Source organism: Saliterribacillus persicus, assembly GCF_003337485.1.
In the GTDB taxonomy this organism is placed as follows: Bacteria; Bacillota; Bacilli; order Bacillales; family Amphibacillaceae; genus Saliterribacillus; species Saliterribacillus persicus.
Genome location: NZ_QPJJ01000005.1, coordinates 86,856 through 202,198, shown reverse-complemented (window position 1 = coordinate 202,198; position 115,343 = coordinate 86,856). Strand labels below are relative to the sequence as shown.

Genomic DNA, 115,343 nt, shown 5'->3' with positions numbered 1-115,343 from the left:
TGTGATGCATGCTTTCACACACGATGATCCTGATGGTAATGGAAAAGATGACACAATTGGGCAAGTTGTATCTGAATATCCAGGACCGTGGAATATTATGCAAACTTGGTTCGGGGTGCCAAATAAATGGGGCATCGATGAAAATAACGAATTATATCCACATTTTCAAGCACCGGAATATAAGGAAGCATTAGATTATTTCAAAAGGATGTATGATGAAGGATTAGTAAACGAAGACTTTGCTGTCATGGATCCAGCTAAATGGCATGATTCTTTTGTAAAAGGTGAAGCAGGAACTGTCGTGGATGTGGCAGATGCAGCAACAAGAAATTTGAATAATATGGTTAAAGCTGACCCTGAATTAGAGGGAAGTGTGGACATATTTGGTTCTGTTGAAGGACCTAATGGATTATTTAACCTACCAACTACTGGTTATAGTATGATGTTTGCTATCTCAAAAGGAAGTGTAGAAACCGAAGAAGAACTACATCGTGTGCTTGATTTTATAGACAAATTAAGTAGTGAAAAAGGGCAACGTTTGGCATATAACGGGGTAGAAGGAACGCACTATGAGATTGAAGACGGTGAGTATGTTCCAACAGAAGATCAAAAATTGGTATATGAGTATGAAGATTTAAACCAACTACTAACCTTTGTTCCTGAAAATCGTTATTTAGAAAAACCAGTTACAGAGTTGAAAGAAAAAGAACGTCAAATTCAGACTGAAAATGAAGATATAGTTGTAGCAAATCCAGCTGAACCATTAGTCTCTGAAATATATGGACGTCAAGGTGAACAGTTAGACAATATTATTGAAGATGCAAGAATTCAGTATATTGTTGGTCAAATTGATGAAAGTGGTTTAGAAGAAGCAGAAGAATTATGGATGAATTCAGGTGGAAAAGAGTATATTGAAGAAATTAATCAATTGTATCAAGAAGCTAACTAATAGCTATCTAATGCCAAGGCAAGTGAAGTCTATTGGAGTACTTGCCTTGGCTTTATTGTAAAGTTAATAAATACATAGGGGGGAATCAAGTGACACAGCTAAGCATAAGAAAAAATAAAAAATCGAAAAACCAATCAGGAAGTAGGCTTACAAAAACGCAAATTTTTATTCGTGATAAATGGCTTTATGTCTTATTAATACCAGGTATTCTCTACTTTGCACTATTTAAATATCTTCCAATGTGGGGGGTGCTAATGGCGTTTCAGGATTACTCTCCGTTTCTGGGTTTTTGGGAAAGTGATTGGGTAGGCTTTGACCATTTTCAATATTTCTTCCAAAATCCTGATTTTTTCCGACTCCTAAGAAACACGTTAATATTAGCTTTTTATGATATTATCTTTTTCTTTCCAGCACCAATAATTGTTGCATTGCTATTAAATGAAGTCCGCATGCAATTATTTAAACGCACTATTCAAACATTGGTTTATGTACCACATTTCATGTCTTGGGTAATTATTGCGAGTATTAGTTATGTATTCCTTACTACTAGTGGGGGAGCAGTAAACGCAGTTGTTGAATACTTTACAGGAGAAAAGATTTCATTTTTATCTAGTCCTGATTGGTTTAGACCCATGATTATCGGGCAAGTCATATGGAAAGAAACTGGATGGGGTACTGTTATTTTTCTTGCTGCTTTAGCTAGTGTTAGCGCAGAGCAGTATGAAGCTGCCATTATTGATGGGGCAGGGCGTTTCCGTCGCATGTGGCACGTAACATTACCAGCTCTTAGAAGTACCATTGTAATTTTATTAATTTTAAGATTAGGGAATTTTTTGGATCAAGGCTTCCAACAAATATATCTAATGACTAATTCTTTAAATAGAAGTGTTGCAGATGTATTTGATACGTATGTTTACTTTGTAGGGATAACACAAGGAGCTTTTAGTTACAGTACCGCAGTTGGCTTGTTTAAAGCAGTAGTTGGAATAATCTTAATCTATGGAGCCGACTATGTAGCGAAGAAAATGGGGCAAACGGGGTTATTTTAACTTGTTGCTTACTTATTTATAAAAATAACCACTGGTATGATAACAAGGAGGTTCTAAGTCATGCATAAAATGCATAATACACCAGCAGGAAGAGTTTTTGATGTCTTTAATCATATTTTATTAATAGTGATGGGGTTAGTAACGTTAGTACCATTTTTATATGTTATTGCAGGCTCGTTCGCAACAGAAGCAGAAATAGCGTCACGTCCATTCTTTCTAATTCCAGAAACCATTACGTTAGATGCTTATCGTTATATATTTTCTACCACTACCTTTATTCGAAGTATTGGGATTTCTATTTTTGTCACTATACTTGGTACGATTGTTAGTCTGCTTTTGACCCTAACAATGGCTTACCCTTTATCACGTCATAACTTATTAGGAAGAGGAATTATTCTTAATTTAGTTGTGTTCACCATGGTTTTTAATGGTGGCATGATTCCAACTTATATGGTTGTCCGAAATTTAGGTTTAATCGATTCGTTATGGGCATTGATATTACCAGTTGCGATTAATCCATTTTATTTAATTATCGTGAAAAGTTTTTTTCAGAATTTACCTACAGAATTAGAGGAAGCAGCCAAAATAGATGGTTGTTCCGATATGGGAGTTTTTTGGAAAATTGTTATTCCACTCTCTAAGCCAGTTATTGCAACATTTACACTTTTCTACGCAGTTTTTTATTGGAATGATTTCTTTAATGCGCTTCTCTATATTAGCGATAGTGCAAAATGGCCTGTGCAATTGTTATTACAGCAGCTTATGATGGTTGCTAATGTAGATTTTGGTGAAATGGATACCATGCTATCTGAACCACCAGAAGAATCGTTGAAGTTAGCTGTAGTTGTTGTAGCAACTTTACCTATCCTAGTTTTTTATCCGTTTTTGCAAAAGCATTTTGCCAAAGGAATTCTATTAGGGTCAGTGAAAGGTTAATGTGCATTTTAACAGCATATTAGTAGTTGGGAAGAATAAAATTATAGCGTAAGCCCTTTTGAATTATGATAAAATAACAGAAAAAGAATGCGTTTACATTTATGGTATTATGTATTTTACTTGTAAATAAAAGGGTGAGTGAATAGATGAAGCGAAAAATAGGGGAATGGAAAGAATGGATTAGTAATAGTTGGACTAGTCAATATTTCAGAAGGAGCTTTTTACTAATTTTACTTATAGCATCTATTCCTGGAGTTATTTCTGGAGTAGGTATTTATTGGTTTGGATTATCATCAACGGAAGCGGAATTAAGAGATATTCACCGAAAAGAGATCGATGATAGAGCAAAAAATATAGATGACCAATTTAATTATTTAGAGGAGTCCCTATCTTATTGGGCTTTTGAACCGAGTTTTAATTCAAATATCATGGAAATGGACTTTGTGGTGAATTTTCAGGATACAAGAGAAATTAAACAAAAATTGATGATATTGCAAGGAAGCCATCCATTAATCGAAGATGTGGAACTTTTTGTAGATCGAAATAAACCAGTATTATTTAATCCATACCTTTCTTACTTAAATGATACTAACCTGCAAAGAGCTTATAAATCATTATTAGACAGAAATCAAAATGTTACATGGAAGCAACCCGATTTATTTGAAGCATATAGTAAGTATGAAAATGAAATAACACTTACCCACCATATTCCTGGTGTAAGTAACAAGCCTTTTGGATCAATTATTGTTTCTCTCGACAAATACAAGGTTGCACAATTATTGCAAACGCTAACTCCTTATAGTGAGGGAAGTACATATTTGTTAAATGATGAAAAAGAAATAATTCTAGCGGCCAATGAAAAGGATGCTTCCTTTGAACAAGCAATTAGTGAGAAATTATTGACAGCAGAATCTGAAGATCAAGTTTTTCAGTTAGAGTGGGAAAATGAAACGTATTCTATTTCTTATGGCACATTTGGAAGAATCGATTCAAATTGGACGTATATTTCAGTTGCGCCTATATCATCGATTACTTCACCAATTGTTACGATTTCAAAAGTTATTTTAATAGCTAGCTTCTCGTTAATATTAATTGCGTTTATCATGACGTGGTTTGCGTCGAATAAACTTTATCGACCAGTAAAAAAACTAATTTCAACATTTGCAAATGAAACAGACAGGTCCTCAGTATTTATTAAAAAGAAACAAGTGGATGAATTTGAAATGATTCGAAATCACTTTACAGCATTAACTGATGAGCGAGAACATTTACAAAGCCGCTTAGCAAAACAAATGCCACAATTAAGACAAAACTTTCTAACGCAGCTCACAAAAGGATATCTTTATGACCATAGTGAAGAAGATCTAAGAAAACGAATGGAGAATTATGGTTGGAAGGTAGAAGAACATCAGTTTCAATTAATTGATGTTCAATTAACGGGTATCTATGAAACTAATTTAAGTCTTGAAAAAGATGAATCACTTCTTACTTTTGCCATTGCTAATATCATGGATGACTTGGGAGAGGAATTTTTTGATCAGTACTCGGTTTTGAACTATTATGATTTGTCTGCAGGTATGTTTTTACTATTTCCGAAGGAGGACGAGAGTCTATCCTATAATTTATATACATTTTCAGAAAGACTGACACGGCTTATAAATGAAATTTTTCTATTGAAAGCGACAATTACAATAAGTCCTGCAGTCTCGGAGGTTAAGCAGGTTGCTTCATTGTTCGAAGAGGTTGGACGTGGCAAAAGATATCGTGAATTTGATAATCAAAATCAAATTATACATTTATCTGACATCGAAGCACAAGACAAGAACAGTAATTGGGTCTATCCTTTTGAGTTAGAGAAAGAAATTATTCAATCCTTAAGAAGAGGGAAAATAAATGAGTCAGAGGCACTGATACGTCGTTTTTTCAATGATTTAATAGATAAAGATAATAAAGAAATGAACATTCATATTAGTATAATTCAGTTATTTTCAAGTATTCAGCATGAAATATTGCATTCCGGAATAGATCCTCACACACTGTATAAGGAACGGGATATGTATCATGAATTATCTCAAATCAGAGAAAGAGAATGGATCATTCGATTTCTAATTGATGAAGTAATTAAGCCATATGTGGAATTAGTAGAAAATAGTATGAATATTGAAATGAAGAAACTAGTAGATAAGGTTACTTTATATCTTCATGAAAATTACATGGAGGATATCTCCTTAGATAATTGTGCAGATATTTCGAACACAACATCATATACATTAAGTAAGGCCTTCAAAAAAATATTAGGAATTAATTTTATTGATTATTTAACTGATATACGAATTAATAAAGCAAAAGAATTATTATTAAACTCTGATTTGAAAATTAATGAGATTGCAGAGAAAGTAGGTTATCGACATAGTTATTTCAACCGAATTTTCAAAAAAGAAGTTGGTGTACCACCAAGCCAATTTAGAAAAAGTAAATCCTCATAAATTGGCAGAATTTAATTTCAGGGGGAAATAGGATGTACTCACAAATGGAAGAAGCATTTTTAAATCCTGACAAAGAATTTACTCCAATGCCATTTTGGTTTTGGAATGATCAATTAAATGAAGAAGAATTAAAACAACAAATTCATGACTTTGATGATAAAGGAGTTAATGGATTTGTCTTACATCCTCGAATGGGAATTCCTAAGAATACTCCCTATTTATCAAAGTCTTTTATGCACTATGTAAAATTTGCTATCAAAGAAGCCGCTAGACTAAAGATGAAAGTAATTTTATATGATGAAGGGATGTATCCGTCAGGGTCTGCAAATGGGGAGGTTGTAAAAGAAAATCCTGCTTTTGCAAGTAGGGGCCTCTATATGACCAAGATCTCTGCCACAGTTTTTCATTCGAATAATTTGACTCTTCCTTTGGACGAAGGAGAGAAGTTAGTAGCTTTATATTTTGCTAATCAAGGGAAAGAAACCGAAGTTAATTTAGACTCTGTTACCTGTTTATATCCATTAAGTGTCCCAATTGTAACAGAATTAAAAATTGAGAGTAGAAGTCATATTAAAATAGATGAAACAAGTTGGGAAGCGTTTTTTAAACAAAATATAGATTCGGAGTCATGGGATGTTATCGCTTGTGTGGAAACATATTCGAGGGGGACAATTCGAGGTATTCATTCTGGGCAAGACGATGGGGAAAAAGATGCCCCGCAATCAGCAGATTTACTCAATCCACAAGCTGTTCAATCATTTATACGGCATACTCATGAAAAATATAAAGCAGAAGTTGGAGAATATTTTGGTTCAACTATTACGGCTATGTTTACTGATGAACCTAATATACTTGGTCGAAATCCTCGTGCTGACGTCATTCCTTGGACAGAAGGGTTATTGGATGAATTTCTTGCAAATGATCATGAATTGAAGGATTTATTAGGATTATTTATTGATGAAAATGAAGAGGTTAATTCTGTGAAAGTACGGTATAACAGGATGATAAAGGAGCGTATGAAGCGGGTTTATTATCAGACATTAAGCGAATGGTGTGAAAAAAATAATTTGGCTTTAACAGGTCATCCTGCAGAGAGTGATGACATTGGATTATTGGATTCTTTTCATATTCCAGGTCAAGATGTGGTTTGGCGATGGGTTGCTCCAGAATATAATAAGGGGATAGAAGGTGAACACTCCACAGCAGCAAAATGTAGTTCCGATGCAGCTAGACATCGCAGGAGAAGGAGAAATCTCAATGAGGTATTGGGTGTGTGTGGAATTGATAATAATTGGAATTTGACAGCTGATGATATGAAGTGGTATATTGATTGGCTGGCTGTTCGAGGTGTGAATTTATATAGTCCACACGCCTTTTATTATTCGATAAATGGGAAAATAAGAAGCCATGAACGTCCTCCAGATGTTGGACCGAATAATACGTGGTGGCCATATTATACATACTTCAGCACATACATGAAAAGATTAAGTTGGCTGATGACAGATAGTGTGAATCAAGCTAGTGTTGCCATCTATGCAAAGAGAGATTATCTGACATGGAAAAGCGCAAAACTATTTTTTCAAAATCAAGTAGAATTTAATTATTTGGAAGCAGATTTAATTGAAGCTGATCAGGTCATGATAAATGATAGCTTTTTAGAAATTGCTAATCAACGTTATAGTGTCTTAGTTTTAGAGGATATAGCATTAAGTGATATTTCGAAAGGAGTAAAGAGCAAGCTTTTAATATGGACTAAAAATGGCGGGCATTTAATGTCAGATAATACTGAGATTGTTAACTACTTTGGAGGAATATTCTTCTCAGATAATAGTTTACTAGAGGAAGTGAATAAGTTACTGAAAGAAGATACTAGTCCTAGATTGCATTTTAATAAATATGCATCAAACATTAGAATCTCAACAGTTTTAAAAGAAAGTAGCTATTTTCACCTTATAGTAAATGAAGGAGAAGAGGGATTTACAGGTAACATTATAAATAATATACCGGGAAAGGTATCGAAATGGGATGCCTGGTCAGGAGAAATCCAATCTTTGCCTAATGCAAAGATAGCAGGTAGGAGTAAGGATGCTCAATTAATAGGAGAAATTCCAGTCCAATTAGAACGACGAAGTTCAATTATTTTAAACATAGATCCCAATAAGTCTATCAATACTCAAGCAGCTATCGATAATCCGAAGAGTCAAAAAACACTATGGCAAAACCTTAAAGAAATAAGCGGACCATGGAGAGTAAGTTGCCAAGACAAAGTCGTCTATGAAGATTTAACAATTCTTTCAGACTGGGTCAACTGGGATGGCTTTAAAGAATATTCTGGCTCCATGGAGTATAATGCAACCTTTAGTATAACCCATTCTCCTAATTCCAGAAGGCTAATAATTGACCTAGGAGAATGCGTTGAAATAGCAGAGGTATATTTAAATGAGGTATCTGTAGGGGTGAAGATGTGGGCACCTTATCAGCTTATTTTTAATAAAAATCTGCTTCAAAAAAGTGAAAATAAGCTTAGAATTATTGTGACAAATAATGCTGCTAATAAAATGGATAAACTCAAAAAAAAGTCTGGCTTAATAGGGCCCGTATTATTAAAAGAAGAAGTAATACAAGGTGGTGAAAAACGTGCAAGATGATTCCTTTGTAGGAAAGTTTTATCAGTTTGGTGAAGCTATTCTTTTTCTATTTTATGTGAATTTTTTATGGGTTTCTTTTACTCTTTTAGGTTTAGTTGTTTTTGGGTTAGGTCCAAGCACTGTAGCTATGTTTTCTATTTTCAGAAAGTGGGCGATGGGTGAGAAAGGACTGCCCGTTTTTAAAATGTATTGGCAAGCATATCGTGAGGAGTTTATGAAAACAAATGGTATAACTTTGCTATTAATTTTTATTGGGTACATGTTGTATATTAATATGCAGTATTTTGAAGTACCTATACCTTGGCTTAATATGACGATAAAGGCCCTTTTTATCATCGTGTTTTTCATGTATTTAATTATGATTGCTTATTTTTATCCCTTATATGTCCATTATGATAACAAGTTTTATAGTTATTTAAAAAATGCATTATTAATAACCATTTATCAGCCTATTCGTACTTTTTATTTATTAGCCGCTGTTTTTACACTTTATTATTTATGGGTCTCTTTTCCAATATTTTTATTCTTATTTGGAGCAAGTTTAACTAGTATGATTGTTATGTGGATTTCTTATCGCACTTTCTTACGAATTGAATATAAGCAATCTATTTTAGCAGAGCAACCTTCTTAAAAATGGAAAGTAGGCGTATATTAATGAAATTAAAGAAACACTTATACATTGCAAGCGACTCAACAGCGCAAACATATCCGGATAAGGAAGCTCCTCAAGCAGGTTGGGGTCAATTCCTTTCAAACTATTTACCTGAAAAATTAGAAGTGTGTAACCATGCAATTGGTGGAAGAAGTAGTAAAACTTTTATCGAAGAAGGCAGACTAACTGAAATAATGAAAAAGATTAAAACAAATGATTTTCTTTTAATTCAGATGGGGCATAACGATTCCACGAAGGAACGACCTTTGCGTTATACAGAAGCTTATGGAGATTTCAAAGAATACTTAACAGAATATATTGTCGAAGGCAGAAAAAAAGGGGCTATTCCAATATTAATTACCCCAGTTGCAAGGTTACATTATGTAAAAAATGAATTTCTAGCAGATTTTGGTGATTATTGTAATGCCATAAAGGAAGTAGCATATAAGGAGAAAGTAGATTGTATCGATCTTATGAAACACAGTCTATATCACTTAGAGAATATTGGATATCAAGAAGCTGCAACTTACTTTATGGTATCTCATAATGGAGAGGATTGTACGCACTATACCAGAAAAGGTGCTGATAGGATTGCAAGAATTCTAGCATTATATTTGATGCCACTATTAGCAGACAAATAATTAGGAATGTAAAAAATGGTTGGCCCAGTATCATTGGGCCAACCATTTTTAATTATACTTTAAATTTATTTAAGGTATCTTGTAAATCGGTGGAAAGCTCTTTTAATTGATCAGACGTGTTAACTAGAGATTCACTTACTTTTAACTGCTCTTCAGTAGTCGCTGAAACTTCTTCACTAATAGCTGAAGATTCTTCTGCTGTTGCACTAACCTGATGAATGGTGGAAGAGAGTGTCTCTTGGGAAGCTCTAAGTTGTTTAATCGAACTTGTCACTTCCGTAATTTTGTCCGTAAATGCGCTCATTCTTCCGCCCACATCATTCAGTATCTCTTGGGTTTCTTCAGCCTGACCTACCTGCTCTTTAAACCTTGGTCCAGCCTCTTCTAAAACATGTAATGTTTCATTTACCTCGAAAACAATACCATTTGTGATTTCTTCGACTCTATCAATCGAATCTTTGGATTGATTCGAAAGTTTTCTAATTTCTTCGGCAACTACTGCAAATCCACTACCAGCATCACCAGCACGTGCAGCTTCTATTGCAGCATTAAGTGCTAGAAGGTTCGTTTGCTGCGCAATATTCGTTAACATGATCATTACGTCATTAATTTGTTCTGTACTTTCTTTTAAGGTATCAACCTTACTCATTAGAGCATCTGTCATGGATGCGCCGTCTTTTGTTTTTTGTACAAGTTCATTCATTTTATCTAAACCAGTATTACTTCTTTTTAATACCTGTCCAGCATAATTTTCCATTTCACTATTATTTTGAAAAACATTCTCTACTTCATCGTGGATAGAAGAAGCTAATAAGTTACCTCTTTCTGCTTCATCAGTTAAACCGGTAGCACCACTAGCAATTTCTTCTGATGCTGCTGCTACTTCCTTAGCAGATTGCGATTGCATTTGAGAGATTTCAGTGAGTTCAATCGCTGCATCCAGAACTTTTGTAGAAGACGTTCTAGTAGTTTGCATTAAATCTGAAATATTTTCTAACATTAAGTTAAAGCTTCCTGCTAGCTCACCGATTTCATCTTTACGATCAGTATCGTATGAACGCACACGAAGATCTCCCTCTTTCGCTTTAGACATAAGCATCGACATTTCTTCTAATGGTTTACCAATCATATTTATAATTCTTCTGCCTATGAATAATGAGATAAGCAAGGATAGAACTATTATCGCTGCAATGACGATAAAAATAACATTAGTGTCTTTTGTTAGTTCTTTAGCTGAGACCGAACCGACTAAATACCAATCAGTTATCTCTGACTTATCTTGAAAAACTAATCTGTCCCCGTCTTCTGTCATATTCGTTTCTGGGTCGGTTGAGATATCATACTGATAAGTTTCTTCCATTTCAGTAGGGTCGAAAGAAAAAATAGTTCTTCTCTCTGCATCTACCATACTTACTTGGTTATTTTCACCAAAACGAACATCTGCTAAGGCTTCTTCAAAAACAACTGTATTTAACTCTACAATTAATAAATATTGACTGCCACCTATTCTAAGCCGCTGTGAAAAACTTATCGTTGGATCAGAATTTGCCCCACTAAGTCCTTGTTGGAAGCCGCCAATCCATGTTGTAGCATCGTCATTCTCAAGTGCTTGGTTGTACCACTCAGTCTCTATGAAGGTATCCTCAGAAATTGTTTGAGTAGACGAAATAAGTCTACCACGATCTGAATTAATTAAATATAGATCGACATTTTGATCGATTAATGTGACTTGCATTAATGTTTCGTCAATATTATTCTTTTGAGAAAAGTAATCAAAGTTATTGGTGTCTTCATATGTATCTAACGATGTTAACGTATTACTAAAATCTTGATCCATTAATATTTCTGTTACCCGGTCCTTATACCGATTCATCATAAAATCTAATTTGTCACCAGCTTGTATGATGGTTTGTTCTGAGGCATCAGTAACTTTAGATTTAATAATGTTATTAGAAATATAATAAGAGGAAAGCCCCACAATGATTACACATACTAACACCGTAGTAATCAAGCTCGTTAGGATTTTTGTACTAACTGAATTCTTCCTTGCGACCATCTTTTGATTACTTTTATTAGTGTTATCTTTATTTGTCTTTTTCCATTTGGGTATACTTATTTTAGAAAAAGTTTCTTTCCAAGCTTTTCTCGGTTCCTTTGGTGTCGATGAATTTTTCCTTTTGAAAAATTTTCTTTTCATTTGTCTACCTCCATAAATTTAAAATTCTTTCCCTATGAAGTCTTTTTGTTATGTAAGGGCTTTCTGAATATAGTAAAATAAAAGACGAGTAAGACCATTTTCCGTAGTTATGTCGAAATTAGGTCATATTATATAGGTGATAGAATAGAATATGTAGTTCATTTAGATTATACCATGAGGAAATAAAAATAACGATAGTAATTTTACAATTTTTATAAATTTTTTTGTTTAGGACATAAATGCTAACAATCTGTTAATAAAGGCGGGAAATTATGAATAATATTTATTATGTAATGAGTTACTTTACTGAGTCACCTATGCAGCATGCTGATTCACATGCATTACATTTAGCGTACAGTAAAGATGCAAAAAATTAGGTCCCTTTGAATAATAATGATCCTGTACTAAAAGCGGATATTGGGGAAAAGGGTATGAGAGATCCTTTTATTTATAGAAAACAAGATGGAGATTTTGTTGTATTAGCAACCGATATGTGGAATAGCGAATATATTCAGTGTTATGATTCAAAAGATTTAGTTACTTTTACCAACAGTCGGTTACTGCATTTAAATAATAACGGAATGCATGCCTGGGCTCCTGAAGTAATTTATGATAATAAAAGTAAGTATTATCTTATCCTTTGGTCAGGTAATACAGATAGAAATCGAATATATGTAAGCTATACAAAGGACTTTATTGAAGTTAGTGAAGCCGAAATCTTTTTTGATCCGGGCTTTGATGTAATTGATGCCAATATAAAAAAGGAAGGGGATACATATTATCTATATTTTAAGGATGAAAGAGATCCCGATGAATCACCTTATGAAGGAAAAAGGATAAAAGCGGCTTATTCTAATGAATTAAAACCTAGAGCGTTTGATAATCAACTAATGGATGTCTTAATTGGAGAGCCAATGTTCGAAGCTCCGATGTTGCTCAATAATATGGAGGATGGTTGGTTATTATATGGAGATAGTTATTATCCTGAAAATGGTAAATTCTATGGTTGGAAAAGTAAATCTCTTACTTCAGGGGAATGGATTCCTTTAAAACGTGAGGATTATAATCCGCCTCTTAATGCAAAACACCCTGCTTATGTGGAAGTAAGTGAGAAAGAATTAGAGTTGCTAGTAAAAAAATGGGGCAAAAGACCAGAATGGAATCGAATTCGTTCTTATTCAAGTCCAGAGGCATATCTCACTACAGTAAATAATGGGTTTATTACTATAGAGGTATATCCATTTGATCCATATCAAGAAATGCTTTGGAAAATAGTGAAGGATAAGCCTAATGGTGACAACATTTATCTTGAAAGCATTACGTACCCAGGTAATTTTGTGTCTATCGAGAAATTTGTGTGTAAATTAAATTCTGATAAAAATAAAGCAAGTTCCTTCACATTAACAAGAGGATTTACAAATAATGATCGTTGGCATGCTATTGAATCGATCGAATTTAGAGGGAAATTCATGCAGATAGATGGAAAGCATATCCGTATTAAAACCATTGAAACAGAGGAAGATGAGAAGCGAGCAACTTTTCAAATAGGCTATTGAATTAAGCATGCAATAATTAGAAAAGAAGCAGTATTTTAAAAACGGTGCATTAAAGGATGCACCGTTTTTTCATTGAAAATTTTCGTATATTCGATCTAGCTTCTCTTCAAATTGATCCAGATGAACAATCCTTGCTTCACGCAGATATTCTTTTCCATGAATAAATAGGATTAACACTGGAGCAGCAAAAATATTAAATCTTCCTGCAATACTAGGAAACTCATCAACTAGAACATAACCAAGATTAATCTTAGGATATTTCATCATCAGTTCCTTAATCTGAGGAAATAACGAGTGGCAGACACTACAGTTATTTTTAGAAATGTAAAGGAAAGATAGTTTATGATTATTTAAAAAGTCATCTAATTCTATATTTGTATGAAGTGTCTCGAAATTATGCAATTTAAATGTCACTCCTTTTGTGGTTAAGACTCATCATCACAATTTTCTCCATCACAATATTCACCAACACAATAATTTTTCTTATGTGTGGGATCTTTCCACTCTTCATGGTCTTCTTCCCATACCTCTTCCATAGCGGCAAGGAATGTTTCCACAGTTTGCGCACCAGAAACAGCATATTTTTGGTTGAAAATAAAGAAGGGAACTCCTGTAATCTGATATTGTTTTGCTAATTCTTCATCCTCACGAACTTCTTTTGCGAATTTTTGTTTATTTTCTACAAGTTCATCACTGACAGAAGCGTCAAGGTCTATATCTAATGCTATTTTTCGCAATGTATCCGGCTCTGATATTATTTTACCTTCTGAAAAATACGCTTTAAAAATTGCATCTGTTGCTGCTAATTCCTTGTTCTGCGTTTGTGCATACTTCTGTAATCGATGAGCATCAAAGGAATTGGTTGGCTTTATAATATCTGTATTAATAGGTAAGTGAATTAATTTTGCTTTGTTTTCAACTTGCAAATTAGTTTTTTTGGCATGGTCGACACTCGAATTGAATTTACTTGCAAGAACTTGATGAATAGATTTGCCGTCGTATTCATTTGCATTAGGATCTAACTCAAAACTTTTAAACGTTACATTAACTGCATCTTTATATTTAAATTTATCTAAAGCTAATTCAAATTGTTTTTTACCTATATAACAAAATGGGCAGACAAAATCTGACCAAATTTCTATTTCCATACTTAATACACCTCTAATTAATTGATGTATATTATTTTCCCATAGGATAACCATTTCGAAAAGAAATTTGCCTATAACGAGGGAGGAAGTGCGACAATTTGCACTTCCTCACCAATTTAAAAAGTTATTTATCATCATTGTCTACTTTTTTATCTGGTGATTGATCAATTTCTTCTAGTATTTCTTCTTTCATCTCATCATAAATTTTCTCTCTGAAATCTTCATAAAAATCTTTTTTCATTTCATTGTAAATTTCATCTTTAAAGTCATCATATAGTTCATCTTTCATGCCTTTATAGATATCAGTCTTTACTTCCTCAGTGAATTCGTCTTTAAAATCCTCTTTAAATTCCTCTGTAAATTCTTCCTTAAACTCCTCTGAGAATTCATCTTTAAATTCATCCTTAAATTCCCCTTTAAACTCTTCACGGAACTCTCCTTTTACAGAATCTACGCGCTTACGTCTGCGTAATCGCCTATCCAATTGCCAATCTTTTCCTAGTGTCATCATAATGGAAGTAATCATTAAGATCATAACAATCGAAAAAGGTAATGCAGCTATAATAGAAGCGGTTTGCAAGGCGCTAAGACCACCGCCACCACTAATTAGTAAAACAGTAGCAGCACCAGCAATTAAAAAACCCCAAATTAATTTTACTGACATTTTAGGCTCTAGATCACCGTTTGAAGTCATAGAACCTAAAACGAAAGAAGCAGAGTCTGCTGATGTAATGAAAAAGATTAAAATAAGCAGGATAGCTAAGATATTTGTGATGACACTTAACGGTAATTCAGCTAGTGTAGCAAATAACGCTATTTCCACCTCGCTATTAACAAGCTCTGATAATCCTCCCACACCATTCATTTCAATAAATAATCCGGTTCCTCCAAAGGTTGTAAACCATACAATTGCTAATAAAGAAGGAATAATTAAAACACCAGCCATAAACTCACGAATTGTTCTTCCTCTTGAAATTCTGGCTATGAATATTCCCATAAAAGGTGCCCACGAAATGTGCCAGGCCCAAAAGAAGATTGTATTCGTTCCAAGCCATTCACTTTCTGAAAAAGGAGTTAAGGTAAGAGCCATTGGTACCACATTGGTGACGTATCCACCCAATGTTGTTACAAAACTTTCTGCTATAAATAAAGTTGGCCCAACTATGATAACAAAAACTAATAATAATCCAGCTACTACTAAATTGATGTTACTTAAAATTTTAATACCGCGATCAAGCCCACGAGCCGCTGATACCATAAATAAAACAGTTACAATTGCAATAATTATCATTTGTGTAATCGGTGAATTCGGAATAGGTGAGATATGAGATAATCCGCCTGTAATCTGCATTGCACTTAAACCGAAAGTAGTAGCTACACCTGTACAAGTTGCAATAACAGCTAATATATCAATGGTTTTACCTGGCCACCCCTTCACTTTTTCACCTAAAATCGGATAGAAAGCCGAGCTTATCAGTGCAGGACGATCCTTCCGATACTGTACATAAGCGAGAGTCATCCCTACTATAGAAAAAATTGCCCATGGATGCAATGCCCAGTGATAGGATCCATAACGTAAGCCGGCAAGTGCGGATTCGCGTGTACCTGGTTCATATCCTAACGGAGGATCCATATAATAGAGTACGGGTTCTGCAACCCCCCAGAACACAAATCCAACACCAATCCCAGCTGCAAAAAGCATTCCTATCCAAGAAAACCAGCTATATTCTGGTCGATCATCGCGTTTCCCCAAACGAATTTTACCGTATGGACTTAATGCTAATACAATTACAAAAAGCACGAATACGGCAGTAATAAGCATGTAAAACCAACCAAAGTTAGTGATCATCCATTCTAAGCCCTTTGTAGCATTTTCGTTTAAAGACGCAGGAGATATTGCACCCCATAGAACAAATAAGGTAACAATAATTACAGATACGATAAAAACAATTCCCGTTTGACCTGGTGTATTTATATTATTATTTTTAGACATAAGTTTTACGCATATTTCGCGTAAATCCTCCCTTCTACCATTTAGTATGTATCTTCCTAGATAATTTCTTTTACCCTAATAATCATCCATTCATGCTTCTATTTAAATAATATTGAGATTTTTTTAAGAATCTTAAAGGTATTGAAAAAAATGATTGTTAAATTTGTAATTTCAAAAACAAATAAATATGTTCTTAGCTTTAAATGATTATTTGTAATTTTGTTCTTGAACAATCTTTATTAAATTTAAGAAAACCTAAATTGAACTTTTAATTCTAACACAGGTATCTAACAATTAATTGTATGAAAATAAACACATTTTTTCTTTTTTTTATGATTATTAAGTAAGAGTGAATTTTAAAAAGTTTGGAGGTGAAATCATGATTGATTTATATCCTTTTTTAAATGAAGATTATCTTTTTATTGTCCCGGTATTATGGATATTTGGTATGGCTTTAAAACGCACACCATTTATTCAGGATTGGATGATAATTTGGATACTTCTAGGAATCAGCATTGGTTTATCGGGTCTTTATTTTGGGTTCACCATCAATGCCATAATAGATGGGGTAATTATTGCAGGTATTGCAGTTTTTAGTCATCAATTAATGAAACAAACTATTAACAGAAATTAATCTAATGGAGGAAACAAAATGTCATTTAAAGCGTATAAAATTACAAGTAAATATGGTGATAGAATTCATCCAATTAAAAAACAGAAGATATTTCATGCTGGGGTCGATCTTGTAAAAGTACATCGCTCTCCCATCGAGTCATTTACAGATGGGAGCGTGTTATTTGCAGGTAACGGAATTAAAGGAACTGGGCTAGGTGGTTATGGTTTGTGTGTAGTGGTAAAAGACGATAAAAATAAACTGATTTTATATGGACATCTTGATGAAATATGCCTTATTAAAGGAGCAAAGGTAAAGAAAGGGGAAAAGATTGGGTATCAAGGTGCTACCGGTAATGTCACAGGCTCCCATTTGCATTTAGAAGTTAGAAGAATTCCAGATGAAGCAGCCCCCTTTGGCTTTCGGCAGAACCGGAGAGACACTACTGTTGATCCATTAATATATTTTAAGACCTTTACAAATGCTATTTTAAAAAGAGGGTCTAAAGGGAATAACGTGAAGGAATGCCAAAAAGCATTACTCCTTTTACACTACGCTTTACCTGTTTACGGTGCAGATGGCCATTTTGGCAAAGAAACAGAAGAAGCGATAAAATTATTTCAAAGTAATGAAGGCTTAAAAATTGATGGAATAATTGGTAGAAATACACATCAAAAAATACAAGAACCTTCTATTAAATATAGCGGGCACTTCATTCAAAAGGGAAGTAAGGGGAAATTAGTTAAGTTTATACAAAGGAAATTAAACATTAAGAGAGATGGTATTTTTGGTTTAATAACAGAGCAAGCAGTTTATTCCTTTCAGAGAAATCAAGGGTTAAAATCAGATGGGATAGTTGGATTTGAAACTTGGAAGAGCCTTTTAAATTATCCATTAAATTAAATTTGGAAAACAGTATTAGATTTGAAAACAAAAAAATTGCACCTTTTCGTTTAGATGGTATATTATTATAAATGTTTAACCGCATCTTCCTCCGTTATTTGCCCCTTATTTCCTGCAATTAATTTCAATATAAATAAAAATGGATGGTGCAAAATGCTACATAAATTAAAGATCTTTGAAAACTTTTATTATGGGTGGGTAATATTAGTGATAGCTGGGTTTGGAGTTTTCTTCTCTGGTCCCGGACAAACTTATTCAAATTCTCAGTTTATTGACCAATACATTAATGATTTTGGATGGACGCGCTCACAAGTATCTGGAGTATATTCAGGGGCAACTTTAGCAGCTGGATTATTGATGATCTTTGTTGGGCGAATGATTGATCGTTTTGGTCAGAGAGCAATGATGGTTACTATAGGCACGCTTTTTAGTTTTGCTTTATTCTTTAATAGTATGGTTACAAATATTTGGATGCTTGCTATTGGTTTTTTTCTTGTAAGATTATTAGGTCAAGGAAGTATGTCTTTAATCCCTAATACCTTGGTTGCCCAGTGGTTTGTGAAAAAAAGAGGAAGAGCATTCAGTCTAAAAACGTTATTTGGTTTTGCAAGCGCAATGTTATTTCCTATTATCAACGCTTGGATTATTCAGAATTTTGATTGGCAAACCGCTTGGCGATTTTGGGGTGTCACGTTATTAGTTGTTTTTGTGCCACTTGCCTTTTTTGGAGTGAAAAATAGACCGGAATTAATCGGCTTAAAACCAGATGGATTAGAACCAAAAAGTGGGGATGCTAATTTTATTTCAAATTTAACACCTACTATTCCGGAAGCGGAAGAGGATTGGACATTAAAAGAAGCAATGAAAACAAGAGCATTCTGGGCTATCTTAATTTGTGTTGGAATCCCAGCAATGGTTAATACAGGCATAACATTTCATATTACGTCTATTTTCAACTCGAATGGACTTTCTCTAGGTGTTTCTGCTATGGTGCTTAGTTTAATGGCCATCGCTGGTATACCCATGTCTTTAATATCTGGTTATATTACAGATAAAGTTCAAGCGAATTACGTTTTATTAGCTATTTTTATACTGGAATTTGGACTCTTATTTTTATTATTAATTACCAAAACATTTGCATTAGCAATATTATTTGGCATTGTCTGGGGCATTGCCGGTGGCTTGGAACGAATTGGCCTCAATGTTATTTGGCCCAACTACTTTGGAAGGAAGTATATTGGTAGTATCAATGGGTTCGGTGTAACAATGGGAGTAATAGGCTCTTCCTTAGGACCACTACCTTTTGGTGTGGGTTTTGATATATTTCATAGTTATACACCAGTACTCTTAATGACAGCTATTTTTCCGGTTATCGGAATTATCGCAGCGATTATCGCTAAAAAACCTAATAAAAGTGATATAACAACTTAAAAGTGTTAGAGAAAAGTTAATAAAAATTAAAACATTCATCATATTCAAGATGGATGTTTTTTATTTTAATCAAGAGAATTATAAAAATTTCCTTGTGGATAAAGTAAGCTGCAGAAGCTAACAATACCCAGGAGCTAAAGCTAGAAATACTTTCTGAAAGCGTACTATGATAAAGCAACATTATTTCTTTAGTTAAACGTAAATCCATTATTTCATTGGCTTCTGTGGATGTTTTTTTATTTTCACCCTAGCGCTAGTGCTTTTAATTAGTTGATTATTACACTTCAAAGTATTCGCTTGAATCTTCTTTATAATATTATTTTTATCTTTCGGTATATTAAGTATTAAATAAAGGTATTTGCTTGCATTTTTGAGCATTTTAAGAATGACTGCGTTTTCATGAGGTTTTGTCAATTTTGTGAATTATGGTATGATGCTATCTGTTCATAACGGGAATTGCTTTTGATGCGGTCAAAAGCGAAAATAAAACTAAATGAGGTGCTTCATGAACATACAAAATATTAAGCAAGAATGGTTTGGAAATGTTAGGGGAGATGTTTTAGCGGGTATTGTAGTTGCGCTTGCTTTGATACCAGAAGCGATTGCTTTCTCAATAATTGCTGGACTTGATCCCATGGTCGGACTTTATGCATCATTTACAATGGCGGTAGTTATTGCATTTGCAGGAGGACGTCCCGGTATGATTTCTGCTGCAACAGGTGCAATGGCTTTATTGATGGTAACATTAGTAGCAGAACATGGTTTACAGTATTTATTGGCAGCTACAATATTAACTGGAATTTTACAAATTTTATTTGGGATTTTTAAATTGGCTAGGATCATGAAGTTTGTTCCTCGTTCAGTGATGGTTGGATTTGTAAATGCCTTAGCAATCTTAATTTTCACTTCTCAATTGCAACATTTTGTTGGAGAAGGATGGGTAATGTATGGTTTAGTAGCATTAACTTTAGCAATTATATACATTTTGCCTAAAATTACAAAAGTAGTACCATCAACTCTAGTGGCAATTATAGTTGTAACAGCCATTTCAGTTTATGCAGGCTTTGGAGTGAGAACAGTAGGAGATTTAGGGAGTTTGACACAACAATTACCAGTGTTCTTACTACCTGATATCCCATTAACATTTGAAACGTTACAAATAATTTTCCCTTATGCTTTAGCATTAGCTATTGTTGGTTTATTAGAGTCTTTATTAACTGCAAATATTGTGGATGATATGACAGACACAGAGAGTGACAAAAACAAAGAAAGTCGTGGACAAGGTATCGCAAATGTTGTGACTGGCTTCTTCGGTGGTATGGCTAGTTGTGCCATGATTGGACAATCTGTAATTAACGTTAAATCGGGAGGAAGTGGAAGATTATCCTCATTAGTTGCAGGTGTATTCTTAATGTTTTTAATCATTGTACTTGGGGGAGTAGTTGTTCAAATCCCTATGGCCGCTCTAGCTGGGGTAATGATCATGGTATCTATAAGTACATTTGACTGGTCTTCAGTAAGGAATCTTCATCGTCTTCCAAGAACTGACGCAGTTGTTATGGTTGTAACGGTTGCAACTGTTGTAATTACTCATGATTTATCACAAGGGGTTTTAGCAGGGGTTGTATTAAGTGCAATGTTCTTTGCTGCTAAAATTTCTAAGGTAGAGGTAACGCAAATATTAAGCGATGAAGGAAATAAAAAAATATACAAAGTTAATGGACAAATTTTCTTTGCAAGTGTAAATGACTTGGTGAATAAATTTGATTATAATGATACAATTAAAGAGGTTGAAATTGATTTAACTTATGCACATTTGTGGGACGATTCAGCCATTGGTGCTTTTGACAAAATAGAAATGAAATTTGAACAAAATAACATTGAAGTTAAGTATGTTGGATTAAATGAAGAAAGTAAGCACTTGAAAAAACGTATCGGTGGCCTTTCTAGAGCTTCCGGCCATTAAGAAAAAAGAGGTGTAATATGTATAAAAAAATATTATTAGCTACAGATGGATCAGAGCACTCAATAAGATCTGCAGAGCACGCAGTTAACTTTGCTAAAATGTCAGATGGCACCGTTGATGTTGTTTACGTAGTTGACAGTCGAACATCTAAAGCTGATGTTTTACACAAATTAGACAAGTATCAAGTGAAGAAAGAACGTGAAGCAAAAATAATACCAATTGTTGAACTGTTAGAGAAAGCAGAGGTTTCTTACCAAAGCCACTTTTTACATGGTGAACCTGGTCCAACAATCGTAGAATATGCAAATGATCAGCATTTTGATTGTATTATCGTTGGGAGTCGTGGATTAAATAAAGTCCAAACAATGATTTTGGGTAGTGTTAGTCATAAAATTGCTAAACGAGTAAAATGTCCGGTATTAATAGTTAAATAGAGTAAAAGTAGAAGAGTCTAGTACAGAAATTGTACTGGCTCTTTTTCGTTAGAATATATGTTATGATGTAGTTAAATTTGTAGTAAAGCGGTGTATACGAATGTTAGAAGATACTGGTGAGCGTATTATTCCAGAAAAAATGAAAATTACTAATGAATCATTAATTGAACACATAGCAAGATATCATTTTGCGGCTCCTTACATGAAGGGAAAAGTACTCGATTTTGCATGTGGGTCAGGATATGGAACGCATATTATTGCTAAAAAATGCAAGAAAGAAATCGATGAAATTATTGGAGTAGATATAGATAAAGATGCAATTACATATGCTAAAAGTAATTACTATCATCCCTTATCATCATTTTTACAAGAAAACGTATTAGACGAAAAGTTATCAAGTAAGCTAGGGAAGTTTGATGTTATTTTGAGTTTCGAAACAATAGAACACATTGAAGAAGAAGATCTATTTCTTCAAAATATTTTTAATCTTTTAAAGACGGGTGGTATTCTTATCCTTTCTACGCCTTTTGGAAAAGGGAGAGGGATTAAAAGTGGGCAACCCTTTCACGTTCATCAATTAAAGGTAGAGGAATTTACAAGCATGTTTCATGAATATAAGGATAGGACTTTTTATTATCAAAAAGGCGCTCTTATAGAACCGGCTGATCATGCTAAGGATGACCATTACCCATTAGGTATTGTTGTCGCAAGGAAGTAGTTGTAAATGAACAACATCACAAATAGGTAATTAGTATTATGTACTATTCGTTACTTAAAGTATGAAAACGTATTATATGTAAATAAAAGTTAGGAATTTCTACCCCAAGTATGATCTTTTATTTTAATCTAATGGATGACTATTTATTCCCCTTAATTATGGTAAAATAAGATATTGGTCATTTTTGCTTAGGACAAAAATGCTACTATCATTCTAATTAAAGGGAGTTTCATCTATGAAAAAAATAAAACAAATAAAATTTAAGTTACCATTAATAATGGTCATACTATTAATTGTGCCATTAGTAACAATTAGTTATCTGACGTATCAGAAAACTGAAATTCTAGAAAAGGCAATTATACCCAAACATGAATTAGAAGCTATTTCATCAGAATTTGAAGCTATCTTCCTCGAGTACGAATCCATCCTTACTTCCTTATCCCAAAATGAAGAATTACAATATCAAACGCTTTCAAATATAAATGTTGAAAATCATGAAGCTGCGAATATGCCGAATGCTAACGATCCAATACTTACTTTTTATTATCAGGAGTTTTTTGAAACAGAAAAAGAAGCACATGATTTTTTAATAAATCTTTATATGGGCACCTCAGAAGGGGCTTTATATTTAGATAATATCCCAGCTGAAGAAGTAGATTTATCTAATTATGACCCAACAGAAACAGAGTGGTATGAAAAAGCAATAAATGAAGATGGAGTTATCTGGACAAGCCCTTATATAGACACTGCAAGTGGAATGCCGATCATTACCCTCGCTAAGAGACTAGTAAATGAATCAAATGAGGTAATTGGTGTTGTTGGCATGGATTTTGAAATGGCTAAACTAGCAACGATGTTACGAAATGAAATTTTACAATCTACCTTAATAGCTGGTGCTATTTCCATCATTGTTGGATTAGTGATCGTTTACTTATTTGTTCGCGTCATGTTGTATAATTTACGTCAAATTCATTTTGAAATGAATCGAATTGCGGAAGGTGATTTAAGCGGGGAGAACATTACAACGAAAAGTGAAGATGAATTTAGAGAGGTTGCATATGCAGTTAATAATATGAAAGATCGATTGTACAAAATGATCAATCAAGTAATGACTGCGTCTGGTAAAGTCACACTTCAAAGTGATACATTATCAAATTCTGCTGACTCTGTTAAAGAAGGTAGTGAACAAATTGCAGCTACAATGGAGGAACTCTCCACTGGAACTGAATCACAAGCAAATAGCGCTTCTGACTTATCTGCTTTCATGGAAAATTTTAATAATAACGTATCTAGTGCTTCTACAAATGTGGGCGATGTTGCAGGAAATGCTATGTCAGTTCAAAATATGAGTGAAAATGGTCGAGAAAAAATGCACACTTCTATAAACCAAATGGAATTAATCAATAAAAATGTAAAAGAAGCTATGGTTAAAGTAAATGGTTTAGATGAAAAGTCACAAGAAATAAATGGGATTGTCTCGGTTATTAAAGATATTGCAGGTCAGACTAATTTATTGGCTTTAAATGCGGCTATTGAAGCAGCCAGAGCTGGAGAAGAAGGCAAAGGGTTTGCAGTGGTTGCCGATGAAGTAAGAAAATTAGCAGAGCAAGTTACATTATCTATTTCTGATATCACAGGAATCGTAGAAGGAATTCAAACTGAAACAAAAGTGGTTACTTCTACATTAGAGTCAGGATACAATGCAGTAGAAATTGGTTCTAAACAAATTGAGGAAACAGGAAATTCATTTGAATCCATTAATACCTCTATTGGAAGCATGGTTGTTCAAATGAAAAGTATCGTTTCAGAGCTTGATGGAATTACCAATAGTAGTGAAGAAATGTCTCGGTCTATCGATGAAATTGCTTCTGTATCTGAAGAATCTGCTGCAGCAGTAGAAGAAACTGCTGCATCTGCTGAAGAAGTTAACGGGTCAATGGAAGATGTGTCGTCCTCTGCAAAAGAATTAGCAGCACTCGCAGAAAACTTAAAAACAGAAATAACAAAATTTAAACTTGTCTAGCTAACGGAACACAGAAGCTCTTTCACATGAGAGCTTCTGTGTTTTTGTAACCTGAAAAATAGAAATGTTTGATAAAAGATGGGTACGTCTTTGATTTTGAATATATTTGAGCATGGAAAAGATTATTGAAGAAATGTCAATGTTTTTAAAATTAATGTCCCCCCTACACCTGTATAATCTGATATAGTATACCTATAAGCGAAAAAAATCGGCTTCATTCGACAAAAATATGACTTATAAGTGAAGGTAGGTATTGACATGACTTTTTCATCAGACCGTTCTTTTTTTCATGTCTTTATGAATGGCATTCAAGACCAAATTTTTGTAATGCATGTTCAAAAAGAGCAATTCATTTTTCATTTTATGAATCAAGCAGTAATTAATGAAAGAGGTTTCCCATTATCTGATATTGGCAAAACCTTAGAAGAAGTGTTGACAAAAGAAGAAGTAGATAGAATTAAACCTTACTACATAGAAACATTAGAAAAACAAGTACCTATAAGTTATGAAGATGAGTATTATTCTATAAAGGGTGAGAAAAAGTATGCAGAAGTTGTGCTGACACCTGTATATATTGAAGAATCAAATGGACAATATATTGTGGCTGCAATTAATGATGTCACCAAGGAAAAGCAAACGGAATGGCAGATGAAAGAAGTATGGCAGGAATTAAATAGAAGTAAGAAAAAATATCAGTCATTATTTAGACACAATTCTGATGCTATTATTTCATTTGACTTAGATGGCCATATATTAAATGGAAACCCAGCTACCGAGCATTTGACTGGATACAAGCCAGTCGAATTAATCGGATTAACCATTCATCAGTTAGTTGACGAATCAACTGTAGAGATTGTGCAAAATTTATTTATGCATGCTTTTTCAGGCACAACGGATGATACAAGCTTCACTATTATTCGAAAAGATAATAGTTTAAAAGATGTAAGTTTAAAAGTTACCCCGCTCATAGTAGACTCTGAAGTGCGTGGGATATATGGAATTTTTAGAGATATTACAAGTGTGGTGCAGTCCCAAAAAAAATTAGAAGAAAGTGAAGAACGCTTTCGTATTATTGCTGAAAATGCATTTGATCTTATTACATTATTAGATAATCAAGGAAAAATTATTTACGCTTCTCCTTCATATAAAAAGATTATTGGATTTGATTATAAAGAGTACGTTGGCAAATTATTTTTACACCATATACATCCAGAGGATCGAGGTCACATGAGTGAAATTGTTATCGAATCCATGCAAAATAGTGATAACTTTTCAATGCAATGTCGCCATTATACCAAGGAGAGAGACTATATTTGGTTGGAAGCAAATGGGACACCTGTTTTTGATGAAAATAAAAACTTAAAGCACATGGTAGTTTTAGCAAGAGATATAAGCATGCAAAAAGAATACGAAGAGAAATTAGAATTTTATGCGCTGCATGATTTTATGACAGGGTTACCAAATAGACGTTTATTTAAGCAAAAATTGAATGAATCTTTAAAGAATCATAATAAAAATAATTATTTGTTAGCGGTAATGATGTTGGACATTGATAACTTTAAGTCTATTAATGATACTTTTGGGCATGACATTGGTGATGAAGTGATTATTGGCTTCGGTCAAATTATCAAAGAAGTAATCGGTGAAAAAGATATGGTAGCACGACTAGGGGGAGATGAATTTACCCTTATGTTAACAAATTGCAGTACAAAACAAGATGTGGGAAAAATTGCACAAGCTATTAAGAAAAAAATGCAGGAAAATAACTTAGTGAATGATTCCAATTATTCCGTTACAACAAGTATTGGTATCACATTTCTTAAAGAAAGAGAAGCAACTAGAAGTGCTTTTAAATTGATGAAAGAAGCGGATTTAGCCCTATATGAAACAAAGAAGCATGGAAAAGATGGTTTTTGTTTTTATCATGTAAACCTATTAGAAGAAGAAGTCTCAAAATAAATATGTTTCATATAACGCATGATTGGGTAAATGAAACTAGATATACTTTTAAGTATTATGATAATAGGAACAAAGAATTACTAATTAAATATTTGGAATAACTTAAGGGGTGAATACTAGTGAATGATTCATCAATAAGTACGATAGACGTATTAAACACCCTAGCAGAAAGTGTTGTTGTCATTAAACCAGACGGTGAAATAATTCTAGTTAATTTATCTTGGGAAAATTTTGCTGTGGAAAATGGTATGCCCAGAAGCTACAAGTGGACTGGTACGAATTATTTAGATGCTTGTAAAATGGCGGTTGATATTGGAGATGAGGATGCGAAACAAGCTTATGATGGGATCCAGCGCCTAGTCAATAACGAAGTAGAACATTACGAATTTGAATACCCCTGTCATTCACTTAATGATAATAGATGGTTCATGCAGTATGCTAGAGCTATAAGAAATGAAGCATGCGAGTGCACAGCTATTGTCATTTCTCATATAAATATTACAGACCGAAAAAGACTTGAAAATAAATTAATGGAGTATGCGATTAAGGATCCCCTGACCAATATATTTAATAGAAGATATCTGGAATTAAAATTACAAGAGTATATCTCTCAAAATAGTGAAAAGGAATCGGAATTTTCATTAATAATGGTGGATGTTGACCAATTTAAGAAAATAAATGATCGCTATGGCCACCAAGTAGGAGATCAAGTTCTCATACAAATAGCAGAAAACATGAGAGACTCTGTGAATTTAGGAGATTTAGTCGCGCGGTATGGTGGTGATGAATTCATTATTTGTGTTAATGGGAATGGATTAAAGAATATTAGACAGATAGTAGATCGTTTAACAGAGAAACTTCGTAATTTTAATTTAATTATTGGAGACAGAACTCTTCAAATCAAGTCATCTATTGGTGTGTTGCCAAGTGAGGTAACCAGCTCCGTGAAAGATTATAACGAATTGCTACGACAGGTTGATAATGCCATGTATAGTTCAAAAAGGCAAGGTACGAGTCAAGTAACTATATTAACCGAATGAATTATGATAGGGAAACTCATTTTATTGTGCGTTATCTAAGGGGTGGAGCAATTGAAATCTGCATTTAGAATAAGCGGTATCTATTTAATGATGGGTTTTATTTGGATATATGGTTCAGATTATTTAGCGACTCAAGTTTCATGGATTAGAGAATTTGATGATCGAATACAAACTTTCAAAGGATTATTTTATGTATTAGCTACGGCAATTTTACTGTATTACATGGTGAAAAAGTTAGTAAATCGACATGAAAGAGAATTGTTGCATCGATTAGAATACGAAAAAGCATTAGAACAATCTACTCTAGAGAACGAGCGATTTCGCAACCTCTTCGAACAAGCTTCTTCAGGGATGGTAATTACAGATTCTAAACAACCAGACAATCCAATTATTTATGTTAACGAAGGATTTGAGCGGTTAACTGGTTTTACCAAGGATGAAGTTATTGGATTAAATGCGCGATTTTTACAAGGAAAGAAGTCTAGTGAAATAACAAAAGAAAAAATTAGAAAAGCAATTGCTGAAGATAAACCTATTCAAGTAGAAATAGAAAATTACCATAAAAATGGTGATCTTTTTTGGAATGAACTAAAAATTACTCCGATTTATGATGAAAGTAAGAATCTGCAATATTATATAGGCATTCAAAACGATATCACCGAAAAGAAGACACAGCAAATTTTATTAGAAAATCAGTTTAATATTGTTCAAACATTATTAGCTACAAATAAACCTACTCAAGCCTTTTCAGAAATTTGCAAAATAATCGAAGAGCATATGGATTATCAATGTATGATTACACGAGTAGATGAAGAAAAAGAATTTTTGAATCATTTTGCATCTGCTTCGTTACCAGCAGCGTTTATCGATACAATAGTCCAAATTCCAATTAAAGATCAAGAAGGAATAATCGGCACTGCTGCATACCGGAAAAAAACAGTCATCCTAGATAATTTTAGTAAAAGCGATTATTTTGAAAATCAGTTTATTGATAGATCTTTATATGACTTTCAGGCTTCATGGACGACCCCATTATTAACACTTAATGGTGATATTCTTGGAACCTTTACTATGTTTGCAAAATCCCCTCATTACCCAACTAAAACCGAACTTCAGGCTTTTCAGACTTACTCTTACATTATTGGAATGGCACTTCAAAATGTTGGTTATCAAGAGCAGCTTATGGAAAGTGAACGATTATATAGAGTGATAGCAGAAAATACAACTGACATCGTTTGCCTTTTGGATGAAAACTTAGAAGTAGATTATATTTCACCTTCCTATGGCGATCTTTTTAGTGGGAAACCTTCTATGAAAGAAATTGCATCATTAATGGACCCTGATTCTCTAAAATGCATTTATCATTTTGTTAAAAATTTACAGAAAGACAAAGAAGTTGAAATGATAGAAGTAAAAGCAATGGATGAGAACAAGAATTGGCACTGGTATGAAGTTCAAGGTAGTCAATTCCTAGATCAGGATAAATCCTATAGTTTATTAGCAGGAAGAGACATTACCGCTCGAAAGAATTATGAAGATGCCCTAGATAGAGTTTTGTATTATGATAGTCTAACACAGCTACCGAATCGTTATCGATTAAAGCAAGAATTAGAGGAGCTACTTAAAAACAAACAGCCTTTCTCATTTTTTATATTGGATTTTGATCAGATGAAAGAAATAAAGCGAATATATGGACAGGAAGCTAGTGATCGTATTTTGTTACAATTTGATAAAATAACACTAGATTATTTCGATGATGTCTTTATATCTCGCACCGGAGAAGATGAATTTTCTGTTATTGTTAAAAACAATATGTCTCGCGAAGAGATAAAACTAAATATTGAGCGTTTCTTGAATTACTTAAAACAGCCATGGGAATTTGAAACCTTTGAAATTGTAGCGACTGTTTCAATAGGAATTGTTTTGTCGGAAGCTCAAACCGCAGATATGGTATTAGTGCAAGCAGAAACTGCGATGCAAGCAGCAAGAGATAAAGGAAAGCACCGATATGCTTTCTATTTAGATAGCTTAACAGAAGGAGAAAAGTCATCAATAGCAATTCAAAGTCAGTTATATCAAGCTGTAGATAAAGATGAATTTACCGTCTATTATCAACCACAAGTTAATTTAAATACAAAAGAAGTTGAAGGATTAGAGGCTTTAATTCGCTGGAACAATCAAGAATTAGGCTTTATCTCACCAGGAGAATTTATTCCGATAGCAGAAGAATCAGGATGGATAAGCACCATTAGTAATTGGATGATGGAGGAAGTTTTTAAAGATATTGTTGGATGGGAAGCTGAAGGAATTAATTTACATGTTGCAATTAATATTTCTTATCGACAAATTGAGGAAAGTGATTTTGTCGAAAATGTAATGTATTTACTTAACAAAACAGGATGCTTAGCAGATAATATTACTTTTGAAATAACAGAAAGTATCTTAATGGAAGATTTAGATCTTGCTTTAAAGGTTTTAACAGAAATAAAAGCATTAGGTATTCGAATTTCCATTGACGATTTTGGCATAGGATATTCTTCATTATCCTATTTAAAAAAGTTTCCTATTGATAGCTTAAAAATAGATCGTGCGTTTGTTAAAAATATCCAGGAAGATAAAAATGATATGGCTATTGTACAAGCAATTATGGAAATGAGTAAATCATTGGAAATGACAGTAATAGCAGAAGGCGTAGAAACAGTTCAACAAATTCATATTTTAAAAGAGTTAGGTTGTACTGCTTTTCAAGGCTTTTGGTTTAGCAGACCTGTTCCTAAAAGTGAATTAGCTATAAATATAACACATATTTATGACGAAAAATTAGAATTAATTTCCTAATAAAAGCTTAAGTAGCTAAAACTACTTGAGCTTTTTCCTTATCGTAATACGAATGATTAGTTATAATGGAATAGGTATGTGTGTTTTATCACATAATTTAATAGGGTAAAGCTTTTTAGGTTAAGTTAATGATAGAAGAATGGAGGGCTGCATAATGATGGAGTGGGATACAGTCCTGATGAGTAGGTTGATTACAACACTTACATTGGGATTTCATATAATTTTTGCTACGATAGGTGTGGGTGTTCCGCTAATGATTACAATTGCGGAATTTATTGGAATTAAGAAAAAAGATCGAAACTATTTATTAATGGCAAGAAGGTGGGCACGAGGTTTTGTTATTACAGTTGCCATAGGTGTGGTAACCGGAACTGCAATTGGGTTACAGCTTTCACTTGTATGGCCGAATTTTATGCAAGTAGCCGGAAATGTTATTGCTCTTCCCCTTTTTATGGAAGTATTTGCTTTTTTCTTTGAAGCAATTTTCTTAGGAATTTATTTATATACGTGGGATCGTTTCAAAAATCAGTGGATGCACTGGATTCTTTCTCTCCCTGTTGTTGTAGGCGGTGCTTTATCCGCTATGTTTATCACCATGGTAAATGGTTTTATGAATACCCCACAAGGATTTGAAATAGCAAATGGACAATTTAAAGCAGTGGACCCCATAGCTGCTATGCTTAATCCAGCAACAGCATCAAAAGTATTTCACGTGGTAAGTACTGCTTATTTGACGGTAGCCGCTATGCTTGCAGCGATTGCTGCGTTTTCTATTTTACTTAGAAAGGCAACTGATTATCATAAGAAAGCACTAAAATTGATGATGTTTTTAGTGTTGCTATTTAGTATATTAAGTGCAGTGGCTGGAGATGTTTCTGCAAAATTCTTAGCTGAGCATCAGCCAGAAAAATTGGCTGCTGCAGAATGGCACTTTGAAACGGAAAAAGGTGCGGATTTAATTTTATTTGGTTGGCTGAATGATGATAATGAAGTAGTGGGGGAAATTCGCGTTCCCCAATTTTTAAGCTTTTTGGCATTTAACGATTTCCAAGCTGAAGTGATTGGACTTGAAGCTTTTCCTGATGACGAATTACCACCACTGTGGATCCATTACACTTTCGATTTCATGGTTATGATTGGATTTTTCTTAATGAGTCTATCGATCCTTTATTTCATTGTTCATTTTATGAAAAGATTAGACGTGCACAATAAATTTATCTTGTCTTTAATTGTTGCAAGTGGACCACTTGCTTTTATTGCAATAGAGCTTGGGTGGATTTTAGCAGAAGAAGGGAGACAGCCATGGATATTAAGAGGGTATATGACAGTCTCTGAAGCTGCTACTACTTCACCATATATCAGTTTAATGTTCTTTTTATTCTTAGGATTGTATATTGTCTTAGGAGTTTTATGTATTGTGACATTACGAAAGCTATTTAAAAACAATCCAGCAGAAGTTGAACTAGAGAAGAAGTTTCCACTTAAAAGAGAGGATGGGGAATAATGAGTTATGAATTAATAGGTATTTCTGTCCTTTGGTTTTTTCTTTATGGATATTTAATTGTAGCATCTGTTGATTTTGGTGCAGGTTTTTTCGCTTTTTATGCGAAGTTAAGTAAAAAAGATCATCTGATAAATAAATTAATTTCTCGGTACCTTTCACCGGTATGGGAAGTTACGAATGTATTTTTTGTTTTCTTTTTTGTTGGTGTCGTAGGATTCTTCCCAGACTCTGCATTTTACTACGGCTCTGTATTATTGGTACCCGCAAGTATAGCAATTATTTTACTTGCTATTCGAGGTTCCTTTTATGCATTTGAGAACTATGGGTCAAAGGAAAATTTAATCTATTTATTTTTATATGGATCGACAGGTTTACTTATTCCAGCATCGTTATCCATTGCTTTAACAGTATCAGAGGGTGGATTCATTAACGAAACAGCAAATGGAAGTGTAGAGCTAGCTTATTTAACTCTATTTCAGAGTCCTTTGTCTTGGAGCATTGTATTTTTAGCAATTGTTTCGGTGCTTTTTATAAGTGCCGTGTTCTTAACTTTTTATGCATCACGAGCCAATGATGAAGGAGCATTAAAGTTAGTAAGAAGCTACGCTTTATTTTGGAGCACACCTACTATTATTGCAGGCTTAACAACCTTTATATTTTTATCTCAACATAATACGCGTCATTTTCAGAATATGATGGATTTATGGTGGATGTTAGGATTATCAGTATTTTTCTTTATGTTAACAATGTGGTTCTTATATCGAGAAAAGTATTACGGTTATGCTTTTATTAGTGTAATGTTTCAATTTTTGTTTGCTTTTTTTGCATATGGAATAGGACATTATCCATATATACTTGATCCTTATGTAACGATATACAATAGTTCTACTAATGAAACAATGGGGATAGCACTTATTATTGCTTTCATTGGTGGATTATTCTTATTGATACCTTCATTAGTGCTATTACTTCGCTTATTTTTATTTGATGCGGATTACGTAAAAGGTAAGAAATGATGCTCAATTTGAGAGGGTTTTTTAAATGGATGAAGTAAAAGACTGGCAATGGAAAGAGAGAAAAAGCAAACAATTGATGCTTTTTTTCTCTCTTTTATTAGCTCTTTCTATTATCGTACAAGCATATTTAATGGTGAGAATTATCGATCAGATTTTCATCGTTCAAGCAGCTTTTGGAGATATAGTTTTAGAATTAATTTTGTTAATTCTTGCATTTATTATTCGTGTTATCATCGATCATCTTCTATTTCGAGTTGGAAATAAAACAGCGAAAAAAAATAAAATTGCAGCCAGAAGTGCTTTAATTAAAAAATATAAACAGACACCAATTCATATACAAGGAAAAACTCAAATTGGCGAAAAAACTAATACTTTTTTACATGCAGTTGATGAGATTAATGATTATTTTAGTATGTATCTTCCTCAAACCAGAAAATCAACCACCATTCCGCTCGTATTATGGATGGTCATATTAATAATTCACTTTCAATCCGCTTTAATCTTGTTATTAACGGCACCTTTTATTCCATTATTTATGATCCTCATTGGTCTTCAAACCAAAAAAAAGTCTGAGGAGCAACTGGATGAATTAGCGAAGTATTCCTCTAAATTTCTTGATGTGTTACAAGGGATTACTTCACTAAAGATCTATAATCAATCGAATAAAACAAAAATATCTTTACACAATAGTAGTGAAAGCTTTAAACAAGCAACGATGAGTATTTTAAAAATAGCATTTATGAATTCTTTTATGCTAGAAGTTATTGCCATGCTAGGTATCGGAATTGTCGCGTTAGAACTTGCAATTCAACTAATTTTTTATCAATCAGTTAGTTTTTTCAGTGCTTTTTTTATTCTTGTTTTGGTACCAGAATTTTTTGCTTCCTTAAGAGAACTAGGTTCTGCTTTTCACCAAGGTAAATCTAGTCAAGGTGCGATAGCTAAAATTGAGGATGCATTAAATAATTCAGAAGAGACGGAAGACAAATGGGAAAATATGTATGACTTGCCCGATCACCAGGTAAGGTTAGCTTCTTTTGATTTACACTATTCATTTCAAACTAGTAATTTTTCTTTAAAGGATCTTAATTTTGATTTTAAAAACTATCGCAAAGTTGCGATTATTGGAAAAAGTGGCGCAGGCAAAACGACATTACTTAATCTCTTAGCAGGGTTAATAACACCTACTAGTGGATCTGTGTTAGTAAACGATAAAAAACTAACTGCATACAAAGAATCCCAATGGTTTGAAAAGATAGCTTATATCACACAAAATCCTACTATTTTAAATGAAACTTTAAGAGAGAATTTAACATTTGGGAATGAAACTGTAACAGAGCAAGATTTAATACAGGTCATAGAGCAAGTTGGTCTAAAAGAATTAATAGATTCTTTTCCTAATGGTTTAGAAACAAAAGTAGGAGAAGGAGGAAGAGGATTATCGGGTGGTGAGATGCAGCGAGTTGCAATTGCTCGGGCCTTTTTAAAGCAACCTGCAATTGTGTTTTTGGATGAGCCCACTACTGGGTTAGATGTAAAAACTGAGAAGATTCTTCAAAATTCAATCAAAGAATTTGAAAAGAATACAACGATTATTATGGTTGCTCATCGTCTACATACTATCCAAGATGCTGATCATATTTTACTTCTAGATGACGGAGAACTAATTGCAAAAGGAGATCATCCATCACTTCTAAGTTCGTCTATAGAATATAAAGAGATGATTCAAGCTGGGAAGGAGGGCTAAAATCAATGAACGCTTTATCTTTCATTAAAAAATATTTAATTCAGGAGAAAAAAGATATGCTATTAGCCATTTTGTTTGGTGTAATAGCAGGGATAGCCTCTATCGGCTTATTTGCAGCTAGTGGTTACCTCATTGCAAAGTCAGCGTTCGCTCCACCATTATATGCACTTGTTGTTTTAACCTCTACCGTTAAATTATTAGGTTTTACAAAAGCAATCGCTAAATATTTAGAGCGATATACTTCTCATCGAGCAACTTTTTCTATGCTTCAACGAATTAGAGATGCATTTTTTGACAGAGTGGAAAACATGATTCCAAAGCTATTTTATAAAATTCGTAGTGGGGATTTACTTACAAGGGTTGTGACTGATGTAGAAAGTTTACAGGATTTCTTTTTGCGAGTATTGTATCCTCCTATTGTTTTTCTATTTACTTTTTTGGCCACCATTTTCTTTACAAGTTTTTATTCGATCTGGATTGCACTTGTACTAATTTTTGGAATGGTAATTAGTATTCTAGGCTTGCCCTATTTGGTTTATCAAAAACAGAAGAAAATAAAAGATAATGTTCAAAAAAACAGAGCATCATTAGCAACCTCTCTTATTGAATTATTCGAAGGATTCCGTGATATAAAAATATTTCAATTGATAGAAAAACGTGAATCTCAACTTAGATTTTACTCTGAAGAATATGAAAAAGAACAGGAGCGACAAAATAATCATATTTCTATGAGTCAATCAATTCAAACATTATTTGGTTTTTTTATTGTTTGGATTGTAATTGGTCTTGGTAGCTATCTAGTTACAATTGGTGAAATAGATGGAATTTATTTAGCTATGCTAGTAATTTTGACTTTAATATTATTTGAAGATACGTCATCACTTGCATCTCTTCCCATTTATCTTGAAAACAATAAAAAAGCTATTAACCGTTTAAATGAAATTACGGCCCCAGAAACAGAGAAGAATAAGGATCAAAATAGAATATCTGACTGGAATAAGGAAGAGCTTTCTTTAAAATGTGAAAATGTAAATTATCGTTACCCAAACTCTAGTCACCGAACTCTAAAAAATATCAGTACAGAAATAAAAAGTGGGGAAAAAATAGCTATTATAGGAACAAGTGGATCTGGAAAGTCTACTCTTTTGCAACTGTTACTCAAGCTTCTCAATACGGACGAGAATACTATTTATGCAAGTAACATAAAGTTCAATAAAATAAATGATGAAGCATGGTGGGAACAAGCCTCCGTAGTTTTACAGGACAATCATTTTTTTTACGGAACAATTCGGGAAAATCTTTTTGCTGATGATACATTTACAGAGGTTGAACTTCAATTTGTATTAAAGCAAGTAGAGCTACATTATTTTAATTTAGACGAACTAGTTCATGAAAGAGGAGATAATTTATCCGGTGGTGAAAAGCAAAGACTAGCGATTGCTAGAGCTATGCTGAAAAACGGGAACATATGGTTTTTGGATGAACCAACTTCTTCTATTGATCAACTTACTGCTAATAGAATTATGCAACGTTTATTTGACCAAAATAAAGCTGCAACATTTATCTATGTTACTCATCGATTATTGGGATTAGAAAATATGGATAAAATTATTGTGATGGATAAAGGAGAAATCATAGAACAAGGTACACCGGGTGAATTAATTTCAAAAAGAGGCTACTATTTTGAGATGAAAAATATTGAAGCATCACTTATAGATGCGTAATATTCCAACAAACTTAAATAATATTAAAAACCCTTTGCCAAAAGTCTGCAAAGGGTTTTATCATGCTTATTCGTTTTTTAGCGTAGCTTCAAACGTTTTCCAACCACCATCAATGTTAATGGGGTGATACCCGTTACCCTTAAGAATTCGAGTAGCTAGATATCCTCTTAGCCCTACTTGACACGATATATAAATTGGCTTATTTTTCGGTAATTCATCTAAGCGATCACGTAACTCATTTACTGGAATATTGATAGAGTTTTTAATAAAACCGTGGTCTCGTTCGTTTGCATCTCGTACATCGATAATTAACCCGCCATCAGCAACAATTTTGTCTATCTCATGCCATTGAGCTGTTTCTATTTCTTCTTCTATAATATTAGAAGCAACATATCCAGCCATATTAACTGGATCTTTAGCTGAAGAGAAAGGAGGTGCGTAAGACAATTCTAAATCGGCTAATTCTGAAATCGTTAATCCACCGCGTATAGCAGTAGCAATTACATCGATTCGTTTATCAACACCATCTTCTCCAACTGCTTGTGCACCATATATTTTCCCATTCTCTTTACTAAAGAGGACTTTTAATGCAATTGGATGCGCCCCAGGGTAATACCCTGCATGTGAAGCTGGGTGAATATGAATGATTTGATAATCTTGGTCGATTCGCTTTAGTGTTTTTTCATTATTACCTGTAGTTGCAACGGTAAGGTCAAATACCTTAGCGATCCCTGTCCCTAATGTTCCTTTATAGGTTTCAGGTGTACCTAAAATATTGTTTGCTACTATACGACCTTGACGGTTAGCAGGTCCTGCTAATGGAATCATTGTAGGTTGTCCATTTACATAGTCTGTAACTTCAATTGCATCTCCAATTGCATATATATTTTCATCATTTGTTTGAAGGTATTCATTAACTTTAATACCTCCACGGTCCCCAGTCAATAAACCAGATTCAGTAGCTAATGAATTTTCAGGGCGAACACCAATAGAAAGAATAGTTAGATCTGCTTCCAGTATTTTTCCGCTTACTAGTTCTATATTGGCACCTTCGTTATGGAAGGATTTCACCCCATCTTCTAAAACAAGGTCTACATTTTTACTTTTTATATGTTTATGAACAATTGCAGCCATTTCGATGTCTAATGGAGCCATTACTTGATTTGCCATCTCTACTAAAGTTACATGGATGCCGCGTTCCACCAAATTCTCGGCCATTTCTAAACCGATAAATCCTCCACCAACAACTACTGCTTTTTTGGGATGCTTTTCATCAACATGTGCTTTGATTTTATCTGTATCAGGAATATTTCTTAAGGTAAAAACATTGGATGCTTCCTTAAGTCCTGGAATTGGTGGTGCGATCGGTTTCGCTCCAGGAGATAAAATTAGTTTCTCGTAGCTTTCAGTATAAACTTCCCCCGTTTCAAGATTTTTAGCAGTTACTTTTTTTTCTTTACGATCAATAGCAGTAACTTCGGTAAGATTACGAATATCCAATTGGAATCGGTTACTCATTCCTTCTACCGTTTGAACCAATAATTTTTGACGATCTTTTATTGTTTCACCTATATAGTATGGAAGACCACAGTTTGCAAATGAAATATGTTCTCCTCTTTCAAATAATATAATTTCAGCTTTTTCATTTAATCTTCTTAATCGAGCTGCTGCAGTTGCTCCACCAGCTACCCCACCTATAATTATAATTTTGTTAGTCACAATAATTCCTCCTAATAAGTTAATACCAATACCCCTATACCTATAATAACATATTATTTTGAGAAGATCTTGTGATAAATATCACAACATTGTGAACAATGTTACATGGGATTTTATCTTCCTTTAATATAATTATAAACTTATTCTTGCAGAATGCTGTGTTCGTTTTTAAATGATTTGATTATCGATAATAAAATCGATACCCTTGACAAAATACCGATAGGGGTATAATATAAGCGTAGCATCAATTATTTGATGAATAAAAATCAATACCCCTAAACGCTAAATATGTATAAAAATCTATTTCTTTAAAAGAAATGGGGGAATTTTTGTGAAGTATAATACTGCTGTAACTAACCGTATCAAACGTATGGATGGTCAAGTTCGCGGTGTATTAAAGATGATGGAACAAGAAAAAGATTGTAAAGATGTGATTACTCAATTATCAGCAATACGTACTGCTGTCGATCGCACGATTGGCGTAATCGTAAGTTCTAATTTAGTTCACAGTGTAGAAGAATCTCAATTGATAGATGAACTACAAGCAGAGATTCTCATTAATGAAGCTGTAAATTTATTAGTGAAAAGCAGATAGTTGACAAATAAATTTTTTTGCTTTAAATTATACCTATACGGGTATATGTAAAAATAATGATGAGGAGTGATTGTTTGGGTTGGTTAGAAATTCTATTATTCGCAGTCTTAATCTTTTTTATAGTCAAAAGGTTCATACCGGTAAAAGGTGTAGAACATATTTCAACGGCGCAATTAAAAACAATGATTAAAGATAAGAATAAACAATTTGTAGATGTAAGAACACCTGCTGAATATCAGAGAAACCACATTAAGGAGTTTAAAAATATTCCTTTACATGAATTGGGGCAAAAAGCAACTCAACATTTATCTAAAGATAAAGAGGTGGTAGTGATTTGTCAAAGTGGAATGAGAAGTCAAAAAGCTGCAAGTGTTCTTAAAAAACAAGGTTTTACGCAGGTAACAAATACTAAAGGAGGTATGAGTGCTTGGTCTTAACAAGCTTCATATTTAATCATAATAGAAAATTATAAGGGGAGAATATTATGACTAATGTTACTGTCTATACCACAACACAGTGTCCATATTGTGTTATGTTGAAAAATTTCCTTACAGATCAGCACATACCATTTAAGGAAGTTAATGTAGATGAGAAACCAAATATGATGAAACATTTAGTAAATACAACGGGTCAAATGGGAGTGCCACAAACAGAGATTAATGGTAAGTGGGTACTTTACTTTGACCCAAATAATATTATGGAAGCAATCAATATTTAATTATTATAGGAGGAAACTAAAATGAGCAAAAAGCTAGCGATTATAGCAAGTAATGGTGGATTATTCGATGCATATAAAGTGTTTAATATAGCTACTGCTGCAGCAGCCTCTGACCAAGAGGTAGAAATATTTTTTACATTTGAAGGATTGAATTTAATTCATAAAGAAGCTAACCAAAACTTAGAAATGCCAGCAGGAAAGGAACATTTTTTAGAAGGCTTTAAAAATGCAAATGTAGCAAGTATTCCAGAACTTGTAGAAATGGCACAAGAGCTAGGAGTGAAATTTGTTGGGTGTCAAATGACGATGGATGTAATGGGGCTTGAAAAAGATTCATTTGTATCCGGAGTTAATGTTGGTGGAGCAGTTACTTTTCTAGAATATGCAAACGAAGCAGATGTTACATTAACTTTTTAGAAAGAGCGAACCACAATGTTTAGTGAAAACTTAACATTGTGGAATATTTAAACTAATTTTAATACCACTGGGGGTAAAAAGGATGGCAGTAAAAGTAATGACAGCTCATGAAGTAACACAAAAAGTGATTAATAAAGAATCATTATTTATATTGGATGTACGGAATGAAGGAGATTATAATGATTGGAAAATTGAAGGGGAGAAATTCAATTATCTAAATATACCTTATTTCGATTTAATTGATGGCGTGGAAGATATTCTGGATCAAATTCCTTCAGATATGGATGTGTTAGTTGTATGTGCTAAAGAAGGCTCATCTGTGATGATAGCAGAAATGTTAAGTGAAGCAGGAAGAGATGTTGCTTATCTTCAAGGTGGAATGAAAGCTTGGAGTGAACATTTAGAACCTGTGAAAGTCGGTAATTTGAAAGAAGGCGGAGAAATTTATCAATTTGTTCGCATTGGTAAAGGATGCTTGTCTTATATGGTAGTTTCAGATGGAGAAGCAGCAATTATTGATGCAACTAGAATTACCGATATTTTCTTAGATTTTGCACAAGATAAAAATGTTGAAATTAAACATATTTTTGATACTCACTTACACGCAGATCATATTTCTGGAGGCAGAAAGATAGCTGAAGCAACTGGTGCTTCCTATTGGTTACCACCTAAAGATGCGGAAGAAGTGACTTTTGAATATGAACCGTTAGAAGATGGAAACATTGTAAAAATAGGTTCTACCAAAATTGATATTCAAGCTTTATACTCTCCTGGTCATACTATAGGTTCAACTTCCTTTGTAGTAGACGAACAGTACCTTTTAACTGGTGATATTTTGTTTATTGATTCAATTGGTAGACCTGATCTTGCAGGAAAAGCAGAGGATTGGGTGACGGATTTAAGAGAGAGTTTATATTATCGCTATCAAGAATTATCTTCTGATTTAATTGTACTGCCAGCGCATTTTATGATTATTGAAGAATTAAATAATGATGGAAGTGTGGCTAAACCGTTAGGGGAGTTATTTGCAGAAAATCATGGCTTAAATATAGAAGACGAAAATACATTTAGAAAAATGGTTACAGAGAATTTGCCACCACAACCGAATGCTTATCAAGAAATACGTGAAACAAATATGGGGAAAGTTACTCCAGATGAAGAAAAGCAACGTGAAATGGAAATCGGACCAAATCGTTGTGCCGTTAGATAAAAATAGATTAAGGTAAAAACCGAGTCAACTTTCTCGGATTTTACCTTTTTACAAAGAGAATTAAAACTTTATTATACATGTTCTTTGACTACCATATTTACTATTTGTTTTAAATTAGATAAATAAAAACCCTTATTGGTGTTGTTGAATAAAGATTAAAAAAACAAATGTAATAGTTGACAATATACCGCGAGGGGTATAAAATGAAAAGTGTCTTAAAGTTACAACAAATTAGTTGGCTAAATCCGATAGTTTTAGTATGATATAGTTAAATCCAAAGCTCTTATAATTCGGATTGATAGAAAGGAGTAATTGGGACATGGATTATGATGATAAAGTTGTGAATAGAATGAAACGTATTGAAGGTCAAGTACGTGGATTAATAAAAATGATGGATGAGGGAAAAGACTGTCGAGATGTAGTCACTCAAATGTCTGCCGTTAGAAGCGCATTAGATAAAACAGCAGCTTTAGTTGTTAGTTCTAATTTAGAACGGTGTATTAGAGAAGAGAAGGCAAATGGGGAATCGAGTGAAGATGTGATTCAAGAGGCTGTAAATTTATTAGTGAAAAGCAGATAACGAATTTAATTCACCTTCAAGGTTTGATCTTAATATTTAATTCGGATCATTGAAATTGGCTTTGTGTGTATCTTGACAGTAGTTTTTTATTAGATACTACTGCTCCTTTTAAAAGGATGAAAGGTTAATTATTTCATCATCGGACAGATTTTTTGAAAAGTTGAAGATAGAGTTAATTGAAATTTATTAACTCTATTTTTTATCATAAATACAATACCGTTACATGTATTGGTATATAGGAGGAAGTAAAATGTCAGACACCAAAAAAACAACGATAGTGCTTTTTAGTGGAGAATATGATAAAGCGATGGCTGCTTATATAATTGCTAATGGAGCTGCAGCATATGATCATGAAGTAACCATTTTTCATACATTCTGGGGGTTAAATGCTTTAAGAAAGGATGAGCATGTACCAGTTAAGAAAAGTTTTATGGAGAAGATCTTTGGGAAAATGATGCCTAGAGGTGCTGATAAAATGGGTTTATCCAAAATGAATTATATGGGGATGGGTCAAAAAATGATTAAAGATGTTATGAAAAAACATAACGCTTTACCATTACCCCAATTAGTAGAAATGGCACAAGAGCAGGATGTTAAGCTAATAGCTTGTACGATGACGATGGATTTATTAGGTTTACGCAAAGAAGAACTTTTAGATGAAATTGAATATGCAGGAGTTGCTGCATATATCGGTGATTCAGAAGATGGAAATATCACGTTATTTATTTAAATTTAAAATTTCGTAAACTAATTTTTCTTGATTAGGATAAAATATAAAAAAATATGGAGGGTTCTAAATGAAAGAAATTAGTGCTTTAGAGTTAGCTGAAAAAATAAAGAACGGGGAAACCGTAAGTGTGATTGATGTAAGGGAAGATGAAGAAGTAGCAGAAGGTAAGATTCCTGGTGCTGTTCACATTCCTTTAGGTCAAATCCCAGAACGATTAAATGATATCAACAAAGAAGAACATCACTTTATGGTATGCCGTTCTGGTGCTAGAAGTGGTAGAGCTTCTGAATATTTATTAGCAAATGGATATGATGTTACCAACATGAGCGGTGGAATGATGGCTTGGGAAGATGAAGTCGAAATACCTAAAAAATAATGATTAGTTTTGTAGGAGGATTTTTATGAATATAGATGCTAATGAAGTATTAGATGCAAAAGGGCTTGCTTGCCCAATGCCGATAGTAAAAACGAAAAAAATAATGAAAGATGTTGCTGCTGGTGATGTACTAGAAATTCAAGCAACAGACAAAGGGTCAACAGCTGACCTTAAAGCTTGGGCGGAAAGTACAGGTCATCAATATCTCGGTACTGTAGATGAAGGTGATGTGTTAAAGCATTATTTACGCAAAGCTTCAGCAGATGAAACGAATGAAGAAAAAAAACATCCGAATGTAGTAGAATTGTCTGATTTCCAATCGAAAGTAGAAGCAGAAAAATTAGCAATTATCGATGTTCGAGAACCTGCAGAGTATGCATTTGGTCATGTGCCAGGGGCAATTAATATACCATTAGGAGACTTGGATAAAAAAATATCTGAATTAGATACAGGAAAAGAATGGCATATTATATGTAGAACTGGTAGCAGAAGTGATATGGCAGCTCAAAAATTAACGTCAAATGGCTTTAATTCCGTAAAAAATGTTGTACCAGGGATGATTGAATGGCAAGGTTCTGTCGAAAAAAATGAATCATAAAAACTAATTTCAGAAATGGACACTTGAGGAGGTAATAAAATGGAATCAGCAAAAGTATTAGATGCAAAAGGACTAGCTTGTCCAATGCCAATTGTTAAAACTAAAAAGGCTATAGCAGATCTTAACAGTGGAGAGGTACTAGAAGTTCATGCAACTGATAAAGGTGCAAAAAGTGACTTAACAGCTTGGGCTAAGTCTGGAGGACATGAGCTTTTAAAAGATACAGAAGAAAATGAAGTGCTTAAATTTTGGATAAAAAAAGGTTAATAAAGAAGCTTGGCGACAGCCAAGTTTCTTTATTAGGAATTAAAAGTTATATGTTTAAGGAAACTAAATAGAGGTATTATATACCTATAGGGGTTTAATGTCTTTTCAATAATGTTAAAATTAGACTTAACTCTTCTATCAATAGTTTTGAGGTTTGTTAGTGTGTTGTTAGTTGTGGCATTACCACAGGGATTTTTTCAAACTATTAAAAAGGAGTGTTTTTTCATGTTTCATTACACAGTAAAAACAGACTTATCAATTGAAAAAGCTACGGAGAAGTTAGAAGGTAATTTGAAAGAAGAACAATTTGGTGTTCTTTGGCAATTCGATATTAAGGATAAGCTTCAAGAAAAAGGATTAGATTTTGATACTGAATATCTTGTTTTAGAAGTTTGCAATCCAAAAGAAGCAGAAAGAGTACTGAATAAAAATCTACTTGTAGGGTATTTCTTACCATGTAAAATTGTTCTTTACAAAGATGAGAACCAGACAAAAATTGGTTTACCAAAGCCATCTGCTATGATTAGTATGGTCGATGATTCCGAATTAGAAGAAATTGCAAAAGATATAGAGGATCGATTAATTCAATGTATAGATAAGACAGTAGCATAGTGAAGGAAAAATGCGATAAAGCAGGCGTTGCTTTATCGCATTTTTAAATGAGTATCTAGATGTATATTTTTAAAGAGTTAGGAGTGAAATAACATGCCAACAGGTTGGATGATCGGCTCTCTTGTCATAAAAGGAAGTATGTTAATTACTTTAGTAAGTTTCTTACTGGCATTTCTGATTATCTTTTTATTTCAACCATTGAAAAAAGAGAAGTTAAAAGGGGCCCTTGATTTAAATGGAAATGCATTATTTATTTTTTTACTAGGTTTATGGATGGGAAAGATACTGATACACTTTCCATTGTTCTTAGAAGACCCAATAGCTGTATTAGCTTATCCTAGCGACTCTTTTGCTTTTTATTGGGCTTTTTTATTTTTTATCATTTACTTATTCATCCCTAAAAAAGAGACAATACCGCATCGTATAGAAACCATTTATATATCGGTATTTCTATATTCACTTGCTTCTATATTTTATTATTTTCTTCCAGTTATATTAGGAGGGGAATTAATTAATATTGCAAGCTTCCTATTTTTCATTTTTTTAGTAATTGTTATGCTAAGTTTTGATAAGCGGTTGACGAAACAATCATTAATCACCTTAGCTTTAATGATATTTGGAATTGGTAATATACTTCTCACAATTTATACGTCCCACACACTATTTGGCTATTCGTTATCTGTTTGGTTTTATTCTTTGTTTTTAGTGCTAGCAATATCTACATTTATGTCGAAAAAATTACATAGGTAAAAGTTCATATAAAAATAAATTTTTAATAATTTGTCGAAATTTCTGTTTTTTTCACAAATGCGAGTGAAAAAAGCATAGATATCTAATTGAAAGAAAATGAAATAGTCAAAACACTGTTTTAAAATGTTCATAAATTATCAATTATAGTTATTTAACTTTTCACTTGAACAGACTATAATTAATAGTAAGATGAAAAATGATAGGAAAAAAGATTCATTTTATTTGGTGGTTATGTTAAACTTATGATAAGATAATACTATAAAAATGGAAAAAGGCAAACTTATTGAAAAATAAGGACGCAAAGCTACAGATCTAACGTAATTTCTTACGATGATGGCTGGGTTACTCTGTATTAAATCAAAGGATTTATACAAACCTACGCTGCAGTTGTGTAGGTTTTTTTATTTTTAAAAGAAGGGTGGGTGGAGGAGCTATGAGAATAGATAACAAAAATAAGTGGTGGGTAGTTTTATTTTTATTCTTTACGTGTTTAGGAATAGTATTAAAGCTTTTTCCTTTACCCTTACTCTTTGGGTTGTCCATTCAGTTTTCTGCTTTTGCCTACTTTGTTTTAGTTAGAATAATAGGATACAAAACAGGAGTAATTGCTGCATTTTTTGGTTCAGCTATTGTATTTTTTATTTTTCCAGAAGATCCATTCGTATTTATCAGTTTATTAGAAGTGATCATTATTGGTGGTCTTTATAAATATTTGAAAAAAGATATATTAACATGGACTTTTCTATATTCATTAGTAGTTCTTATCAGTTTTTTTGTGTTGACAAGACTTTTAGATATACTATCAACAGTTGAATCCGCTGGCATGATAATGAGCATTATTGTATCAGTTCTAATTTCTGCGTTATTTGCTGATATCAGTAGTGAATATTTACCATACTTACCATTTTTTAAGCGCTTTCCTCTTAAAAAACAACCGATATTTTTTGGGAAGATCATTTCTTATATTATGGTTCTTTCTGCAACGGTACCACTGGTTTTAGTGATGATATTCAATGGATGGTTATTACAGGATGAAATTTATACTGATTTAACGCAGGATCATCAAAGACTCGAAAGTCGAGTGCTAGAAATAGAAGAGGAAATGGACTCAACAGAAATTCAAAATTTTAAATTAGGCTCTATAGTTGAGAAAGCACATTTCAAATTAACAATGGAACAGGCCATCGATAATGAAGAGAGGCTCTTGTATGTTTTAAATGATGATGGAACATTTTATTTAACCATTGGCTTAGCAGAAGGAAATGAAGCAGAGGTATACGATCAATTAACCTCAGGTTATGTAAGTGATCCTAATGAAATGGGATATTTTATTTTACCAAAAAATCAAAATAAAATTGAAAACTGGGAGAATGGCTTCTACATTTCCACATCTACTTTTTTAGATAAGCAAATAATTGTTGTTACTCCACTAAAAGAAAACATTCAGTTGGTTGTAGAAAGCATGCGGAAATATGTGGCGATGACTATACTCGTATTATATGTTGCTTTAGGCTTGGGAATGGTAACGAATCGTATTTTGTCTAAATCATTATGGTCTCTCACAAGGCAAACTAGAGCATTACCCAATCAGTTAGAAAAAAGAAAAGAGTTTAAAACATCCACAATAAATATTATGGAGTTTAAGTCTTTAGCTAATAATATTGAAAAAGTTTCTATTAGACTTCGTTCGATGTTTTTAGAAATACAAGATAAAAATAAATTGTTAATAGAGCAGACACAGCAATTAAAAGTATCAGAAAATAAGTTATTTCAACTTGCTCATTTTGACGGATTAACAGCTTTACCAAACCGTTATTCTTTTCATTTGGACATTCAAAAAAGAATTGAGAAAGGTCAGGAGACTGGTGAAGAGTTTGCGATTGTATTTATTGATCTTGATCATTTTAAACAAGTCAATGATAACATAGGTCATAGCGGTGGGGATCAACTACTTAAAATATTTGCAAAAAGACTGATGGCATTTGAAAGAGAAAATCCGGGAATAAGAAGTTACAGGTTAGCAGGGGATGAATTTGTAGCTATTATGGATTTAGTCACGTATACGACTGTGCAGGAAAATTGTCAGCGTTTATTAGAAGTAGTAAACCGCCCTATTAAAATAAAGCACTATATAATGGAGCTTACAGCAAGTTTAGGAGTTAGTAGTTTCCCGCGTGATGGACAAACGGTTGACGATTTATTACACCATGCAGATACTGCTATGTATGAAAGAAAGAAAACAGGAAAAAACGGAATACAATTTTCAATATGTAAGGGGGAGAACGAATGAAGTATATGAAATTTTTAACTATTCTTCTTTCTCTACTCATTTTAACTGCTTGTAATAGTTTAGAGTTGAATACATTTGATAACATCGTACAAAAGAAGCCTGAAGTAAAAGAAAACACGCAAAATAAAAATAAGGATGCAATTACCATTTGGGCAACAGAGAATATATTTGAAGGGGCGATTGAAGAATATCGCAGTACCTTTCCGAATAAGGAAGTAAAAGTCGTTATTCAAGATATGGACAATCTTGTTAACATTTATCAAGAAAGTATTATTTCTGGAGCAACCCCTGATATTTTCATGATACCGAACAATCATTTAGGGCAATTTTCAGGAATAGATGGATTGGAAAATTTAAAAGAACCTCCCTATTTTGAGGAGTCATATTTCAGTCAATATCCAGATGGATTACTGCGCAGTGCAGTAGATATTTCAGGTGAAAAAATGTATGCAATGCCTTTATTAAGCTTTCCATACGTTACGTTCTATAGAGAAGATATTTTAGAGGAGTATGGTTATCCTACTGAACCAAAAGCATTGTCTCATTATCTATCTAATAAAGAAAATTTTATGAGACTAGCTTCAAGGTTAAAAGAGAATAATCATTATATATTAGAATCCGAGCAATCAATATTAATTATGTTAAATCGATCTCAAAACTATTTTGATTCTGATCTGCAATACTTAGGGGAGCAAGGTTCGTTTAAAAAAACAATTGACGCTTCCATATTAATTCAAGAAAATGAATTAAGTCCCCACTTAAACATATGGGATAACCAAGGAAAAGAAGCCCTAAAAAATGACGAACTAGTTATGTTCTATATGGCTTCTTATGGGGTGGATTTATTGCAGAGTTGGGTACCTGAACAGAGTGGGAAATGGAAAATTGCAGAACTTCCATTTGGATTAACGGGAGTAGAAAAGGATAGCGGTTCTTCTTTAGCTATTTCTTCTACAAGTGAGCATAAATTACTTGCTTGGGAATTCATTAAAATTGCAAGTAGACAGATGTTCTCGATGTATTCAGAACCACGGGAAGTGGAGTTTTTTGGAGGACAGGAGGTCAATGCTATTTATAAGGATATTTTGGAACGTGGCCAGAAAGGTCAACCTTTACCTCTAGATAGAAAAGCGAAGTTTCTTTGGGATGTGGAATTGAGTGAATTCAATTACGGTAAGGAAATAACACCCGAAAGCATAGAACAGTTAGAAAAAAGTATATTCGAAACGATTCGAATTGATCAACGAGCAATACAAAACATGTTAGATAATAATCCTTCTATGAATGAATCAGACCAGTGACCATGAATATCCAATTCATGGTCTTTTCTTATTTTGATGACGTGTTACCTTTTCGCGATTACCACATATTTTCATAGAGCACCACTTTCTTCTTCCTCTTGTATCCATAAATAATAGAACACAATCAGGATTGGCACAGCGTTGCATACTTGTAATTTTATCTTCTGATAACAGTCGCAGTGCATCATAGGCTATCAGGGAAAGAAAAGCATCCTTTGGCTGGCCGGTTGGCTTTGCAATTAGTTTATTTTCTTTTAATCGATAAGTAAATGGGGCGTTATCAATAATTTTTTCTAGGTTAGAGAGCCACGCTTTCTTAAGCTCTTTATCGTCAGCAAACCCTTCAAATGCCTTACGTAAGGACGAGCGAATTTGTTTAACCATGGGTAGGGCACTAATTGCCCATCCCTCTATATTTTTTGAAAGCTGTTGAATAGATATAATGCCCTCTTTATCTAACGTATGAATCCATTCGATTAAATTTTCTTTCGAAGCAAGTAAATCAATGCGCTTTCCATTTCTGACTATCTCTGTATTTACAAGGTCTAGTGATAAATAACCAGACAAAAGTGGAAACTTTGATGTGCGTTCCAACTAAAACAGCTCCTTTTAACAGTTCTAACATTAACCTATTATAACATTGTTGACAGGTTAATTATATATCGTGTATATTTTAACCATTGAAAATCAAATTTAATGGTTAATTTAAAGAATGAGGATAAATATTATCTGTTTGAAGGTCTGTAATGATGGGAGGGTTTATTAATGAGTAGTGTATTTCACTCTGGCGAACGTGCTATTCACTCCAAGCTGGGAGTAAGTAGTGATGCAGATATTGTTGGGCGAATTATTCAACCATATATGAATAAGTCTTTCCAATCTTTTATAGAATTACAGTCTATGATTGTGGTAGGATCAAGTGATCTACAAGGTGGTTTATGGTCCTCTTTTATTTATGGTGAGCAAGGTTTTATTCAAGTGTTAGATGAAAAAACTATTCAAATTAACGAGGTTAACGATCAACAGGATGTATTGTTAGCAAACCTGAAATCTAATCCTAATGTTGGAATACTAATTATTGATTTTCTAAAGAGAATTCGCATTAGAATAAATGGGACAGTTCGAATTTTGGAGAATAACAGTATGGAAGTCACAACTGAGCAAGTCTACGGAAATTGCCCCAAATATATTCAAGCAAGAAAAATGAAATTAAATAAAAGCAGAAAAAGACTGCCGCTAAAAAAAGAGTATCATTTAAGTTTAAGCGAATCACAATGGAATTGGATCGAATTAGCAGATACATTTTTTATAGCAAGTGCTAATTTAGAGGGGAAGGCAGATGTCTCACATAGAGGAGGACAACCAGGGTTTATACATGTTTTGAATGACAATACAATTCAATACCCAGATTATGTTGGAAACATGATGTTTAACACATTGGGTAATATCTATGACAATCCAAAAACTGGATTATTGTTCATTGATTTTCTTAATGGTCATACACTTCAACTATCTGGAGAGTCAAAAATCATTTGGGATTTAACGGAAGAAGAGAAATTAAAACATCCCGGTGCTAAAAGGTTAATTGAGTTTCAAATAGCTAAAGTATTAGAAACTCAAAATTCCAATAATCCATCCTTTAAGTTTATAGATTATTCACCGTTTAATCCGAAATAACAAAGGAGGAAATTATGAACATTCATTTTACTGAACAAGCCATTGACCAAATAGTGCAACAATTACAATCCTATGAAGACAGTTTTATATTTTTAAGTTATGAATTAGGAGGATGTGGTAATCCGCTTGATGGAGCTGTAAGGTTACAGTTGTTTAATAAAAAACCGAAAAACACTAGGACATTGGAAACAAATAGTGTTCCTGTGTATATAAATTCGTCTGCACAAATGCACTTGGAAAAGGATTTAATGATCGATTTTCAATCAACTGGATATCTAATTAAAAGTAATAATCAAATATATGGATATTCCCTAAAGCTAGAAAGAATTAACGAATAATAATATGAAAGCCGGCTTAAGTTTTTCATAAGGTAAAGAGAAACTTTAGCTTAATACTGATTCCAACTCAAACTATTTTTAATCCCTTAAGTAGGAATATCTTTTATCAAGTATATCGAATATTCCTATCTATAATCGATATAGGTTTATCTGTTATTGATGTTATAATAAGAATATAAGATCAATAAAGATAGGTGAGGAAAATGGAATTTAACAATAGAATTAGCACGGGATTTAAAGGATTTGATGAGGCAATTGATTCGTTAAGATTGGGCGATAACGTTGTTTGGCAAGTGGATCGAATTGAAAATTATCAGGCTATTGTCAATTCTTTTGTCAAAAAAATGCAAGAAGAAAAACGTAAAATAGTATATGTTCGGTTCGGAAAGCATCAAGCTTTATTAAATGAAAATGAGGTAACAGTAACCTTTTATATTGATCCAACTATAGGATTTGAAAGCTTTGCTACAGAAATTCATCGACTTATTGAAAAAGAAGGAAAAGAAACGATCTATATTTTCGATTGTTTAACTGATTTATTATCTGATTGGTATTCGGATTTGATGATTGGTAACTTTTTTAGAGTTTGTTGTCCTTATTTGTTTGAATTAGATACAATTGCATATTTTGCTTTAACACGTAATGTGCATACGTATAATACGATTGCTAGAATCAGGGAAACGACGCAGGTTTTTCTTGACCTTAGTAAGGTAGAAGGGAATTTTTATATCCACCCTCTTAAAGTATGGCAACGGTATTCTCCAACCATGTTTTTTCCACATCAGATTGAAGGAGAACAAGCAATTAGTATAACTGCAAGTACAGACGCTTCTGCTTTATTTGCTAACTTAAATCGTGTGGAAGAAAGAATGGATTATTGGGATGTTATATTCTCGAATGCGAAAAACGATTTGAATAAAGATGAAGAAACAAAGCAAAAGACCAAAGAGTTATTGATGTCCTTACTAATAGGAGAACGCTCTAGAATGTTTGAGCTTTGTGATTCATATTTTTCCCTAGCTGACATTTTACAAATTGCTTCTAGAGAAATCGGAACGGGTTTTATCGGTGGTAAAACAGTTGGTATGCTGCTAGCTAGAAAAATAATTGAAAAAGAAGATCCAGATTTATTCGGTCAACGAATGGAACCCCACGATTCCTTTTATTTAGGTTCCGATATTTTTTATACTTACATTGTTCAAAATGGTTGGTGGAAGCTCCGAGTAAATCAAAAGACAAAAGAGGGCTATTTTTCCTATGCCAAGGAATTGAGAGAAAAATTATTTACTGGTGATTTTCCGCAAACCATTAAAGAAAAATTTATTCAAGTCTTAGAATATTTTGGTCAGTCACCTATTATTGTAAGATCAAGCTCTCTTTTAGAAGATAATTTTGGAAATGCTTTTGCTGGTAAGTATGAGAGTGTTTTTTGTGTGAACCAAGGGACTCCAGAGGAAAGGTATGAGGCGTTTGAAAGTGCAATTCGCACAGTATATGCTAGTACAATGAACGAGGAAGCTTTAGAATATCGGTTAAATCGTGGTCTTTTTGCGAAAGATGAACAAATGGCTATTTTAGTTCAGCGTGTTTCAGGGGATCATTACGAAGAAAACTTTTTCCCGCATGTAGCAGGTGTGGGTAACTCCTCCAATTTATATGTTTGGGACAAAAATGTTGATATGGATGCTGGTATGCTTCGCCTTGTTTTTGGCTTAGGAACACGCGCTGTTGATAGAACGGTAGATGATTATGCAAAGCTCGTGACCTTAGATAATCCAGCTAGAAAACCGCTACTTCATATGGATGATTTAAAGAAGTTTTCTCAACACGGAATAGATGTACTTTCAGTTAAAGAAAATATTCTTACCAGTGTGAGTGTGGACCAAGCTATATCGAAGGTGTGGAACGTAGAAAGAAATCTATTTGCTTCTATTGATACGGAAACTGCTTTTCGACTAAAAGATTTGGGTTATGAAAATATGCCAACCCCTTATATCCTAGATTTCAAACTACTTTTAAAACATTCAGCATTTCCAAAGGACATGAAGCGTATTTTACAAACGTTACAAAAAATATATGAGTATCCAGTAGATGTCGAATTTACCGCAAACTTTAAATCAAAAGAAGACTATAAAATCAATATTGTTCAATGTCGTCCACTTCAGACACGGGGACTGGGAAAAGCTGTTGAGGTTCCAGAAATAAAGAAAGAGGACGCCTGTTTATTTGCATCAAATGGAAACTTTATGGGAGGAAATGTAAGAATAGCCATCGATTACATTATATATGTAGATATGAAGGCGTACCTTAGTTTAAAGGAACAGGATAAATATACAATTGCTAGAGAGATCGGCGTTCTGAATAGAATGCTAAAAAATAAACAGGTATTATTGATTGGTCCGGGTAGATGGGGGACTTCTACACCATCATTAGGTGTACCTGTTCATTTTACTGAAATTCAAAATATGACTGCAATTTGTGAGGTTGCTTCAGAGCAAAGTGGATTTATGCCGGAGCTTTCTTACGGTAGTCATTTTTTCCAGGATATTGTTGAATCGGGTCTGTTTTATTCGGCACTTTTTGATGGAGAGGAAGGTGTTAGGTATCACCCTGCTTATTTAGAAGCCTTCCCTGACGTGAAAGAAGAGTTCATACAAATGAAAGAAGAATTAAAGCATGTTATCCAGGTGAAGCAAACCGATGAAGTTGAATTATTATCAGATGTAGTGAATCAACGCTTATTATGTCGATAATTGATGATTTTTGTGATTTTTTAACTATCTTTCTATTGAAATTTATGGTTAAATGTAACTAATAGCCTATTAGGAAAGTAGTGTGGTCATTTGGATCATTTAACCCATCTAGAACATGAACCTTCATTAGTAATGATCTCTTATTTCATTTCATTTATTGCTGCATACGCCTCTATTGATTTAGCAAATAGAGTTAAATCCACGACTGGATTAGCAAGAAATACATGGTTAATATCAGGTGCAACCGCGTTAGGAATTGGTATATGGTCTATGCATTTTATAGCAATGCTTGCTTACGATATGCCTTTTCCGGTCTACTATAATGCTTGGATCGTTCTGTTCTCTATTGTTGCAGCAATTGCAGGCTGTTTGGGTGGCTTTTATGCCATATTATCAGGGAAACGATTATTTATTTTAGCAGGATTATTAATGGGTACAGGTATAGTATCCATGCATTATATAGGAATGCATGCTTTGATACCAGTTAACATTGAGTATAATCCTTTTATAGTTACAGTTTCGATCATTATAGCAATTGGTATTGCACTTTTTGCAATTTGGATTGGTTTTTTATCACCTTATTCTGAAAAACGAATGCCGTTAAAAAGAAAGTTAACCTTTTCTTTTTTTATGGGCATAGGTATATCCTCCATGCATTACGTAGGTATGGGGGCAGCTAAATTTAAGTTAGATGAAAATATAATAATTAATAATGAGTCAAATTTAATAAATATAGACATTTTTCAATGGATCATCATTATTATTACTTTCGTGATCTTCTTCCTTGTCTTTTTCACAATTTTTTATGATCGAATTTTGAGACGAGCGATTCGTTTACAAGGATTATTATTGGATTCGACCGAAGAAGGGGTCATAGTTACGGATGAAAATAATCAAGTGTTGGAAGGAAATCAAGCCTTCTATCTTCAATTTGGTACGATTACTTCTGATAAAAACTTGATTCATAATAACTTTGTAAAATTAATAGATGAAATAGGCAGTTCTAAAAAAACTGAAAAAGTCTTATCTTCAGTTACATTAGAGGTGAATCAATATCCACTTCCACAAGAAGCCTTTAATCATACCATGTGGATCATAAGAGATATATCTAAGAAAAAACTATCAGATAAAATCCTTAATCAACTAGCATTCTATGATAGTATTACAGAATTACCGAACCAGTATCAATTAGATCAAAGGTTAATAAATTTAGAAAGTGAATCAGAAAAAATTGCTTGTGTATTTATAGAATTTGATCGCTTAAATTTCACGAATGAAACTTTGGGCCATCAAGCAGGTGATCAATTAATACGAGAAATGGCTACAAGAATTAAAGAATCTCTAATTGACGGGGATCTCCTATTTAAATATGATACCAAAAGCTTTATTATTTTACTGCTTAATGATCGTGTGCGAGAAACGGAATCAATATTGAAAAGCCTGGTTAAAAAAATGGATGAACCTTTTACGGTTAAAGGTGGCGCTATAAATATTACAATTCATATTGGCTTAAGTAGATTTCCGAGCCAAGCAAGTGAGGGACAAAAATTAATTCGTTATGCCAACTGGGCAATGCTTACTTCAAAAAGTCGCGGAAAAAATCAAATTACAACTTTCGATCATAAAATTGAAGAAGCAATAATAAGAAGATTAAAACTGGAAGACGCACTTATACACGCGATCGAAAACGAAGAATTTCATCTTGTTTATCAGCCGAAAATTAATATAAAAACAAATAAGTTCATTGGAATGGAAGCACTACTTCGCTGGAATCAAAAAGAATTAGGTTTTATTTCACCTGGAGAATTTATTCCTATCGCAGAAGAAACGGGAAAGATATATAGAATTGGTGATTGGGTGATGCGAAAAGCATTTGCAGAATGGAGCAATTGGGTTGAAGCAGGAAATAAGCCAATTTGTTTAGCTATAAATATATCACCATTGCAATTTTCCAGAGATGAATTTTTACCAAATTTAAAAAGTATAATAGAAGCATCTAAAATGGATCCTAATTTTGTAGAATTAGAAATTACAGAGTCATCGTCCATTAATTATGAATCAAAAATGATTGAAAAATTATATGAAACAAAAAAATTAGGTGTCCACATATCCCTTGATGATTTTGGTACAGGGTATTCTTCATTTGGCCATTTAAAAGAACTTCCTGTAGATGTCTTGAAAATTGATCGTTCCTTCTTAAATGGCTTGCAAAGCAATAAAAACAATGAAGCAATCCTGCGTTCTATGATTCAGTTGGGTCATAATCTAAACCTAAAGGTTTTAATGGAAGGTGTAGAAACGATAGAAGATGTAAAATGGTTAGAAGCAGAAACCTGTGACTATGTCCAAGGCTTCTATTATAGTAGACCTAAACTTTTAAGCGAGCTTTACGATTGGTCACCAAAATAAATATTGAGTTGAGTGAAAGCTGTGCCATTTTTGGTGCAGCTTTTTTGAATGGAAAAAACAATTATTTTTAATGGATTATAAATTAAGAAAGTTTTTTTGATTGTTATAACGGACCAGACAAGCTAACTGAAAGCAAAGAAGGTCTATGATCGCAGGTCGATCAATTTTTTATTTGAAAATGGATTTTTTGTTATTGGCTCAAATCCTTTTCTCTTGGAAAGAGAGGTGTGATGTTGTTCACACCAAGAGCATTATATCCGTGATTAAATGTAAGTAATCAAAATAACTAGGAGGGATGAAGGTGAAAAAGAAAAAGTCCCCTTTATGGCAACGATTAAATTATTTAAAACCAAAAGAAAAATATGCTGATGGACATAGTCAATTACAAGTCGGTGATAGAGATTGGGAAAATGTATATCGCAGAAGATGGCAGCATGATAAGGTGGTTCGCTCTACCCATGGTGTGAATTGTACCGGAAGTTGTAGCTGGAATATCTTTGTGAAAGACGGAATTGTAACTTGGGAGGGCCAATCCATTGATTATCCTTCTACTGGTCCAGATATGCCTGATTTTGAACCAAGAGGCTGTCCGAGGGGTGCGAGTTTTTCTTGGTATATTTATAGCCCTCTCCGTGTGAAATATCCATATGTACGGAAAAAATTAATTCATTTATGGAGAGAAGCTAGAGAGCACTATGATAATCCACTAGATGCTTGGAAAAGCATTGTAGAAAATAAAGAAAAGGCAACGAGCTATAAAAAAGCAAGAGGTAAAGGTGGTCTCGTCAGAGCTGATTGGAAAGAGGTAACAGAATTAGTGGCAGCTTCTGTCCTTTATACGACGCTAACTTATGGGTCAGACCGTAATATAGGTTTCTCACCTATTCCAGCAATGTCGATGGTTAGTCATGCTGCCGGAAGCAGATTTATGTCCTTAATCGGAGGACCAATGCTCAGCTTCTACGATTGGTACGCCGATTTACCACCAGCTTCCCCACAAATTTGGGGAGATCAAACAGATGTACCGGAGAGTTCGGATTGGTATAACTCTGCTTACATTATGACTTGGGGCTCTAATGTTCCTTTAACAAGAACACCTGATGCCCACTTTCTAGCTGAAGCTAGATATAAAGGTACAAAAGTTGTATCAGTCAGTCCTGATTACGCAGAATCTACAAAGTTTTCAGATGATTGGATGTCTGTAAGACAAGGGACAGACGGAGCACTTGCGATGGCTATGGGACATGTTATTCTAAATGAATTTTATCAAAAACAAACAGTTCCATATTTTGAAAAATACGCTAAGACATATACTGATTTTCCATTTGCAGTTAAATTAAAAAATCAGGGCGATAGATTAGTAGCAGATCGCTTTTTACATGCAAAGGACCTTGGTATAGAGACAACAAATAATGAGTGGAAGCCATTAATGTTTAACAAGCTGACCAATGACTTTGCACTCCCGCAAGGAACGATGGGAACGAGATGGGATAAAGAAGGAAAATGGAATCTTAATTTAATAGATGAACGTACAAACGAAAAAATAGAACCAGTTTTAGGATTTTTAGGAATCGAGGATTCATGTCAAGAAATAGAAATCGCTTATTTTGATGCTTCTACTAGGTCGACGATGAAACGCATGGTTCCAGTAAAATCAGTTGAAATAGATGGAGAAAAAGTTTATGTAACAAGCGTGTATGATTTGATGCTAGCCAATTATGGAATAGATCGTGGAATCGGTGGGCAGGTTGCAGAGAGCTATGATGAGATTGAAGCATTTACTCCAGCGTGGCAAGAAGCAATTACTGGAGTAGATCGAAATCTTGTTATAAAAATAGCCAAAGAATTTGGCCAAAATGCCATTGATACAAATGGTAAATCAATGATTATCGTTGGTGCAGGAATTAATCACTGGTTTCACTCAGATGCCATTTATCGCGCGGTGGTTAATCTTGTTATTATGGTTGGTGCTCAAGGTGTAAATGGGGGTGGATGGGCGCACTATGTTGGTCAAGAGAAACTAAGACCAGCTGAAGGCTGGAACACGATTGCTACTGCAAAGGATTGGCAAGGCCCACCTAAGCTTCAAAATGGTACCTCATTCTTTTATTTTGCTACTGATCAGTGGCGTTATGAAGAAACATCTATGAGTGAATTAACAGCAAAAACAGTTGATAAAGCTCGTTATGAACATGCTGCAGATTACAATGTGCTTGCAGCTAGACTTGGCTGGCTCCCATCTTATCCAACTTTTGATAAGAACGGTATAGATGTTTTTAATGAAGCAAAGGCAAGTGGCTATGAAAAAGCTGAAGATGTAGCAAAATATGTTGCGAAGGAATTAGTAGATAGAAAATTATCTTTTTCTATTGAAGATCCTGATAATCCTGTGAATTTCCCGCGAACACTTTTTGTCTGGAGAGCTAATTTGATCTCTAGTTCAGGTAAAGGGCATGAGTATTTTCTAAAACATTTATTAGGAACAAGTCATGGACTTTTAAATGATGATGAAGATAGTTTACGTCCATCAGAAATCAAATGGCGCGAACAAGCACCTGAGGGGAAGCTCGACCTTCTTGTTGATTTAGACTTTCGCATGGCTGGAACAGGCCTTTATTCTGATGTGATTTTACCTGCTGCAACGTGGTATGAAAAACATGATTTATCAAGCACAGATATGCATCCTTTTGTACATCCATTTAATCCAGCTGTGGCATCACCTTGGGAATCAAAATCAGACTGGGACATTTTTAAAGCACTAGCTAAAGGTATATCTGATTTAGCTACAACACTTGAACTTGAGCCTTTTAAAGAAGTTGTGACAAGTCCATTACTGCATGATACAGCCCAAGAGATAGCGCAACCACTTGGAGAGATTAGGGATTGGTCAAAAGGTGAATGTGAAGCAATACCTGGAAAGACAATGCCTAATGTTCATGTAGTAGAAAGAGATTATAAATTGGTGCATAAAAAGTTCACCTCGTTAGGTCCTAATATCGGTAAAAACCCTTACGGTGGTAAAGGAATCAGCTGGTCAATGGAAAAAGAATATGAAGATGCCAAACATGCAATTGGAACAGTGGAAGAAAAAGGTATCTCAAAAGGACTTCCGAATATAGAGAAAGCAAAAGATGCTTGTGAAGCGATTTTGCGATTATCTAGTACTACTAATGGAAAGCTTGCTGTTAAAGCGTGGAAGGCGCTAGAAAAACAAACTAGCCTTTCGTTAAAAGATTTAGCAGAAGAAAGAGAAGAGGAGTTATTTACATTTGAACAAGTAAATGCACAACCGAAAACGGTTATAACTTCACCAGCTTTTAGTGGTTCAGAAAAAGGCGGAAGAAGATATTCTCCTTTCACCACAAATATAGAAAAAATGATTCCGTTTCGCACGATCACTGGTCGTCAATCCTACTTTTTAGATCATGAAATGATGAAAGAATTTGGGGAAGAGATGGCTACTTATAAACCGATGTTACATCACACACCTTTTAAGAAAGACAGACCGCCGGTAGAAGGAAAAGAGATAACATTAAACTATCTCACACCGCATAATAAGTGGTCGATTCACAGTATGTATTATGATGCGCAACCAATGTTAACCCTGTTTCGAGGAGGTCCAACCATTTGGCTCAATAAGGATGATGCAGCAGAAGCTGGAATTGAAGATAATGATTGGATTGAATGCTTTAACAGAAATGGTGTCGTCGTAGCAAGAGCTGTCGTTTCTCACCGTATTCCTAGAACGATAGCATTTATGCACCACGCACAGGATCGACATATTCAAGTGCCAGGTACAAACCTTACCAAAAACCGTGGTGGAACACATAATAGTCCAACAAAGATTCATATGAAACCTACTCATATGATTGGTGGCTACGCTCAATTAAGTTATGGTTTTAATTATTATGGACCAACGGGTAATCAACGTGACTTACATGTTGTGATTAGAAAACTAGAGGAGGTTGATTGGCTTGAAGATTAAAGCGCAAGTTGGCATGGTAATGAATTTGGACAAATGTATTGGGTGTCATACCTGCAGTGTAACGTGTAAAAACACCTGGACAAATCGTCCAGGTGCAGAGTATATGTATTTCAACAATGTGGAAACAAAACCAGGCATAGGTTATCCAAAAAGATGGGAGGATCAGGATCATTATAAAGGTGGATGGGAACTTGATAATGGGGAGCTTAAATTAAAATCCGGATCCAAAACGAAACGATTAATGAATCTTTTCTATAACCCCTACCAGCCAACATTAGAGGATTATTATGAGCCTTGGAATTACGACTATGAAAAACTAACCAATAGCAAAGAGCGAAAGCATCAACCAGTTGCTCGTGCTAAATCTGCTATTACAGGTGAGTTTATGGATATCGAATGGGGACCGAATTGGGAGGACGATCTAGCTGGTGGACATATCACCGGACTTAGGGATCCAAATGTGGAACAAATGGAAGAAAGTATCAAAACGGAATTCGAAGATGTCTTCATGATGTATCTACCGCGCATTTGTGAACATTGCATAAATGCACCGTGTGTCTCTTCTTGTCCATCTGGTGCTATGTATAAACGTGATGAAGACGGAATTGTGCTTGTTGATCAAAATGCATGTCGTGCTTGGAGACATTGCGTTACTTCTTGTCCATATAAAAAAGTTTATTTTAATTGGAAAACCAATAAAGCTGAAAAATGTACGATGTGTTATCCGAGAATCGAAAATGGTCAGCCGACAATATGTTCTGAAACTTGTGTGGGGCGTATTAGATACATTGGAATTATGCTGTATGACGCAGATAAGGTTCTAGAAGCAGCTTCTGTTGAAGATGAGGAGAAGTTATATGAAGCTCAGTTAGATATTTTCTTAGATCCGAGTGATCCTGAGGTAATTAAACAGGCGAAAATAGATGGCATTCCAGATGATTGGATGGAAGCAGCTAGACAGTCACCTATTTACAAAATGATCATTGACTGGAAAATTGCTCTACCACTTCATCCTGAATATAGAACGATGCCAATGGTATGGTACATTCCACCACTTAGTCCGGTCATGAATATGATTGAAGGTAATGGAAGTATTGCTAAGGAGGAAGATATTTTTCCTGCTATTGATGATATGCGCATACCGATTGAATATTTAGCTAATTTATTAACAGCCGGAAACAAAGAACATATTCGTACAGTACTGAAAAAAATGGCAGTAATGCGCGCATTTATGAGAGCAGAGACCACAGGTAAAAGCTATGATATGAGCTATATGGAAGAGCTCGGTCTAGATGCAGAAGAAGTTCGTAAAATGTATCGCTTATTAGCGATTGCAAAATATGATGATCGCTTTGTTATTCCAAAAAGTCACCGAGAAGAAGTAAGAGATTTATATGAAGATCAAGGAGCTTGTGGTCTTGATTTTGCTGGAGGACCAGGAAGCTGTGGGGTACTAAGTTAATTACCTAAGCAATTAATAAAATGTCGCATTTAGGAAGTTGGTGAATGGAGATGGAGGCTTTAACGCATGCAGAAGTCTATCAGCTAATCTCATTTTCTCTTTTATATCCAACAGATATAAAAGAGGAAGAGATGGAGGATTTGTTATTCCATTGTGAATTAATACAGGACGAGGAACTGAAAACAAATCTTTTTACTTTTTTTAATAGCTCTACTAGCCAAACGTTAGAGGATAGAACAGATCATTATATAGAAATATTTGATTTTGGTAAGACCTCTAATCTATATATTACTTATCTTAAACTAGGCGAGCAAAAAGAAAGAGGTCTCGAATTATTAAAATTAAAGAAATATTATGAAGCGGCTGGTTTCGGTTTAACTGATAATGAACTGCCTGATTATTTACCTCTAGTATTAGAGTTTTGTGCAAATGTAAAAAAAGAAATACGTATCAATTTACTAGAAAAATATGAAGCAGCTATATGGGATATGCGAGATAAGCTAATGAACTATCAAAGTCATTACACAGATTTATTTAATGGGTTAATAAGATTAATGGAGCTAGAAGGAATAAAGCACGATCAAGATTTAACAAGCAGAAGAAATGAAACGTTATCACTTGAGGACGTAAGAATCATGACTTCCATGCGGGATCAATTGATAAGAAATCAACTTGGATAAGTAAGCTTTTTTCAAGAAAGGGGTGGGTATGAATGAATATGTTGGATTGGTTTTTATGGGGGATTATCCCCTATATAGTCTTAACTATTTTTATAGGTGGCCATATTTATCGCTATCAAAAAGATCAATTTGGATGGTCCAGTAAATCAAGTGAGTTTTTAGAAAAAAAGCTATTAAGAGTGGGCTCTTTAATGTTCCATTTCGGAATATTTATGGTGCTTGGCGGACACTTCCTTGGTATTTTAGTACCTGTTCAAGTATACAATTCACTCGGTGTTACCGAGCACCAGTATCACATTATCGCTCTAACATTTGGTATTCCAGCAGGAATATTGGCTATTATAGGCCTCGGTATTCTTATGTATCGACGCTTAAGTGTGAAGAAGATTCTAAAAACTAGCTCCAAAGGCGATATAGCAGTTTTATTTTTCTTGTTTGTCGTAATTGCTTCTGGCCTCTCTGCTACTTTTTTAAATATTGATTCTCATGGATTTGATTACCGTACAACTATTGCACCTTGGTTTCGTGGAATTTTTATCTTCCGTGTCCAACCTGAATTAATGAGTGAAGTTCCTATCTGGTTTAAGATACATTTAATCGCAAACTATGCTTTTGCATCTATATGGCCGTTTACCAGGATGGTCCATGTGTTTAGTTTTCCTGCGCGGTACTTAAGAAGAAGCTATGTTATTTATAAGAAACAAGCGAATCAATTGAATTAATTTAAACAAAGGGAAGGATTGAGTAAAATGAATTGGGAAAACTATGCGATTGAATTACTCAAGAAATTACAAAATAAGTACCCTTCTGATGTCTTTAAAAATGAAGTTCAAGAACTGGAAAAATTATTGCTAGAAAAAGAAGTTAATAAGAATGAATCTACGCTTTTAAATCAAGTCGTTGCAGTTTACTACACGCAACAAAAAGTATATGCAAAGGCCTCCCATCATTTTCAACAAGCGTTAAATCGTCAACCGAATTCAGAAGAAGGATTGAAATATTGGATCGCTGCACATTTTCATTTTGTTACCTTAGATAAAAGCTATAACCAATTCCAACAGGCCAGAACAACCCTTGCTAGACTGCTACAATTTTATGAAAAAAAAGCATATAGTGATGAACATATTGCCCGCGTATATCATGAAATTGGTCGTATATTTGTGTTAGAAGAAGATTGGCATCAAGCCCATACAAAATTCGAGCTTGCAAAAAAACTTTACCAAAGTGCTTATCCAGTTACATCACAAGTAGTAATCGATCTTGTACATGAGTTGGCGGAAGTTTATATCCAATTAGATCAAGTGGAAGTGGCTATTCATTTATATGAACAAATTCTTCGTAGAAATAAGAAAGAAGCATCACTGAAGCTAAAAGCAACCTTAACTTTGCGCGTTGGAGAATTATATTTTCACTCTAATATAAAAGAAGCGCGTAAAAAAGTAACTGAAGCGCTAAATCTATATCAGGACGATCCCATGTTTAGTATAAGATGTAACATGCTGCTAGCGGAAATAGATGAGCTTTCTAACGCCTTGCCAAGAGCAATTAAATATTACCATCGAGCATTGAATAAAATGGAAGAATTTTTACCTGAAAAACACTTTTTAATTATCTTTTCTCATGCAAAATTAGGAAGTTTATATTTAGTGCAGAATAATAGAAAGGATGCAAAACAATACCTTGAAAAAGGATTGTATATGGCGACTGATTATCCTAAATTAATGATGCAATATTATCAAGCACTAGGAAATTTATATGCAAAAGAAGAAGATCACGCGTTATCGAACGAAATGTATGGCCAGTTTTTATCGATCCTTGAACACGAAGGAAAAATAAATGGCATTGCATATGCCCATACTTTAGTTGCGATTGCTGAGAATCATAGTATGGAAAACGATACATCCCTTGCAATAGCTAGGTTACTTGAAGCTCATAAGCTATACCAACGACTTGGTTCAAATTGTCGTGAAGATATGGCTTTTGTAGCATTTCAATTAGGTATTTCTTTTCAAAAAGATTCCGTTGAAAAAAATGATAGTGAAGCAGAAACTTATTTATTACAATCGTGGAAACTTCTACAGAGTAATAAAAATGTTCATTTGAAAGAAGAAGTTAACCTAGCAATTATAGAATTTTACAAAAAACATGGAAAACAAGATAGATGCTTCAAATATGAAAATGATTTAATTCAATTGCAGAAATTAATGGCTTGATATTATTTTTAAAAAAATACTAGTCAAACACAACTTTATTTGTTAACCTATTTTTATTAATGGTTAACAAATAAGGGGGAGCAAGATGCAACAAATTACATTAAGAAATATTATGTTAGCAAGTATTTTCACAGCAATAACAGCGATATTAGCGCAAATTGAAATTCCACTTCCACTTGTACCGATTAGTGGACAAACGTTAGCAGTAGGTATAACAGCTACCATTATTGGTAGTAAGCTAGGTGCTACTGCGATGATTGGGTATGCTATGATTGGAGCAATTGGAATTCCAGTATTTGCTGGTTTTCGCGGTGGACTTCAGGTAATTGTCGGGCCAACTGGCGGGTATATCATAGGTTTTATTTTTGCTGCATATGTTACCGGGAAAATTTTAGAACTTACTAAATTTAATCTTCGAATGGCAATTATTGCAAATATTGTAGGAATGTTTATAACATTATTGTTTGGCATGACACAGTTAAAATTCATTGTCGATTTAACTTGGAGTGAAGCTTTAGCAAGTGGCGTATATCCTTTTCTAATCGTTGGTTTTATCAAAGCATTTTTAGCCAGCTGGATTGGCATTGTAGTAAGACAAAGGTTAGTGCATGCCAAGCTATTAAAACAATCAAAGACAGTGACACCATAATAAATGAAAGAAAACATCCATCTTTATTGGTGGATGTTTTTTGATCTGTAAAAAGGGTAAAACAAAAAGTGCACACAAAACACTTCTTAAGCATCCTTGTTCTGTGATATGATAAAGGATATGTGATAAACGAGGAATCACCCTCATAGAAATAGTGTTAAAAGCGAATATATTTATGGTTTTTATAATTACAGATATAGATATGGCAACGTATATTAGGAATTCGAAGGAGCGTTATTAACGTGGATATCACGATTAAACAATTATCAATTCACTATCAAGTATATGGTGAAGGAAATCCCATTATTTTGTTACATGGATGGGGAACAAGCTTAGATTTATTCGATGATTTGCAGCAATCCTTAGCAGCAAATTTTAAAGTTTATGCAATTGATTTTCCTGGCTTTGGGAAAAGTGAAGAGCCAAAGGAATCTTGGGATGTGGCAGAATATACGGAGGTTTTAACTGACTTCATCAAGAAATTGGATATTCAAAAACCGACTTTAATAGGACATTCCTTTGGTGGAAGAGTATCGATTAAGTATGCTGATAATAATACAAATGTAAATAAAATAGTTTTAATTGGAAGTGCTGGAGTAAAGCCAAAACGAAAAGCTGATTATTACGTAAAAGTTTATTCGTACAAAACCATGAAGAAAGTATTAAGCTTACCTATCTTAAATCGTTATAAAGATGATATTATTCAAAAGTATCGAAAAAAGGTAGGTTCAGCCGATTATCAAAGTGCCTCACAAGTGATGCAACAAACACTTGTGAAAGTAGTCAATGAAGATTTAACCCATCATATGCCTAATATAAAGGTACCCACATTATTGTTATGGGGTAAAAATGATACCGCAACCCCGATAGAGGATGCTAAAGTGATGGAATCTTTAATTCCAAATGCCGGTTTAGCAGTTATCGAGAATGCAGGGCATTATGTATTTTTAGAACAGAAGAAGCGAGTAGCCGTTATTATTGATAAGTTTTTAGAAGAGGATAAAGGAGTAGGGTAATTATGTCGATATTTTTAACCATCACAGTATGCTTGTGGCTTGTGTATTTAGGCTTTCGCATACGAAAAGCTGTGCATATGCTTCAATTAAATTCTTACAGAAATAGCCGTCTATATAGATGGATGAACAGTAACTGGAAGAAAGTCATCACCGTAAAAGATTGGGCACTAATACTTCCGCTCATTTTTCTTTTTTTAGGGATGGAGCTTGTAGCATTTATTCTATTATCTCTTGTATTTATTATTGGAATAGTATTTAGATCAGATAAACCTGAAAAGAAAAAATTAGCAGTTACAGCACGTATTAAAAGGTTAATTACAACAATAAGTATTTTATACTTTATTATTGCTGGAGTAGCATTAGCTCTTATATGGACACAGGAAAGTTATCTGATTGCGGGTATATTAATAATAATTAGTGTTACTTGCTTATACTTTGTACTTATACTTGCGAATGTCATTAATGCTCCAATAGAAAACTCTATTAAAAATTATTACTACAAAGATGCGCATAACATGATCAAACAAGCTAATAACCTATCTACAATTGGTATTACAGGAAGTTTTGGAAAAACAAGCACAAAATTTATTCTGGATACGATATTATCCTCTCATTTTAATACATTAAAAACTCCTGAAAGCTACAATACTAAAATAGGGGTAACCATCACAGTAAGAAATTCTCTTAAGCCCTATCACGACATTTTTATTGCGGAAATGGGTGCGAAAGAGTCAGGAAATATCAAGGAAATTTGTGAATTGGTAAATCATAAATATGCTATTATTACAGCGATTGGTGAACAACATCTGGAAACTTTTAAAACACTTGAAAATATCCAAAAAACAAAATATGAAATAGTAGAATCACTACCAAGTGATGGTATTGCCTTTTTAAACAAAGATGATGTAAATATCATGTCTTACAAACCAAACGCGACCTGTAAAAAGATCTATTTTGGTATTGATCAACAGGATGCAGATTATGTAGCTAGTAATATTCAATTTCATCATCGTGGTACTACTTTTAGTGTTAAAAACAAACGTGGAGATCTTAATGCGGTCTTTGAAACAAAACTTTTAGGAAAACATAATGTGTATAATATATTAGCTGCTATTAGCTTAGCTTGGGAATTAAATGTACCACTTAATAAGTTACAATTAGGTGTGAAAAAAATCCAGCCAGTGAAACATCGAATGGAAGTAAGAAAAGGCTTTGGTGGTTTATCTGTTATAGATGATAGCTTTAATTCAAATCCAACTGGTTCTAGACTTGCGCTAGAGGTTTTAAAATCAATGGAAGGTTATAAAATTTTAGTTACTCCTGGAATGATTGAGCTTGGAGATAAACAATATGAGTATAACAAGAAATTTGGATCTTATGCGGCAGATGCCTGTGATTATGTCATTTTGGTTGGTGAAAAACAAACAGAACCTATACAGGATGGTTTGAAAGAAAAAAATTACCCAGCCGATCAAACGTATATTGCTAAAGATTTAAATGATGCAATCGGACATATCCAAGCGATTGCCAAGCAAGATGCGATTATATTACTAGAGAATGATTTACCGGATACGTACAATGAATAACTGGAGGGAATGCAATTGAAAACCAAGGTAGCCGTAATATATGGTGGTGTGTCAGTAGAACACGAAGTATCGGTTATTTCTGCATTGCAAGCAATTCATGCGATGGATGATTCGAAATACGATATTTTGCCAATTTATATAAGCAAAAATAGAGAATGGTATACAGGAGAAGATTTAAAAACAATTGAAAATTATCAAAAATTAGATCAACTATTAGAAAAAAGCGATAAAGTAGTTTTTGAACAACAAACAGATAAAAAAGTGATTCTACGAAAAAAAGAGAAATCAATATTTTCAAAAGGATTTATTTCGAATGTAGATGTTGTATTTCCAGTTATTCATGGAACGAACGGGGAAGATGGATCCTTACAAGGATACTTAGAATTATTAGGATTACCTTATGTCGGTTGTGATGTAGCGTCTTCAGCAGCAGGTATGGATAAGGTAATGATGAAGCAAATACTTAGAGATCAAAAAGTTCCAATCGTAGATTATGAGTGGTTTTATTCTACGACTTGGCTAAACGAAGCAGAAGATATAAAGCAAAAAGCAGAGGCTTTAGGCTATCCGTTAATTGTAAAACCTGCAAATTTAGGGTCTAGTGTTGGAATAAGCAAGGCTAAAAATGCAGGTGAATTAGAAGAAGCCATTGATCTTGCTGTTGAGTATAGCCATAAAATTGTGATAGAAAAAATGATTTCAAATTTAACAGAAGTTAATTGTTCCGTTATTGGTGACTATGAAGAAGTTGAAAGCTCTGTTTGCGAGCAAGTTCTAAGTAGTGATGAAATTCTATCGTACGAGGATAAATATCAAAGTGGTGGGAAATCTGGCGATACAAAAGGTATGGAAAGTGTTAATAGAATTATTCCTGCAGAAATATCCGAAAAAGCTACTCAAAATGTAAAACAGCTTGCAGAAAAAACCTTTAAATTGTTGGGAGCAAGTGGGGTTTCTAGAATAGACTTTTTATTAAACGAAAATGAAGAAGTATTTGTTAATGAGATTAATACAATTCCAGGATCGTTATCTTTTTATCTGTGGGAGCCATCTGGAAAAGATTTTATGGCCTTAACAGATCAATTAATTCAACTAGCCTTAAAGAGAGACAGAGAACGTGAATCAATCCATTTTTCTATTGATACTAACCTCTTTTCTCTACATGGCAAAGGCTCTAAAGGTAAGGCATAAGAAAAAAGCTAGGCAATTTGCCTAGCTTTTTGTTTAGCTTGAATAATAAATATATTTTTAATAAAAGGCATAGAAACACTTGGAAAATATAGAATTTCGAATTATTAAAAATAGTGAGAATCAATTAATAACTAACCGGTCTAATCTGTTTTAATTACTTAAGATTTCGATAGGTTTGATTTAGATAATGCTTCGGGGAGACACCCATTACTTTTTTAAACACTCTGCTGAAATAATAAGGATTACTGAATCCTAATTGTTCACTTACTTCTGAAATATTTAAATATTTATTTTTCAGTAAATGAATTGCTTTTTCTACTAAAACTTCCTGTTGATATTCTCGAATTGTTTTGCCAGTGTGTTTTTTGAATACCGTGGATAAATAACTATAGTTCATTCCTATTTCGTTTTCAATATCTATGCTTGTTAGTCGGGAGTTATCATTCATTTGAATAAAATTAATGATTTTTGAAACAGTTGAACGGGTCTTAATCTTTTTATTTTGATTAACATCCTCTAAATATAAGTCTAGAAATAGTTGCTGTGTAAAATTACCAACAAGAATCGGGCGTAGTGGGTGTTCAGAATGATAAAAATTTAATAATTTCTCACATTGCTTTTCGATAGTAAGAGGATGATCAATCCTACCATATTTAGGTAAAGAAACCTTCTTCTCATATACTTCTTTTTGAATAACCGTCTGAGACTGAAAAGGATTATAAAATTTCTTTGAATCTATTTCATTTCTAGGATTATTATAGAAGTGAATGTGGTACCACTCTGTATTTGGCTGATAATATTTAGTACCTGAATGAGACAATCCACTAGCGAGAAATAGAAAAGTTCCCTCTGTTAAGGCATAATTTGTTCCAAATTCCTCTACATACAATGTACCTTTTCTTACATATAAAAAGACATTCATTTCATGAAGTATACGGTTTGGGTGCTTAAAAACTCCATTCCTATCTTCAATGTATCCAATTTCATTAATCATAGGGATTTGCGATGTTGGAAAGTCAATCTGATTCATAGGGGAACCCACCTTTCTATTATGTTATAGAAGATTATTTTTATTATTATACATTCCGATAGATTTGCTGCAAATAAGTAGATGGAGATACACCGGTAACTTTTTTGAAAACACGGCTGAAATAAAATGGGTTTGAGAAACCTAATAAATCGCTAACTTCAGATATATTTTGATTGTTGTCCTTAAATAATTGAATGGCTTCTTCAATTAAAATTTCATTTTGATATTGCATGATACTTTTTCCAGTATGATTTTTAAAAAGGGAAGATAAATAGGCATAGTTCATTTGAATTTCCTCTGCAATTTCTTCACTTGTGCGCTTTATAATGGGATGACTGTGAAAAAGATCTATCATTCTGTGTATAACTCTATTGGATTTCTGTTCAGATTCCTGATCTTGTTGCTGTGCATACAGTCCTAGAAAAAACTGAAAGGTATGCATGCTGGAGAATAATGGTCTTAAAGGGTGTGGTGTCTCAAATTCTTCTAATAGCTTCTTTAATTGTGCTTCTACATAACTTTTTTGCTTTACCACTCCAGTTTTAGGTAAAGTAATCTCGGCATGATAAGTCTCTTCTGCTATTAATGAGGTTCGAAGATAGGAAGTATATTCATGGGAAGCTGGTAGCTCTGCTCCTTGTGGATCATAAAAGTGAATATAGTACCACTTAGATCCTTTTTCATAATAATCATCTCCCCAGTGGTGAAGGTTTTTTTTCAAAAAAAGATAGGAGCCCGCAGATAATTGGTAAGAAGTATCTTCTTCCACTACTTGAATGTGTCCCTTTTCAACATACACAAAAACATGAAGATTAGAAAATACACGATCAGGGTGCTTCAATATTCCTAGGCTATCTCCCATATATCCAATTTCTCTAATACCTGGTATTCCTGATGTTGGTAATTGTATCTTGTGCATTTTAATCCCTTCCTTAGACAATTTCTGTTATTATAACAAAAAGACAAAAAAAAGATAGGTTTTTCAGGAAAAATTAAATGTACAAAATAAAAAAAACCATTCATACTATGGTTAAAGCTATATTATTATGGAGGGGTATAAAAATGAATCAAATCAAATTATCAGATAAGTTATTCAGTCACGCCCAACAACATGGTGAGAAATACTTACTATATTTAGATGTGGATCGCTTAATGGCACCTTGCTATGAAGCAGCAGGAATGGAGCCGAAAAATGAAAAATATGGTGGTTGGGAATCAACTCCTATAGCTGGTCATTCTATTGGGCATTGGTTATCTGCAACCGCTACAATGTATGCGGTGACAAAAAAACAAGCGTTGTATGATAAATTAAAATATGCAGTAGAACAGCTTGCTATCGTGCAGGATGAAGAAGGGTATGTTAGTGGTTTTTCAAAAAAATGCTTTCAAGAAGTTTTTACCGGAGATTTCGAAGTGAGTAATTTCAGTCTTGGAGGATCTTGGGTACCTTGGTATTCTATTCACAAAATTTATGCAGGCTTAATTGATACATACCAGTTAACGGGAATGGAAAAGGCGTTGGATGTTGTCATCCAATTAGCGGATTGGGCTTATAATGGATTGATAAATTTAAATAACGAGCAATTTCAGAGAATGCTAATCAGTGAACATGGAGGAATGAATGAGGCTTTTGCTGATCTATATCTCTTAACTGACAATCCAAGGTATTTAGAATTAGCAGAGCGTTTCTATCATGAAGCTGTGTTAGATCCTTTATCGAGGGCAAAAGATGATCTAGAAGGAAAACATGCGAATACACAAATCCCGAAAGTAATTGGTGTAGCAAAACTTTATAATATTACCAAGAAGGAAAAATATAAAAGAATCGCAACATTTTTTTGGGATCAAGTGATAACATATCGTACATATGTTATCGGTGGAAATAGTATTCGCGAACACTTTGGTCCAGAGAATGCAGAAAAGCTAGGGATTACAACTACTGAGACCTGTAACACCTACAACATGTTAAAACTAACAGAACTGCTTTTTGATTGGTCTCAAGAATCAAGATATATGGATTTTTATGAGCAAGCTCTTTATAATCATATTCTTGCGTCACAAGATCCTATTTCTGGAATGAAAACTTATTTTGTCTCAACCGAACCTGGCCATTTTAAAGTATACAATTCGCCTGATCATTCTTTTTGGTGTTGTACAGGTACAGGAATGGAAAATCCCGCTAGATATAACCGAAGAATCTTTCATGAGTTGGGAAATGTAGTATATGTGAATCTATTTATTGCTGCTGAAGGAAGTTTTGATAATGGTAAATTCCAAATTGAACAAGCTACTGATTTTCCAAATGATAACCACGGGAACCTTACGATAGTTAAAGCATCTGGAAAATCTACTGCCCTTGCTATTCGCCTACCGAAATGGGCTAATGGAAATTATTCCTTTACTTTGAACGGGAAAGTAGTTGATTATAAAATCGAAAATGGCTATGCCATGTTTAATCAGTTATTTTCTGAGGGTGATGTAATCAGATATGAATTTGAAATGGAAATTAATTTATATAAATCAAAGGATGATAATAAAAAACAAGCTTTTCTGTATGGTCCGATTGTATTAGCTGGAGCATTAGGGAAGGAAAACTTTCCTAAGACAGACATTTTAGAAGATCATCAATCGCTTAATAATCATCCTCTTATTGAAGTACCAACCATTGTTACAAATGATGAAGAACCAGAAAAATGTATAAGCAGAAAAAACTCAAAAGAATTGATATTTGAAACAAAAGCCATAGGACAACCCGGCAATCAAACATTAACCTTACTTCCATTTTATAGTCTTCATCATCAAAGGTATACGATTTATTGGGATGTAATGAACGAAGAAGAATATATTGTATTTTTAGAACAAGAAAAGAAAAGCAGAATTAGGGAGCAAGAAATTACAGTTGATGTGGTAACGCCTAATGAACAACAACCAGAAGTAGATCACCATTTAAATTCGAAAAATTCTACTTCGGGCTATTTAAATGAGGCTCATCGTGGATTTAGGGATGCTCGAGACGGTGGATACTTTCAATATAAAATGAAAGTAGAAGCAGAAAAGCAAATGTATCTATATGTGAACTATTTTGGAAGTGACTCAACTTTAACGGTCAATGGTGAAAAAATGGAGAGGGAATTTACGATCCACATTGATGATGTTGAGATTGCAACTCAAGAACTAAAAGGTGAAAAACCTGGTGAATTAATAAATGAAAGCTATTCTATTCCAATGCACCTCACAAATAATAAAAAAGAGGTAAACGTAGCTTTTAAAGCTCCGAAAGGAAAAGTAGCAGGTGGAGTTTATGGTATAAGGATTTTAAAAGAACCTAAGCTATAGAATTTAAACAGAAATAGGAGGTGGACCTACATCTTCTATTTCTTTTGCTCTCATTTCAAATAAAACATTAATTTATTGCAAAAAAGTATTTTTTAAAATAATTTTTAATGCTTCATAAAGTATAAAACACCTGTAAATCATTGATTTACAGGTGTGCAACAAATAAGATTAAATTTTAGTAAAAAGATGCCCCAACGATAATTAACAAGATGAAGAGAACAACAACTAAAACAAAACCTTCTCCGTAGTTTTTACCAGGCGGGCTATATCCGCCCTTTTGTTGATAACCATAGTCACCCATATTATGTCCCTCCTATATAGTTCAGTTATAGTTCAGTTCAAGCGAATGAGCAATTCGCCATTACTTATAGTTTAATGTATGTTAGGGAATTTATTGGGGAAGGGTAAATGACTATATTTTTTAAAATAGGTAGGAGCCTAAAGTTCGCAAAAAAGTTAGTCAGAATATCTTACAAGAGGTAAGATTTTCTATTTTTTCTATGATACATTTACATCATAAACTTATAAGTGAAGTCACTTATATCGTTTATTGCTCCCCAATCCATGTAAGGTGTCTGCTACAAAATTTCAAGCAAAAAAACCAACCTTCGCTCAGTTGGTTTTTTTGCTGTTAACTTTTTTATAAAATGATACTAGCTTCAAAAGTAAAGCAGAGCGGTGCGAATGTTTTTAGACTATCTTTCAAATTAATCCAAGCCTTTTTAATCCATTATAGACTCCTGAATCCTCCACACTTGTGGTTCTATGTTTTGCATATGCAAATAATTCTTTATTAGCATTCCCCATTGCGAAGCTTTCTCCTGCGAATTGGAGCATTTGCTTATCGTTCATACCATCACCAAATGCTATAGCTTCACTTGCTTTAATTCCCAGTTTGTCTAATATTAACTTTACTGCCATTCCTTTATTAACGTCATCCTGGATGACATCATAAGCTTTTTCTAGACCAGATACATTTACTTGTGAGAATGTAATTTCCTTTAATGGGGTGCGATATAATTCCGGCTCACCTTCAGCAACATTCATTACTGTAATACCAAGTATTTTTTCTATATATCCTTTATCAAATTCTTTATTTTGTTGTAATTTAAAATAATCGATAAAATCTTTAACGCTTTGATGTTCCATTGATGTAAATAGATTTAATTGATCAGTGTATAGGACCATTTCATGGTTGTTTGCTTTTGCAACTTCTAGATAATGCTGGATAACATCTCTTGAGAAGGGCTCATTGACGATAATATCATCACGAAATTCTGCGTATGCACCGTTGTATCCAATATAAGAGTCAATATCAAGTAAATCAGCAATATCAAGGACTTCATGTAAAGGGCGCCCGGTAGCTAAGAAGACTTCAATACCTTTTTCTTGCACTGCTTTTATGGCCTCTTTCGTAGAATCTTCAATGGTGTGATCACGTTTTAAAATTGTTCCATCTATATCTAAAAATAATACTTTGTAATTTGTCATGAGGTAACTCCTTTTGTCTGGTAAACTTATTATTGTAGCTTTAGTCTTAGTAATCCCTATTATACAAGAGCATCTCGGAAAAATATAGTAGAAGGAATAAAAGTATAGAGAGATAGATAGGACTTAGGGGTGTCACTTAGGTATAGGAATTACTTAAATCATAAGATCAATTTTTTATTATCAAGATAAAAAAGCACCTCTTAGAAGAGATGCTTTTGAAAAAGCTTTTTACATTTATAATGCTTGTAAGCTTCCATTCCAACATTTAAAAATTAAGGTTGGATAATTCTTTCCCACTATTTTCTTCATACCCCTTCATGTAATTAATTCTTCTCTGCGCAGCTGATTTGTTAACTTGCTCATCTGCATGGTAAGAAGAACGAACAAGTGGAGCTGATTCACAATGTTTGAATCCGCGTTTGAATGCTTCTTTTTTTAGTTCTTCAAATTCATCAGGGTGATAATATCGTTCTACATTTAAGTGCTTCTTAGATGGCTGTAAGTATTGTCCAATCGTCATAATATCTACATTATTTGCTCGTAAGTCATCCATTGTTTCTAATATTTCTTCTTTTGTTTCTCCTAAACCAACCATTAAACTTGATTTAGTAGGAGTGGAAGGAGCTATTTCTTTTACTCTTCTTAATAATTCTAAAGAACGATCATACATGGCAATTGCACGAACACGTTTCGTAAGTCGTCTTACCGTTTCGATATTGTGATTAAAAATATCCGGCTTGCTTCCCATTAATAAGTTTAAGCTTTCATAATCACCTTTCATATCGGAAGGAAGAATTTCTACTGTGCAACCAGGAACCCGTTCTCTAATTTGATTCACTGTTTCAGCAAAAACACCTGCTCCACCATCTTTAAGATCATCACGTGCTACAGATGTCACGACAACATGTTTTAACCCCATGATCTCTACTGATTCAGCTACTCGTTTTGGTTCACCCCAATCTAATTCATTAGGTAAACCAGTTTTGACCGCGCAAAAACGGCAGCCTCTTGTACACGTATCACCTAAAATCATAAATGTTGCAGTTTGACGCTCACTCCAGCACTCATGAATATTTGGACATTTCGCTTCTTCACAAACTGTATTTAAACTTTTATCTCGCATTAGGTGCTTTAAACGGTTGTATGATTTATTCGTATTTAATTTAATTTTTAGCCATTCTGGTTTTCTTAAATGCGTTTCATTTTTAGTCAATTTAATTACCCCTATCTATTAAGATTCCACTGATCATTTTCGTACTTATCACGCTGTAAGGTTTTAATTTCAGTTAATTCTTGTTCATTAAAATGATATGGTTCTAAATTAAGGTTAAGAGCTTGTTCAAATCCCTCTCGAAAAGCAGTTTTTACCGTGTCATACGAAAGCACCTTGCTAGAAACATCTTGAATGGAAATAGCTTTATCCTTAAATCCTTGTTGAGCCCGTTTTTTAACAGCTTCTGAGGGATATAAAAATAAATCGTATAATACCTCCTCATTTATAGTTATAGGAATAGATCCATGTTGTAATAGAACCCCGTTTTTTCTAGTTTGGGCGCTTCCAGCAGCTTTTTTACCATCGACAATTAGCTCATACCAAGAAGGCTCCTCAAAACATACAGCCGAGGAACTTGTTGATTTTGCAAGTGACTGATTATGAAAAGATGCGTCTATATGTAATAATTGGTATCCATTTAATATCCCTTTAGAAAGATATAAATATGCTTCTTTTATTGACGTGGGAATACATGGATGGTCCTCACTAATTATAATACTGTATGTTAATTCATCATCGTGTAAAACTGCTCTTCCCCCTGTTAAGCGTCTTACAAGCTTAAATCCCTTTTCTTCTACTTTTTCAAGGTTAATTTTATTTGCTGTTTTTTGAAAATAACCAATCGATAATCCTGCAGGCTTCCATCCATATAGTCTTAGTACTGGTGGAATTAAACCTTTACTATGCCAGTTTAATAAACATTCATCAACTGCCATGTTGAAGCTTGGTGTTTGGTGACCTGAATCAATGTAATACCACGTTTCTTTCATATGCATGTAATAGACAAAGAATGATTGTCTACTATTTCTTCACCCCTTCATATGAGATTGAATTCAGAATAATCGTACAATGACTAGAAGACAATGTCAAAATATTACATGAAAAACTGCTATTTGTGAAAAAGGTAGGCCAGTTTTCTATGATAGAATAGATAATACAAAATAACTTATACATAAGGGAAAAAGAATAGAGGTAACATGCATGGATAGCTTTAATTTGCAATTTTTGATCTCGATAGCAATTATTGCACTCGGATATTTATTAAAAAGGACAAATATCGTAAAGGAAAGCGACGGAGAGGGAGTCGCTCGGATTATTTTTAATTTTACCTTGCCTTGTTTAATTATTGTAACGTTTCAAGACATTGTTTTTGTACCATCCCTATTTTATTTAATTGTTATTGGAATTGTATACGGAATAGTAGCTGGGTTTTTAGGTTTGTGGGTTTTTAGAAACAACTCTAAGGATGCAAAGGGTATGTTTGGGATGATGATCCCAGGACTCAATATTGGTTTGTTTGCGTATCCACTTGTAGAAGGTATATTCGGATTTGAAGGACTTAAATACTTTGGCATGTTTGATGTCGGAAATTCGTTTATAGTGTTTGGACTAATTTACATTATAGCTGGATATTACAGTGGGGGAATGGGGACGCTTGACGCTAGGTCTGTCCTTTTTAAATTAACAAGATCCATACCACTACAAACATATATCATTGTTAGTATTTTAAGGTTGTTCGAAATTTCTTTGCCATCTTTTGTAACAGAGGTTTCTTCAGTTATTTCCGGAGCAAATATGCCATTATCTTTATTACTATTAGGGATATACCTTAATTTTTCATTTGCAAAAGGCTATGGGAAGCTACTAATGAAATTCTTAATTACAAAATATTCTATAGGTTTAACGCTTGGTATTAGCGCTTATATCTTTTTACCAATGGAAGAAATGTTTAGGTTCACGCTATTAATCGGATTTATCTTACCAACATCTGTATCCGTATTACCGTATGCTCTTATGTTTGGATATAATCAACGGTTAGTAGGGACAGCATCAAATATAACAATGATTATTAGTTTCTTTTTGGTTTGGATTATTGTCAATGTAACCATGTAGACAAGTTATTGGTTATCTACTGATTAATATGCTACGATGTTTTAAAACGCTTACACAAAGGGGATTTTAAAGATGGAAAATAAAAAGGTTATCTTTATTACAGGCGCAACTAGAGGAATAGGTAGAAATATGGCGTTATATTTTGCACGTGAAAATTATATAGTAGTAGGATCTGGTAGGAACGAAGATAAATTAAATGAAGTACGAGAAGAAATTTTGAAAATTTCTGGCGATCATCGCATGATTACCATGGATGTAACAGATGAACAGGATATTAAGGATGCTGTTAAATATACAATAGATGCGTTTGGAAAAATTGATGTTTGGGTTAACAATGCTGGATCTTTTCAGGCAATCGGACCAACGTGGGAAGTTAATACTGAAGACTTTAAGAATGATTTAACTACAAATATAATCGGTACATTTAATTGTACACATCATGTTGTTCCAGTAATGCTACAGCAGCAATTCGGGAAAATTATAAATATAGTTGGCGGAGGGACAATCGGTACATTTAAATATGGAAATGGATACGGTGTATCGAAAACGGCAATTGCAAGATTTACAGAAAATCTTTCCGCTGAATTAGAGGATACGAATGTGGACACGTATGCTTTAGACCCAGGATTAAACGATACGGATATGACACGTTATCAGCGAGACAGTAAGGTGGGGCAGTCTTATCTTTCTGGAATAGAAAAATTATTTGAGGATGAAATTGATGTGAAGCCCGATGTGGCACCTGCCTGGGTATTAAATATGGCAGAAGATAAAGTGACAGAATTCAAGGGACGAATCATTTCAGTCTATGATCAATTAGAAGAACTTAAAGAATTTGCTGAAAATACAAAGGAAGAAGATTACTACCAGCTACGTTTAAAGAAATAAGAATTGAAGTTACTAAAGCCAGGGGATGATGAAGATTTTTGACTTAGTTTTAGGCGAATGGATTATTGTAATTTTATGTGCCATGTTAATTGGTTTTGCTAAAACAGGGATAGCAAGTATGGGCATATTAGTTGTAACTGTTTTTATGATGTTATTTCCGGCGAGAGATTCAGTTGGGATATTGTTACCACTATTAATTGTCGGTGACTTATATGCGGTCACCTATTACCGGAAGAACGTTGTTTGGCGATATTTATTTTCACTTGTCCCTTGGGTTTTAATCGGTATCTTTTTAGGCTACCTAGTCTTAGATGTTGTAACAAGTGAACAATTAAAACCAATAGTCGGTATTCTTGTACTTGCCTTAATTGGACTACATATTGGCCGTGATAAATTAGGTGACCGTTTTAATGACTTATTACCTCAATCACGTTCATTCACAATCACGATGGGAATACTTGCGGGCTTTACCACAATGATTGGAAATGCTGCTGGTGGTGTAATGGCAATCTACTTACTTGTTAAAGGATTACCGAAACAAGAATTTGTCGGAACGGGAGCATGGTTTTTCTTATTCGTGAATGTAATAAAGATTCCTTTTTATATTCACTTAGGAATCATCACCAGTGCTTCAATTATGTTTAATATTTGGCTCATACCGGCGATATTAATAGGTGCCTATTTCGGTGTTAAAATGTTAAAGATCATTCCACAAAGAATTTTCCAATACATGGTACTTGGATTTGCAGCTATCGGTGCTATTAGACTCATTATAGGTTAAATACTAAGGAGGGTTTCCTTTGTCCAATCAAATTGAAGTTCGTCCTAATAGAAAATTACATGCAAGAGATTTTATGATTTACGGGCACTTTATCGAGCATTTTCATAGACAGATTTATGGTGGTATTTATGAGCCAGGTCACGCCTTAGCTGATCGTGATGGATTTCGAACAGATGTAATGGAAGCCTTAAAACGAATACATGTACCTGTTATGCGTTGGCCGGGTGGGTGTTTTGTTTCGAATTATCATTGGATGGACGGTGTAGGTGAAAATAGAATTCCTTTTTTTGATAAAGCTTGGCGAGTGGAAGAAAGCAATCAGTTTGGAACAGATGAATTTATTTCTTATTCTAAAAAAATTGGTGCAGAGCCGTATATTTGTACAAATGCAGGTAGTGGAACAGCAGAGGAAATGAGTGACTGGGTAGAATACTGTAATTTAACGGTTGATGGAAAATGGGCTAAAAAAAGAATTGAAAATGGTTATGCTAACCCCTATAACGTAAGGTTCTGGAGTATTGGAAATGAAAATTATGGCGATTGGGAAATGGGGGCAAAGGATTTAAAAGAATGGGGTCGATATGTTAAAGAATCGGCTAAAATGATGAAAAGAGTAGATCCAAATATTGAATTGTTTGCAGCAAGTATCGCAGATTTAGATTGGAATATTAATTTACTTCGTGAAGCAGGCAAATATTTAGACTGGATCTCAATCCACGGTTATTGGGATACATTAAATGAAAAAAATGATTTAGCTGATTTTGAGACGTGTATGGCATATACATTAGCTATTGAACCAGAGATTGTCAAAACGAAGCATATTTTAGGTGCTCTAGGGTATTTAGATAAGATAAAAATTTCCTTCGACGAGTGGAATTTAAGAGGTTGGCATCACCCAAATGTTGATTCTAAGCCAGAGGATTATTTAACACCGCGTGATAAAAATGATTGGAATGACTCCTATACAATGGCAGATGCAATCTTCAGTGCTTGTTTTCTAAATCAATGTTTAAAGCACGGAGATAGTGTGAAAATGGCAAACTTTTCACCGACTGTTAATACAAGAGGAATGATTTACACACATGCAGATGGAATAGTCTTGCGTTCAACATTTTATGTTTTTGAACTTTATACGAACTATATGGAAGATGAAGTGATAGACAGTTGGGCAGATATAGACTCAACATTTGATGTGTGGTTGGATGGAAAGAAAATAACGATCCCAGCGATTGACATGATAGCAACTAGAAGCTCAAAAAATGGACAGCTTGCCATTTCTCTCATTAATCGTGATCCTGACAATTCGCACTCAATAACTTTAAAAGGTACGGAGCAAAAGCATGGTAAGTTATATAGTATCTTATCTGATTCGAAGGATGCTTATAATGATGTTAAAAATCCCGATAGAATAAAACTGAAAGAAGAAACACTCGAATTTAATGGTGAAACGATTCGATTCGACATTCCTCCTCACTCTGTTCATGTCTTGAAATTATAACTGATAATATGAACCAAACATTTGATATAAGTGACTTCTATACTGATGACTCTTATTGACGAATATTCTTAAAGGTGATAATATTCAGAAAAGATAGTAAAAATCGACAAATTTCATTTTAATGAAGAAATTTCGATATTTCGAGTATAGAGTCATTCTTTTATGTTGCATGATGGAGGGATGGTTCCGATGAAACTCTTCAACCTACATAATTTAAGGTGCCAATTCCTGCAAGGCGCACGCTTTGATAGATATGAGCAAGCTTCAGACAGGGTCACCCTTCTTTTTTAAAAAAGTTGGGTGATTTTTTAGCACGTTAGAAGATAAAATCTAGGTTGAACTCCATCTAAAAGCTAATCAAATGTATAAGCCACGAGGATAAAATGATAGACATTTAACTGTTAAACAGGTGAAATCTTATGTTTTTATAGAGATAGAATTGTAGAATTTCTATACATAGAAAGCTAGAATATGCGCACTTTGACTGGGGGAATAACAATGCAAGGAAAAAAGCATTTAGAAACATTACTGTTACATGGTGGCCAAGTACCAGATCCTACTACAGGATCAAGAGCAGTTCCAATTTACCAAACTACTTCCTACGTATTTGACGATACAGAACATGCAGAAAAGCTCTTTTCACTTCAAGAAGAAGGCAACATATATAGTAGATTAATGAATCCAACTTTAGATGTTTTCGAAAAAAGAATGGCTCTTTTAGAGAGTGGAGTTGCAGCCGTTGCAACGGCATCAGGAATGGCTGGAATATCGATGGCAATTCTCAATATCGCTTCTAGTGGAGATGAGATTGTAGCTGCTACAAATATTTATGGTGGTACCTATAACCTTTTTTCTATTACATTACCTCGATATGGTATTAAAGTTCGTTTCGTAGATCCATCAAATTCTGAAAATTTCAAAAAAGCAATTACTCCTAAAACAAAAGCAATATTTGCTGAAACCATTGGAAACCCAAGTCTACATGTTTTAGATATTAAAGCAGTAGCTGATGTTGCTCATGAAGCAAAAATACCTTTGATTATCGACAATACTTTTGCAACCCCTTATGTATCTCGACCAATTGAACAAGGTGCAGATATTGTTGTACATTCAGCAACGAAATGGATTGGCGGGCATGGCACCTCTATTGGGGGTATTGTTGTAGACGGGGGTAATTTCGACTGGAATTCTTTAAAATTTCCAGGATTTATCGAACCAGATAGAAGCTACAATGGAATAGTCTATGCAAGGGACTTTAAAGATATTGCCTTTGCGACCAAGCTACGGGTTCAATTGTTGCGTGACCTTGGTGCTTGTCTTAGTCCATTTAATGCTTTTCAGTTAATGCAAGGGCTTGAAACACTAAATTTGCGTGTGCAACGCCATAATGATAATGCCTTAGAGCTTGCTAAACGACTTCAAAATCACCCAGCAGTCAGTTGGGTAACTTATCCAGGATTAGAAAGTCATCCATCGCATAATTACGCAAGTGATGTTTTAGAAAATGGATTTGGTTCTGTTGTTGTTTTTGGTATTAAAGGTGGTAGAGAGGCCGGAAGTAAGTTAATCAATGGGATGAAATTGTGGTCACACCTTGCAAATGTTGGTGACGCTAAAAGCTTAATCATTCATCCAGCAACGACAACACATTTACAACTATCTGGCGATGAACTAAAGGCAACAGGTGTTACAGAGGATATGGTAAGACTTTCTGTGGGTTTAGAACATATTGAAGATATATATGAGGATTTAGATCAATCATTAAAAAATGCTACAGGAATGGAAAATGATAAACCATCTGATTCAAGCGATCACACAAATGAAATTGTGGATCAACTTACAAGGGAAGTAATTAAACGCTTGCAAAATAAGCGTATCTAACCACGGCAACACATTATTTTATATAAAAAATAGGGGGAAAAAGAGAAATGAAAAATCTAAAATTTTTAGCCGTATTATTTTTCGTATTCATGCTTAGCTTTTTAGTAGCTTGTGGTACGGAAGAAGAAACAAGTTCTGAAGGTGAAGGCGCTGAGGGATCTTCAGGAGAAGAAAGTGAAGGAGAAGCTTCACTTGAAGGAGTTCCAGAAGCGTTTCAATCAGAAGAACAGTTGAAGGTAATGGTAGTAAGAAAAATTGGTGGCGATGATCATACAGCACAATATTTAGCTGGTGCAAAACGTGAAGGGGAAGCATTAGGGATGCAAGTAGATACTTTCTCTGCTAATGGTGACACTGCTAAGTTTCATGACACAATAAATCAAGCAATTGATCAAGGGTATGATGGTCTAGTAATCTCTCATGGCGATGATGAAGCAACAGTTGAATTAGTACAAGAAGCTAGAGACAGTGGTATTGAAGTCGTTACGTTTGATTCTAATCAAGGTTTAATGGATGTAGAAGGGGTTACGCTAACTTCTCAGGATGATGAAGCACTAGCTACCTTAGCTCTAGATAAATTAGTAGAAGAGCAAGCGGAAGATGCTAATATTCTTTACCTTTGGGTGGATGGTTTTCCTCCAATGGTTAGAAGAAATGCAGTATACCAAGATGTGTTAGAAGCTAATCCAGACATTACTGAATTAGAAAGATTTGGTGTTGCGTCTGAGAATACATCTGTTGATACACAAAATGCAGTTGCATCGATGTTAAACAAATATCCAGAAGGTGAAATTGATGCCATATTTGCAACATGGGATGCATTTGCGATTGGTGCAACACGTGCATTAAATGAAGCAAATCGCACAGAGATAGATGTATACGGAATTGATGTTTCCAATGCAGATTTACAAATGATGCAAGAAGAAGGTAGTCCGTGGAAATATACAGCAGCAGTAGATCCGATGTTAATTGGTTCTGTTAATATTCGTATTTTAGCAAAGAAAATTGCTGAGGAAGAAACGCCACAAACGTATGACTTAGAAGCATCTTTAATCTCACAAGAGGCTTTACTTTCTGCTGAAGAAGAAGTGAACATGCAGAATTTAGTTGATGTGATTGATGGTTGGGGAGAAACATCTGAGTTTGAGGAAGACTGGATGATAACTTTAAAAGAAAACAACTAAAATTATGATAAGAAAATAGTGTACAAGATGGAAAGCAATGCTCTTTTGAGTGATTGCTTTCTATCTATATATGAAAAGCTAATGAAACGAATTTTTATAGCTTTCTTTTAGAGAATACAACAGCGTACATTAAAAAATCTAAGTGAAATTATATAATCTAAATAAGAGTATCCCTTATAAATAGGAAAAAACGGGGTGATATACATGGCGCCAACTGAGTTAAAAATGGAAAACATATCAATATCATTTCCAGGTGTGAAAGCACTGGATGAAGTTGACTTTAAGATGGAAACCGGTTCGGTACATGCTTTAATTGGAGCTAATGGTGCTGGTAAATCAACTTTAATGAAAGTTTTGTCTGGTGCTTATTCTCATTATACTGGTGAGATTTTAATCGATGACAAAATTGCAAAAATTCGGTCACCAAAGGATGCTAAAAAACATGGTATCCAAATTGTTTATCAGGAAGTAGATACCGCACTAATTCCTTATTTAACAGTTGGAGAAAATATTATGTTAAATAACCTAGTCCAGGATATGGATAAAAAGCAATGGGTCTCCTACAGTTCAATACACCAAAAAGCAACGGGGATTCTTCAGAAGTTAGATATTCAGGTTTCGTCTAAACAACTTGTAAGCTCTCTGACTTTAGCTGAAAAACAAATGGTTTTAATAGCTAGAGCTATATCAAAAGAGTGTAAATTTCTGATCTTAGATGAACCTACAGCACCTTTAAGTCAAGGTGAGACGGATAAGTTATTTCAAATAGTACGGCAGTTGCAAGAGCAAAATGTAGGAATTATCTTTATCTCCCACCGATTAGTAGAATTATTCGATATTTGTGATGAGATAACGGTTATGCGAAATGGCAAATTCATTTCTCGTGACACCATAAAATCTATTTCGATCAATCAGATTGTAGAAAAGATGCTTGGCAAAAAGCTGGATGAACAATTTCCGAAAATGGAGAAGATCATTGGAGAGACTGTTTTAACAGTTAGTCATTTATCAGATAATAAAAAAGTGAAAGATGTGAGCTTCACTGCTAAAACTGGTGAAATAATTGGATTAGCTGGATTAGTTGGTGCGGGTAAAACAGAAATATGCAAAGCGCTCTTTGGAGCAACAGAAAAAGTAAAAGGCACCATTACATATAAAGATAAGACGTTTAAAAACAAAAATCCTAAGCAAGCAGTAGCACGTCGATTTGCATTTGTACCTGAGGAAAGAAGAAAAGAAGGAATTTTAGTAAGCGAAAATGTAAGAATTAATTTAACATCTTCTCATTTAAAACATTTTCTTCAATTGGGGTCTTTTCTGAATTTTAAAAAGGAAGCCACGGTTGCAAAAGAAATGGTTGGGAAATTAGATGTAAAAACACCTAATATCGAAACTAAACTTGAAAATCTTTCAGGTGGAAACCAACAGAAGATTGCGATCGGAAAATGGTTGATTGCAGATGCGGATGTCTATATCTTTGATGAACCAACTAAAGGGGTCGATGTCGGCTCTAAAAAGGATATTTTCACATTAATTTCTGGTCTTGCTAAAGAAGGTAAAACAATTATTTATGCTTCTAGTGAATTAGTAGAGATTATTGGAATTACTGATAGAGCGTACGTCATCTATGACGGCCAAATTGCAAAAGAATTACAAACAAATAAGACAACAGAACAAGAATTGTTATACTACTCGACTGGGGGGCAATAAATTGAGTAATGCGGTAGAGCCACAAACCAATCCAACATCGCAGGGAAAACAAAAAAAGCCTTTTGATTTATTTCAATTTCTATATAAATATGGGACAATTATAACAATTGTTGCCTTGATTATTATTTTTTATATTGCTAATCCATTATTCTTACAGCCTAGTAATATTATCAATATTTTAAGATCTATTTCAATTGTAACCATTATAGCTATCGGATTAACGATTTCTTTATCTGTAAATGGGTTTGATCTATCAATAGGATCCGTAGCATCCTTATCAAATGCTGTCGTTATTTCCATGTTTATTTGGTATTCACAATCAACGGTTATTGCTATCTCCACTGCAATATTAGCAGCATTAGTCATTGGTGCTTTGAATGCTTTTTTAATCGTAAAAGTTAGAATTCCTGATATGTTGTTGACATTAGCCATGATGTTTATCGTTCAAGGTATTGCGCTTACGTATACGAGAGGTGCTACGATATCTGAAAACATGATAATGGCAGATGGCAATTATGCCACTGGGGAAATAAGTAATGCTTTTGGTATGCTCGGAAAGGTTCCTTGGATTATTATCATTATGCTAATAACGGTAGTGGTCGTACATATCTTTTTAACCTATACCAAGCATGGTCGTTATATGTACGTCATTGGTGGAAATCAAGAAGCAGCAAGGCTTTCTGGTATACCAGTGAAGAAATACAAAGTAATCGCATATTTGCTATCTGCATTTTTCGCTTCAATCGGTGGGATTGTTTTAGCTTCTCGAGTAATGACAGCTGAAATAAATGCTGGAGGCCCTTATTTGATGGACGCAGTTGCCGCTGCATTCATTGGTCTATCTGTGTTAGGTGCTGGTAAGCCAAATGCGTTTGGCACATTTGTAGGAGCATGCTTGATTGGAATTTTGGCCAACGGTCTCGTTATGCTTTCTGTACCATATTATGCTATGGATATCGTAAAAGGTACTGTTTTTGCTCTTGCGTTAGCCTTAACATACTATAAGATGAAATAGGAGGGGTATCATATGACAGATTTTGAAACCAAGTATTTTACCATGACGGAAGCCGAAGCCTCAGAATATGCAATGGAAAAGCTAAATTTTTTCGATGAAAATGCAGATTTAACGTGCAAAGAAATCGGGGATGGTAATTTAAATTATGTCTTTCTTATAAAAGATAATAAAAGTGATAAATCAATTATTTTAAAGCAAGCTGGACCTGTTGCAAGGATCTCTGATGAATTTAAATTATCACCGGACAGAAATAGAATAGAAAGTGAAATACTAAAAATTCAATATAATCTTGTGCCTAAATATACACCGAATACGTACCAATATGACTCAGTTATGAACTGCTTTGCAATGGAGGATTTGTCTGATTTTGAAATTATGCGCTCTGCATTAATCAAACATCGAGTATTTCCAGACTTTGCTGAGCATATTACGACATTTATGGCAAATACACTTCTACTAACCTCTGATGTGGTAATGGAGCATAAAGAGAAGAAAGATCTTGTTAAGAGTTTTATTAACCCTGAGCTTTGTGAGATTACAGAGGATTTAGTATACACGGAACCATTTTATCCATGTGAACGAAACGAAGTATTCCCAGGAACCTTATCTTTTGTGGAAGAGGAGATTTGGGGCGATGAACGTTTAAGTCTTGAGACAGCTAAGCTGAAATTTGATTTTATGACTAAAGCTCAAGCCTTACTTCATGGGGATCTGCATACCGGCTCCATCTTTATAAAAGAAGGAGAAACAAAAGTAATTGATCCTGAATTTGCGTTTTATGGTCCTGCTGGATATGACATTGGAAACGTAGTAGCTAATTTAATTTTCGCTTATGCAAATGGACAAAAAACCATAAAAGACAATACAGAACGTGAAGCTTTCACTTCATATATATTAGACACAATAAAAAAGGTAATTGACTTATTTAAAGATAAGTTCAATAAGCTATGGGCAGAAAATGCCACGGAAAGAGTCGCGCATTATAATGGTTTTAGAGAACATTATTTAGAAACTATTTTAACGGATACAGCAGCGGTGGCTGGTTTAGAATTATCTCGAAGAATTATTGGGTTAGCAAAAGTAGCTGATATTACTTCCATCGATGATTCCGATGACCGAACAGCAGCTGAGATCAGCTGTTTAAAGGCAGCAAAGCGTTTTATTTTAGAAAGATCCTCCTATAAAACAGGGGAAGATTTCATCAAAGATTTACCTAAACTTTTTTAAAGGAGTCGATCAGCATGAGTAAATCGGTGACAGTAATTGAATCTGTAAAGCTTGATGATACTAATAGCGCGTTAATACTACTTGATCAAACAGCCTTACCAAACTATAAAAATTTCCTTCACCTTACTACGGTAGAAGAAGTCTGGGATGCTATTTACGAATTGAAAGTAAGAGGAGCTCCAGCGATTGGTATTGCTGCTGCCTACGGTCTATATTTAGGTGTGAAGAAAATTCAAACGGAAAATATGGAAGAATTTAAGCAAGCCTTTATACAAACAAAAGAAAAATTAGCATCATCTAGACCAACTGCTGTCAATTTATTTTGGGCACTAGATCGTATGCATGCACGTTTTGATAAATCTAAAGGTGAAACAGTCGAAAAGGTAAAAGAACTTTTGAGAGAAGAAGCAGACTTAATTAAAAAAGAAGACCAAGAAGTTTGTGAAGCAATTGGAAAGCATGCTTTATCTGTTTTGGAACCAGGCTGGGGATTATTAACCCATTGTAATGCTGGTACAATTGCAACTGCTAAATACGGAACAGCTTTAGCTCCTATTTATCTAGGACAGGAGCAAGATTATAACTTTAAGGTATTTGCAGATGAAACAAGACCTTTACTACAAGGTGCTAGACTTACTGCTTGGGAATTGAATGAAGCGGGAGTAGACGTCACTTTAATATGTGATAATATGGCTTCAATTGTGATGAAGCAAGAAAAAATTCAAGCTGTTTTAGTTGGTTGTGATCGTGTCGCAAAAAATGGAGATGCAGCAAATAAAATAGGAACCTCAGGTGTAGCTATTCTTGCCAAGCATTATGGTATTCCATTTTATGTGTGTGCACCAATGTCCACAATAGATATGAATTCAGAAACAGGCGATGATATTGAAATTGAGCTCAGGTCCCAAGAGGAAATTAAAGAAAAGTGGTATGCTGAACCAATGGCACCTAAAGAAGTGAAGGCATATAACCCTGCTTTTGATGTTACGGATCATTCTTTAATTACCGGTATCGTAACAGAAAAGGGAATAATATATCCTTCTTATGAGGAAAACCTCGAAAAGCTTTTCAAAGATTAATAATGTTAACAACATGAAGGAGGTGAACAACGCGTGCTCCAGAAAAAATATATGAGTGATTTTGAAGCTAAAAAATTAATGGTTGATATAGGGAAGAGAATATACAATAAAAATTTTGTGGCTGCAAATGATGGAAATATTTCTGTTCGGGTAGGCCCAAATACAATTTGGACAACCCCTACAGGTGTTAGTAAAGGCTTTTTAAGACCTGATATGATGGTGAAAATGAATATTGATGGCAAGATTCTAGCAGGTAGTAGAAAGCCCTCATCTGAGGTTAAGATGCATTTAAGGGTATATCAAGAAAGTGAAGATACAAATGCTGTTGTACATGCCCATCCACCTGTAGCAACATCCTTTGCTATTGCTGGGGTAAGCTTGGAAAAACCAGTTTCACCTGAAGCAGTTGTATTATTAGGCAGGGTGCCCGTTGCACCTTATGCAACACCAGGAACAACGCAAGTGCCGGATTCAATTACACCATTTATTAAGGATTACCATGCAGTATTACTTGCCAATCATGGAGCTCTTACGTGGGGAAGAGATTTAATAGAAGCATACTACCGGATGGAATCACTAGAGCATTATGCTTTAATGCTAATGTACTCCAACAATATTATAAATAAAGCTAATGAACTTAATTGTTCCCAAATTTCTGATTTAATGGAAATCCGTGATCATTTAGGAATTAAAACAGGAGGAATTCCTCCTTGCGACATCAATCTAGAAACAACGCAAAATGAAGGAAATAATAACGCAAATAAACAGCAGGTTATTGAAGAAATTGTTTCTTCTGTAACAAACAGAGTAGTAACAGAGCTTAAGAAGGGAGGTCAACTATCTTAATGGAACTAAATGAAAAAGATCTTCAGGTTATTATTGATTCAGTTTTAAAAAATGTAGAAGCTGCAATAGGCAATTCTTCTACTACAGAGAAAAATTCTTCTACCGACCCTTTGAAAATGAAGGTATTAAGTGGAAATCAGGAGAACGGGCTCTCGAATTTTAGCAATCAAGCATTACCTTCTGGTGTTTTCGATCAAGTGAATGATGCGATTGAAGCTGCATATATAGCACAAAGAAAATGGATAAAAGATTATTCGAAAAATGATCGAGATAAAATTATAGATAAGATGCGCACGGCTGTGATCGATCAGGCTGAATTTTTTGCTGAAATGGTCTTAAAAGAAACAAAGCTAGGTAATTTTCAAGATAAGGTTGCAAAATTAAAACTAACCACGGAAAAAACTCCTGGTGCTGAGATTTTACAAACCGAGACGTTTAGCGGTGATGACGGGCTAACATATATTGAGCAAACTCCTTTTGGTGTTATTGGAGCTGTGACACCAGTTACCAACCCAGTAGACACGATCATTAATAACGGGATTGGAATGCTGGCTGCTGGAAACTCAGTTATATTTAATGTTCATCCTTCATCAAAGGCATCCTGTACTAAAATGGTTGCATTACTAAATGACACTATCACAAATGCTGGTGGTCCAAAGAACTTATTGACAATGGTAGCAAATCCAACTTTAGAAACGGTAGAGCAAATAGCTAATCATAAAAAAATCAAACTTTTAGTTGGAACAGGTGGACCTGGAATGGTGAAAAGCCTGCTGCAATCAGGAAAGAAAGCAATTGGTGCAGGTGCAGGAAATCCGCCTGTAATCGTTGATGAAACTGCCAGTATAGAGAAAGCTGCAGCAGCAATTATTGAAGGAGCTTCTTTTGATAACAACATTTTATGTATTGCAGAAAAAGAAGTATTTGTGGTCGATGACGTTGCAGATGATTTAATTTTTGAACTGTTAAATCAAGGAGCGTACATGCTAGATAAGAATCAATTAGCAAATGCAATGAAACTAACCCTAAAAGAGAACAAAGATAATATTCCTGGTGGTTGTACATATCAGGCGCGTGACTACTTGGTTAATAAAGAGTGGGTAGGAAAAGACGCATCGCTTATTTTAGAAAAAATAGGTGTGAATGCAACCAACGTTAAGCTCTTATTATGTGATGTTGATGAAAATCATCCATATGTTCAATTAGAACAGCTTATGCCACTCCTTCCCATTGTGCGTGTGAAAAATATTGATGAGGCAATCGAACAAGCAGTGAAATGTGAACATGGAAATCGTCATACTGCGGTTATTCATTCCAATCATGTTGAAAATATTACACGTTTTGCGAAAGAGGTAGAAACAACAATTTTTGTTGCAAACGGTTCTTCATTGGCAGGTGTAGGTTACCATGGCGAAGGCTTCGCTACGATGACAATAGCTGGCCCAACCGGAGAAGGTGTTACTTCTGCTAGAAGTTTTACTAGACAACGACGTACTGCAATAACAAACGGTGGACTTAATATTATTGGGTAGGTGAGAGTTATGGCTCAAGCAGTAGGGATGTTAGAGGTACAGGGCTATAGTGTTGCGTTAGTAGCAATGGATGAGGCTTGTAAGGCTGCTGACCTTAAAATAGAAGCAATGGATTGTAATAATCCCTCAAATGAAAGAAAACCGCAAATCCCAGTGATCGTTCAAGTTAAATTTACTGGTAAGCTTTCAGATGTACAAATTGGCTTAGAAGTCGCAAGAAAAACAGCTAGTAATTTTATAGACGATAAAGATATTTTGACCCATTTGATAGCATCGCATGCGGATGGTTTAGAGAATCTATTGCCGCTAGGAAAAGTTAAACAACCGAAGTGATAGCGAAATAAGGAGTACGACGAAATGTATCGTTCAATTGGATTAATAGAAGTCGCAGGGATGACTACTGCTATAAGTAGTGTAGATGCAATGGTAAAAGGTGCATATGTTGAAGTGGTAAATATAGAGCGAATTGGCTCTGGATTAATTACGATCATCATATCTGGTGACTTAGCTTCAGTCCAAGCAGCAGTAGAAGTTGGTATCGAAGCAGCATCTTCACACGGAGAGGTGTTCGGCTTTAAAGTCATACCAAGACCAAGCGAAAGCCTGTATCAACTATATGACCCTGAACAAGCAGGTGAAAATAATGAATAAGTTTGATGCCATAGGTATTGTTGAAACTCAGTATTTTGCCAATGCTCTAGAATTATTAGATCAAATGAGTAAAGCAGCAAATGTAACTTTTCTATCTAGTCAGAATCAGTTAGGTGGAAGGCTCGTTTCCATTGTAATTGGTGGGAATGTGTCAGATGTAAAGACAGCTATTGAGGTTGCTAAAGAAAAAGGTGCTTTACTCGATAACCAACCACTAAAAATGGCATTAACGATAACGAATCCAACTGATCAAATTTTAAAATTTGTGCAAAAAGATGAAGAGGTATCAGGAAAAAAGAATAGTAACAAACAAAAAAAGAGAGATTTGAAGGAGGAAAAAGAATAATGAGTGATTCATTAGGAATTATTGAAACTAGAGGGTTAACAGCATCAATTGAAGCAGCTGATGCGATGTTGAAAGCAGCAAATGTAGAAGTGGTAGGTAGTGAAAAAATTGGTTCAGGATTAGTATCTGTTATTATTAAAGGTGATGTTGGTGCTGTTAAAGCAGCAACAGAGGTAGGAGTAGAAGCGGCAGGAAGAGTTGGAGAAGTAGTAGCTGTTCATGTCATTCCTCGTCCTCATAATGATGTTAACAAACTATTAAAATTGTAAATTGGAAATAATGCTATATTATATTGCTTAAAAATCAAAGGAGGAAATTATAATGAGTGACTCATTAGGAATTATTGAAACAAGAGGTTTAACAGCATCAATTGAAGCAGCGGACGCAATGCTAAAAGCAGCAAATGTAGAAATAGTAGGTAGTGAAAAAATCGGCTCTGGATTAGTATCTGTCATTATTAAAGGTGATGTAGGAGCGGTTAAAGCAGCTACTGAGGTAGGAGTAGAGGCAGCAGGTCGTGTTGGGGAAGTAGTGGCAGTACATGTGATTCCACGTCCACACAATGACATAGCTAAACTTCTGCCAGATTTTTCATAAAGTGGTGAAATATATTGTCTCTAACTAATAAAGATAAGCTATATTCTGTTATTCAACAGGCTGTAATTGATGAATTGCAAACTAAACAATTAACGCTAAAGAATAATGAAACTCAATTTGTACCTGTCAGTATTTCAGCTAGACATGTTCACCTAGAAAAAAAACATGCGGATATTCTTTTTGGATTTAATCATAGGTTTGAAAAATTCAAGGATATATCCCAACCTGGCCAATATTCTTGTGTGGAACAGGTAACTTTAATTGGATCAAAAAATGAAATAGAAAAAGTTAGAGTAGTTGCACCTCTGAGAAAACAGACACAGGTGGAAATTTCTATGACTGATGCTAGGAAACTAGGGGTTTCCCCGCCAGTCCGACACTCTGGAGATTTAAAAGATTCTGCACCTATTAAAATTGTGGGACCAAAAGGTTCTGTAGATTTAAAAGAAGGTTGCATTGTGGCAGATCGTCATATCCATATGTCACCAAAAGATGCACTCGCCTTTAATGTTAGTAATCATCAAAAAGTCAAGATAGAGATTAACGGTCAAAAAGGCGGCATTATGTATAATGTGACGATTCGAATAAGCGATCGCTATGCTTTAGATATGCATATTGATACCGATGATGCGAATGCATTTGGTGTAAGTGGAAAAGAAAAGTTAAAACTATTGAAATAAAAAGATGTAATGTCTTGCTGCTATAAAACAGCATTATTAAAAGAGATTTCCTTAAGGGACTAATCATGTTTAATTTAACCTCTTCTTTTAGGATTATTATTGGAGTAAGAGGGATAAATTAAAGTGCAAGCTATAGATTAATCTAATTGCTGCGCTTATTAATTGTCCTTTAGGGAAAAATCTGTTTTGAGCATGCGTAATAGACTTGTGCTGTTCTTAAGGAACGGGAGGATAATAAATGATTATTGGTAAAGTAGTAAATCGAGTAGTTGCTACAAGAAAATATGATGAAATACAAGGTTATAAGTTATTAATCATTGAACCATATTATGAAGAGGACAAAAAATTCTTTGTTGCTGCCGACACAATAGGTGCTGGGGTTGGAGAATTAGTTCTTGTATCATTTGGAAGTTCGGTTCAAACTGCTTTAACAAGAAAAGCACCAATCGATGCTTTGGTTGTTGGAATTGTAGATCAAGAACCTATTTAACAATAGAGAGTTAATAGACAGCAAAATCTAGCATGATTAGGAGTAGTTTATGATGAGAGTACTAGTCATCGGTGGAGTAGCCGCAGGGATGTCAGCTGCTTCGAAAATTAGAAGAATGGATGAATTCGCTGAGATAATTGTTTACGAAAAAGGTGCTTTTATTTCTTATGGTGCATGTGGGTTACCGTATTATCTATCAGGAGATAATGATGATCATAAAAAAATGATTGCACGTACAAAAGAACAATTTGAGAAAAAAAATATCCAAGTGAACTTACATCATGAAGTGGTCAAAGTAGCACCTAATCGAAATCAAATTATGGTAAAGGACTTAAATAGTGGAAATATATTTATCGATCATTATGATAAATTGATGATTGGAACAGGAACAGAGGCTATTTTCCCTCCTTTTGATGGAGCAAACTTAAGAAATATTCATGTTCTTAAGACGATGGAAGATGGTTTATATCTTCATGAATTATTAGAAAACCCAGAAATTAAAGATGTAAGTATTGTTGGTGGAGGTTACATTGGAATTGAAGTTGCTGAAGCAATGCATAAAAGAGGGAAAAATGTACGAGTTATCGAGCAAGTTGATCGAATTTTAACTCCTTTTGAAACCGAAATTACCGATATTGTAACAGAACACATACAAGAAAAAAATATTGCATTACATTTGGGCGAAAGTGTTAAAGGATTTAAAGGTGATGAAAAGGTTAATGAGATTATTACAGACAAAGGAAGTTATCCAACTGATTTAGTGTTTGTTTCCATTGGTGTCAAACCTGCCACTAAATTTTTGCAAGGAAGCGGCATAACATTGGCAGACAATGGTGCGATAGTTGTTGATCGTGAAATGAGAACAAACATAGAAGATATTTATGCAGCAGGAGACTGTGCAGAAGTATATAACTTTATAAAGCAGGAAAATGACTATATACCTTTAGGAACAAATGCAAATAAATGCGGAAGAATTGCGGGTGCAAATATAGCTGGTGAACGGAATAAATATATCGGTACTTTAGGAAGTGCTGCTGTCAAAATTTTAGATCTAGAAATAGGCAGAACTGGTCTTTCAGAAGTCGAAGCAACTGCATTAAAAATAGATTATGTTACAGAGTTTGTCAAAACAGCCAATCATCCGGGTTATTATCCTGGACAACAGCCTATTTGGATAAAATTAATCTGTGAAAAGCGATCCGGGAAAATTATTGGCGCTCATGCGGTTGGATATACAGATGTAGTACTTAGAATTGATATGTTTGCAATCGCTATTCAAAATGAAATGACTGCAGAAGAGCTAGGTATGACGGATCTATGCTATGCCCCACCATTTGCTGGTGTTTGGGATGCAGTTCACATTGCAAGTAATGCGATTAAATAGAAGGAGGTAAACATATGAGCAAACAATTAACATTACAGGAAGCAGTAAGTTCTGTAGCTAATGGAAGTAGATTAGCGCTCGGTGGTAATGTTTTACATCGTGCACCAATGGCATTTGTAAGAGAGCTCACTCGTCAAAAAAAGAAAGATTTAAAATTAGTAAAAACCGCTGGAGCACATGATATCGATTTACTCTGTGCAGTAGATGCTGTATCCGTTGTGGATGCTGGATTTGTTAGTTATGAAACCGTATATGGATTACCTCCTCATTATCGCAATTCCGTTCAAACCGGGAAAGTAAAAGCAAATGAGCACGCGTGTTACACTGTCATTAGTGCACTTAGAGGTGCGTCCACTAATGTTCCTTTTATGCCTGTTAATGGATTGAAATATGGTGATTTAATAGATAAAAATGATTATTTTTTAGTGGTAGAAGATCCATTTACGAAAGAACCTGTCACACTAGTTCGTTCGATTTTCCCTGATGTTGCTATTATCCATGTACATGCATGTGATGAAGAGGGAAATGCCATTATTGAAGGTCCCAAATATGAAGATATACTAATGTCAAGAGCTGCTGAGCGTGTAATTATAACGACCGAGCAAATATTACCGTCACATGCTATGAAACAATATAAAGATAGAATTGATATACCTGGCTTTCTAGTTAGTAATATAGTGAAAGCTCCAAATGGAGCAAAACCTACTGCATGCTATAAAAAATATGATGTTGATGAGAAGGCTCTAAGAAGCTTTTTGAAGTTTAAAACCCAAGATGAGATTTACCAATGGGTAGATCAATATTCTAATAGTGATCATTCTGGCAAAAGGAGGACTTTTGCATGAGTACAGATTACCGAATCAGTGATTTGATGACATGTGTAATTGCCAACTTATTGAAAGATAGAGAAACTGTTTTTCATGGTGTTTCCTCACAACTACCAATGGTAGCAATGCATTTAGCCAAAAACATGCATGCACCAAATCTCGTTCACTTAAATATACCGGGTGGTGTTAATCCATCTTCTATCAAACAATCTTCCTTCTCTTCTGCTGGAGCTGATTTAGTAGATAAAAGTGAATCTTATTTTCCTTTGGATGAAATTTTTGATTTATCGATGCGTGGAAAACTGGATGTTGCTTTCTTAGGTGGAATTCAATTTGATATAAATGGTAATGTAAATGCTTCTGTCATTGGTGATTACAATAAACCAAAAGTTCGTTTGCCCGGTGGAGCTGGCAGTGCAGTATTAATACCAACTGCAAAAAAAGCTATCATATGGCGTACTAAGCATGACAAGAGAACTTTTGTGAAGGAAGTTGATTTTAAAACAACAAGAGGTAATTTGTGGAAGATTGTTACGCCGTTATGTGTATTTGTATATAAGAATGGCCAACTTCAGTTAGACTCCATTCATCCACATACAACAATAGAAGAAGTTCAGGAAAATACTGCTTTTCCATTGATTTATGATCATATTACATATACAGAATTACCAACAAAAGCACAATTGCAAAAACTGAAAATAATTGATCCATATGATTACAGATCAGTAGAGTTTTAATTAAATTTCTGTAAAAGAAGCGAGAATTTTGTCGAAAATTAGATTGACAATGTGGGTGGTTTTTCATTATAATCAGCTTGTCACAGAATTTTTTGAAAATTGTTAAAAATAACATAAATCACTTATATAGAGAGAAAAGTGATAGACTAAAAAGCTTTGGATGACCAAACTTTCTATTTAATGTAGAAGGCTTTCATAAATATAAATTAGGGGGAAAAAGAGATGAAAAAGACATGGTGGCTATTAGCAATGGGGATATTTATGCTGTTATTTGCTGTTGCTTGTGGTGGAGCTGATGAGCCTGAATCAGAATCAAATGAAGAGGGTTCTGAGGAAGAGGCAAGCGAAGAATCGAAAAGTGTAGCAATTGTTTTAACAGATCAAATTGGGGTTAACCCGTTTTTTGAGCAAATTGTTACTGGTGCAGAGAAAGCAGCAGAGGAAACAAATGTGGATATTTCAGTAATCGAATCATCCGATCCATCAGAAGTTACACAGAACTTAGAAGTAGCTGTAGCAGAAGGATATGATTTAATCCTAACAGCGACTTTTGATGCGGTAGATCCATTAACTGCTATCGCTGAAAAAAATCCGGAGCAACAATTTGCTATAATTGATGCTGTCGTTGATCTACCAAATGTTAAGAGTGCTGAGTTTAGAGAATATGAAGCATCGTATTTACTTGGTGCAGCAGCAGGATTAGCAACGGAAACAGATACGGTTGGTATGGTAGCTGCAATGGATATTGCTTTACTAGACAAATATATTGTAGGTTTTGAACAAGGCTTAGCTTCAGTAAATGAAGATGCAGAAATGCTCGTGAACTATGTCGGTAGCTTTGCTGATCCTACGAAGGCAAAAGAACTAGCATTACTACAAAATTCAAATGGTGCTGATTTTGTTGCAGCAGCAGCTGCTGTCAGTGATTTAGGCGTATTTGAAGCTGCAAGTGAAGAAGGTTTTTATGCTTCAGGACAAGATATTGATCAGACTGTAAAGGATCCTGAACATATTGTATTGTCACAGCTTAAAAATACCGATGTTGTGGCATATGATTTTGTTGCAAGCTTTGGTAATGGAGAGTTTGAAACGGACAACCAATCCTTTGGCTTAGAAGAAGGAGGAGTTGGACTAACTTTCGTAACGGCTGATTCGGAGTCTCCGCTCAACGAATTCATAGGTCAGGATGTTATTGATCAGCTTATAGAAATTAAAGATAAAATTATTAGTGGCGAGATTACAGTAGATAATCCACTAGAAAATTAAGGGTTTGGGCTGCTATTGAAGCAGCCCATTGCTATTTGGAGGGATAACTTTGTTACTTGAACTTACAGGCATTACAAAAAAGTATGGTGATTTTTTTGCTAATAAAAAAATTGATTTCTCCTTAGAAGAAAATGAAATACATGCTATTGTAGGGGAAAATGGAGCAGGTAAAACCACGCTTATGCGTATGCTCTATGGCATGGAAACTCCCACAGAAGGTAGTATCTCTGTAAGAGGTATAAAGCATAAAATCAACAACCCTAATGAAGCCATTAAGCTAGGTATTGGCATGGTACATCAACATTTTATGTTATTTCCCTCCTTTACTATTGCCGAAAATATTGTTTTTCATCATGAACCAAAAAAAGGCATCCTTTACAATCGCAAAAAAGCAGAAGAAGAGGTAGCTATTCTAGCAAAAAAGTATGGAATGAATATTGATCCATCCCAACTTATTAGTGATGCTCCAGTTGGTGTTCAGCAGCGTGTTGAAATATTAAAGGTCTTATATCAAGGAGCAGATATTATTATCTTAGATGAACCTACTGCTGTTCTTACTCCTTTAGAAGTAAAGGATCTACTTATTAGCTTGAGAAATTTATCAAAGCAAGGTAAGAGCATTATATTGATTACACATAAACTTAATGAAGTGATGCAAGTAACGGATCGTGTGACTGTACTTAGAGATGGTCAAGTAACGGGTTCATTAAAAACAAAGGAAACAGATACAGGGCACCTTTCTAAGTTGATGGTAGGTCGAGAATTAGCGAAAAAAGAAAAAACAGAAGTCAAAGTTGGAGCCTCGATTTTATCTATCGAGCATTTAAATATCATAGAGAATTCTTCAAAAAAGAAATTATTAGAAGATATTAATTTTCAAGTTAAAGCTGGAGAAATAGTTGGTATTGCAGGGGTATCTGGAAATGGGCAATCAGAGCTTATTGCAGCAATTACGGGATTATTACAAGTGAATGAAGGTAGTATTCACTTAGCAGATATAGATATTACAAATCTCTCTGTGCGACAAATACGTGAAGCAGGACTAGCCCATATTCCAGAAGATCGCTATTTGTGGGGCTCAGCAAAAACAGCAAGTGTAGAAGATAATCTTATGATGACAGAGTACAGAAAAAAGGCATTTCAAAAAAATGGAATATTACATACAAATGTTATTCGTAAATTTGCCAAAGAAACCATTAATAAATTTTCTATTAAAACTACCTCACAAGAGGAAAGTGCACAAAATTTATCGGGTGGAAACTTACAAAAATTAATTGCTGCTCGTGAAATACAGCAAAATACTCCTTTTTTATTAGCAGCTGAACCAACACGAGGTGTTGACATTGGCGCGATGGAATTCATTCACGAGCAATTATTGATGAAAAGAAATAATGGCGATGGTGTGCTACTTATTTCATCTGAATTATCAGAGATACTATCTATTGCAGATCGAGTATTAGTTATGTTTGAAGGAAAAATTGTCGGTGAGTTTACTCAAGCTGATGTTAGTGATGAGAAAATTAGCTTATTGATGGCAGGAGGTAAACATGAACAAGGTTAAGAATAGTGCCTCGAAAATGATGCAACCACTTCTAGCTATTGTGGTAGGTCTCATAGTGGGAGCTATTGCAATGGTATTAGCTGGAGAATCAGTATTGAACACCTATCATGAGATGTGGAAGGGAGCCTTTGGTAATTTTTATTTCTTTACAAGCACATTAGAGCGATCCATTCCGATTATCTTAGCAGGCCTTGGAGTTGCCTTTGCATTTCGAGCTGGATTCTTTAATCTTGGTGCAGAAGGTCAACTTGTACTTGGTGCAGTAACTACAGCAATAGTAGTTGTATATTTACCATTCACTGGTGTTATAGCAATAATAATTGCTATCTTTTCAGGTATGGTTATTGCAGGATTATGGTCTTTTTTTGCGGGATGGATGGAGCAAAGATTTCAAATAAATTTATTAATTTCTACATTATTGTTAAATTACATTGCTGTTTTATTTGCCGGATATCTTGTAAGTGAACCTTTTAGAGACACTTCAAGTGCAGGCGGCGTACCTCAATCAGTTATGATTAATGATGCAGTTAAGTTACCGGCATTATTTGAAGGTACAAATCTTCATATGGGATTTATATTTGCAGTAGTTGCAACCATTATATTAGCCTTCATTATAAAACGGACAACGTTTGGATATGAGGTTAGAATGCTTGGTCAAAATAGATTTTTTGCACAATATGGTGGTATTAATCGTAAAAAAGTAATGTTTACTAGCATGTTAATAAGTGGAATGTTAGCAGGTTTAGGTGGTGGTGTTGAAGTTTTGGGGATGCACTATCGTTTTATTGAAGGTGCTTTAACTACACCTCAATTTGCATGGACTGGTTTGATGGCAGCTTTATTAGCTAATTCTAATCCAATAGGAACAGCAGTAATGGCTATATTTTTAGCTGCTTTAGATACCGGGTCATTAGGTGTGGAAAGAAATACAGACGTACCGAATGCGATCTCTGATATCATTCAAGCCGTATTAATCATTTTTATCTCAGCTAGATTCACATTTACATTCCTTAAATTAAAAAAGAAAGAGGGGAAAAAGCATGGAAAGTCTATTTGATCTCTCTTTAATCAATTCGACGTTGCGAATGATGGCCCCTCTGCTTTTAGCAGGTCTGGGTGGTGCAATTTGTGCAAGAGTAGGAATTTTTAATGTCGGTTTGGATGGGTTAATGCTAATGGGAGCATTCCTTGGTATTGCTGCCAATGTGCTTTTTGAGAATTTAATATTAGCAACGTTATTTGCAGTGATTGGAACAGCCATATTCTCTTTAATCCTTGGTTATTTAATTATAAACCTTCAAGCCAACATGATCGTTGTTGGGATTGCTCTAAACTTCCTTTCTATTGGAATCACAACCTTTACACTTCGGACAATGTTTGATGTAAAAGGGGCTTACTATGATAATGAAATGGCGGGATTACCAGTTATACATATCCCGATTATTCGAGAAATTCCGATAATAGGTAATATATTTTCTGGACAAACACCAATCGTATATTTAGGGATTCTTATCACTATACTTTTATTCTTTTTCTTTCGATCCACGGTTCTTGGGTCGAGATACGACGCTGTTGGAATAAATCTTACAGCTGCTAAAAGTCAAGGAATTAAGGTGAAAGCAATTCAATATCAAGCAATTATAATATCAGCTGTTTTGTGTGCACTTGGTGGTGTACAATTATCCTTAGGACAAGTTACGATGTTTTCAGAAAATATGACTGCTGGAAGAGGTTTTATTGCTTTAGTAGCAACCATGCTTGGTCAATCAAATCCTTTCGGGGTTTTCTTATCTAGTGGATTATTTGGCTTTACGGAAGCAATCAGTATACGCATGCAAAGCATGAATATACCTACTAATTTTACCTTGATGTTACCTTATGTTATTACAATTGTAGCAATGTTTATTTTTAAGGATAAGACACAATTAAACGCTTTGAAAAATAACACCGGGAGTACAAGGTAATAGACTAATCTTCGAGGAGTGATCAGATGAAAAAAGCAGATCGATTAAAAAAAGCTAAAACACCGCCACGTAATGAAAAGTATGGAGATCGTTTACCACCGGGGCAAACACTCACGAAAAAATTCCCTATTCTCCACGAGGGTGAAGTGCCTGAATATGATATGAATACATGGAGTCTTCGCGTTTTTGGTGAAGTAGAAGATGAGAAAACGTTTAGCTATGATGATTTAATGAAGATGCCACAAACAACGATTGTTCGTGATATTCATTGTGTTACAAGATGGTCTAAATTTGACAATACGTTTACAGGAGTGAAGTTTTCAGATTTCTTAAAAGCACTCAATATAAAGGATAATGTAAAACATGTCATGGTTTATGGGGATCAAGATTATGAAAGTAATATCCCTTTAGAAGATTTACTTCATGATGATATTCTGATTGCACATAGTTATGAAAACGAACCTTTAACACCACAGCACGGTTATCCATTTCGACTTATTGTTCCACACCTTTATTTTTGGAAAAGTGTAAAATGGATTACAGCAATTGAGTTTTTAGAAGAAGATCGCCCTGGATTTTGGGAAAGAAATGATTTTCATAACTACGGTGACCCATATAAAGAAGAACGTTTTTCTACAGATGACGGATATATGCCAGAAGATGAATGGCTTAAGAAGGATTTTGATTAATATGTATTTAACGAACTTAAAAATAGAATCTGACCTTTTAGCCAAAAAAGCAATCGTATGTGGGGATCCAAATCGCGCGAAATTTATTGCAGCTGAATTAGAAAATACCACCGTATTAGCTGAGAACAGAGAATACGTAACCTATGGTGGAACATATCAAAATGAAAAAGTAGTAGTTGTCAGTCACGGTGTTGGTGCTTCTGGAGCAGCTATTTGTTTTGAACAGTTAATCCAAGGTGGAGTGGAAGAAATCATTCGAGTGGGAACTGCCGGCTCATATCAAAAAGAAATCCAACCAGGTAGTCTTGTGATTAGCACAGCAGCAGTTTCGAAGGACGGATTATCAAAACAAATTGCGCCAGAAGGTTTTCCCGCTGTAGCTGATATCTCCGTAACACAAGCGTTACTTGATGCGAGTAAAAAATATGATTTCAAGATACACAGTGGTATCACCTTAACATTGGATGTATTTTATGAAGGAGCTTTATCTTTTCCACACCATCTTTATCAAAAAGCTGGAGTGCTTGCAGTCGAAATGGAGATTTCTGCTTTATTTACGATCGCTGCAATTCGAGGGATAAAAGCTGGAGCAATTGTTGCAATTGATGGCTTTGCAGATGCTGATTTAGCGGAAGAATATGACCCACATAATCAGCAGGTTGCAGCAGCTATTGAGAAAGAATCAAAAATTGCACTAGAAGCATTGATTCATATTAAATGAGAAAAAGTAGCTATGAAGGATAAAAAATCCTCCATAGCTACTTTTATTAGATTCATAGGTTATTTCTTTTTTTCTTCTTCCATTGCTTTTATGAGTTGTTGTTCATCTTGTTCCCAATCCCATTTTGGATTAATTCTATCGAGAAAGGCTTCAATTTGTTCAGCAGTTAAATCTTTTTCACCAGTAGAATGATTTAGATAAGATTTCAATTCCCAAGAGCCACCCTTTTGATTTTGAGGTGTTTTCCACTTAACGGTAAAAATATAATCAGATTGATCAATAGTTGCATGGATGAGTAATATTTCTTTGTGTAGTATAAAATTACTTAGTTCCAAATCCATCACCCCTTCTTGCTAGTTGTACTTCATATTATAACATACACATCACTTATATAATTGCTAATACTCAATTATATATGGCTATTCATCAATTATAGGGTAGTTGAATATAACAGTAATAGATAAAGGATGGAGGGATACAATGGCAGTTGTTAAAGCGACTGAAGAAGATGTGAAGTTATTGGCTAGACTGATGAGAGCAGAAGCGGAAGGTGATGGACAATTAGGAATGCTAATGGTTGGTAATGTAGGAGTGAATAGAGCAAGAGTTAGTTGTATAGATTTTTCTGATGTCAATACCATTAGAAGAATGGTTTATCAAAGTCCAGGAGGATTTGAAGCGACTCAAAAAGGATATTTCTTTCAACGTGCGAGGGAAAAAGATATTGAGTTAGCCAGAAAAGCAATTAAAGGCTTAAAGTATCACCCAGCAAGTTATTCTTTATGGTTCTTTATGCCAGAAGGAAGCTGTCCCCCGCAGTGGTTTGGTCAATGGAATACAGGTAGATATAAAAGTCACTGTTTTTATAGTCCAACAGCTACTGATTGTAATGAAGTATATGGTACTTTTTAAAAAATATGCCCTAAAGGCTCTCCTTTAGGGCAGTATTTATGAGTATTATTTTTTAGACTCAACAGTTAATTTCGGAAATAATAATGTAAGGATGAAGGTGAGGATTCCGATTCCGAACATAACTAGGTAAACGGTATGGAGGGAAGAGGTCAATCCGTTTTGGATCAATTCTAATAAGCTAGGACTTAGTTGCTCGCGCCTTGCTTCATCTAATAATATTTCTGTATTTGCTACACTTTGATCTTCATTTCGATCGATGAAATAATGACGTAGCTGTTGATTTAAAATTCCACCTAAAAAGGCTGCGCCTACCGCACTTCCAATTATCCTCATAAACATATTTAAGGAAGTCGCTACTCCTCTTTTTTCCCAAGGTACGGTACTTTGGATTGCAACAATAAAAGTAGTGCTCGTTAGCCCCATTCCTATACCGACTATAAAAGAACTGATCCCTGCATAAACGGGACCTTTCAAAGGGTCTAGAAAAACAAATAAAAATGTACCGATTAGTAAAGCGGTTCCCCCCATAATTGCAGTTGGACGAAATCCAATTTTAATGACAAGATGCCCAGCTATTGTAGCGGCAATGGGCCAACCAATTGATAAAGTACTTAAAGTAAATCCAGCCACAATTGCGGAATGTTCCATTACACCCTGTACATAGGTTGGTAGGAAGCTAGATAATCCTAATATAATCATCCCTGAAAATAATGTAGCAAGATTACTTATGACAATCAATTTATTTTGCCACAATTCTAAAGGCATCATAGGTGATTTCGTACGATACTCATGGTAAACAAAATAGCTTATTGCTATGAAAAATAACCCCAGTAAGCTAAGTGTTTCAAAAGAGGTCCAAGACCAAACAGCTCCTGCTTGTACAAATACGATAATAAGTGCAGATATTGCGATAAAAAACAATCCTGCGCCAAGATAATCAATCGATTTTTTAGTTGTATCAACTTCTTCATGGAAAAATAAATACACACCAATCATTCCAATAATTCCTAGTGGTATGTTCATCCAAAAAATCCAAGCCCAATGTACATAGTTTACGATAATTCCGCCTAGAAGCGGACCAATAACAGAAGAGATGCCCCACACACTGGCTAAGTATCCTTGAATCTTTGACCGTTCTTTAATGGTATACATATCCCCCACGATGGTTGTCACAATTGGTTGAATTGCGCCTGCACCGATACCTTGAATCACCCTAAATATAATTAATAAAGTCATCGTATCTGCTAGTCCACAAAGTATGGAACCAACTAAAAAAATAATAACACCAATTAAGAAGATTGGTTTCCTTCCAAATAGATCTGATAATTTTCCGTAAATCATCGTAGTTACTGCTTGCATTAAAAGAAAACTGGAGAAAACCCAGCTATACATAGAAAATCCGCCTAAGTCACTGACAATATTAGGCATGGCAGTAGCGACAATGGTACCTTCTATTGCCGCTATAAACATGGATAGAATGAGTGCTATTAAGACAAGGGTGCGTTTTGTTTCTTTATTTTTGCCAGACATTAGGTTCCTTCCTTTGCAGTTCGTGTTATGCAATTTTACCATATTATAAGAAGGAACAATAGAGAGGAAAAAATAGTATCATTTAATTAACTTCAAACGTCTAAAACGAGTGAGATCATGGTGTCTTTATTTAGAAGTATGATAAAATATAGAAAATATAGGAGAATGAGAGGTGTATTTATGTTAACGAGAAGAATGGATCATTTATTGGAGCACTTTATTGAAAATGGACCACCTGGTGCAGCATTAAAAGTAGTTCAAAATGGCAAAATTTTATATGAAGGCTTTCATGGTGTGGCAGATATAGAAGCGAAAGAACCAATCAAACAAGATACGATTTATCGCATTTATTCTATGTCAAAAATTATTACGTGTGTTGCCGCGCTTAAATTATTGGAAGAAGGAAAGTTTTTACTCTCAGATCCATTAGAAGATTATTTACACGAATTTAGAAATATGGAAGTAATTAAAGGAAAAGACGATCAAAAAATACATACAGTAAAAGCAAAACGTTCTATTAGAATTAAAGATTTATTTACAATGACATCTGGTTTAGTTTATGGGGGAGATAATACCGAAGTAGAAAGAATGACGAGACAAATCATGATAAAGGTAAGAGATGATGAATCAATAGATAATCATTCCAAATTAAGATTGTTGTCTAAACAATTGGCAACGCTACCATTAGAATTTGAACCTGCTAGTGAATGGAAGTATGGTTTAAGTCATGATGTTTTAGGAGCATTAATTGAAGTCATATCCGGAAAATCATTTGGAACATATCTTAAAGATGAAATCTTTGACCCGCTACAGATGAATGATACTTTTTTTAAAGTGCCTGAAGATAAAAAGAGTAGATTGGCTTCCTTATACGATAGAGATGAAGCTGGCAACCTGAAAAGAAATACAATACTAGATAGTGCAGCAGAACCAATCGCTGTTTTTGAAAGCGGCGGAGCAGGTCTTCATTCAACACTAGATGACTACAGTAAATTTGCCCAAGCTCTTGCAAATGGTGGTAAATATAAAAAGTATCAACTGCTCAGCCCACATACTATTTCTTTACTTTCAACCAATCATCTAACACCTGCTTTATTAAACAGTGAGGGATGGGATGCTGAAACAGGATATGGTTATGGATTAGGCGTGAGAGTGATGATTGATAAAGCAAAAGGGGGCAGCAATAGCTCAATTGGGGAGTTTGGTTGGTCAGGTCTCGCCGGTACGTATGTAAGTATAGACCCGCTTCATCAATTAAGTGTTGTGTATATGCAACAAATGCTTCCGAACTTTGAAGCATACCACCAGCCAAGAATTAGAAATGTAGTTTATGGTTCACTCTATTAAAAATAACTCGAGGTGAAAAGAAATGGCATTATTAACTTGTAACTTTTTTTCTGAAACATTAGTAATTAATACGTCTATGACTGTCATTCTGCCCCAAGATACCAACAATCAAATAGGAATGAAAAACAATTTAAATGAAGGAAAGTTTAAGACATTGTACTTGCTCCACGGGTATAGTGATGACCATACAATCTGGACCAGAAGGACATCTATTGAAAGATACGTAGCTGAAACTGGAATTGCAGTTGTCATGCCACAAGTAGATCATAGCTTTTATGCGGATATGGTGTATGGAAAAAAATATTGGACGTTTATTAGTGAAGAACTTCCAAGAATAGCGCGATCGTTTTTCCCTTTGTCTGATAAAAGAGAGGATAATTTTGTGGCAGGACTTTCTATGGGCGGATATGGCGCATTTAAATGGGCACTTAGAAAACCAGACATGTTTGCAGCGGCAGCAAGTCTTTCAGGTGTATTAGACCTTGCCAACCGTGAAGAAGTAGCAAATCAAGACGATCCAATAGTAAAAAGCTTATACCATGTATATGGTAATAATAAAATAAACAATACAGAAGAAGATTTATTTTATTTAATTAAAAATTTAAAAGAGAAGAATATAGAGCTTCCTAAGTTGTATCAAGCCTGCGGGACAGAAGATTTTTTATTTGAAGGAAATAAAGAATTTAAAGCTCATACAGATGAACTTGGTATAGAAACACAAACGACATTTGATCCAGGCACGCATGAATGGGGATATTGGGATGATCATATCCAACGTGTATTAAAATGGTTACCCCTGTAAATCCATAATAATGAAGCTTTATTTCTATCATTGGTTCAGGTATAGTGTATAAAAGGTGTGTTGAATTGGGTATATAACTTATGTAAAATTACAGCTTAAATAAAGGGATGATACTTACTTCATTACATTGTAAGTATCATCCCTATCTTCTATAATTTACTGTTTTGTATAAAACTGAAATTTCTTAATATGAAGAAATAATTTTTTTGAACCATTTTACATTTATTCCATTAAGTCCGCCACAATTTTATATGATTCTAAACGTGCTTTGTGATCATAAATTTGCGAATTAATAATAACCTCATCTGCTTTAGTAGCCTTTATGAACGCATTTAGTTTTTCTTCCACGATTCTTTTATCACCAATCATGGTTGCATCTTGATTTAATGTTTTTTCCACTGAAGCTTTTTCATAGCTACTCCACACTTCATCAATATTATCAATCGGAGGTAAAAGCGCAGATGGTGTTCCGCGTACTAGGTTTAAAAACTGCTGTTGTTGGGAAGTGGCTAACCACTTAGATTTTTCTTCACTATCCGAAGCAACAATATTAACAGCCACCATAGCATAAGGTTCCTTTAAAATAGAAGAAGGTTTAAAATGATCATGATAAATTTTCAAAGCAGGTAAGGTGTAATCTGGTGAAAAATGACTGGCAAAGGAAAAAGGCAATCCCTTTTCAGCAGCTAATCTTGCACTAAAATTACTTGAACCAAGCAACCAAATGGGTACATTAGCATTTTCTCCTGGGATCGCACGTACTCTTGCTTCACCGTTAAAATAGGCTTCCAATTCTTCCACCTGCTGTGGGAAGTCTTCTGCTGTTGCGTTTAGGGTCCTTCTTAAAGCATATGCTGTTGCCTGATCACTACCAGGCGCCCTTCCAAGTCCAAGGTCGATTCTATTCGGATATAAAGCGTCTAGCGTTCCAAACTGTTCTGCAATTACTAGTGGGGCATGGTTAGGTAACATTACTCCACCTGAACCTACTCGGATCGTTTTAGTTTGTGAAGCTATATGTCCGATAACTACTGAAGTAGCAGAACTTGCTATGCCTGGCATGTTATGGTGTTCTGCCAGCCAATATCTATGATAACCTAATTTTTCAACATGTTGCGCTAAATTGGCACTATTTTGAAAGGATGTCGAAATCGTTTGATTGTGTAATACAGGTGCCAAATCTAATACAGATAACTTGGCTCCTTGGATAGAATGTGTCAATGTTGTTCCCCCTTATCATCTAATTATTAAGAAATGATACGTTTAAAAGGAACGTAAGTCTAATAATCTGCTTGCGAATAAAGGAGGAGTTTACTTTGATAAAATTGAAAAGAGTATACGAAGATGTGGATAAAAATGATGGCCTTCGCATATTAGTGGATCGAGTGTGGCCGAGAGGAATTTCAAAAGAGAAAGCATCACTTGATGAGTGGTTAAAGGAAATTGGACCATCCTCGGAACTTAGAAAATGGTTTAATCATGATAAAGATAAATTTCGTGCGTTTGAAGAGAAGTATAAAGAACAATTAAACGAAGATGACAAAAAAAGAGAAGCACTTGAGCAATTAAGGAAATGGAGTAAAAAGAATGAAACCATTAGCCTTATTTTTGCAGCGAAAGAAGTGAAATACAATCACGCCCGAGTTCTTCAACTAATTTTACAGGATGATCAGAATTCAGGTGAAAAAAATAATAAAAGCAATAAAAAAAGCTCCTAAATGAATAGGAGCTTTCTTTAAATCAGCTAAAATTAGTTTTTTGTAACGTTAGCTGCTTGTGGTCCACGATTTCCTTCTTCGATTTCGAAAGACACGCTTTGACCTTCTTCAAGTGTTTTAAAGCCGTCGCCTTGGATAGCAGAGAAGTGAACGAATACATCGTCTTGACCTTCTACTTCAATAAATCCAAAACCTTTGTCTGCGTTAAACCATTTTACTGTACCTTGTACCATATATATTTCCTCCTAGTGTGAACCGTTCACACAAATGTATTACTATTCTTGCTCTTGCCTCAAAACGAAAACTTAACGTTACGATACTTGAAGGTGTCATCGAACAAAATAGCTAAGGCAATTATAACAGGCATTTTTGAGAAATGCAAGTTCAGTTAATAAAAAATTCGAAAGTAGCGTAGAAAGGTTTTTATCATAAAGGATCAAAAAAAGGATCGAAAAAAATATGCAAAAATTTTTTAAGCTTTTAATTATTTAGAGGATAGTTAGATAAAATATCCAGCTTTCTTTTATAATAAAAGTGTATAGACTGGTCTAAACTTAAGCAGTATTATATGTAGGAATAACTAAAAAGTATAGATTTCCTTATATAGACGAAAAAACTTGAAATAAGGTGATATAATCTATAATATAGACAGATGGACAATACGGATAATTGAAATGAGGGTTTAGCATGGTGAAACAATCGATTTATTCGTTAATGTTTAACGAATTACAAGATTGGATTGTAGAAAGTGGACAAAAAAAATTTCGTGCCCAACAAGTGTGGGACTGGCTTTATAAAAAACGAATAAAAAGTTTTGACGAGATGACTAATTTAAATAAAGATTTAATCGGAAAATTAGAAAATAATTTTCTAATGGGTACCTTAACTGAAGAGATTAAACAAGAATCAAAGGATGGAACCATTAAGTTCTTATTTAAGTTGGAAGATGGGAATTTAATTGAAACTGTTCTTATGAAGTTTAATTATGGTTATTCAGTATGTGTTACAACACAGGTTGGATGTAGTATTGGTTGTACTTTTTGCGCGAGTGGACTATTAACGAAAAATAGAGATTTAACTGCTGGCGAAATTGTAGAACAAATTCTTAAAGTTCAACATCATTTAGATGATAAGGAAAAAGAAGAAAGAGTAAGCCACATTGTTGTGATGGGAATAGGAGAACCTTTTGATAATTATGATGCGTTGATGAGCTTTTTACGCATTGTTAACGATCAAAATGGACTCTCTATTGGAGCAAGACATATAACTGTATCTACTAGTGGATTAGCCAACAAAATTTATGATTTTGCAGATGAAAACATCCAAATTAATTTGGCGGTATCCTTACATGCTCCGAACAATGAATTAAGAACAAAAATCATGAAAATCAATCGTGCATTTCCTTTAGAGAAGCTAATGCCAGCAATTGATTATTATTTAGAAAAAACAAATAGACGTATTACATTTGAATATATTTTACTGAGAGATGTAAATGATCATAAAGAAGAGGCTAGAGAGCTTGTGAAGCTTCTTAAAAACAAACGACATTTATCCTATGTTAATTTAATTCCATATAATCCTGTAGATGAACACAATCAGTATGAACGAAGTGAAAAGCAGGCGATTTTAGACTTTTATCAGGTTCTATTAGAAAACGGAATAAATGGCGGCGTAAGGGTTGAACACGGAACAGATATTGATGCTGCATGTGGACAGTTAAGAAGTAAACAAATAAAAAAAGATAAGCAAAAAGCATAAATTCAACAGATCAAACTACCTTTAACATAAGGTAGTTTTTTTTATTAGAAATGCAATCGATTGCTTTTTGTAACCATTTATGCACAAAATCCATAACATGTTATATTCTAATTTACTATTGACAGTAAACGTTTTAATGGTATGATAAAAACAAGCGCAATCGATTGCGCATATAGGTTTATGATTATTATTTAGATTATAATGTAAAAACTAAAAAAATTAATTTGAAAAGTTTGTTGATGTTGTGAATGGAGGAAATGAAAATGAAACAATGGTGGAAAGAAGCAGTTGCTTATCAAGTGTACCCTAGAAGCTTTAAGGACTCCAGTGGTGATGGAATTGGAGATATAAAAGGAATAATACAAAAAATAGAATATTTAAAAAACCTTGGAATTGATGTAATTTGGATATCACCAATATACGAATCTCCAAACGATGATAATGGTTATGATATAAGCGATTATAAAGCAATAATGAAAGATTTTGGTACGATGGAAGATTTTAATGAATTATTAAAAGTTGTTCATGATCATGGTATGAAGTTAATTATGGATTTAGTTATCAATCATACCTCAGATGAACATGAATGGTTTGTGGAATCAAAATCCTCAAAGGATAATCCTTATAGAGATTATTATATTTGGCATCCGCCAGTTAAAGGTGCTGAACCTAATAACTGGGAATCTATTTTCGGAGGTTCAGCATGGGAGTATGATGAAAAAACTGGAGAATATTATATGCATGTGTTCTCAAAAAAACAACCAGATTTAAATTGGGAAAATGCAAAAGTTCGATATGAGTTATATGATATGGTGAATTGGTGGTTAGATAAAGGTATTGATGGGTTTAGAGTGGATGCAATTTCTCATATTAAGAAAACAAAAGGTTTTCCTAGTCTGCCTAATCCAAAAAACAAAAAATATGTACCATCTTTTGATGGCCATATGAACCAACCTGGTATAGATGAATTTCTAACAGAATTGAAGAAAGAAACTTTTAATCATTATGATATTATGACGGTTGGCGAAGCAAACGGTGTAAAAGTGGAAGATGCCGAGGCTTGGGTTGGAGAAGATGAGGGCTATTTCAATATGATTTTCCAATTTGAACACTTGGATCTATGGGGAAAAAGTGCAACAGGTGGGTTAGATATTTTCGCATTGAAAAAAGCACTCACGAAATGGCAGACAGGATTAGATGGCGTTGGTTGGAATGCGTTGTTTTTAGAAAATCATGATCAAGCAAGATCTGTCTCAACATGGGGAAATGACGCGGAATATCGTGAACGTTCTGCAAAAGGTCTAGGGACAATGTATTTCTTTATGCAAGGGACTCCATTTATTTATCAAGGGCAAGAAATAGGCATGACAAACGTGCAATATGATTCTATTGAGGATTATAATGATGTCGCAATTAAAAATATGTATCAAGAAGAACTGAGAAGTGGAAAGACCCATGAAGAAATTATGCAAGTGATTTGGAAAAGTGGTCGTGATAATTCAAGAACTCCAATGCAGTGGGATAATTCAAAGAATGCCGGGTTTTCATCTGGAACTCCTTGGTTAAAAGTAAATGAAAATTATCAAGAGATAAATGTTAAAGATGCCATGAAAGATCCAAATTCAATTTTTCATTATTACAAAAAGATGATTAAATTCAGAAAACAACATGACATTTTTATTTACGGTAAATACACTTTATTAAATGAATCTCATCCCTATGTGTATGCATATACAAGAACGATGGGTGATAAAACAGCAATTATTTTATCAAATTTATTTAATAAAGAAACTGACTTCCATATACCTGCTAACCTATTGGGGAAAAAGTATGACATCTTATTAAGCAATACAACTAATCCATATGAAATGGAAGAAACATTAACTTTAAAACCCTATGAAGCAATTGTCTTCTTGAGTAAATAAAATATGATAACGAATGAAAAATAGGCGTAGTAAGTTAGCGCCTATTTTTCATTCGCTAAAAAAAAACTGAAAAAGCTGTAATAGAGACTTAAACGAATTATTATTTTAAATATTCCATTTTTAAGATAAAGTAATATGCCTAAGGAAGCATGATTTTATCTATTTCATTCGCATTTCTTTAGTCTTGATCTGAGTTCTTTAGCTGGAATTGGGAAAAAACAGTATCACGTTGAAGAGGGTATAACGTCTTACCTGCAATTTCATTTATTATTTGCATATTGCGATCTACAGCTAAACCAAGATTTGTTGCCCCGGTACCATGTGAATGCTCTAAGTTTGTTAATGTATAAATAAAATTCTCTCTTGTTTGGTCCTTAAAACTTATCTTAAAATTTTTATCAACTTTAAATAAATTTTCTCCCTCCCATTCAATTTTATCTTCAAATCGTTTGTAAAACCACTTTGGAATATTCGGTTTGTATCCAGTAGCGAGTATAACTTTATCTGCTTTGTATATAATTTGTTGTTGGCTTTGCCACTGTTTTCCTTCCAACAATAGAGCATTCGCTTTATTTTCAACATGATTAATTTCGGTGGCTGGTTGAATGATAATTGGCTGTGGTTTATTATCAATGGATTTATGATAAAGTAATTTATAAATACTTTTTAGAGTCTCTCCATCTATCCCCTTGCGCAGCTGTCCTAAATGATCTAAAGAGTCTATTCTTTCTTCAAAATCTAAGCCGTGAAAATAATCGACATAGTCTGGTGAAAAAACTTCTTGTCCCAACATCGAATTATCCAATTGGAGAAATCCAGGTGATCTTGTGAACCATGTTAAATGATAACCTTGTTCATCTTGTATTTTTAGTAAGTCATAAAAAATCTCTGCTGCACTTTGGCCAGAGCCAATAACGACAATTTTGTCACCTTTCTGGGAAGATTTTTTGTAAAATGTATATTCACTTGAATGATGCATTTTCTGTTTAGAAATGGCCGCATTATTTATCGGTATACTTGGGGTTGTTCCTGTACCAAGTACTATGTGCTTCGTCCTATATTTTTTTGTGATTTTTTGATCACTATGATGTACCTTTACTTCATAATGATCACTAAATTCTTGCACATCTATCACCTCTGACTGGAATTGACAAGTAGGTAATTGCTTTACAACCCATTTGACATAAGCATTATATTCTTGTCGCGGCATTTCAAATTGGTGGAAGAAGAAATATTTATGTAGTCTATTTTTAGTGTGTAAATAGTTTAAAAATGTGAATTTACTAGTAGGGTTAGCGAAAGTTACTAAATCTGCTATGAATGGAACCTGAAGATCTGTTCCATCAATTAACATCCCTGGATGCCAATTTAATTCCTCTGTTTGATCAAAAAATAAAGCTTTCAAATTACTTCTTTCTTCTATTAAAGCTGCTAATCCTAAATTATATGGACCAATTCCTATCCCGATCACATCGTATAAATTGCTTTCTTTCATTTGTATACCCCTTTTTTAATCTAATCTAATTCCCTATACCCATTATTACCCCTAAGTGATTCATTTCAATCAAAAATAAGCTTAATGGAATCATTTTATATTGATCAACATTTCACAAAATATCCACACTTTTAATCTTTTTTAGTATTATTATATGTTAAAATGAAATTGTGAAAGAGATCACAAAATAAAACAAAAGGTATAGGGGGAGTTTTCATTGAAACTCAAATTATTTTTAATCGCATTATTAGTCATCGGTTTATTGGCAGCTTGTGGATCTGATGAAGAGGCTGCAGAAGATCAAACAGATAACAATGCAGCAGAAACAGAAGAAGAAGAAGATGCAGTAAGTACAGCATCATTAGTTACAACTGGAGAAGAATTTAGTGCAGCTGTAGGTGAAGATGGAACGTGGATTATTGCACCGTTAAATGATGTTACAGTAGAAGAAGAATTAGTAGTAGCAGGTCAATTCCATGATAAAGATGATCCGGAAGCAGATATTTATCGTAAAATTGCACCATATGAGCAAGATGAAGATCGCAATATTACAGAAAGTTTTACTATCGAAGTACCAAAGTTAACTATACAAAGTGAAAATACATTGATTCAAGGTGGAACAGTAAAAGGTGATGTAGTTGTAGAGGCAAATGGTTTTACCTTACACGAAACAGCTACCATTGAAGGTAATTTAACTTTCGCTAACGCAGATGCAGAAGCAAGTGCAACTGTTGATGGAGAAGTAACTGGAACAACTGAATCAGCTGCTGGTGATGAAGCGGATGCAGTAAGTACAGCATCATTAGTTACAACTGGAGAAGAATTTAGTGCAGCTGTAGGTGAAGATGGTACGTGGATTATTGCACCGTTAAATGATGTTACAGTGGAAGAAGAATTAGTAGTAGCAGGTCAATTCCATGATAAAGATGATCCGGAAGCAGATATTTATCGTAAAATTGCACCATATGAGCAAGATGAAGATCGTA

Annotated in this window: 101 protein-coding genes, 1 pseudogene and 1 riboswitch (1 of these 103 only partly in view); of the genes and pseudogenes, 85 read left to right on the top strand and 17 right to left on the bottom strand. The window is 34.3% G+C overall.

Features of this window, described 5'->3' with window-relative positions:
* The 7 genes from DFR57_RS07720 to DFR57_RS07690 all read left to right on the top strand — a co-directional run.
* On the top strand, positions 1 to 949 hold the 3' portion of the coding sequence (locus DFR57_RS07720; RefSeq protein ID WP_114352604.1) for an extracellular solute-binding protein. Its footprint begins 575 nt before the window's first position; 949 of the gene's 1,524 nt are visible here — the last part of the coding sequence; its start codon lies off the left edge, out of view; the stop codon is at positions 947 to 949.
* 89 nt (positions 950 to 1,038) lie between these two features.
* The gene (locus DFR57_RS07715) at positions 1,039 to 1,998 is read left to right on the top strand and encodes an ABC transporter permease (RefSeq protein ID WP_114352557.1); all 960 of its coding nucleotides are present in this window, start codon (positions 1,039 to 1,041) and stop codon (positions 1,996 to 1,998) included.
* A gap of 60 nt (positions 1,999 to 2,058) precedes the next feature.
* Positions 2,059 to 2,934 carry a carbohydrate ABC transporter permease gene (locus DFR57_RS07710; protein WP_114352556.1) on the top strand — a complete coding sequence of 292 codons (876 nt, stop codon included), beginning with the start codon at positions 2,059 to 2,061 and terminating at the stop codon, positions 2,932 to 2,934.
* Positions 2,935 to 3,080: 146 nt separating this feature from the next.
* The gene (locus tag DFR57_RS07705; RefSeq protein WP_114352555.1) at positions 3,081 to 5,420 is read left to right on the top strand and encodes a helix-turn-helix domain-containing protein; all 2,340 of its coding nucleotides are present in this window, start codon (positions 3,081 to 3,083) and stop codon (positions 5,418 to 5,420) included.
* 32 nt (positions 5,421 to 5,452) lie between these two features.
* Entirely contained in the window at positions 5,453 to 8,068 is a 2,616-nt protein-coding gene (locus DFR57_RS07700) for a glycosyl hydrolase (protein ID WP_114352554.1), read from the top strand.
* Positions 8,058 to 8,699, top strand: coding sequence for a YesL family protein (locus DFR57_RS07695; protein WP_114352553.1), 642 nt, complete (start codon positions 8,058 to 8,060; stop codon positions 8,697 to 8,699). Before DFR57_RS07700 ends, DFR57_RS07695 begins: the two co-directional genes overlap by 11 nt.
* 23 nt (positions 8,700 to 8,722) lie before the next feature.
* Positions 8,723 to 9,361 carry a rhamnogalacturonan acetylesterase gene (locus DFR57_RS07690; protein ID WP_114352552.1) on the top strand — a complete coding sequence of 213 codons (639 nt, stop codon included), beginning with the start codon at positions 8,723 to 8,725 and terminating at the stop codon, positions 9,359 to 9,361.
* A 52-nt stretch (positions 9,362 to 9,413) separates the two neighbouring features.
* On the opposite strand, the gene DFR57_RS07685 is transcribed toward DFR57_RS07690, so the two are convergent.
* Complete coding sequence (locus DFR57_RS07685) at positions 9,414 to 11,558, bottom strand: methyl-accepting chemotaxis protein (protein ID WP_114352551.1); 2,145 nt, start codon at positions 11,556 to 11,558, stop codon at positions 9,414 to 9,416.
* Between the two features lie 431 nt (positions 11,559 to 11,989).
* On the opposite strand from DFR57_RS07685, the gene DFR57_RS07680 reads away from it, so the two are divergent.
* A complete protein-coding gene (locus tag DFR57_RS07680; RefSeq protein ID WP_114352550.1) occupies positions 11,990 to 13,114 on the top strand; it encodes a glycoside hydrolase family 43 protein in 1,125 nt (374 codons plus the stop codon).
* A gap of 69 nt (positions 13,115 to 13,183) precedes the next feature.
* Here the strand turns inward: DFR57_RS07680 and DFR57_RS07675 are convergent, their stop codons facing one another.
* The 3 genes from DFR57_RS07675 to DFR57_RS07665 form a co-directional block, all read right to left on the bottom strand.
* On the bottom strand, positions 13,184 to 13,516 hold the full coding sequence (locus DFR57_RS07675; protein ID WP_114352549.1) for a thioredoxin family protein: 333 nt from the start codon (positions 13,514 to 13,516) through the stop codon (positions 13,184 to 13,186).
* Positions 13,517 to 13,539: 23 nt separating this feature from the next.
* Positions 13,540 to 14,262 carry a DsbA family oxidoreductase gene (locus DFR57_RS07670; RefSeq protein WP_170132936.1) on the bottom strand — a complete coding sequence of 241 codons (723 nt, stop codon included), beginning with the start codon at positions 14,260 to 14,262 and terminating at the stop codon, positions 13,540 to 13,542.
* Positions 14,263 to 14,386: 124 nt separating this feature from the next.
* Positions 14,387 to 16,255: a BCCT family transporter gene (locus tag DFR57_RS07665; protein ID WP_114352547.1), complete on the bottom strand. Its 1,869-nt coding sequence runs from the start codon at positions 16,253 to 16,255 to the stop codon at positions 14,387 to 14,389.
* 379 nt (positions 16,256 to 16,634) lie between these two features.
* Here DFR57_RS07665 and DFR57_RS07660 point away from each other — a divergent pair, with 379 nt between their 5' ends.
* The 14 genes from DFR57_RS07660 (at position 16,635) to cydC (ending at position 36,171) form a co-directional block, all read left to right on the top strand.
* Positions 16,635 to 16,889 (top strand): phage holin family protein, encoded by a 255-nt coding sequence (locus DFR57_RS07660; RefSeq protein ID WP_211315355.1) that lies wholly within the window; start codon positions 16,635 to 16,637, stop codon positions 16,887 to 16,889.
* 18 nt (positions 16,890 to 16,907) lie between these two features.
* Positions 16,908 to 17,771, top strand: a complete 864-nt coding sequence (locus tag DFR57_RS07655) for a peptidoglycan-binding protein (protein WP_114352546.1) — start codon at positions 16,908 to 16,910, stop codon at positions 17,769 to 17,771.
* 153 nt (positions 17,772 to 17,924) lie between these two features.
* Positions 17,925 to 19,202 carry an MFS transporter gene (locus DFR57_RS07650; RefSeq protein WP_114352545.1) on the top strand — a complete coding sequence of 426 codons (1,278 nt, stop codon included), beginning with the start codon at positions 17,925 to 17,927 and terminating at the stop codon, positions 19,200 to 19,202.
* Between the two features lie 505 nt (positions 19,203 to 19,707).
* The gene (locus tag DFR57_RS07645) at positions 19,708 to 21,168 is read left to right on the top strand and encodes a SulP family inorganic anion transporter (protein WP_114352544.1); all 1,461 of its coding nucleotides are present in this window, start codon (positions 19,708 to 19,710) and stop codon (positions 21,166 to 21,168) included.
* 17 nt (positions 21,169 to 21,185) lie between these two features.
* Positions 21,186 to 21,602: a universal stress protein gene (locus tag DFR57_RS07640; RefSeq protein ID WP_114352543.1), complete on the top strand. Its 417-nt coding sequence runs from the start codon at positions 21,186 to 21,188 to the stop codon at positions 21,600 to 21,602.
* Between the two features lie 100 nt (positions 21,603 to 21,702).
* Complete coding sequence (locus tag DFR57_RS07635; RefSeq protein WP_114352542.1) at positions 21,703 to 22,320, top strand: class I SAM-dependent methyltransferase; 618 nt, start codon at positions 21,703 to 21,705, stop codon at positions 22,318 to 22,320.
* Between the two features lie 235 nt (positions 22,321 to 22,555).
* Entirely contained in the window at positions 22,556 to 24,343 is a 1,788-nt protein-coding gene (locus DFR57_RS07630) for a methyl-accepting chemotaxis protein (RefSeq protein WP_114352541.1), read from the top strand.
* Positions 24,344 to 24,601: 258 nt separating this feature from the next.
* Positions 24,602 to 26,302: a sensor domain-containing protein gene (locus DFR57_RS07625; protein ID WP_114352540.1), complete on the top strand. Its 1,701-nt coding sequence runs from the start codon at positions 24,602 to 24,604 to the stop codon at positions 26,300 to 26,302.
* Between the two features lie 119 nt (positions 26,303 to 26,421).
* The gene (locus DFR57_RS07620; RefSeq protein ID WP_114352539.1) at positions 26,422 to 27,342 is read left to right on the top strand and encodes a sensor domain-containing diguanylate cyclase; all 921 of its coding nucleotides are present in this window, start codon (positions 26,422 to 26,424) and stop codon (positions 27,340 to 27,342) included.
* A 51-nt stretch (positions 27,343 to 27,393) separates the two neighbouring features.
* Positions 27,394 to 30,180 carry an EAL domain-containing protein gene (locus DFR57_RS07615; protein WP_114352538.1) on the top strand — a complete coding sequence of 929 codons (2,787 nt, stop codon included), beginning with the start codon at positions 27,394 to 27,396 and terminating at the stop codon, positions 30,178 to 30,180.
* A gap of 157 nt (positions 30,181 to 30,337) precedes the next feature.
* Positions 30,338 to 31,684, top strand: a complete 1,347-nt coding sequence (locus DFR57_RS07610) for a cytochrome ubiquinol oxidase subunit I (RefSeq protein ID WP_114352602.1) — start codon at positions 30,338 to 30,340, stop codon at positions 31,682 to 31,684.
* Entirely contained in the window at positions 31,684 to 32,700 is a 1,017-nt protein-coding gene (locus DFR57_RS07605; RefSeq protein ID WP_211315354.1) for a cytochrome d ubiquinol oxidase subunit II, read from the top strand. The genes DFR57_RS07610 and DFR57_RS07605 overlap by 1 nt, the downstream gene beginning before the upstream one ends.
* 25 nt (positions 32,701 to 32,725) lie before the next feature.
* Positions 32,726 to 34,447, top strand: a complete 1,722-nt coding sequence (gene cydD / locus DFR57_RS07600; RefSeq protein WP_114352536.1) for a thiol reductant ABC exporter subunit CydD — start codon at positions 32,726 to 32,728, stop codon at positions 34,445 to 34,447.
* Between the two features lie 5 nt (positions 34,448 to 34,452).
* Complete coding sequence (cydC, locus tag DFR57_RS07595; protein ID WP_114352535.1) at positions 34,453 to 36,171, top strand: thiol reductant ABC exporter subunit CydC; 1,719 nt, start codon at positions 34,453 to 34,455, stop codon at positions 36,169 to 36,171.
* 66 nt (positions 36,172 to 36,237) lie between these two features.
* Here cydC and DFR57_RS07590 read toward each other — a convergent pair whose 3' ends face one another.
* The gene (locus DFR57_RS07590) at positions 36,238 to 37,890 is read right to left on the bottom strand and encodes a CoA-disulfide reductase (RefSeq protein ID WP_211315353.1); all 1,653 of its coding nucleotides are present in this window, start codon (positions 37,888 to 37,890) and stop codon (positions 36,238 to 36,240) included.
* A gap of 331 nt (positions 37,891 to 38,221) precedes the next feature.
* On the opposite strand from DFR57_RS07590, the gene DFR57_RS07585 reads away from it, so the two are divergent.
* The 14 genes from DFR57_RS07585 (at position 38,222) to DFR57_RS07520 (ending at position 48,334) form a co-directional block, all read left to right on the top strand.
* Positions 38,222 to 38,485, top strand: a complete 264-nt coding sequence (locus DFR57_RS07585) for a metal-sensitive transcriptional regulator (RefSeq protein WP_114352533.1) — start codon at positions 38,222 to 38,224, stop codon at positions 38,483 to 38,485.
* A gap of 74 nt (positions 38,486 to 38,559) precedes the next feature.
* The gene (locus DFR57_RS07580) at positions 38,560 to 38,922 is read left to right on the top strand and encodes a rhodanese-like domain-containing protein (protein WP_114352532.1); all 363 of its coding nucleotides are present in this window, start codon (positions 38,560 to 38,562) and stop codon (positions 38,920 to 38,922) included.
* A 47-nt stretch (positions 38,923 to 38,969) separates the two neighbouring features.
* The gene (locus DFR57_RS07575) at positions 38,970 to 39,203 is read left to right on the top strand and encodes a glutaredoxin family protein (RefSeq protein WP_114352531.1); all 234 of its coding nucleotides are present in this window, start codon (positions 38,970 to 38,972) and stop codon (positions 39,201 to 39,203) included.
* 21 nt (positions 39,204 to 39,224) lie between these two features.
* Positions 39,225 to 39,620: a DsrE/DsrF/DrsH-like family protein gene (locus tag DFR57_RS07570; RefSeq protein WP_114352530.1), complete on the top strand. Its 396-nt coding sequence runs from the start codon at positions 39,225 to 39,227 to the stop codon at positions 39,618 to 39,620.
* A gap of 82 nt (positions 39,621 to 39,702) precedes the next feature.
* On the top strand, positions 39,703 to 40,830 hold the full coding sequence (locus DFR57_RS07565; protein WP_114352529.1) for an MBL fold metallo-hydrolase: 1,128 nt from the start codon (positions 39,703 to 39,705) through the stop codon (positions 40,828 to 40,830).
* Positions 40,831 to 41,149: 319 nt separating this feature from the next.
* On the top strand, positions 41,150 to 41,410 hold the full coding sequence (locus DFR57_RS07560; protein WP_114352528.1) for a metal-sensitive transcriptional regulator: 261 nt from the start codon (positions 41,150 to 41,152) through the stop codon (positions 41,408 to 41,410).
* A gap of 250 nt (positions 41,411 to 41,660) precedes the next feature.
* A complete protein-coding gene (locus DFR57_RS07555; protein WP_114352527.1) occupies positions 41,661 to 42,140 on the top strand; it encodes a DsrE/DsrF/DrsH-like family protein in 480 nt (159 codons plus the stop codon).
* 67 nt (positions 42,141 to 42,207) lie between these two features.
* Positions 42,208 to 42,516: a rhodanese-like domain-containing protein gene (locus DFR57_RS07550; RefSeq protein ID WP_114352526.1), complete on the top strand. Its 309-nt coding sequence runs from the start codon at positions 42,208 to 42,210 to the stop codon at positions 42,514 to 42,516.
* A 25-nt stretch (positions 42,517 to 42,541) separates the two neighbouring features.
* Positions 42,542 to 43,114 carry a sulfurtransferase TusA family protein gene (locus tag DFR57_RS07545; RefSeq protein ID WP_114352525.1) on the top strand — a complete coding sequence of 191 codons (573 nt, stop codon included), beginning with the start codon at positions 42,542 to 42,544 and terminating at the stop codon, positions 43,112 to 43,114.
* Positions 43,115 to 43,153: 39 nt separating this feature from the next.
* On the top strand, positions 43,154 to 43,381 hold the full coding sequence (locus DFR57_RS07540; protein WP_114352524.1) for a sulfurtransferase TusA family protein: 228 nt from the start codon (positions 43,154 to 43,156) through the stop codon (positions 43,379 to 43,381).
* A gap of 225 nt (positions 43,382 to 43,606) precedes the next feature.
* Positions 43,607 to 43,993, top strand: coding sequence for a DUF302 domain-containing protein (locus DFR57_RS07535; RefSeq protein ID WP_114352523.1), 387 nt, complete (start codon positions 43,607 to 43,609; stop codon positions 43,991 to 43,993).
* Positions 43,994 to 44,086: 93 nt separating this feature from the next.
* Positions 44,087 to 44,743, top strand: coding sequence for a hypothetical protein (locus DFR57_RS07530; RefSeq protein ID WP_114352522.1), 657 nt, complete (start codon positions 44,087 to 44,089; stop codon positions 44,741 to 44,743).
* A 263-nt stretch (positions 44,744 to 45,006) separates the two neighbouring features.
* A riboswitch (cyclic di-GMP riboswitch) is annotated at positions 45,007 to 45,093 on the top strand.
* An 83-nt stretch (positions 45,094 to 45,176) separates the two neighbouring features.
* Positions 45,177 to 47,033: a GGDEF domain-containing protein gene (locus DFR57_RS07525; protein WP_114352601.1), complete on the top strand. Its 1,857-nt coding sequence runs from the start codon at positions 45,177 to 45,179 to the stop codon at positions 47,031 to 47,033.
* Entirely contained in the window at positions 47,030 to 48,334 is a 1,305-nt protein-coding gene (locus tag DFR57_RS07520; protein ID WP_114352521.1) for an ABC transporter substrate-binding protein, read from the top strand. Before DFR57_RS07525 ends, DFR57_RS07520 begins: the two co-directional genes overlap by 4 nt.
* A gap of 15 nt (positions 48,335 to 48,349) precedes the next feature.
* On the opposite strand, the gene DFR57_RS07515 is transcribed toward DFR57_RS07520, so the two are convergent.
* A complete protein-coding gene (locus DFR57_RS07515) occupies positions 48,350 to 48,928 on the bottom strand; it encodes a CGNR zinc finger domain-containing protein (RefSeq protein WP_114352520.1) in 579 nt (192 codons plus the stop codon).
* 171 nt (positions 48,929 to 49,099) lie between these two features.
* Between DFR57_RS07515 and DFR57_RS07510 the strand changes: the two genes are divergently transcribed.
* The 13 genes from DFR57_RS07510 to DFR57_RS07450 all read left to right on the top strand — a co-directional run bounded on the left by DFR57_RS07510 (position 49,100) and on the right by DFR57_RS07450 (position 68,293).
* Positions 49,100 to 50,011: a pyridoxamine 5'-phosphate oxidase family protein gene (locus tag DFR57_RS07510; RefSeq protein ID WP_114352519.1), complete on the top strand. Its 912-nt coding sequence runs from the start codon at positions 49,100 to 49,102 to the stop codon at positions 50,009 to 50,011.
* Between the two features lie 14 nt (positions 50,012 to 50,025).
* Positions 50,026 to 50,349 (top strand): iron-sulfur cluster biosynthesis family protein, encoded by a 324-nt coding sequence (locus DFR57_RS07505; RefSeq protein WP_114352518.1) that lies wholly within the window; start codon positions 50,026 to 50,028, stop codon positions 50,347 to 50,349.
* 203 nt (positions 50,350 to 50,552) lie between these two features.
* Complete coding sequence (locus DFR57_RS07500; protein ID WP_114352517.1) at positions 50,553 to 53,102, top strand: PEP/pyruvate-binding domain-containing protein; 2,550 nt, start codon at positions 50,553 to 50,555, stop codon at positions 53,100 to 53,102.
* Between the two features lie 90 nt (positions 53,103 to 53,192).
* Positions 53,193 to 55,511, top strand: a complete 2,319-nt coding sequence (locus tag DFR57_RS07495; RefSeq protein ID WP_114352516.1) for a bifunctional diguanylate cyclase/phosphodiesterase — start codon at positions 53,193 to 53,195, stop codon at positions 55,509 to 55,511.
* A gap of 301 nt (positions 55,512 to 55,812) precedes the next feature.
* The gene (locus DFR57_RS07490; RefSeq protein ID WP_114352515.1) at positions 55,813 to 59,496 is read left to right on the top strand and encodes a nitrate reductase subunit alpha; all 3,684 of its coding nucleotides are present in this window, start codon (positions 55,813 to 55,815) and stop codon (positions 59,494 to 59,496) included.
* On the top strand, positions 59,486 to 60,958 hold the full coding sequence (narH, locus tag DFR57_RS07485; RefSeq protein WP_114352514.1) for a nitrate reductase subunit beta: 1,473 nt from the start codon (positions 59,486 to 59,488) through the stop codon (positions 60,956 to 60,958). The genes DFR57_RS07490 and narH overlap by 11 nt, the downstream gene beginning before the upstream one ends.
* A 44-nt stretch (positions 60,959 to 61,002) precedes the next feature.
* Positions 61,003 to 61,638 (top strand): nitrate reductase molybdenum cofactor assembly chaperone, encoded by a 636-nt coding sequence (gene narJ / locus DFR57_RS07480; RefSeq protein WP_114352513.1) that lies wholly within the window; start codon positions 61,003 to 61,005, stop codon positions 61,636 to 61,638.
* 38 nt (positions 61,639 to 61,676) lie between these two features.
* Positions 61,677 to 62,360 carry a respiratory nitrate reductase subunit gamma gene (gene narI / locus DFR57_RS07475; protein WP_114352600.1) on the top strand — a complete coding sequence of 228 codons (684 nt, stop codon included), beginning with the start codon at positions 61,677 to 61,679 and terminating at the stop codon, positions 62,358 to 62,360.
* 27 nt (positions 62,361 to 62,387) lie between these two features.
* The gene (locus tag DFR57_RS07470; RefSeq protein ID WP_114352512.1) at positions 62,388 to 63,851 is read left to right on the top strand and encodes a tetratricopeptide repeat protein; all 1,464 of its coding nucleotides are present in this window, start codon (positions 62,388 to 62,390) and stop codon (positions 63,849 to 63,851) included.
* An 85-nt stretch (positions 63,852 to 63,936) separates the two neighbouring features.
* On the top strand, positions 63,937 to 64,500 hold the full coding sequence (locus DFR57_RS07465) for a biotin transporter BioY (protein ID WP_114352511.1): 564 nt from the start codon (positions 63,937 to 63,939) through the stop codon (positions 64,498 to 64,500).
* A 242-nt stretch (positions 64,501 to 64,742) separates the two neighbouring features.
* Complete coding sequence (locus DFR57_RS07460) at positions 64,743 to 65,516, top strand: alpha/beta fold hydrolase (RefSeq protein WP_114352510.1); 774 nt, start codon at positions 64,743 to 64,745, stop codon at positions 65,514 to 65,516.
* Between the two features lie 2 nt (positions 65,517 to 65,518).
* A complete protein-coding gene (locus tag DFR57_RS07455; protein WP_114352509.1) occupies positions 65,519 to 67,102 on the top strand; it encodes a UDP-N-acetylmuramoyl-tripeptide--D-alanyl-D-alanine ligase in 1,584 nt (527 codons plus the stop codon).
* A gap of 9 nt (positions 67,103 to 67,111) precedes the next feature.
* Positions 67,112 to 68,293, top strand: a complete 1,182-nt coding sequence (locus DFR57_RS07450; RefSeq protein WP_425450949.1) for a D-alanine--D-alanine ligase family protein — start codon at positions 67,112 to 67,114, stop codon at positions 68,291 to 68,293.
* Positions 68,294 to 68,447: 154 nt separating this feature from the next.
* On the opposite strand, the gene DFR57_RS07445 is transcribed toward DFR57_RS07450, so the two are convergent.
* Positions 68,448 to 69,323, bottom strand: coding sequence for a helix-turn-helix domain-containing protein (locus DFR57_RS07445; protein ID WP_114352507.1), 876 nt, complete (start codon positions 69,321 to 69,323; stop codon positions 68,448 to 68,450).
* 46 nt (positions 69,324 to 69,369) lie between these two features.
* Positions 69,370 to 70,242, bottom strand: coding sequence for a helix-turn-helix domain-containing protein (locus tag DFR57_RS07440; RefSeq protein WP_114352506.1), 873 nt, complete (start codon positions 70,240 to 70,242; stop codon positions 69,370 to 69,372).
* 143 nt (positions 70,243 to 70,385) lie between these two features.
* Between DFR57_RS07440 and DFR57_RS07435 the strand changes: the two genes are divergently transcribed.
* Positions 70,386 to 72,659 (top strand): glycoside hydrolase family 127 protein, encoded by a 2,274-nt coding sequence (locus tag DFR57_RS07435; protein WP_114352505.1) that lies wholly within the window; start codon positions 70,386 to 70,388, stop codon positions 72,657 to 72,659.
* Between the two features lie 175 nt (positions 72,660 to 72,834).
* On the opposite strand, the gene DFR57_RS07430 is transcribed toward DFR57_RS07435, so the two are convergent.
* From DFR57_RS07430 to DFR57_RS07415, 4 genes are all read right to left on the bottom strand, one after another.
* Entirely contained in the window at positions 72,835 to 72,960 is a 126-nt protein-coding gene (locus DFR57_RS07430) for a YjcZ family sporulation protein (RefSeq protein WP_114352504.1), read from the bottom strand.
* A gap of 401 nt (positions 72,961 to 73,361) precedes the next feature.
* Positions 73,362 to 74,150: a Cof-type HAD-IIB family hydrolase gene (locus tag DFR57_RS07425; protein WP_114352503.1), complete on the bottom strand. Its 789-nt coding sequence runs from the start codon at positions 74,148 to 74,150 to the stop codon at positions 73,362 to 73,364.
* Positions 74,151 to 74,415: 265 nt separating this feature from the next.
* The gene (gene lipA / locus DFR57_RS07420; RefSeq protein ID WP_114352502.1) at positions 74,416 to 75,363 is read right to left on the bottom strand and encodes a lipoyl synthase; all 948 of its coding nucleotides are present in this window, start codon (positions 75,361 to 75,363) and stop codon (positions 74,416 to 74,418) included.
* An 11-nt stretch (positions 75,364 to 75,374) separates the two neighbouring features.
* Positions 75,375 to 76,199: a lipoate--protein ligase family protein gene (locus tag DFR57_RS07415; RefSeq protein ID WP_281270476.1), complete on the bottom strand. Its 825-nt coding sequence runs from the start codon at positions 76,197 to 76,199 to the stop codon at positions 75,375 to 75,377.
* A 205-nt stretch (positions 76,200 to 76,404) separates the two neighbouring features.
* Between DFR57_RS07415 and DFR57_RS07410 the strand changes: the two genes are divergently transcribed.
* The 28 genes and pseudogenes from DFR57_RS07410 (at position 76,405) to DFR57_RS07275 (ending at position 102,870) form a co-directional block, all read left to right on the top strand.
* Positions 76,405 to 77,316 carry an AEC family transporter gene (locus DFR57_RS07410; RefSeq protein ID WP_114352501.1) on the top strand — a complete coding sequence of 304 codons (912 nt, stop codon included), beginning with the start codon at positions 76,405 to 76,407 and terminating at the stop codon, positions 77,314 to 77,316.
* Between the two features lie 72 nt (positions 77,317 to 77,388).
* On the top strand, positions 77,389 to 78,204 hold the full coding sequence (locus DFR57_RS07405; protein ID WP_114352500.1) for an SDR family oxidoreductase: 816 nt from the start codon (positions 77,389 to 77,391) through the stop codon (positions 78,202 to 78,204).
* A 25-nt stretch (positions 78,205 to 78,229) separates the two neighbouring features.
* The gene (locus tag DFR57_RS07400; protein WP_342768832.1) at positions 78,230 to 78,985 is read left to right on the top strand and encodes a sulfite exporter TauE/SafE family protein; all 756 of its coding nucleotides are present in this window, start codon (positions 78,230 to 78,232) and stop codon (positions 78,983 to 78,985) included.
* Positions 78,986 to 79,004: 19 nt separating this feature from the next.
* Positions 79,005 to 80,483: an alpha-L-arabinofuranosidase C-terminal domain-containing protein gene (locus DFR57_RS07395; RefSeq protein ID WP_211315352.1), complete on the top strand. Its 1,479-nt coding sequence runs from the start codon at positions 79,005 to 79,007 to the stop codon at positions 80,481 to 80,483.
* A gap of 498 nt (positions 80,484 to 80,981) precedes the next feature.
* Positions 80,982 to 82,265 (top strand): annotated as a pseudogene (locus tag DFR57_RS07390) (O-acetylhomoserine aminocarboxypropyltransferase/cysteine synthase family protein); the annotation flags it as partial.
* A 146-nt stretch (positions 82,266 to 82,411) separates the two neighbouring features.
* Positions 82,412 to 83,548, top strand: a complete 1,137-nt coding sequence (locus DFR57_RS07385) for a sugar ABC transporter substrate-binding protein (RefSeq protein WP_114352498.1) — start codon at positions 82,412 to 82,414, stop codon at positions 83,546 to 83,548.
* 204 nt (positions 83,549 to 83,752) lie between these two features.
* Positions 83,753 to 85,258 (top strand): sugar ABC transporter ATP-binding protein, encoded by a 1,506-nt coding sequence (locus tag DFR57_RS07380; RefSeq protein WP_114352497.1) that lies wholly within the window; start codon positions 83,753 to 83,755, stop codon positions 85,256 to 85,258.
* Position 85,259: 1 nt separating this feature from the next.
* Positions 85,260 to 86,273 carry an ABC transporter permease gene (locus DFR57_RS07375; RefSeq protein ID WP_245937417.1) on the top strand — a complete coding sequence of 338 codons (1,014 nt, stop codon included), beginning with the start codon at positions 85,260 to 85,262 and terminating at the stop codon, positions 86,271 to 86,273.
* A 12-nt stretch (positions 86,274 to 86,285) separates the two neighbouring features.
* Entirely contained in the window at positions 86,286 to 87,500 is a 1,215-nt protein-coding gene (mtnK, locus tag DFR57_RS07370) for an S-methyl-5-thioribose kinase (protein ID WP_114352495.1), read from the top strand.
* Between the two features lie 14 nt (positions 87,501 to 87,514).
* Positions 87,515 to 88,579 (top strand): S-methyl-5-thioribose-1-phosphate isomerase, encoded by a 1,065-nt coding sequence (gene mtnA / locus DFR57_RS07365; protein ID WP_114352494.1) that lies wholly within the window; start codon positions 87,515 to 87,517, stop codon positions 88,577 to 88,579.
* A 51-nt stretch (positions 88,580 to 88,630) separates the two neighbouring features.
* The gene (locus DFR57_RS07360) at positions 88,631 to 89,425 is read left to right on the top strand and encodes a class II aldolase/adducin family protein (protein ID WP_114352596.1); all 795 of its coding nucleotides are present in this window, start codon (positions 88,631 to 88,633) and stop codon (positions 89,423 to 89,425) included.
* A complete protein-coding gene (locus DFR57_RS07355) occupies positions 89,425 to 90,957 on the top strand; it encodes an aldehyde dehydrogenase family protein (RefSeq protein WP_114352493.1) in 1,533 nt (510 codons plus the stop codon). Before DFR57_RS07360 ends, DFR57_RS07355 begins: the two co-directional genes overlap by 1 nt.
* Before the next feature lie 9 nt (positions 90,958 to 90,966).
* A complete protein-coding gene (locus DFR57_RS07350) occupies positions 90,967 to 91,290 on the top strand; it encodes a BMC domain-containing protein (RefSeq protein WP_114352492.1) in 324 nt (107 codons plus the stop codon).
* A gap of 24 nt (positions 91,291 to 91,314) precedes the next feature.
* The gene (locus DFR57_RS07345; protein WP_114352491.1) at positions 91,315 to 91,608 is read left to right on the top strand and encodes a BMC domain-containing protein; all 294 of its coding nucleotides are present in this window, start codon (positions 91,315 to 91,317) and stop codon (positions 91,606 to 91,608) included.
* A complete protein-coding gene (locus DFR57_RS07340) occupies positions 91,601 to 91,954 on the top strand; it encodes a BMC domain-containing protein (RefSeq protein ID WP_170132935.1) in 354 nt (117 codons plus the stop codon). The genes DFR57_RS07345 and DFR57_RS07340 overlap by 8 nt, the downstream gene beginning before the upstream one ends.
* Positions 91,954 to 92,223: a BMC domain-containing protein gene (locus DFR57_RS07335; protein ID WP_147269773.1), complete on the top strand. Its 270-nt coding sequence runs from the start codon at positions 91,954 to 91,956 to the stop codon at positions 92,221 to 92,223. Before DFR57_RS07340 ends, DFR57_RS07335 begins: the two co-directional genes overlap by 1 nt.
* 52 nt (positions 92,224 to 92,275) lie before the next feature.
* Entirely contained in the window at positions 92,276 to 92,551 is a 276-nt protein-coding gene (locus tag DFR57_RS07330) for a BMC domain-containing protein (RefSeq protein WP_147269772.1), read from the top strand.
* 14 nt (positions 92,552 to 92,565) lie between these two features.
* The gene (locus DFR57_RS07325) at positions 92,566 to 93,231 is read left to right on the top strand and encodes a phosphate propanoyltransferase (RefSeq protein WP_114352487.1); all 666 of its coding nucleotides are present in this window, start codon (positions 92,566 to 92,568) and stop codon (positions 93,229 to 93,231) included.
* Between the two features lie 238 nt (positions 93,232 to 93,469).
* Positions 93,470 to 93,721, top strand: coding sequence for a EutN/CcmL family microcompartment protein (locus DFR57_RS07320; RefSeq protein ID WP_114352486.1), 252 nt, complete (start codon positions 93,470 to 93,472; stop codon positions 93,719 to 93,721).
* Between the two features lie 52 nt (positions 93,722 to 93,773).
* Positions 93,774 to 95,105 (top strand): CoA-disulfide reductase, encoded by a 1,332-nt coding sequence (locus tag DFR57_RS07315; RefSeq protein ID WP_114352485.1) that lies wholly within the window; start codon positions 93,774 to 93,776, stop codon positions 95,103 to 95,105.
* Positions 95,106 to 95,119: 14 nt separating this feature from the next.
* Positions 95,120 to 95,950, top strand: coding sequence for a CoA transferase subunit A (locus DFR57_RS07310; RefSeq protein ID WP_114352484.1), 831 nt, complete (start codon positions 95,120 to 95,122; stop codon positions 95,948 to 95,950).
* Entirely contained in the window at positions 95,947 to 96,669 is a 723-nt protein-coding gene (locus tag DFR57_RS07305; RefSeq protein WP_114352483.1) for a CoA-transferase subunit beta, read from the top strand. The genes DFR57_RS07310 and DFR57_RS07305 overlap by 4 nt, the downstream gene beginning before the upstream one ends.
* Positions 96,670 to 96,891: 222 nt before the next feature.
* Complete coding sequence (locus DFR57_RS07300; protein WP_170132934.1) at positions 96,892 to 97,935, top strand: BMP family lipoprotein; 1,044 nt, start codon at positions 96,892 to 96,894, stop codon at positions 97,933 to 97,935.
* Between the two features lie 49 nt (positions 97,936 to 97,984).
* A complete protein-coding gene (locus DFR57_RS07295) occupies positions 97,985 to 99,496 on the top strand; it encodes an ABC transporter ATP-binding protein (RefSeq protein ID WP_114352482.1) in 1,512 nt (503 codons plus the stop codon).
* The gene (locus tag DFR57_RS07290; protein ID WP_114352481.1) at positions 99,483 to 100,553 is read left to right on the top strand and encodes an ABC transporter permease; all 1,071 of its coding nucleotides are present in this window, start codon (positions 99,483 to 99,485) and stop codon (positions 100,551 to 100,553) included. Before DFR57_RS07295 ends, DFR57_RS07290 begins: the two co-directional genes overlap by 14 nt.
* The gene (locus DFR57_RS07285; protein ID WP_114352480.1) at positions 100,537 to 101,460 is read left to right on the top strand and encodes an ABC transporter permease; all 924 of its coding nucleotides are present in this window, start codon (positions 100,537 to 100,539) and stop codon (positions 101,458 to 101,460) included. The genes DFR57_RS07290 and DFR57_RS07285 overlap by 17 nt, the downstream gene beginning before the upstream one ends.
* Before the next feature lie 26 nt (positions 101,461 to 101,486).
* A complete protein-coding gene (locus tag DFR57_RS07280; RefSeq protein WP_114352479.1) occupies positions 101,487 to 102,149 on the top strand; it encodes a sulfite oxidase-like oxidoreductase in 663 nt (220 codons plus the stop codon).
* A gap of 1 nt (position 102,150) precedes the next feature.
* Complete coding sequence (locus tag DFR57_RS07275; protein WP_114352478.1) at positions 102,151 to 102,870, top strand: nucleoside phosphorylase; 720 nt, start codon at positions 102,151 to 102,153, stop codon at positions 102,868 to 102,870.
* A gap of 59 nt (positions 102,871 to 102,929) precedes the next feature.
* On the opposite strand, the gene DFR57_RS07270 is transcribed toward DFR57_RS07275, so the two are convergent.
* Positions 102,930 to 103,205, bottom strand: coding sequence for a hypothetical protein (locus DFR57_RS07270; RefSeq protein WP_114352594.1), 276 nt, complete (start codon positions 103,203 to 103,205; stop codon positions 102,930 to 102,932).
* A 145-nt stretch (positions 103,206 to 103,350) separates the two neighbouring features.
* Between DFR57_RS07270 and DFR57_RS07265 the strand changes: the two genes are divergently transcribed.
* The gene (locus tag DFR57_RS07265) at positions 103,351 to 103,782 is read left to right on the top strand and encodes a cell wall hydrolase (RefSeq protein WP_114352477.1); all 432 of its coding nucleotides are present in this window, start codon (positions 103,351 to 103,353) and stop codon (positions 103,780 to 103,782) included.
* A 45-nt stretch (positions 103,783 to 103,827) separates the two neighbouring features.
* Here the strand turns inward: DFR57_RS07265 and DFR57_RS07260 are convergent, their stop codons facing one another.
* Positions 103,828 to 105,312, bottom strand: a complete 1,485-nt coding sequence (locus DFR57_RS07260; RefSeq protein WP_114352476.1) for an MDR family MFS transporter — start codon at positions 105,310 to 105,312, stop codon at positions 103,828 to 103,830.
* A 180-nt stretch (positions 105,313 to 105,492) separates the two neighbouring features.
* Between DFR57_RS07260 and DFR57_RS07255 the strand changes: the two genes are divergently transcribed.
* Together DFR57_RS07255 and DFR57_RS07250 are read left to right on the top strand one after the other, a co-directional pair.
* Positions 105,493 to 106,659, top strand: coding sequence for a serine hydrolase domain-containing protein (locus DFR57_RS07255; RefSeq protein WP_114352475.1), 1,167 nt, complete (start codon positions 105,493 to 105,495; stop codon positions 106,657 to 106,659).
* A gap of 22 nt (positions 106,660 to 106,681) precedes the next feature.
* A complete protein-coding gene (locus DFR57_RS07250; protein WP_114352474.1) occupies positions 106,682 to 107,461 on the top strand; it encodes an alpha/beta hydrolase in 780 nt (259 codons plus the stop codon).
* Positions 107,462 to 107,683: 222 nt separating this feature from the next.
* Here DFR57_RS07250 and DFR57_RS07245 read toward each other — a convergent pair whose 3' ends face one another.
* Positions 107,684 to 108,682: an LLM class flavin-dependent oxidoreductase gene (locus DFR57_RS07245; RefSeq protein WP_114352473.1), complete on the bottom strand. Its 999-nt coding sequence runs from the start codon at positions 108,680 to 108,682 to the stop codon at positions 107,684 to 107,686.
* A gap of 95 nt (positions 108,683 to 108,777) precedes the next feature.
* Here DFR57_RS07245 and DFR57_RS07240 point away from each other — a divergent pair, with 95 nt between their 5' ends.
* Entirely contained in the window at positions 108,778 to 109,179 is a 402-nt protein-coding gene (locus DFR57_RS07240) for a DUF488 domain-containing protein (protein WP_170132933.1), read from the top strand.
* A gap of 32 nt (positions 109,180 to 109,211) precedes the next feature.
* Here DFR57_RS07240 and DFR57_RS07235 read toward each other — a convergent pair whose 3' ends face one another.
* A complete protein-coding gene (locus tag DFR57_RS07235) occupies positions 109,212 to 109,412 on the bottom strand; it encodes a cold-shock protein (RefSeq protein ID WP_114352472.1) in 201 nt (66 codons plus the stop codon).
* A 454-nt stretch (positions 109,413 to 109,866) separates the two neighbouring features.
* On the opposite strand from DFR57_RS07235, the gene rlmN reads away from it, so the two are divergent.
* Both rlmN and DFR57_RS07225 read left to right on the top strand, forming a co-directional pair.
* Positions 109,867 to 110,937 carry a dual-specificity RNA methyltransferase RlmN gene (rlmN, locus tag DFR57_RS07230; protein WP_114352471.1) on the top strand — a complete coding sequence of 357 codons (1,071 nt, stop codon included), beginning with the start codon at positions 109,867 to 109,869 and terminating at the stop codon, positions 110,935 to 110,937.
* 257 nt (positions 110,938 to 111,194) lie between these two features.
* Positions 111,195 to 112,862 carry a glycoside hydrolase family 13 protein gene (locus DFR57_RS07225; protein ID WP_114352470.1) on the top strand — a complete coding sequence of 556 codons (1,668 nt, stop codon included), beginning with the start codon at positions 111,195 to 111,197 and terminating at the stop codon, positions 112,860 to 112,862.
* Between the two features lie 178 nt (positions 112,863 to 113,040).
* Here DFR57_RS07225 and DFR57_RS07220 read toward each other — a convergent pair whose 3' ends face one another.
* Positions 113,041 to 114,357, bottom strand: a complete 1,317-nt coding sequence (locus DFR57_RS07220) for a lysine N(6)-hydroxylase/L-ornithine N(5)-oxygenase family protein (RefSeq protein ID WP_114352469.1) — start codon at positions 114,355 to 114,357, stop codon at positions 113,041 to 113,043.
* A gap of 217 nt (positions 114,358 to 114,574) precedes the next feature.
* Here DFR57_RS07220 and DFR57_RS07215 point away from each other — a divergent pair.
* The coding region (locus DFR57_RS07215; protein WP_245937415.1) for a hypothetical protein at positions 114,575 to 115,343 on the top strand (769 nt) is incomplete at its 3' end.

Excerpts from the sequence above, each read along its gene's own strand:
- DFR57_RS07710 (WP_114352556.1), top strand. The coding sequence starts at position 2,059 with ATGCATAAAATGCATAATACACCAGCAGGAAGAGTTTTTGATGTCTTT.
- DFR57_RS07705 (WP_114352555.1), top strand. The coding sequence starts at position 3,081 with ATGAAGCGAAAAATAGGGGAATGGAAAGAATGGATTAGTAATAGTTGG.
- DFR57_RS07700 (WP_114352554.1), top strand. The coding sequence starts at position 5,453 with ATGTACTCACAAATGGAAGAAGCATTTTTAAATCCTGACAAAGAATTT.
- DFR57_RS07690 (WP_114352552.1), top strand. The coding sequence starts at position 8,723 with ATGAAATTAAAGAAACACTTATACATTGCAAGCGACTCAACAGCGCAA.
- DFR57_RS07685 (WP_114352551.1), bottom strand. The coding sequence starts at position 11,558 with ATGAAAAGAAAATTTTTCAAAAGGAAAAATTCATCGACACCAAAGGAA.
- DFR57_RS07680 (WP_114352550.1), top strand. The coding sequence starts at position 11,990 with ATGAGAGATCCTTTTATTTATAGAAAACAAGATGGAGATTTTGTTGTA.
- DFR57_RS07670 (WP_170132936.1), bottom strand. The coding sequence starts at position 14,262 with ATGGAAATAGAAATTTGGTCAGATTTTGTCTGCCCATTTTGTTATATA.
- DFR57_RS07665 (WP_114352547.1), bottom strand. The coding sequence starts at position 16,255 with ATGTCTAAAAATAATAATATAAATACACCAGGTCAAACGGGAATTGTT.
- DFR57_RS07660 (WP_211315355.1), top strand. The coding sequence starts at position 16,635 with ATGATTGATTTATATCCTTTTTTAAATGAAGATTATCTTTTTATTGTC.
- DFR57_RS07655 (WP_114352546.1), top strand. The coding sequence starts at position 16,908 with ATGTCATTTAAAGCGTATAAAATTACAAGTAAATATGGTGATAGAATT.
- DFR57_RS07650 (WP_114352545.1), top strand. The coding sequence starts at position 17,925 with ATGCTACATAAATTAAAGATCTTTGAAAACTTTTATTATGGGTGGGTA.
- DFR57_RS07645 (WP_114352544.1), top strand. The coding sequence starts at position 19,708 with ATGAACATACAAAATATTAAGCAAGAATGGTTTGGAAATGTTAGGGGA.
- DFR57_RS07640 (WP_114352543.1), top strand. The coding sequence starts at position 21,186 with ATGTATAAAAAAATATTATTAGCTACAGATGGATCAGAGCACTCAATA.
- DFR57_RS07635 (WP_114352542.1), top strand. The coding sequence starts at position 21,703 with ATGTTAGAAGATACTGGTGAGCGTATTATTCCAGAAAAAATGAAAATT.
- DFR57_RS07630 (WP_114352541.1), top strand. The coding sequence starts at position 22,556 with ATGAAAAAAATAAAACAAATAAAATTTAAGTTACCATTAATAATGGTC.
- DFR57_RS07625 (WP_114352540.1), top strand. The coding sequence starts at position 24,602 with ATGACTTTTTCATCAGACCGTTCTTTTTTTCATGTCTTTATGAATGGC.
- DFR57_RS07610 (WP_114352602.1), top strand. The coding sequence starts at position 30,338 with ATGGAGTGGGATACAGTCCTGATGAGTAGGTTGATTACAACACTTACA.
- DFR57_RS07605 (WP_211315354.1), top strand. The coding sequence starts at position 31,684 with ATGAGTTATGAATTAATAGGTATTTCTGTCCTTTGGTTTTTTCTTTAT.
- cydD (WP_114352536.1), top strand. The coding sequence starts at position 32,726 with ATGGATGAAGTAAAAGACTGGCAATGGAAAGAGAGAAAAAGCAAACAA.
- cydC (WP_114352535.1), top strand. The coding sequence starts at position 34,453 with ATGAACGCTTTATCTTTCATTAAAAAATATTTAATTCAGGAGAAAAAA.
- DFR57_RS07575 (WP_114352531.1), top strand. The coding sequence starts at position 38,970 with ATGACTAATGTTACTGTCTATACCACAACACAGTGTCCATATTGTGTT.
- DFR57_RS07570 (WP_114352530.1), top strand. The coding sequence starts at position 39,225 with ATGAGCAAAAAGCTAGCGATTATAGCAAGTAATGGTGGATTATTCGAT.
- DFR57_RS07565 (WP_114352529.1), top strand. The coding sequence starts at position 39,703 with ATGGCAGTAAAAGTAATGACAGCTCATGAAGTAACACAAAAAGTGATT.
- DFR57_RS07560 (WP_114352528.1), top strand. The coding sequence starts at position 41,150 with ATGGATTATGATGATAAAGTTGTGAATAGAATGAAACGTATTGAAGGT.
- DFR57_RS07555 (WP_114352527.1), top strand. The coding sequence starts at position 41,661 with ATGTCAGACACCAAAAAAACAACGATAGTGCTTTTTAGTGGAGAATAT.
- DFR57_RS07550 (WP_114352526.1), top strand. The coding sequence starts at position 42,208 with ATGAAAGAAATTAGTGCTTTAGAGTTAGCTGAAAAAATAAAGAACGGG.
- DFR57_RS07545 (WP_114352525.1), top strand. The coding sequence starts at position 42,542 with ATGAATATAGATGCTAATGAAGTATTAGATGCAAAAGGGCTTGCTTGC.
- DFR57_RS07540 (WP_114352524.1), top strand. The coding sequence starts at position 43,154 with ATGGAATCAGCAAAAGTATTAGATGCAAAAGGACTAGCTTGTCCAATG.
- DFR57_RS07535 (WP_114352523.1), top strand. The coding sequence starts at position 43,607 with ATGTTTCATTACACAGTAAAAACAGACTTATCAATTGAAAAAGCTACG.
- DFR57_RS07530 (WP_114352522.1), top strand. The coding sequence starts at position 44,087 with ATGCCAACAGGTTGGATGATCGGCTCTCTTGTCATAAAAGGAAGTATG.
- DFR57_RS07525 (WP_114352601.1), top strand. The coding sequence starts at position 45,177 with ATGAGAATAGATAACAAAAATAAGTGGTGGGTAGTTTTATTTTTATTC.
- DFR57_RS07520 (WP_114352521.1), top strand. The coding sequence starts at position 47,030 with ATGAAGTATATGAAATTTTTAACTATTCTTCTTTCTCTACTCATTTTA.
- DFR57_RS07510 (WP_114352519.1), top strand. The coding sequence starts at position 49,100 with ATGAGTAGTGTATTTCACTCTGGCGAACGTGCTATTCACTCCAAGCTG.
- DFR57_RS07505 (WP_114352518.1), top strand. The coding sequence starts at position 50,026 with ATGAACATTCATTTTACTGAACAAGCCATTGACCAAATAGTGCAACAA.
- DFR57_RS07500 (WP_114352517.1), top strand. The coding sequence starts at position 50,553 with ATGGAATTTAACAATAGAATTAGCACGGGATTTAAAGGATTTGATGAG.
- narJ (WP_114352513.1), top strand. The coding sequence starts at position 61,003 with ATGGAGATGGAGGCTTTAACGCATGCAGAAGTCTATCAGCTAATCTCA.
- narI (WP_114352600.1), top strand. The coding sequence starts at position 61,677 with ATGTTGGATTGGTTTTTATGGGGGATTATCCCCTATATAGTCTTAACT.
- DFR57_RS07470 (WP_114352512.1), top strand. The coding sequence starts at position 62,388 with ATGAATTGGGAAAACTATGCGATTGAATTACTCAAGAAATTACAAAAT.
- DFR57_RS07465 (WP_114352511.1), top strand. The coding sequence starts at position 63,937 with ATGCAACAAATTACATTAAGAAATATTATGTTAGCAAGTATTTTCACA.
- DFR57_RS07455 (WP_114352509.1), top strand. The coding sequence starts at position 65,519 with ATGTCGATATTTTTAACCATCACAGTATGCTTGTGGCTTGTGTATTTA.
- DFR57_RS07450 (WP_425450949.1), top strand. The coding sequence starts at position 67,112 with ATGCAATTGAAAACCAAGGTAGCCGTAATATATGGTGGTGTGTCAGTA.
- DFR57_RS07445 (WP_114352507.1), bottom strand. The coding sequence starts at position 69,323 with ATGAATCAGATTGACTTTCCAACATCGCAAATCCCTATGATTAATGAA.
- DFR57_RS07440 (WP_114352506.1), bottom strand. The coding sequence starts at position 70,242 with ATGCACAAGATACAATTACCAACATCAGGAATACCAGGTATTAGAGAA.
- DFR57_RS07435 (WP_114352505.1), top strand. The coding sequence starts at position 70,386 with ATGAATCAAATCAAATTATCAGATAAGTTATTCAGTCACGCCCAACAA.
- DFR57_RS07430 (WP_114352504.1), bottom strand. The coding sequence starts at position 72,960 with ATGGGTGACTATGGTTATCAACAAAAGGGCGGATATAGCCCGCCTGGT.
- DFR57_RS07425 (WP_114352503.1), bottom strand. The coding sequence starts at position 74,150 with ATGACAAATTACAAAGTATTATTTTTAGATATAGATGGAACAATTTTA.
- DFR57_RS07415 (WP_281270476.1), bottom strand. The coding sequence starts at position 76,199 with ATGCATATGAAAGAAACGTGGTATTACATTGATTCAGGTCACCAAACA.
- DFR57_RS07410 (WP_114352501.1), top strand. The coding sequence starts at position 76,405 with ATGGATAGCTTTAATTTGCAATTTTTGATCTCGATAGCAATTATTGCA.
- DFR57_RS07405 (WP_114352500.1), top strand. The coding sequence starts at position 77,389 with ATGGAAAATAAAAAGGTTATCTTTATTACAGGCGCAACTAGAGGAATA.
- DFR57_RS07400 (WP_342768832.1), top strand. The coding sequence starts at position 78,230 with ATGATGAAGATTTTTGACTTAGTTTTAGGCGAATGGATTATTGTAATT.
- DFR57_RS07385 (WP_114352498.1), top strand. The coding sequence starts at position 82,412 with ATGAAAAATCTAAAATTTTTAGCCGTATTATTTTTCGTATTCATGCTT.
- DFR57_RS07380 (WP_114352497.1), top strand. The coding sequence starts at position 83,753 with ATGGCGCCAACTGAGTTAAAAATGGAAAACATATCAATATCATTTCCA.
- mtnK (WP_114352495.1), top strand. The coding sequence starts at position 86,286 with ATGACAGATTTTGAAACCAAGTATTTTACCATGACGGAAGCCGAAGCC.
- mtnA (WP_114352494.1), top strand. The coding sequence starts at position 87,515 with ATGAGTAAATCGGTGACAGTAATTGAATCTGTAAAGCTTGATGATACT.
- DFR57_RS07360 (WP_114352596.1), top strand. The coding sequence starts at position 88,631 with ATGAGTGATTTTGAAGCTAAAAAATTAATGGTTGATATAGGGAAGAGA.
- DFR57_RS07355 (WP_114352493.1), top strand. The coding sequence starts at position 89,425 with ATGGAACTAAATGAAAAAGATCTTCAGGTTATTATTGATTCAGTTTTA.
- DFR57_RS07350 (WP_114352492.1), top strand. The coding sequence starts at position 90,967 with ATGGCTCAAGCAGTAGGGATGTTAGAGGTACAGGGCTATAGTGTTGCG.
- DFR57_RS07345 (WP_114352491.1), top strand. The coding sequence starts at position 91,315 with ATGTATCGTTCAATTGGATTAATAGAAGTCGCAGGGATGACTACTGCT.
- DFR57_RS07340 (WP_170132935.1), top strand. The coding sequence starts at position 91,601 with ATGAATAAGTTTGATGCCATAGGTATTGTTGAAACTCAGTATTTTGCC.
- DFR57_RS07335 (WP_147269773.1), top strand. The coding sequence starts at position 91,954 with ATGAGTGATTCATTAGGAATTATTGAAACTAGAGGGTTAACAGCATCA.
- DFR57_RS07330 (WP_147269772.1), top strand. The coding sequence starts at position 92,276 with ATGAGTGACTCATTAGGAATTATTGAAACAAGAGGTTTAACAGCATCA.
- DFR57_RS07320 (WP_114352486.1), top strand. The coding sequence starts at position 93,470 with ATGATTATTGGTAAAGTAGTAAATCGAGTAGTTGCTACAAGAAAATAT.
- DFR57_RS07315 (WP_114352485.1), top strand. The coding sequence starts at position 93,774 with ATGAGAGTACTAGTCATCGGTGGAGTAGCCGCAGGGATGTCAGCTGCT.
- DFR57_RS07310 (WP_114352484.1), top strand. The coding sequence starts at position 95,120 with ATGAGCAAACAATTAACATTACAGGAAGCAGTAAGTTCTGTAGCTAAT.
- DFR57_RS07305 (WP_114352483.1), top strand. The coding sequence starts at position 95,947 with ATGAGTACAGATTACCGAATCAGTGATTTGATGACATGTGTAATTGCC.
- DFR57_RS07300 (WP_170132934.1), top strand. The coding sequence starts at position 96,892 with ATGAAAAAGACATGGTGGCTATTAGCAATGGGGATATTTATGCTGTTA.
- DFR57_RS07290 (WP_114352481.1), top strand. The coding sequence starts at position 99,483 with ATGAACAAGGTTAAGAATAGTGCCTCGAAAATGATGCAACCACTTCTA.
- DFR57_RS07285 (WP_114352480.1), top strand. The coding sequence starts at position 100,537 with ATGGAAAGTCTATTTGATCTCTCTTTAATCAATTCGACGTTGCGAATG.
- DFR57_RS07280 (WP_114352479.1), top strand. The coding sequence starts at position 101,487 with ATGAAAAAAGCAGATCGATTAAAAAAAGCTAAAACACCGCCACGTAAT.
- DFR57_RS07275 (WP_114352478.1), top strand. The coding sequence starts at position 102,151 with ATGTATTTAACGAACTTAAAAATAGAATCTGACCTTTTAGCCAAAAAA.
- DFR57_RS07265 (WP_114352477.1), top strand. The coding sequence starts at position 103,351 with ATGGCAGTTGTTAAAGCGACTGAAGAAGATGTGAAGTTATTGGCTAGA.
- DFR57_RS07260 (WP_114352476.1), bottom strand. The coding sequence starts at position 105,312 with ATGTCTGGCAAAAATAAAGAAACAAAACGCACCCTTGTCTTAATAGCA.
- DFR57_RS07255 (WP_114352475.1), top strand. The coding sequence starts at position 105,493 with ATGTTAACGAGAAGAATGGATCATTTATTGGAGCACTTTATTGAAAAT.
- DFR57_RS07250 (WP_114352474.1), top strand. The coding sequence starts at position 106,682 with ATGGCATTATTAACTTGTAACTTTTTTTCTGAAACATTAGTAATTAAT.
- DFR57_RS07235 (WP_114352472.1), bottom strand. The coding sequence starts at position 109,412 with ATGGTACAAGGTACAGTAAAATGGTTTAACGCAGACAAAGGTTTTGGA.
- rlmN (WP_114352471.1), top strand. The coding sequence starts at position 109,867 with ATGGTGAAACAATCGATTTATTCGTTAATGTTTAACGAATTACAAGAT.
- DFR57_RS07225 (WP_114352470.1), top strand. The coding sequence starts at position 111,195 with ATGAAAATGAAACAATGGTGGAAAGAAGCAGTTGCTTATCAAGTGTAC.
- DFR57_RS07220 (WP_114352469.1), bottom strand. The coding sequence starts at position 114,357 with ATGAAAGAAAGCAATTTATACGATGTGATCGGGATAGGAATTGGTCCA.